Raw genomic sequence first — 115,343 nt, 5'->3', positions numbered from 1 at the left:
GTCATGGGATTGATCAATGACGAAGACGATTATGTTCAATTGATTGTGGACAAAGAAGTTGCACAGGAAGAATGGTTTGGCTGCAATCCGGGGATTAATACAAGTCATTTGAAAATGAAGACAGAAGATTTGTTGAATAAATTTTTGCCACAAATCAGACATAAAGCAAAGATTATGGAATTGTAATAGAATAAAGAATCAGACCAGCGGAGATTCAGGGAAAGATGAATCTCCGCTGGTTTTTGCGTGATAAAGTACACTAGTGCAGAGATGAAATTAGCAAAGAAAATAGCAAGGAAGTGCAAGAAATTCCTAAAAAGAAAAGTTGACACAAAACAGCACATAAGATAAAATGAAAGAAGAACATTTGTTCTTTGAGAGCAGAATATTATGATGAAACAGAATAGATGATTATTTACGGATGACCAAGAGAGATATTCTCCATACAAAAGGGAAATATATGGTATAGAAATTATGAAAGGTGGGAGAGAATGAAAAAGAAGAAAGAGATATCTATGATACGTTCTTCAGCAGCAGAATATTTAACCTTTATTACAGCAACTGGAGAAAGTGATGTTAATGCTATATATTTTGATGAAAATGTGTGGCTGACTCAAAAAATGATGGGACTCTTGTATAATGTAGAAACACATACTATTAATTATCATTTGAAGAAAATATTTTCAGATGGAGAAATAGATGAGAATGCAGTTATTCGAAAATTTCGAATAACTGCTTCAGATGGAAAAAGTTATAATACGAACCATTATAATTTAAAAGCCATTATTGCAGTGGGTAATAAAGTTGATTCACCTAGAGCAGTTCAATTTCGTAAGTGGGCAAATGATATTATAGAAGAATTCACAATTAAGGGATTTGTGATGGATGATGAGCGATTAAAGAATTTTGGAACTGTATTAACAAAAGATTATTTTGAAGAACAACTGGAAAGAATTCGTGAGATTCGGTTGTCTGAGCGGAAATTTTATCAGAAAATTACAGATATTTATGCGACAAGTATAGATTATGACTCTAAAGCACAAACAACAAGACTATTTTTTGCAAAAGTGCAAAATCAATTGCATTGGGCAATTCATGGAGAAACAGCGGCAGAAGTGATTTATCATAGAGCAGACAGTGAAAAGCAAAACATGGGATTGCAAACATGGAAAGATGCACCTAGCGGGAAAATACAAAGATTCGATGTGACAGTCGCAAAAAATTATTTGACTGAGCAGGAACTTTCGGCAATGGCAAGGATTGTTAATGCTTATTTAGATTTGGCAGAAATGCGGGCTGAAGAACAAGTTCCGATGACAATGGAAGATTGGGCAGAACAATTTGAAGGTTTATTGAGACTGTCCAAGAAGGAAATTTTAACACATGCAGGGAGTATTTCTGCTAAGATAGCAGAAACACATGCGCTAAATGAATTTGAAAAATACCGTGTGAAGCAGGATCAATTGTATCAGAGTGATTTTGATCGTGTTTTGCTGGAAACAGCAAAGGTGGTGGATGCAAAAGATGAACAATAAAATATATTATCATTATTGCTCTGTGGATACATTTTATAACATTTTACAAACAGATATCATTAGATTTGGTAATCCACTAAAGATGAATGACTCGGCTGAAAGTATTTGGTTTCCAGCAATGGTAAAAGACTTTTTAAAAGTTGGATTAATGATGTTAAAATAAATTATGAACTATTGGATTTATATTGGGAACTTGGGAAAAATATTGTCAGCAAGCAGAAAAATGCTAAATAGGGAAAATCCTTTCTGAATGTGATGAGTAAAGATTTGCGGAAAGCTTTTCCGGGAATGTCAGGGGTTTCAACACAAAATTTGAGGAGCATTCGGTTTTGGTAGAAAAAATGCAAAAAAATTATCAGTTGCAGTAAATATGACGATGGTATACCTCTGTTATGAAGCAGGGAGAATGATTGTGGAAGAAGAACAAAGTGGAAAAGAACGTGCAGCATATGGGAAGTACATTTTGAAAGAATTGTCTCAGAGACTGACACAGAAATTTGGAAGAGGATATTCATACGATAATTTAAAACTTATGCGTAAATTTTATCTGGTTTATTCCAAGGACTCAATTGGGGAAACGCCGTTTCCCCAATCTGAAAAACTTCCAGTTACACAGGAAGGGAGAAAATTTTATCTAAGCTGGTCTCATTATCTTATTCTTATGCGAATAAACAATATTGAAGAACGCCATTTTTATGAGATAGGAGCATATAGAAATGGGTGGAGTAAAGATGAATTAGCTCGACAGTATGGAAGTTCGCTCTATGAACGTTTGGCATTGAGCAGAAATATTGGACGATAAAAACTTGGAATAAATGAGGGTTGATTTGAACAGAGGAGAAACATATGGAACATTTTGAATTGGTATCAGAATACACCCCAACCGGCGACCAGCCTCAAGCCATTGACCAGCTTGTAAAGGGTTTTAAAGAAGGCAACCAATGCCAGACCCTTCTTGGTGCAACCGGTTCGGGAAAGACATTTACGATGGCGAATGTCATTGCACAATTGAATAGACCAACATTAGTAATTGCACATAACAAGACCTTGGCAGCACAGTTATATGGCGAATTTAAGGAATTTTTTCCTAATAATTCTGTAGAACTATTTATGAGTTACTATTTATAAGGCAGAAAATGAGTGATATTGTGTGCTGTTTTGTACATTTTTACATTGTTTCTGCGGACTGTATGGACAGAATAGCACTAGATGAAATAGGTGAAAATAGACGGACGGGTGACCTGATTCGTACATAGAGATGGTTATTTTTGTATTCGCCAGAGGGGGATTGAAGGAAAAGAAGGAAGATTTTTAGAAAATGTAATTGCAATTTGGTTGTTTGGTAATTGTAGAAGAGATGAAGAATATTTATGCATAAAGAAGAAAGTAGTGCTATAACGACAAGAAGAGAGGAATATAGAATAAAAGATAAAAGCGTCATATTTAGGACACTAAATATATATGATTGAGGATAAAAAACGGATTGACAAATCTTTTGTATTAAGTTTATAGAGACAAATTTATTGGATACAATAAGGCATAGAAGGAAAGTGGAAAATAATAAATTTTGCGGAGGCAGTGATTATGTAGATAATTGTTGCCTTTTTATGTGTAGTTTTTTTGGTGAAGTTTGAATATAGGTACTTTATTTCAAAGGAAAAATTTTCAAAATTAATGTCACCATTATAGGTTTGTATTCGTATTAAAGTTAAAAGAGAAAATCAATAGGGAGGTGAATCTAATGGGAAAGATAATGAGAGGAATAGGAAAAAACATTTAATGACTACATTTCATACTTTTATATCTTGTTGCGGCAGGTATAATTTTGTTATTCTTTTCGATACTTGCAATAGTAAAAGATTTCAAAGTATTGGATAGTAACTATATTGATAATATTATCGGTATAGCAGCATTAATATTTGGAATTGTATCTATACCAAGAGTAAAAGAGTGGTTAGGAAAAAAAGTTAAATGATGTCTACAACAAAGAAACCCATCTTAGCTATTGTTAGAGATGATCTTAATGAAAATAATAATATAATAAATTTTCATTAAAGTTATGTTAAGGTTTGTATGATATTCTATACAAAACGGAGGGACGATATGGAAATTTTAACAATAAAAACTTACTAAATTTCTGATTATCTTTTCATAAGTTGGTAAATGCCGATATATCCCGTATTTTAGGGCTTTATCGGTATTTTCTTTTTGGAAGATACCTTGCATAAGCTGGCATTTACCAGCATGAAAATGCAACCAAAAGTAGTAAATGAGTAGTAAATATAAGCTCCGATATTAACAAGCCAGTCTTTCCAGTTCCGCTTTTGCAGATTGAAATGTACCGTGTGCGTAATAGCCAAGTGTCATGGTTATGTTAGCGTGTCCCATGAGATATTGCAGGGTGTTTGGGTTCATTCCTCTATTTGCCATATTCGTACAATAAGTATGCCTGAATGAATGTGGTGTGATGTTCGGTAACTTATCCGTGTGATACTTGTTATATTTCTTAATCAATCCTCGCACCATACCCTCATAGTTTCCTGCAACTTTAGGCAAGCCCTCACGGTTTAAGAATAGGAAATTGCTGTAACCACCTACAATCAGCGGTTGTGCTTTTCCTCTGCTCTTTAGTATTCTTTGGATTGCTTGATAAGCCCGTTCTGTCAATGGAAGTTCCCGTTTTCCGTTTTTGGTCTTTGGTGTTTCAATATAGTAGCCTATTTCGCTATCTTTCAATAGCTGGTGGTCTATATTGAGTATTCTGTTCTGCATATCAATATGCGTCGTCAGTCCGCAAAATTCAGAAATACGAAGTCCCGTTTCCAGCAGAAGCACAACCTCATCATAATACTTGCTGTAAATCTTGTCCTTTTCCATAAAGGCAAGCAGGCGTTCTTCCTGCTCTGGTGTAAGGATAACTTTCTGCTCCGTATCATCTTCCAGAACATCACTTAGCTTAAATTCAAACGGGTTCTTTCTGATACAGTCGTCTTGTATCGCCATGTAAAATGACGCTTTCAAGGAACGCTTATAGTTATCAATCGTTTTATAGGCATATCCTTTTTCACTCATTCTGATAGCCCATTCTTTAGCGTCCGATTGCTTCACAGTATCAATCGCCCTCATACCCAACGGGTCGTTTTTCAGAGCGTTCATAAGATACTGTCGTCCTTTTTCAGTAGCCCTTTTGATGTTCTTTCTTTGGCTGTTCTTCTTGTCGTAGAGCTGGCAGACTGTCATTTTACCGCCGACTGTGTCGATACCGTCGTTAAGGTCTTTTTTTATCTGTGCTTCTTTTTCCCTCAACGATATATCATCACGCTTTCCAGCAGGTGTCTTGTCTGTCGGTACAAGTTTCCAAGAATAGACAAATTGTGGCTTTCCGTATATATCGGTATATTTATAAACGTATCTTCCGTCTTTTCGCTGGCTCTCTCCATTACGCAAATTGCGATTTTTACCGTCTTTTCGTTTTACATTAGACATAGTGTAAAGCTCCTTTCCGTCATGGAATGAGCCGTGATACGCTATATTTATTATACCATATCTACGGCTCAATGACATTAGATTTCGTCCAATGTATCTATGATTTTTTCAAATTGTTTTCGCTTAATCTGAATACGGTTACCGTTCACGATAACCCAGCCAGCGTCAATATTTTCTTCGGCTAATTTACGCAATTTCTTTTCGCCAATGCGGAAGTATTTGGACGCTTCTTCAATCGTCAGCGTATATTTTTCCCAGATAGGCACATCAGTATTGTTCATAATCTATGCACCCCCTTTACTGTGTGTCATTTTTTACAAGCAGGCAGACGGCTTTGGAAAGCTCCGTTAGTATCTCAACTATTCCCATTCTTGTGGGCAGAACCGCACCATGCGGACGTATCATTATTCTGTGAGGATAGGTCGTGGCAAAACGACTTTTCCAACAGTCGCTCTCGGATCACTGCGTGGGTCGCTCGCTTTCTTTTGAAAAGGTCGTGGCGTACAGTCCCCGTGGCTCGCTATCTCACAAACGTATCTGTCTGCTTTATTCAGTTGTCAAAGAGCTGTGGCGAAAGCGTGTTGCTTTCATGTAAAAGCAGGGGCAGAGCAGGAAAGAGGGGATTGAACAAATCATGCTCTGCGGTTACTGCTTGTTATTCTTCGGTTTCTAAAGGAATATCAAAGTCCAAAATCATTTTGATAAGTGCTTCTCTGATACGTCCTTTTAATTCCATGTCTACGACTATGCAGACATTACCATATTTGTCGTAGAACGGACGCAAACAACATTTTGATATGTACGGGTCATACAACGCCAGTATCTTTTCAATCGCATTTACGTTGCCGTCCACAGCCGACGAAATAAGGTAAAATGACGGGCGTGTGTTATTCATCATTCATGTTCTCCTTTAATTTTTTCTTGATTTCTTCAAGTGAGTTCTTCCTACTGCGGAACGACGTTGAACGGTTAATCTTTAATCTGTCGCCGATTTCTGTATCGCTCATGCCTAAGAAGAAATACATCAACAAGATTTCTCTGTCTTTTTCAGACAGATACTTAATCGCTTCTGCTAAATCATCATCAAGGACACGAACCTCAATACCACATACATCAAAGGCGGTATAATCGCTTTCGTATTCGTCCCAGACTGCCAGCTTTTCTACGACGATTTCTGGAAGTTCACAATAGGAAATTTCCTTATTTCTTCGTCGCTTTAATTCTTTGCGATAATTACGGACAATGCCTTTCACTACACGTTTGAGCTTGCAGTCAAATTGACATTGTATTGTCTTTTGGAAGTCCGACGGTTTCATATCATCACACCCCCTTTCCGTTATGACGTGAAAAGTGTTTATCCCTCTTTCCGCACCATATCTGTACAGCAAGGTGTGATTTGTTGCATGATTTTGAAAAAAAATGAAAAAATTTTTTCGGGTACAAAAAAAGCCCGCACAAAACATATAGTCTGTACGAGCTATTAAAGCTGTGAGATATTCAGTTGTTAATAAAATGCTGTTAGGTAGTGTATGACCGTATAAGATTATGCTTAAAACTTTCCATGACACAAGCCCCCTTACAGCACTTGATTTCTATTAAACTTTTGTCTTTTTTGTAATCTTGTAAATATATTCTTCTGGAGTAGGGCGTTTATTTCCAAAATACTTTCTGAAATTCTCCTGCACTTCTGGGTCGGTGCTGTTCATAGCTTCATCAATCGTCGCTTCAATATCAGCTCGAACATCAGCTAATGACACACCGCCAGCTTTTGCACCAGCTTTCAATGCTTTTTTAATATCTCGTTTTTTAAGTCCTATCATAGTATTACCTCGTCACAATTTACTGAATGTTTTAGAAATGTTTTTCAAAATGCTTATATAGAATAATCCCTAAAAATGTTTGCAGTAGGAATAAACCAAATATAATGCCTATAATCCATGCTTCAATATGAAGTAACGCAAGTACAAAAGCAACAAACAAGTACACGAAAGTCATTAACTGATATACTAAAGAACCAGCTTTCATTCTTAAAAATATTTTTCTTTCATCAACATTATTGATGTGATTTTCTCTATTTATATTTTGTAATTTTTCTTTATTTTTTGGCATTTCATAATAACAAATTTTCAATAATTGAACACCAGAAGCAAAAGCTAAACCGAACCCCATTGCGTAAAAAAGTGTAGCGTAATAATCAGTATCAATAACGAAATATCCAAAACATATAAAGATTATACCTATAATAATCTCAATGATAAATGATAATTTTTTCTTCATTGTTAATTCCACCTTTCAAAAGACTACATTTTCTGTATTAAAAAAATCGTTTTATGGTTGTTCAAATTATCCTGAATGTAAGTTTACTTTAGCTGAACATTTTAGAAAGAAAAAACTAACCAAAACGAATGTAAAAGAATTACTGGAGGGAAAAGAAACCCTGGTAAAAGGAATCAAAAACAAAGAGAAAAAGCCCTACAATGCCGTTGTAAAAATTGGGGAAAAGGGATATATTGATTTTATATCTTTCTCAAAATAAACATAAAAGCCCTTTAAAGAGGGCTTTTATATATTAATCACAAATCACTTATCACAAATCACTTATCACAAATCACAAGTGATTTGTGATTGTTGATGATAAAATAAGAATAAGAAGAAATAGAAAGAAGTGAGTGATTGTGGGAAATTTAGGCGCACAAAAAGAAAAACGAAATGATACACCAATCAGTGCAAAAAAAGATATAATGGGAGATAAGACGGTTCGTGTTCGTGCTGACTTGCACCATATCATAAAAATCGAAACAGCAAAGAATGGCGGAAACGTAAAAGAAGTTATGGAAATAAGACTTAGAAGCAAACTTAAGAGTGTGTTGATATTGCAGTATCTTAAAATTTTGTGTATAATAGGAATTGAAGTTAAATTAGATGCTAAAAATTTGTAATTAAGAAGGAGGGATTCGTCATGTTGGTATTCCAAATGCGTAATGTAGATAAAACATCTACTGTTTTGAAACAGACTAAAAACAGTGATTACGCAGATAAATAAATACGTTAGATTAATTCCTACCAGTGACTAATCTTATGACTTTTTAAACAGATAACTAAAATTACAAACAAATCGTTTAACTTCTGTATTTATTTACAGATGTAATCACTTCAGGAGTGATTACATGAACAAAAATATAAAATATTCTCAAAACTTTTTAACGAGTGAAAAAGTACTCAACCAAATAATAAAACAATTGAATTTAAAAGAAACCGATACCGTTTACGAAATTGGAACAGGTAAAGGGCATTTAACGACGAAACTGGCTAAAATAAGTAAACAGGTAACGTCTATTGAATTAGACAGTCATCTATTCAACTTATCGTCAGAAAAATTAAAACTGAACATTCGTGTCACTTTAATTCACCAAGATATTCTACAGTTTCAATTCCCTAACAAACAGAGGTATAAAATTGTTGGGAGTATTCCTTACCATTTAAGCACACAAATTATTAAAAAAGTGGTTTTTGAAAGCCATGCGTCTGACATCTATCTGATTGTTGAAGAAGGATTCTACAAGCGTACCTTGGATATTCACCGAACACTAGGGTTGCTCTTGCACACTCAAGTCTCGATTCAGCAATTGCTTAAGCTGCCAGCGGAATGCTTTCATCCTAAACCAAAAGTAAACAGTGTCTTAATAAAACTTACCCGCCATACCACAGATGTTCCAGATAAATATTGGAAGCTATATACGTACTTTGTTTCAAAATGGGTCAATCGAGAATATCGTCAACTGTTTACTAAAAATCAGTTTCATCAAGCAATGAAACACGCCAAAGTAAACAATTTAAGTACCGTTACTTATGAGCAAGTATTGTCTATTTTTAATAGTTATCTATTATTTAACGGGAGGAAATAATTCTATGAGTCGCTTTTTTAAATTTGGAAAGTTACACGTTACTAAAGGGAATGGAGATAAATTATTAGATATACTACTGACAGCTTCCAAGAAGCTAAAGAGGTCCCTAGCGCCTACGGGGAATTTGTATCGATAAGGGGTACAAATTCCCACTAAGCGCTCGGGACCCCTTGTAGGAAAATGTCCTAAGTGTGGCAACAATATTGTATTAAAAAAATCGTTTTATGGTTGTTCAAATTATCCTGAATGTAAGTTTACTTTAGCTGAACATTTTAGAAAGAAAAAACTAACCAAAACGAATGTAAAAGAATTACTGGAGGGAAAAGAAACCCTGGTAAAAGGAATCAAAAACAAAGAGAAAAAGCCCTACAATGCCGTTGTAAAAATTGGGGAAAAGGGATATATTGATTTTATCTCTTTTTCAAAATAAACATAAAAGCCCTTTAAAGAGGGCTTTTATATATTAATCACAAATCACTTATCACAAATCACAAGTGATTAATCATAAATCACTTGTGATTTGTGATTCTTAATGATACAATATTACTATACAAAAAAAGAATGGGGCGTAGTTATGGAGAAGGAAAAACTAAAAATACTTGAAGAATTAAGACGTATTTTTATCTAAATAACGAGCTGTTATAACCCATGTAATTTGTCCGATAGCAATAACTCCTGCTATCGAAAAAAACACAACTTTACTCATATATCCCATAAAGACAAGAGCAAATAATACAAGAACCAATAATGTAAGTGTTACTTTATAAGCATTCGCAAGAGAAGCATTAGTAATTGCGATATTTCTTTCATCATTTTCTAATATTTGCATTTCTTTTGTTGGCTTACTGAATATATCACAACCCATAAAAATCAATATTATTCCAATAAGCGTTGTACCATAGACAACCAAATCTGGACGAGGTACGGGCAATAGTTGGTGTACGCCTAAACCATAAGTTAGTAAACCACCTAAAAAGATTATTACACCGATAAATAATTCAACTTTTTGTATCTTATGTTTCATTTGCTTTCCTCCTCATAAATAAATATTTCTTCAATACTCATTTGAAAGTACCTTGCAATTTTAAAAGCTAAGATAATAGAGGGATTGTAGCGTCCATTTTCTAAAGAGCCTATTGTTTGACGAGATACTTCAAGAGCAGTCGCTAAATCTTCTTGTTTAATACCTCTTTGTTTTCGTAATTCTTCTAAACGATTTTTCACAACATACCCCTTTCTTGAACAAATGGAAAGTTTGCTTTCCTTTTCTAATCTTATGATACTCCTGCAAGTAAAGAATGTCAAGCAAACTTTCCATATTTTATTATCCTACAATCTTCCAGTTGCTATCCTTATGTAGCACAAGTTCATACTGCGATATTTGTGTAGCCTTTGTCTGATTATCAAGGAATTTCACAGCAACTTTGACTTTCACATTGTCCCCGTCCTTTGTAAAGATAGGGTTTACCAGTTCAGCATAAATGTAGTCCCTGCCGATAGGCTCAAGCACATTTCCCGATACATAGTAGGCAAGCTCTTTTTCTGTGGCTGTCGGGTACAGCTTAAAGAATGTTTCAAGAAATGCAGTAGCGTCATTGACGGTATCAGCGTCTACACTTGCATTTGCTTCTGGTGTCTTAGGCTCATAATCTGATTTCTCGATTGCTGGTGCAAGGGTAGGGTTCTGAACGATTACCATATCCCCGTCAGCGTCTACATGGACTTTTACGGTATAGGTTGCTTTCACATTGCTTGTCTGTTCTCCCTCTTTTATCTGCTGATCCACTTCGTAGGTAGCAGAAAAAGTGTCCGTTCCCGACTGTTCAATACTCCATACAATCACATCTGTAACTGTGGAGCTGGTCGGTATATCGGTTCTAATGGTATCCACATTCAAGTCCTGCAATTCCTTTGTCAGATAACCGCTGATTGCCTGCGTCCTTGCTTCAATCGCTTCTTTGCTGTTACTCCATGTGTAGTAGGGCTTTGCAAAGTTCTTCACAAAATTTTCTATCCCGTTGGTGTCCTGCAAGCGAAGCTCTATGATTTCTTTTTCATGGGTCGTGTGCTGGTCGATAGCCGTAAAATTCTTATACGCCCCAAAGCTCACGCTTGCGATAAGCACCACCCACAATGCAATCACGGATTTTTTATGTGTGCCTACCTTGAAAGTACGCACCTTTTTTTCTTTGGGTTCTTTGATAGTTTCTGTCTGTTTCTTATTCTTTCTAAACATGATGAAATCCTCACTTTCTATTGTTTTACTCGTCCTGCACCGATTAAGTGCTGTTGCCAGTAACTACTACTTAGGTCTGCATATCCTATCGGGTCGCCTGCGTGGTACATCTGTGTCGGCGAAACAAGAATACCGACGTGTGTTACATAACTTCCAGCGTTATAGGTAGAATGGAAAAATACCAAGTCCCCAGCCTTTGCCTGCGAAAGTGGAAGATGTTGGGTTGCGTCATACTGTGCTTGTGCGGTTCTCGGTAAGGAGATACCAGCTTTTCCATAGCACCATTGCGTCAGTCCCGAACAGTCAAAAGAAGTGTTGGGATTGCTACCGCCATACACATATTTCCAGCCTTGATATTTTAACGCTTCATTCATGACCTTTTGTGCCAGCTCTCCCGATACCTGCGGAACAGTTAAATACTGATTGACTAATTCGACGTAAAATTGATTGCCATACTGATACCGCCAACCCCCGTTCTTCGCAACGGCTATCGGGTTGGTGTAGGTTACTTTCTTTCCACCCGATTTCTCACGGGCGAAGCTCTCTGCAAGGTTAAAGGTGTGTTTCTTTCCTTTTCCTGCCACATATCCCACATAACCACCGCCATAGTTATAGGACTGTATCGCTACATTCAAATCGTCGATACCTTGATTTTTACAGGAAGAAAGCAGGGACGCAAAATACTTACACCCCTGCTTGATTGAGCTTTCCGTATCTAAAGAGTTGGGCGGTAAACCAAGACTTTCTGAACTCTGCATAACATCTTCTGCCGTACCGCCACTTTCTACTTGAATGATAGCCAGTAGCACGTTGACATACTCGGAGATACCGTTTTCTCTGGCGTATTTTTCCACCATAGGCTGATGTTTCAAGACTTCTGCGGATAAATTCATACCCGTAATGCCAGAAGAAAAGTTGCTGTTCTCGTCGTCGCTGTCCGCACTAATGAGGACACCAAAGAAAAGGACTATGGAAAAGAGGATAGGAAACAGACTGCCAATAAGAGCGATATGTTTCAGTTTCATTTTTTCTTCTGTCCTTTCTTCGTTACAAGGTTACGGTTCTTTTCGGTATGTTCCGTTGTACGCTTTGATTGTTCAAAGGTCTGTTTCTTTGTAGTACGCTCTGCTTTGTAATTCTGGCGTGTTTCCTGCGATACTACTTTTTCTACATTCTGCCTATGTACTGGCTGTGCAGGCTGGGTCGCTTTCTTATCAGAAGCACCAGAAGATAACGGACGCTCTTTCACAACATTTGTCTTGACTGGTTCACTTGCTTTTGAAGTGGTCGCTGTGGCAGGACGTTTCACTTCCTGCATTTTTTCCGCACTCGGCTTTGGAATGGTTGAAGCTGTGGCTGGTCGCTCATGGGGACGGGTAGCTCCCGTTGTCGCTGATCCGTCCGTCTTTCTTTGTCTTGCTTCTTGTGCCTTTTGAAGCTCCATACGTTTGTCAGCGATATTCTGTCTATGCTGTTCCTGCTTTTCCAAGCGTCCCGTCTGTCTGGACTGCTGTTCCTGCACCATGCCACGCTTGAAGTCTGATACGCTGGACTTTGCCTTTTCCTTTGCGGAATACACCGCATAAGCGGTCTGTGTCGGCATATCCTTGATATTCTCTTTGACAGCGTTAGCCTTGTCTTTCACTTTATTTTTCGTATCTAAGACAGCACCCACCTTTGAGCCTGCACGCTGTCCCATGCTGGAAGTGGTATTGCCCCGATTTTCTTTAGAAGCCGTATTTTTTCTTTCGGCTCTCTTGCCAGCAACGGCACTTCCAGCTACCGCACCAGCCACACCACCCGAAATACCGCCAGCACTTACCGCCCTTGCAATACGGTGTTCCATACGCCTAGCCCTATGTCGCATAAACAGATACGGTCTGCGGAAAATTCTTCGTCCCATGTTTTGACTGTCGCCAGCATTAAGTGAGAACATACTCATTAAGTCGCCCAGTTTCATATAGATACCAGCAAAACACACTATCTGCAAGAACGCCACCATAAAGAACGGGTAGTCTGTGGAGATGTTATAAAACATACTGGAAATGCTGAACGCCACCGTTACAATGAGCGTTATTCCTGCCCGTGTCATTATGGTATTAAATACTCTCACGATTGCCTGCTTTGCCATGCTTTCATAGCTCGGTATCATGGAAAGTAGAAAGCTGATAGGTAAAAACATTGCAAAGATAATAAAGAGTATCTGGCTGAACAACATCATACCCGTAAGCAAGAATACAAATATCGTGATACCTAAGTTAAAGAATAGCAGGAAGAACACCATACCTAAACGGTTTACGACCTGCGGTATCGTCAGATTGTTGTTGTCATTGTCCTCGATTTCTGTTTTCACGACTTCCTCTCTGGTCTTGCCGTCCTCGTCCTCTGGACTTACTGATACCAGAGCTTCTACACGGTCTGTCCCGATTTCCTCTGCGTTGCTGTTACCAAATTGAAGCAAGAGCCACGGCTGTTCCACTTGAATGGAAAACAAGCTGTCCCGTATCAAGTCCACGCTGTCCTTGCCCTCGCTGTCAGAGTTGGGGAGCATGATTTTTGTTCCCAAGTCCAAAGAAGCGGTACTGATGTCTGATGAAAATTCATTTATCTTCTTGATGTAATCGGGAGCGTAGGCAATAAAGGAAGCGGACAACACGAACACCACCACAAAGTTAATAACAGCGTGAAGTGCCTTGCTGGTTTCGCGTTTGATAAGTCCCGTATAGGCAACATAAAGTCCCACTATTAAGATAATGAGAAGCAGGAAACCGACATAGAAGCCCGTAGAAGAAAAGCCGTTCTCGGTAACGCCTGCAAGGGTCTGTATGCTTTGTCCGATACTGTCTGCCATATCGTTAATAAAATCAAGTTTGTATGCTTCCTGCACCACATAGCCCGTAGCATTGCTTAAATAAAGGCTTATCGTCCAGACAAAATTGGTAATGCAGTAAAGTCCGTACTGCACCGATTTTCCGATACCGTCCAGCCAGTTCCATGGCAACCACGACCAGCTATTATCCACATAAAAATCAAGCTGGTAATTCGACAGCGGATATTTTGAGTAAAGATTTTCTGCGTTTATGGTATCGTCCACAAGCCCCGTCGCATGAGCCACCGTCCCCAGAAGTGAGAGCAGGATAAGGGAGAGTGCCACGACAAACAGAGCCATTTTGAGAAAGTGAAGTATCTTCCTTTTTGTGAACGCACCTTTTATCCTTTCTTTCATCACTCCACCTCATTTCTCTGTACGGGCGGTCTGGTATCAAAGGCGTGTAGCAGTTCTTCAAAGACTGGGTGTATCTGCACCACACCGACACGCCCGTATAAGTCCTGCAATAAGCATTGTCCGTTCTCCAAATCACGCAAGCGTTTCTGGTTGTTCTCGTCGTCCTTGTCGATACCGAAAAATTCTAAGGTCTGCTTTATCTCGTTGATGTCAGTAGAACGAAAGGCAAACTTCAAGCCGATATTGTTTTTCAGACTTTCCTTTGACACGTCGCCAGAAGATTGTGTAACAAAATAGACGCCTGCCTGCATAGCTCGTCCAGCACGCACCAGCTTATTTGATAAAGTTTCGCCTTGTGCCACATTTAAGAACGCCCACGCTTCGTCAAGGTCTACAATCTTAAAAATGCTTCTGTCTGAATGGATAAAATCAAGGGCAAAGGTACTAATCACAATCAGCATAGACACCGACAATAATTCAATGGTCGTGTATTCCTCAAATGTTGTATCCTTATCTGGTAATACTAAGTCCGCTACTTGAATGATATTGAGTTGGTTATCCAGACTGATTGCATTTTCCACCGTACCGTCTGAAAACAGCAGGTGTGCAAAGTCGTAGTCCGTGAAGCTGTCGATATGTTCTGCGATATTTCTTGATATGGGTGTATCTTCACGGCGTAGCTCGTCTATCACATGGAGCAAGCCCCGACTGTCGCTCTGGGTAACGGAGCGTACCGCCTTACGAAGTACAGGGAATTTTTCGCCGTCCCTAGAGGAAATACCCGTAAGGAATGTTAAGATGTCGATTGCCAGACTTTCAGCGTCTTTTACATTCTTCATAATCACGAACGGGTCAAGAAGTCCTGCATTGTCCTTGTCGCTGGTAAGGTTTACGATATTGATTTCATGGGCGATTTCTGGGAGCGTTTCTTTCCAGTTGCCCCTCTCAGCTTTGGGGTCTAAAATGACTGCTTGACCGCCAAACAGCACCGCATAATATACCAGAAGATTGTTGCAGAATGACTTTCCACCGCCAAGCGAACCGACAAAAGCAGAAGCAAGAGCGTTTGTTACTGTACCTTTTACACCCTGCGAAGCTAACGACGGTTGCAGGTACACATTTCTTCCCGTATCAACGGAATAGCCCATATAGATACCCGTAGTTTCCCCTAACTGCTGGGTCGCACCAAAACCAAGACCTGCCAAGAAATCTGATTTTACATACTGCACGTAGTCATTGATATATCGCTTGCTGGCAGGAAGAAATTCAGAATGAAGCCCCAGCATATCCCCAGCAGGACGCACCAGCTTTACATTGAGGTCGTCGTAAAAATCTTTGACTTCATCACAACGGCGTTTTAATTCGTCCAAATCATCAGCCGATACACGCACTACATAAGAGAGCTTATACATACTTTCTTTTGTCTGGTCTAAGTCCGTTTCCAGCTCATCCACGCTGTCTAATGCGTCCACCACATTTGAGCTTGTTTCACTTCCTGCTTGATAAGCGTGATTGTCAAGGTCTTTCAATTCCTTTTTCTTGTTGCGGACGGTTGTTAATGCTTTACGGTTCTCCACGATTTCTACATTCATAGAAGTATCAACGGGGAATGTGAATTGCTGTTGCTGGAAATAGAAGATTTCAGACGACGGAAAATCAAGCTCGCCAACAATCGCATTGACGGTAAAGTAGGACACATAGCTTTCCCTGTCCTCATGTTCCAATCGCAAATACCGCTGGCTTTCCTCAATCACACACCTTGTCGGACGGATAAGGTCGTAGTATTTTATCAGCGTTTCTTTCTGTAATTTCTTCTTTGGTAGCTGGTACTCATAATCTTCATAGGCGATACCGTCCCTGCCGTAAAGATGTTCCATGAGATACCCAAAATCATGGATTTCCAAGCGACGCACCTTAAAGCGACGGGAGATTTTATTTTCCAGCAACTTTTCCATTTTCATATAACGGTTGATTTCATCATTCGGCATGGAAACAAAGTCATTCATCAGCGTGTGGTTCACTTCATGGAGAAATTCCTTGAATGTCAGCCACGCCGATTTTTTGATGTTCTTCAGATTGAGCTGTTCTTCCGTAACCATGAGCTTAAAGCCAAGAAAAAAGCGGTAGTCCACTTGATTGTCCCCAATCATTGATACTAACGCTTCGGTCTGTTCGTCTATCTTCTGGCAGGCAACTTCCTTTAATTTCCCCGTAACCAGCTTCTTTGACTGCTCCTGCATACTTCGTATTGAGCTTTCCGTTGCAATCTGCAACGCATGAATTTTTCCCTCACGGGACTGTGCGATAAGCTGTCGGAAACTGTCATGCACGATAAATTTCTGCTCTGCGGATAGGAAAGAATAGTTGTATGGTATCAGCTCATAATAAGCAAACACCTCATTGTCCTTATTCCAGACAAGGTTATTGTCAATATATTTTATCGGGAACATAGTTCACACTCCTTACTGCCGTGATTGTTTCATTGAGTATCTGCTTATGCAGTTTTACGGCTTTTCCTGCATAAGTGATTTTCGGTCGCAGGGCATAGGTTATCTGTGATTTCAAAAAGCTGTACGGCTTCTTTCCGTCAAAGGTTTTCTGCGACATAAACCATGTGAGAGCAACGGGAATACCAAAGTATTTGAGAAATGCTCCCTCAATCATGGAAAGTGGGGGAATATCCCCAAACAGAATAATGAGAAATTCCGTAATCACAAACCATGTAATCTGTGTAAAGGTAACGGGAAAGGGTAAGTTAAAGTCATTGATTGCATACAAGACTTTTTCCACGTTCCAGATACCCGTATAAGATTTAATCTTTTTCAAGTTCTTTCAGCTCCTTTCGTAAGTTTCTAAATAGAAAAGGACAGCCATTTTCAGACTGTCCCTTAAAGAGAAATACGCTGTCAGTAACAACAATGCTTGTCGCTGATCTTCCAGCGTTAATATGGTATCTCGCACATACCTCGGCTTGTTTCAATAAAGCAACCGCCCATATCCAAATCTCGCCCGTAGGCTTCATAGTCAATGTAATTCTGTAAGCTGGGTGGAATGTCCCCAAGTGCCTGCAATTCGTCTATGTAGTAATAGGCAACGTCTGTCATAGTTTCACAGTCGGGATAATAATAAATATCGTCCTTGTGTTCCACGACTTCTTCCAGCGTCCCGTAGTGGCTGATAAATTCGTCCAGACACTCTACAATATAGTCGGGAAGTTCCTCTATCATTTCATACATCTCATTGAGTTCTTCAATGGAAACATACTCGCCAATCGCAATGGGGAAGTTGTCGGTATCATGGATAGCGTATTCCTCATACTGTTCATTCAAGCCGATTTTTTCTTTCACATCTTCCTCGTCAATGGGGAACGTGAACCAAGCACCGACTAAATAGCCCTCATTGTATTTGCCAAGATTAGCAATGTAAACCGCCATATCATCAATCATAAGCACCACCTCATTTCCTACTCTGGCAGTTCAAAGATACCGTGTTCTGTTACTAAAAATTTCCCGTGTTCCTGCAAGTGAGAAGCGTAGGCTTCAAAGTCAAAGTAATATTCTTGACAGTCCTCGGATAAATGCTTAAATGTCGGGTCGTTCATCAGCTTTTGCCTTGCAACATCTATCATGCTTTTGCAGTCGGGATAAACCGTAATCACGTTCCTGCAAATATAAAGTGCTTCTAAATTTTCATACACGGTAAGAAGTGATACATATTCTTCCTGCATATCGCTTGAAAGCTGGCGGTACATAAAATCTAATTCGTTGAGCTGGTACACGCTTGTATGTTCGTGGACTTCATCAGCAAAGGGCAGTACCTTTTCGATAATGCGGTAATCCCCACTTTCTGCACCGACACCTAACTTTTCTTCAAACTCTGCAACATCTATCGGCAGGTCAAACCAGTATGATGTTGTTTCTTCGCCAGTTGTTCCTTTCGTTTCCACCATCACCCTTGTTTCCTGCATTGTTCCTCACGTCCTTTCTGTTGTTTCATCACATCTTGTAAGGTCTGGTACGACATACCAAACACATATTTAGAAAAATCTTCTAACTGTCTTTCTTCATAATCGGCAGGGTTCAGTCGTTTCATTTCCTGCCACACCTTACGCTTGTAAGAGGGCAGGTCGGAAATATAATCACAGCCGACTTTCGTCTGCATATCCTTAAAAATATCGCTCATTTCATCACTCCAATCTAAAATTTAGGTAAGAAAAAAGCAGTCAATCCTAAGACTAACTGCTTTGTGTGTATGGATATGAAATTGTCAAACTGGGATTTATCAATATAAACTACCATGGAAAAATATAATAAAATACCAAAGTACTTAATACAATTCCGACAATATACATTTTTCTATAGTTTACTTTTTTGAAAAATATTATGGTAAACACAACAGCTCCTATAATATCCATTAACAACTGAAATAGGAATGTTTGATGTTCCAAAAAATAAATAAAAACTGCTATTGTTTCAGCAAATAATGCTCCTACTGGTAAAGAATATAATACTGAACTAAAAATATGTTCCCTATTCCAATAGTACAGAATAAATGCTGCTATTGCACAAGCGATTGACCAAACAGTAAACAATATGAATAGCCCAAAGCGGAATCCGCCGGAAAACATAGGTATAAACATTCCTAATATTGCTTGTAAAGCATAAAAACTTAATGTCATTCCAAACATATACAAGAACGAACTAATTCCTGCACAAATATTTGAGGTGCTTAACATAACGATGATAGTATTGGTAATAATCCAAAAACCAAACAATGTTTGAGGTGATGAAAAACTCCATAGTGTATCTGCGGGAAAATAATCTAACAGTCTACATATACACCCTACTAATATACCAATTACAAATATCGCTGTATAAGACTTATATGTATTTCTTAGTTTTATATTTGACACAATAGTTTTCCTCCTAAGTTCAAATTCATATTTGTCGTTTTCTTCATATCCATATTATATCACTCACATATTAGCACTACAATAAAATTTTATGCACCGATAATCTTGTTGAACAGCTCTAACAGTACATCTTTCACACCGCCGGCATTGAATACCAAGCCGACAGCAATCAAGGCAACTACCAAGAAGCCAATGAGCTTTGAAAACTCACGCTTGAACCCTAAGTAGATACCGATAACCACAATCGCCATAAGCACTAAGCTCTGTGCGTTTGATAAAAACCATTGATATAAATTTTGTCCGAAATTCATTTAATTGTCCTCGCTTTCTTTTAATTGTTCCATTTCATAGTCAGCTTCTTTGCCGACATTCAAAATACACATCAAGACTACGCCGATACCCATTCCCATAGATACCAGCAGGAAGTCTTTTAATAATACCCACATTTTTTATCACTCCTAACTTTCTACTAAATCTTTTGCAGGGGTCGTCTGCTGTTTGATTATCATTTCATGCTTTTCTGTGAGCTTTGCCTGCTGTTCGATTGTTTCCATGTAGTCTGTACCGTTTCCCTTATCAATCTTTTTCAGCATTTTTAAGGTCGGTGCTACCTGCCGTTGTACCCACCGCAATGTGCGGTCTAAGGTGTAAGGCTCTGGTTTTGTCGTCAGCTTCAAGCTCTGTCTGTTATCGCCGATAAACCAAGCCCAGCGGTCATTGAGCTTCCAGTCATTTTTTCGCTTGTCGGGTTCTTCATCAACAAACCGCACATACTGATTGATGATAGAAAAAGCGGTCTGTTCTGCGTCATAATAGGTCAGTAAATCTCGTACCGCATAATAGGCTCGTTCATTGCGAAGCCGTATTTCAAAACGGTTGATAATGTCGGCTTCTTCCAGAGGTGTCCCTAACTTGACGTACTGCTCATAGTCCTTTTCATAGATACAGAAATACACATCTGATTTCAGCGACCCAAGATAAAGGGTACGCCCCATATATTCTCTGTCGTCCTCTCTGTGCTTGATAAGCTCGCCCGACTGGTAAAACTTATAGCTTCTGGACTTTCCGATATATTCCCGTTTCCTGCATTTTTCCGCAAGCTCTGGAATATCCAAAATGCCCGTATGGTCGTTGATAGCAAGGTCGATACGCTTCATCACGCCACCGTCTATAAGTGCGTCCATAAGAAAGTCATACCAGCTTCTTTGCTGTGCCAGCAGGTAACTTTCAAACTGCCTGCAACCACGCCCCTTTAACTCTAAAAGGACACCTTTTTCTTCGTCAGCCGACGTATAGATAAAGATGTCCCCTAAAGAGTAATGCTCCGTATAACTGTAACGCCCGTAATTTTCATGGAGCATATAGTTGATATTCAGTTTTAATATATCTTTGATGATGTGCTGTATATCCAGCGTGGGAAAACGAATTTTCACATAATCAAACAGCATGGTAAGCGGTGCTTCTGGATTGAACTTTGCCAGTTCTTTATGCAGAGTATTCAGAAGTTCCTTTGACGGCTTCATTTTTCCGCTTTCTATCTTGTTGAGATATTCTCTTGTGATACCAGACGCCACCGCCAGCCTGCCTTGTGAGATACCGTAAGCAATCCGTTTTTCCCGTAATTCTTTTATCCATTGTTCTTCATTCAGAACCATACCCCCAATCTGTCAAGTGTGAAGTTTTTTAAGGCGACTTCACAGCCGATTTTTGCTAGGAAACCATGCGATAAGCCTTATGTTTCCTGTGTTTTTCGTCTATTGTCTATTTGCAAACGTACCCCTCTGTTAGATACCGAGGGGTTTTACCTGCTGGCGTGGCTTACGCCACACCAGCAACGGCTAGTCCGTGCCGTCGCCTTTCGCTTCGCACGTCGCCGTCCCGTCCTTCCTTGCTTGTGCAAGAGAGCAGATAGTCTGTAAAAAATCATGTCCTTTCGGGACTAAAGGCGTGTAAAATTCACTGATAACACTTGTTCCCACATCACAATAGCCACGCCCCTTGATACGCTTCTGGAAAAATTGCTTTTTCACATCTGAACCGAACAGCATACCGTAACCTAATTCGCTGATACGCCCAAGTCCCACACGGAAATTGAAGTTATCTCTGATACCGTCCGAGAAATACTTTGCGTCTGGACGCTGGCAGGCAACGATAAGGAAATAACCTGCTTGTCGTCCTAACATAACGATTTTCTTTAACTGGCTAAGTAAGCCCACGCTTTCTTTCGTCCCCAGCATTTCAAAAAATGCCACATATTCATCAAAGATAAGAAAGCAGGGAGGCAGTCCAAGATAGGCGTAGTTTTCGCCCGTCTTATAGTTCGGGTGTCGTTTCATTTCCTCGCTTCGTCGTACCATGCCCTCATAAAAGGCATTGACGCAATCTATCATTTCTTCTTTAGTATGGTAGACGTTTGGCATGACTGTTCCCAAGTCCGCAAGGTCGCTGTTCTTTGGGTCTAAAATGTAAAGGACAGCGTTTGTATGCAGTAAGGCTTCAATGAGCGTCAGCAGAAAATAGGTTTTACCGCCACCAGTCCCACCAGCAATCAGAGCGTGAGGGAGTGCGTCATATTCCCAGACAAGATTTTTCATCAGTCTAAGACAGCCATTTTCTGCCCGTACTTCATCAATGGTAATGCGGTTCGCTATCATATCATAAAGCAGGGTATATTCAATATAGCCGTCATGCAGGGTCTTGTCAGTCAGCTCGCAATACAAGCCACTTTCCAGCTTATCCTCTAACCGTAAAAGCTGGTCTTGATATTTTCCCAGCGTGATTTCACAGCGGATATGAAGCAAGCCTTTTTCCATTTGATAATAAATCTTTGGAAACCAGACGATTTTTTCCCTTGATCTGCTTTGCAGGTCAGTAAAAAAACCGCTGTCTTGTACGGTATCGGCTTCATACCACTTGTTTTCCAGTACCATTCTTGCCAGCTTTTGACGGTGCAGGAGCTTCTTGAAACTGTCGTAACAGAAGCGGTAATACCCAAAAGCGACCAATGCACAAACACCAGTCGCTATCAGTATAGTTATGAAGTTGTAAGGGCAAAGCGTCAAGCCGTTCTCTAACAAGCTGAAATGCTCCCAATCGGTACGCATGAGCTGTTTACTATTCAGTAGCAGGAGAACCGCCACGAATACAAACAGAAGCGTTCCTATGGAAAAGTGGTAAACAAGGTGCTTGTCGCTGGCTCTGATACGGTGTCCTTTATTCCAAATCTTACGCATAAAACAATCTCTCCTTTCTGTGTACGAAAAAAGCAGTCAATCCTAAGACTAACTGCTTTAAACTGTCTTTATTCAAAAATAAATATATCTTCTATCGGAGCTTTTACAGCTCTTGAAATATCTATTGCCAATTTAAGTGACGGATTATATTGTGCTTTTTCTAATCTCATAATAGTTTCACGACGAACACCTACAATGTCAGCGAGTTGTTCTTGTGTTAATTCTTGTGCTACACGATATTTTTTTAAATTACATACAAACTTTGCTTCCATAATTTATTCCCTTTTTTCATAACGATATAATAAATAGTTGCTAAGAAAAAGAACAAGAGCATAGATAAGTGAAACAGAAATCAGCATAAACATTGCACACCACTCAACATTACGGGAAAACATACCTATTGCCATAAGCCAGATAACTACAAATAATAGTTTAAAACCTATCTTGTAAGCTTCTAATTGTGCCTTACGTTTATTTTCTTGAAAAAGCTCATCTTCTAAGATATGAGAAAGTTTACCTTCAAAGAAAAAACTGAAAAAACCAAAAAATATGAAAAAAGCAAAAGGAAATATTTCTCCAAATTTATAGTATGTCCAAAATCCGCCAAACCCCAGAAAACCAAACATTCCACAAAATCCCCAGTAAGGAGAAATTGTTCTTGAATATCGTTTTTCCCTGCTGTTTTTTGAAAAGACATTTTTAAAGCAGATAATTACTATATAGATAGCATATAGTGCTATTAAAGCTCCAATTACTAACATAGGAATATCCTTGTAAGAAAATACATATTCCGACATATCCATATTTTTGACCCAGCGTCCATTATTGTATAATAGGGAGTAGATTGTACCAACAATAAGCAATAAAGCACACCCTACCCCCATAAAAATAATTTTTTTAATTTGTTTCTTTGACATATTTATCTCTCCTTTCAAATGAGATGTTTTTGTATCTTTATGAGATAAATATATCACTCCGCATTGTTTGTGTCAATCAAAATTGGTCAATCAAAATTAAGACAAATACATCACTTTTATTTCTTCGGCTGTCCCTGCGTTGTAGGGTTCTGTGGACTGCCTGCGTTCTGGTTGCCTTTATTCTTCAATACAATATCCTCTGCCTTTACATACCAGTCCACATCTGCACCCGTATAAGTCTTTCTTGATACCGTATCGGCTACGGGATTGACAAGCTCCACAACTGCATTGTACGGAAATTCCCTTAACGGTACTTCTGGCGGTACGGACACGGGGATAATTCCACCATGCAGACTGCACTTCAAATCATAGATACGCTTTTTAAGCTGGGTACTCGGTGTCCCGTCCTCATTCTGTAAGAACACATCACGCACCGCTGTAAATTTTAATTCTCCAAATGTTTTCTCTTTGTCAATAACAAACCCGTTTGATAATCTCATAAATTCTTCACTCCTTTACTTTTCTTCAACTGCTACAATATCATCAGCAACTAACACATAATCGGTATGTCCCATATCCCCGATTGCGTAACCTCTGCCGTATAACTTCGGATTGACAAGTTTTACTTTCTGTTCATACTTGAACTTCTTTTCGCCAGCCTGCACGGGAATTTCCACCACAACATTTTCGCCTTTTTGTACGTCAGAATAAAGGTTATAGCTTCGTCTGGCTAAGACCCTGCGGTTATTTTTATCTCTTTCAAAGACTGGCTCACTTTCGCCTGCAAATTCAAGAGTTCCAAAAGACTGTGCCATATCTGGCACGACATATTTCATTTCCATATTGTTTTACCTCGTTTCTTTCTATTTTTGATAAATTGATTGTGATTTCTTATTCTGGCGGTTTGGGAAGTACCAGCAATCCCACCGATAGTAAAGGGTAAAATCAATGCTTACGCACCCTTGACTATCCGTGTTCTTGCAGGTAAGTAGCAGACAAGCCAGAATAAGCGGAAGTCTGCCGTTTGACAGCTTCGGCGGAGAGCGTGATTTTTCTTTCCTCATACCGTTACCGCCTTATGATTTCTTCATTTTACGGCGTTTGTAGAAGAAGATACCTGCCAGCCCAGCACCAGAAGTTAAAAGAAGTGCAAGCAGTCCGTAAAGGTTTGTGTTATCGCCCGTTTTGGGACTGTCGCTAGGTCGGTGTGGCTTCTCTGGTGTCGGCGGTGTTTCGGGTTTCTCTGGTTCTTCTGGGACTTCTGGTTTTTCCTTAAAGGTAATCGTCTGTCCCTCGTCCTCAATGTCTTTATGCTCGGTAACTTTCTTCGGCTCGTCTGGATTGCTGAAATCGTACAATTCTTCAAAAGTTACAAGCTGTTTGCCATCAAGAGAAGTAGCGTCAAAGGTAAAGGCAACTTCCACTTTCATAGTTTCGCTGTCAGCGGTAAATGTATAATCACTTTCCACACGTTTTCCGTCGATAAGAAGCTCTGCATTTTCTTCTTTCAACATCTGCCAGCCTACAAGTTTGTACTGTGTACCGACTTCTAAGCCCTCTAAGGTTACGGTATCAATGATTGTTACCTCTTTTCCAGCTTCAAGTTCTTTGTTGCCGTCCTTATCCGTAGCAGTCGTATGAATTTTGATGATACGTTCTGTAATAAGTACCGTCTGCCCGTCGTCCTCAATGTCTTTGTGTTCCGCAACTTTTACAGGTTCTTTTGGATTGCTCAAATCATACAATTCTTCAAAGGTAACAAGGTTCTTGCCACCTAAAGCAGACGCATTGAATGTATAAGAAATTTCCACTTTCATTTCTTCATCATCAGCGATAAAGGTATAATCGTTTTCTACACGTTTCCCGTCAATGACAAGCTCGGCGTTTTCTTCCTTTAACATCTGCCAGCCTTTGAGCTGATATTTTGTGCCTTTGGTAAGTCCGTCTAATTTGACAGTATCAACGATTGTAACCTCTTTTCCTGCAAGGATTGTCTTTTCGCCGTCCTTGCTGGTCGCTGTGGTATGGATAGAGATTTCTTTTTCGTATTCATCAGTCAAAGTCCCTAAATCAATCACAAGGTTATTTCTTGATACCACGATTTCAAAAGGTGGGATAAGTTTAAAACCTTTGTTGCTGTCGCATTTCATTTCTTCAATGATGTAAGTATCATAAGGCAATGCACCCTTGCTGTCGTCTGGTTCAGAAGTTCCAAACCACACACCGTCCTCGCTGGTCTTGCCTGCGTTGGTATTGTGCTTATGAGAAGCCCAGTCAGCAGAAGTGGAGAATTGCCCGTTATCATCAGTTACTACAACATGACTTTCTCCCGTCGTCTTGCTTGTGATCCGAAACGGAACATCAGCAAGACGCTTGTGTGTGCCTGCACCGATTTTTACGCCCTCAATATCCCCACGCTTAATCTGATTGTAGATAGAATGAGATTCGTCGGTTAAGTCCACGATTTTTCCATTTTCTGTGATTGTAAAATCAATCGGTTTTACACCGTCAGTTAAGTAACCGTCGGGAGCTTCACTTTCAACGATACGGAAGTTTCCATAAGGTAAAAGGTCAGAAGAAGTAGAAGCGACACCCTCAAGGTCTGTATGGATTGTTTTTACCACTTCATTTTTCTTGTATAGCTTGCCCTCAACCAAAACAGAATTATCATTTAAGGAAATGATGTCAAAGGCAGTATCTTTCAAAGTGGCACTTCCTTGTGGCTTCGTATCGCCCGTTTCTAAATCTCGTTTCTGAATTTTCACACCGCCACGGATAATCTTATCTGATACGGAAAACTGGTTACTTCCAGATAATACGGCAAGGTCGCCGTCCTCGGTAATCTGTGTTACATATAAGCCCTTAATCTGTTCGGACTTATCGCCAGCCTGCATATATGCACCATCAAGCAAGTAACCGTTTGGAGCTTTTGTTTCCTCAACGGTTAGTGTTCCTAAAGGAAGAACCGCTTTGCCGTCCTGCATATAGAAACTGTCGCCAGATACCTTGTAAGCGTCCCCTAATTTTGTGATGTAATGGGTTGTCCCGTCGCTGTCTGTTTCGGCGATTGTCTTTGTAACCCATGTACGAGTAGCTTCGGCAGGGAGATTGTCTTTGTTATAGAAGCCAGCATAATACTTCCATGTAAATTCCGCACCTGCTAGAGAAGCGTTCCCCTGCGGATTGTCTTTCTGTGTTTCCATATCAATCTTGAAAAGCTCAATCAAAGTGTCCGTTACTTTTGGTATATCTGATACTTTCAAGGTCGCTGTCTTTCCAGCTTCAACCTTTAAGGAATATACAGTTTTATCTACTTTATATCCTGCTGGTGCAGAAAGTTCCTTGATATAAACTGTGCCAGCCTTTACCTCTACAACATCTGTATTTCCGTTTTCATCAGTCGTAAGGGTGGCAAGCTGTTTCGTGCAGTCCTTATCAGAAAAGACACCATAGGTCGCACCAGCGACAGAGTAATTCCCGTTACCGTCTGTAATACTGGTATTACTGGAAGTCTTTTGCAGTTTCGCATTTCCGACATTTAATTTCGCCCAGAATTGCCCCAATTCCTGCCCCTCGCCAGAGTAGATATAACCGCCACATTCATAGCGTCCTTTGTTTTCTTTAACAAAGGCTTTTGCACCAGAGAAAACTTCGTCCTGCGTAGCTTTTGGAATTTCATCATAAGAAGCTCGCACGTTGTCGCATTGCCAGCCAAGATGTACGCTCAATCTCTGCCAGACCACACATTGTTCCAACAGATAGACTTGCTTGTAGTTCAATTCCTTGTGAGTTTCGCCATACTGTTTGACATACTCTAAGGATAACGCCACATCTGAAATCTGGTCGGCACTCATGCGTGAGCTTGCGTCAGCTCTGGTCTTGTAGCCATTCTTAAAATCTGTATTGATGTCGATACAATAGGCAGTTTCGCCCTCGACTTTCATATAACCCTCATTGAATGTCGAACCGATAGAACCGTCATTCATTACTTTTTCAATGATACCGACACGCTCTGCACTTTCCGTCCAGTATTGCTTACTTTCTGCATGGACGGGTGTAGTCGGTAAAGCAGTAACGACAGTTGCAAGAGCTAAGAAGCCCGTACACAATCGTTTCCATGTCTTTTTCATAAATCTAATGCTCCTTTCATTTTAGGTAATAAAATAGCCGTCCAATAAGAACGGCTGGAAATAGAAAAGGAACGTCATTTTAGGCGTTCCATAGTCTATGAAATATTCAATTTTTTGTTGTTTCAATACGGATGTGCTGTACCATATCTTTGCATATCTAAGAAAACTTGCGTATCAAGGCTCATTCTTTAGTAGTAAATAAGTAGTAAATTGATGTGTTTGTTTTCTTGAAAATGCTGATAGATACTGTGTTTTAGCGGATAATCAGATTTTTATTGTGTTTTTTTCCAAAAAAATCTTACAAAAAAATATGATAAAGTAGAAGTATTAAGAAATATCAATATGCATGTAACAGAAGGTGAAATATACGGTCTGATTGGGAAAAATGGTGCTGGAAAGACTACATTGATGAAAGCAATTTTAGGTCTGACAGATATTGCCGGTGGAGAAATTAAGTTATGGGGAAAAACTATAAGTAATATGCCTTCATTATATAATAGGATTGGAGCTAATTTAGATTTCCAGGGATTTTATCCGGAGTTATCTGCTTATGAAAACCTGAAGGTATTTTCAAATATAAGGGGAGTGACAAAAAAGTATGCTATAGAAGAGGCACTTGAAAAAGTAGACTTATTTAATGAAAAAGATAAAAAGTATAAAAGATTTTCTCTCGGGATGAAGAAAAGACTGGGCTTAGCAAACGCTATCATTCATGAACCAGAATTTATTATTTTGGATGAACCTACAAATGGGCTTGATCCAATTGGAATTTCACAATTTAGAGAATATTTAATGAAAATCAGTAAAGAGCAGGAAACCACTATTATGATTTCAAGCCATTTATTGTCTGAAATAGATATTATGGCTGATCGTATAGGTGTTTTAAATGAAGGTGTTTTAATAGCTGAGAAAAGTATAGAAGAAATCCGACAAGGAAATAGAACACATATCAAAATTTTAGTGACTAATGGGGAACTTACATGTGGAATTTTAGAGAAAATTTTTCATGTTGAAGATTACGAAGTGGTAGATAAAAATACAATATATATTTATAATCTTAAATTAAACAGAGAGGAATTTTCTAAGGAATTGGCAAAATACGGAGTAGGAATAATGGAAATAGGTGTAGAAGAAGAAAATTTAGAGGCTTATTTTAAAAAAATAATACAAGGAGATTGAAAATGAAAATGTATATTGCTTCAGAACTTCTAAAAGAAAAAAGAGAAAAACATATTTACTTAGGTGCGATTTCTATCCTTATGTGTTTAATATTAACCTTAAGTAATTTCTATAAATTGACACAAAGAGCAAGTGTTTTAGACCTATATTGTGATAATATGGAGTTTATTTTTTTTATAACACTATTGTTTACTATTCTTTATACGATTGTGATTTTTGCTGATGAGCATCGATATGGAACTATTTATCAGCTGGAGATTATACCAGTATCATCTCGAAAATTTGTATTGGCAAAATTAGTTGTAATTGCTTTTTTTAGCACTATAACAATGGTCTTTCCATCGCTTGTGTATGCGATTATTATTGGGATTCGAGGATATGATTTTTCTTTTTACACAATTGCTGTTTTGTTATTGATAAACATAATAGATGCGTTGCTGCTTACAGCGGTAATGTTACCTATTGTGTTTATAGTTACACTTTGTAAAGGGAATTACATTCCTTCTTTACTTTTAAGTTTTGCATATATGATATTGTGTTTTTTCATACCAAGTTTTCCGATTAGTCAGAGTTTAGCGCAAAAGTTACTTGCATATGCACATCCATTAGGGGGATACGCCCTAATTCATAATTGGTTAATATATAAACTAGTTCCATACGAAACCTCAATGATATTAGAACCGAAAGAAAACGGAATATTGGCATTAGGGGGAATGATATTGTGGGGAATGCTTTGCCTTAGCTTCTCAATAATAATTATGAAAAGGAAGGGAAAATAAAATGATTGATGTAAAATACAATGAAGTTAAAGACAGAAATAGTTGGATTGATGGAAATTATTTAAATGCAACAATATGTGTAACAGAAGACTGCAATTTGAGATGTACATATTGTTATATGGTAGGGAAGAATAATGTAAATAGAATGAATTGGGAAACAGGAAAGCAAATTATCGATTTTCTGTTAGACAATCCATATACGTCAGAAATGTCGGATAGTATTATGCTGGATTTCATTGGCGGAGAACCGCTTTTGGAAATGGATCTTATAGATAAAATGTGCGATTATTTTATTTTGAGAATGTATTCGGAAAGTAAGCGCAAAATATTGCTACGCTGCCCATGAATCACGCTTGCACCAAAATGATAGATGCAAGCGTTTTGCTCTATGTTTAGTTTTGACAGTTTGCTTTCGCAGTCTCGCTCCATGGGGCAAGCTGTTCCAGCTGTTCATCTGACATTTTATCGTCTGGCCGCTGTGATAAGAGGTATGTCAGATATTTGTAGGTATTCAGGTCATTCGCTTTTGCCATCTCAACCATTGTATACACAATAGCACTAGAGGCCGCTCCCTTCGGACTGGCACTGAACAGCCAGTTCCTCCGACCAACAGTGAATGGTCTGATTGCATTCTCGCTAAGATTGTTGGATAAACTGCAATGACCATCTTCCAGATAGGTCATCAGGGTGTCTTTCCGATTTTGGGCATAGTTCACCGCTTTCGCCAAACGGGTTCCCTTGTTTGGACGCTGTTGATCCAGCCAAATCCAGAATGCCTCCAGTATCGGCTTCTCCTTTTCAAGACGGAACTGTTTTCTCTGCTCCGCAGTATGATTTTTTGCTTTTGAGTACCGCTCACAATCAAACAGCTTGGAGCAAAATTGTACTCCCTGCACCGCCGGAAGGCTGTAATCATACTCTTTCCCTTTCGGTATGGCATCTGTGAAATAACGTCTCACATGTGCCCAGCAAGAGCAGCGTTTGATATCCGGCAGATTGTTATAACCCTGGTATCCGTCGGTCTCCAGATATCCACGGAACCCCTGCAGGAAAGATGCTGCATGGAACTTTGCCCTTGTCTCTGTGTAATGATAGAGCAGGATCGGCGGAAGCCCATCTTCTCCACTGCGGAAGAGCCACATCCAGGAATCTGTTTCAGGATTGCGCTCCGGCTCATTCAGTACCTGAACCCGAGTTTCATCTGCCATCAGATATTTACGCATCCGTAACTGACGGTGAAAATAATCATAAACATGGCAGAGGTAATTCTCGGTACAGTAAATGATCCAGTTAGCAAGCGTAGCCCGGCTCAATGGGACACCCAGCTGCTTCCATTCCGATTCCTGCCGGTTTAATGGCAGACCATTCTGGTACTTCTGGTGCATTGCCCATCCTACAACGGATTCCGATGCATAACTTTCCGGGATCAATGGTTCCTGAACAGGCGCTTTGACAAATGTCTGATCATCCGGGTGTTCCTCTGATATGGCACACTCCGGGCATTTATAGGTTTCACGATAGATATTTACTACTTTCCCTTTGGCAGGGGTAAACCGGAATTCATGGCGGACGAATTCTTTCCCAATACATTCCATCTGCGTTCCGCAGGTTGGACAGTTCCGCTCCTCCTCCGGAAGAGAAATGATCTCGTCGCAGGAAGGAACATTTTTAAAGAGATCCGCATGTGTCCGTCGTGCTTTTCGCTTATGTTCCGGAACAGTGATGTCATCAGGAAGTTCCTGTTTCCATGTCGGATCTGCTTCCTGCTCGGCTTCATCAAAAAGATTCAGCTGACCATCGATATCTTTCCGTTTTTCACTGGAAGTACCAAAGAGCTTCTTCGTGAGATATTCAATCTGCTGACGAAGATTTTCTTTTTCCAGACGGTCTGCTTCCAATGTTTTTTGTAAAGACTGGATCAGTTCTGTCTGTGCGGAAATCGTTTTATTCAGTTGGTTGATCATGTCCTTGTACGCAAGGATTTTTGAATCTTTTGAATTACCAGCCATATGTCTTCTGCTCCTTTTTTACTGCTCTTATTATACCATAAAAAGCAATGAAAAGGAAGCAGAAAACCCAGTATTTACAAGGGATTGCAGACATGATACAGGGTGTGGAAAGCTCTCCATTTTTGTTGGCTGGCATAGAGGTTTTACACAATCATTCCGTAGGTTTGAATGCTTTTGGTTGTTCGATTTCAAGACCGGACATGAGCCAGTCGAATTGCTGCCAGGTCAGTTGCTTTACTTCCAACTGATTTCTGGGCCAGCGGAATCTGCCCTGGACTTCCATACGTTTATACAGCAACACAAATCCGTCAGATTCCCAAAGCAAAGCTTTGATCCTGTCACAACGTTTTCCACAGAAAAGATACAGGGCGCTTCGCCTTGGATCCATATGGAGTTGATTCTCTACAATAGCACACAGCCCGTCAATGGATTTCCGCATATCCGTTCTGCCTGTTACGATATAGATTTCATCGGCGGCTGTGATATCCCCTAACATTCCAACTCCTTCACAATGCGAAGCGTTTGAGCCAGAAGCTGAGGATCTGTTCCATTTGGTATTGTTAGATGCAAACTTCCTACAGACAGCTTCATTGGCTCTGCTACGGAAAGGTTATTTTTTTCCGTAGCTACCGGAATCACATTTAATGGCTGTTCATATGGGAGCGGGTCAGTATCATGAAAATCCACTCTGACAACTTCCTGGCTTTCCGGTGCACGATAGCTGCGTCCGGTTGACGCTGGCAAATCCACACAACCTTTCTGACGCAGCCTTTTTACCCAGTTGTAAAAAGTTCCCGGTTTAATGTCATGTTCCACACACCATTGATGATCTGTCAACCCACTTTGACGGCATTCCATGATGAGACGGTATTGTTCTTCGGTAGGTATTCTTTTGCTTCTCATGAGCACACCTCCATAAATCGGATAGAGTAAAATGCTCGCATCTATCATTTCTAGCAAGAGAAGATGAAGTGAAATGCTTGCATTTTCTATTGATTATTATGGAATGATTTTTAGGGCAACACAATCCGTCGAATTATTTTGCGCTTACATCTTATATATGATGAAATAATGAAAGTAGATAGTAAATTTATGTGGTTACATGACTAAAAAAGTGTATTGTGCGATGCCTGAAATATGGTATCGCATATTTTAGTTATACATATTTACTTGAAATAAGAGTTGTAGATACTCCTTATACGAGTAATCATAAATATAATACTGGTTAAAATAATATTACTAAATGTGTATAGGAGATAATATTATGAAGAATCGGTTAAAAGATATGAGACTAAAAAGAGGAATATCACAGAAAATATTAGGTATAGAAATAGGGGTATCTCAACAGAATATTAGTAAATATGAAAATGATATTGCAAGTATTCCTATTGATTTTTAATTGCAATGTCTGAATATTTTAAGGTATCTACAGATTATATTTTGGGACTGAGCGATGAAAGGTATAATTTAAAAATGCAAATGACGTTCAATAAAGAAGTTGATGAATACTATGAAATTATAGAGTTGTATAAAAGGCTTGATACAAAGAATAAAAAATTAGTTTTTCATATTTTAACAAAAATGAATGAACTTATGGCAGATAAGAAAGGATAAGTCTATGATTAAAATAGCAATATGTGATAATGAATATCAAACAGCAGTAGAAATAGAGCAGTGGATCACTACAATTAGCGAGAAAAGATTCATTGAGGCAGATACAGATGTTTTTTCTGACGGAGAAGAGCTTATCCATGAAATAGAACACATCAATAGTTATGATATCATATTTTTAGATATTGAAATGGAAATTATGGATGGAATCAAGACTGCTAAGAAAATCAGGAAGATTGATAAAAATGTTGTGATAATTTATGTGTCAGGATATGAAGCTTATGCTATTGAAACTTTTGAGGTGAATCCATTTAGATTTATAGTTAAACCAGTAAAAAAAAGAAATGTTTGAAAAAATTTATCTTGCAGCAGTAGAAAGGGTAACCTTGGATGATGCCTTTTTCCAATTCAAGTATGGGAAGTCATTTTATAAAGAAAGCCTTGAAGATATAATTTATTTTGAGAGTAATCGCAGAATAATTAATATTATAACGGTACATGGTAATTTCAAATTTTATGGAAAATTAAATGAAGTACAGGAAAGAGTTGCAACGGCCAAAACTACTTTTCTTAGAATTCATCAATCTTATTTGGTTAATTACAAATACATTAATAGACTTTCATATGATTTTGTGGAAATGCGGAATGGTGTACGATTGAGTATAAGCGAAGAAAAACAAAAAATGATTAGTGAACTATATTTTAAGGAATTAGAAAGGAATCATATTTTATAGGGGATGAATACTATATTTGCTTTATTTGTAGCTGTATTTTCTTTAAAAATTACATATGAATATCTAAATATATTTTTTGAAATAAAAAGAAAAAAGTGGATATACTTAATATGGCTAGTGTATTATCTTTGGCAAGGAATCTTATTTTTCAGACTTGATCTCCCAGAGTTTTCAAAGTTGCTAATTACAATTATATTAGTATTTTTTATTGCAGTGTTTTCCTATAATGGTAAAGTTTTTTCTAAAATTGTTTTAGTAATTATGTATAATGTTATATGGATGCTAAGCGAACTTATAATCGGATATATTTATATGTTTTTAGGAAGCAATATAAGTGAAATGATTGGAATAGGATCGCTAATTTCAAAACTTTTTTTGTGGGGGATTATAAATGCAATCAAAATATTTTTGCCACGTCAAAATTTAATTGATATTAAGCAATTTGATATTATGCTAATTATTATTCCAATAGGAAGTATTATTGTTTTAAACAGTATTTTTTCAGTATCGCATTATATCGATAGTGAACAATGGAAATTTGATTCCCTAGTATCTACAGGATTTTTGCTTCTTATTAATGTTATTGCCTTTGATGGGTATAAAAAATCTTGTAAGGAGTGGGAACTAAAACAAAAAAGTATTTTCTATGAAAATCAATTAAAAATATTTAACAATTCGATTTCAGATAAGCAGAAGATGTTTTTAGAGATGCGAAGACTCCGACACGATTTAAAACATCATCTTATATATTTGTTGAAATTGATAGAACATGGTGAGAATAACGAAGCATTATTGTATGTGGAAAAGTTTATTGATGAGTCTATAGGGAAAGAAAAATGCAACTCAGAAAATTTTATTATTGATTCCCTAGTGAACTACAAAAATAAGATTGCTACAAACAATAGTATAGTATTTGATTTTGATATTAAGGTGCCTATTAATCTTCCATTTGAAATGGCAGATATAAGTGTACTTTTAGGAAATGTTTTGGATAATGCGATTGAGTCTTGCTTAAACTGTGAATGTAATAGAAGAAAAATATATCTGAAGATTCGATTTGATGGGGCGAATATGTTTATAAGTTTAGAAAATTCTTTGAATCAAAATAAGATTAAAAAGGTTAATGGTAAATTTGTTACAACAAAAATTAATTCTGCAAATCATGGATTGGGATTATATTCAATAGAAAAGATAGTCGAAAAGTATCATGGATATCTACTATGTGAAAGCAAAGAACAACAATTTTTTCAAAAGATTATATTATATAGTTTAAAATAAAATAGTACACGAATAGCCCTGTTTATTACAAGATGAATAAAGTTTAATATTTTATGGTAATATGAATATAGGAAATATGAACTTATTCAATATTTTTTATTAGGAGGAATTGATTTATGAAAAGAATTAGGAGCTTTTTATTAAATAAAGGAGTATCAAGTTTACTATCTCTATTAGTAATCTGTTGCACCTGTTTTGCAAATACAAGATGTTGTTACATATTTCATGATGAAAAAAAACCGGAAGAATTAAATGAATATAAAAAATATTAGCGAAAAAATCATACGATATATTTCGAAAGAAAAAAAACTATCTTCTAAGCAGGTTTTGCTATATTGCTATACACTTCAGATGTTATTAGAATTAGTATTAAGTACTACAATTACTTTAGTTTTGGCTGCTTGTTGCAATAAAATGCAAATTACAATATACTTTTTGCTATTTTTTGCTTTTCTAAGAATATATGCAGGAGGTATTCATTTGAAGAAATATTGGCAGTGCTGTATATTATCTAATTTAGTTATTTTTATTGGTGTTTTTATTGTAGATAACATGAAATTAAATTATGTTTGGACAATATTTTTTTCTATTATATTGAATCTAACGGCAATAGCGTATGCATTATTAAAAGGAAGTAATAGTGAGAAAAAGTTTTTTTTGAAAAAAATTATCAGAAATGAATTAATAATGACAATTATAAGTGTTATATATATTATACAGAAACAGTACTGGATTTTATATGTTGTATTTTCGGCAAATCTTATGGTTGTGATGGGATGTATTGTAGAAGGGATAAAGGGGATGCGTGATAAAAGAAAAAATAAATGGTCTTATAATTAGTCAAAGTGAGGAGGTATATAGGAAGTTTATAGTTGAATTTGAAAAGTATGAAATCTTGAATAATATTAATTTTATAGAAGCAGAGACATATATAAAAGAAGGAAAATATAATGTGATTATTTTAGATTTTACTAAATTTCATAATTGCAATATTTTTATTAAACTTATAAAACAAATTAATAGAAAAATTCCAATAATAGCAGTTTTAAACACTGATCAAGTAAAATATCAAATAGAGGCAGAGTATTTGTATGTTGATATCATTTTGAAATATCCAATCCAAAGCATTGAATTTCAAAGTTGTATAGAAAAACTAAAGTTGTTGCTATGGTATTCAAATTGGAAAACAAAAAGAAAAGATAGAAATATGTTAAAAGGTGAATAAGAACACATATTTTTCTTTAGATATATGCTTAAAAGTATGTTTAAATTCATATTGTTATATGTACTAAAAGGTTGACACCAAGTGTGTTGATCTTTTAGTACTTTATGCAGACTTAATCAGTTGGGAAAGTATAAATGCTTAATAGTATTTACGGAAAAGCACTGTTATTATTGAGAAAAAACATTTTCTTTTTGGACAGTTGTGATATAAGCGTAAATGATTAGGAATAATAAGAGAAGAAAATCTATTATATTTATTTTCTATGGAATAGGAAATTTGAGTACAAAAGTGAATATTCTGGATGAGATTCCATCGGCTGTCCGGCGATATGGAAATCACTTTTTGGCTTCACTTTTGTGCATACCGAAATATAATTTCTATGAGGATATTAGTAAAGGCTGCTACGCACCGCAGATACGGCAAGGCCTTGACTAATATCCCCATAGAAATGGACAAGTAACCAAGCACAAAAAAGGCGATTTCCGAGTACTGGAACTCCGATTTCCAAATTTCCGGATTTGCGATTTCGAGCCACAAGAATATTCAAAAAGGTATTTCTTTATATAATAAGTATGTTCATGCTTATTGGTGGTGCTTATATGTTAGAAGTGCGAAATAATTTTCCTAAACGAAAAAAGTTATTATATGTCTATTGTAAAAGTGGATTAGAGAAATTTCTAAATCCACTTTTTTTTGCCTTTTTTACAGAAAATCCATGAATTTTTAGTTGGTATATAGTAGGAGCACCTTGATAATTTCATAAAGTAAATTTAATTCTGTCAAGAATAATAGCAGTGATCCATCAATTTCCAGGTGGAAGATTTAAAACATGAGGGACATAAGGAGAATGAAAATGATTAAAATAGCAGTTATCATTTTAGGTATTATAACAATCAGTATGATTGCTTGCATCTTATGTACGTCTGTTATAGCAGGCAAGAGAGCAGATGAAAGTATAGAAAGATATTTTAAGGAACAGAAGAGAGGGTAGAATTATATGAGAAAATCGGGTGTGGTATCAAAAGATGTAAAAGGAAAAGATAATGAAGTTTACCATGATATTATATCGCTATTTAAAATATACAGATCTGTCAATTGGAAAATGCAGATTAAAATCAATCAAGTAAAGCAATGCTTTCATACAGAATATGGCACCGATGTAGATGAATTTTTAGATAGTGTTTACCAGGCAGGAATGGATATCAATCTGGATATGGAAGATATGAGGGAGAGAATCGAATCTATCAATCAGGCGAATAAGTATCTGAAACTGATTGATGAGGCAGTAGAGTTAATGCGGAAATATCACCCACAAGGGGAAAAGTATTATTGGGTACTTTATTATACCTACATGTCTGCTTATAGGGCAGAGAATACAGATGAAATTCTGGATAAATTAGAACCGCATTTTCCACGGATACCAAGAATACACAGAGCCACTTATTTTAGATGGAGGGACAAAGCTTTTGAGGCAGTCAGTAACATCTTGTGGGGATATGAAGCAAAAAATCAGCAAATATTGAAACAGATAAACCAGAATTATTAGGAATAAGTAAAATAGCCAAAATGGCTGGAAAGGAGAAATATGGGATTTGTTATGAGTATAGATACAGGCAATAAAATGATGAAAACCAACCATTTTATTTTTCATTCGGGAATAAAAAGGAAGGAACAAAAAATCCTTCCTGGAGAAGAAGGAATTTTTTTTAAAGGGATCAACTATTTGGAAAGCAATCAGAGGATTTCCTATTTGGAAGATAAAACCATTGATGACAGGTATTATATTTTGACATTACTCGGAGTAGCCAAGGAACTGGAAAAAGAAGGAATAGAAACTGGTATTTATGAAGGGGGAACCATTCCGATCCAGTTATTAGTTGGACTTCCGCCGGGGGATTACGGAAAACAGATCCGAAAATTCCGGGAATATTTTTGGCGGCAAGGAAAAGCCGTTTATTTTTCCTATAAAGGAAAACCATACAGAATACGCTATGAGAGCGTAAATGTATATATGCAGGGATATTCTGCGTACATTTTGGTAGCAAATCAGCTCTATTTACAAGAACAGCCAAAGGTTCTGCTGATAGATATTGGGGGATTTACAGTAGATTATCTGTTAGTCCGGTATGGAGTAGTAGACAGAACAAGAATTGATTCCCTTCCGGAAGGGATTATTATGCTCTATAAAAGAATTATGGTAGGAATAAGGCAGCGCTTTAATCTTTATCTGGAAGAAGCAGATATCGATAATATTCTTTTTAAAAGGAAAACACCGTATTCAGAACTAGTTGTTCGAAGAACGTTTGAAATTGCTGCAGAATATATGAGTGATTTATTAGGTTCTTTTTTAGAATTTGGTATTGATTTCCGAACAACAGTGACTGTTTTTGTGGGAGGTGGAACGGTTCTTTTAAAGGATATTATTGATGAAGTTTGGAAAAGATATCATTCAACATATTATGTTGTTGATGATCCAAGAGCAAATGTAAAAGGCTTTATCAAACAATATATGGCAGAAAAAGCGGGATATTAAGGGGAGGACGTATGGCAAAACAAAATCCGTACAGATTTTCCTTGGGATTTGATGAAGAGGACCCGGATCATCAGGAAGTTGCAAGAATACTAAACCAGTTAGGGCATAGAAAAGCAAAGTTTGTTGTAAAGGCGGTTCTTGCATATCATCAAAACATAGAAGGGAAATTTTCAAAAGAGCAGGCGGTGATAGACAAGAAGCTGGATATACCAAAGAAAAACAGAGTCGTACAATTACAAGATGAATTTCTTCCAACACTGCAAGAGGAGGATATTCTCATGATACAGAAAAATAAAGAATTACTTCAGGAAATGGAGAAAGAGGAATTAGAGGAAAATAAAAGTTCCTATAAAGAAGAACTTTAGAAAGAGAGGAAAAATGCGGAATAGAGTAGAGTATATTTTAGGAGGAATGACAATTTTACAAGGACTGCTTGTGGGGATGGCATGGAATGGAAAGAAATGGGCATTTCTGCTGTTGACATTATTTTTACTTTTGCAGGAAATGGTTCTTATTCTTCTTTTAGTGAGAAAGAGATATCAAAAAAAGTTTTGCCCGAAATGTGGAATTGAGATTATTATTTGGTATCGGATTTGTCCTAATTGTGGACACATATTCAAACCTGGATGTAAAAAAGAAGATTTAACAGAAATGATTGAAGATGCTTTGGACCAAGAGGAAATTGGAGAGTTTGATCAGTTGGAAAATTCGACAGACAGAATGGAGGAAATAGAAGAGTGCATGATTGAAAGATATATACATAATGAAAAAAATATATAAGTTTATTTATGCTGTCTTTTGATGCAAAAACATAATTAGAGTAGTAAAGGAACATTATGCTGTTAGAAGAATTCTAGCAGCTTTTTTGTAATTATTACTTAAAAGCAAGTAATAGTAACATAGAAGTAAAACTCTCCGCCTGGAAACGGATTATAGATTAAAAACAGATTTCAGGAGGAGATTTATGGATAAACAAAAACGAACTACTATAGATGAATTTAGTGCATACCTACAGAGTGCAGTAAGAAATACCACGATTAACTATATGAACGATAAAAGTAAGATTAAAGAGCATGAGATTACTTTAGAAGAGGATTTGGAAAATGTAGAAGGAAGGGGAATAGAATGGAATGAAATGATGGAAGCACACGATATTTTTTTGGGAAAGATTGATCCGGAAAAATTGTTTGCTCAGGTGACAGACAATAAACTTTTACATATACTGAAAAGTTTTTCGGCATTGCATATAAAGGTTCTCTGTCTGCGAATATTGTACGAAAAGACATTTGATGAAATAGGAATGGCTATAGGAATATCTGGAAAAAAGGCTGAAAATACCTATTACAACGTAATTAAAAAAATTCGCAGGGAATTAGGAGAAGGAAAAGATGCAGGAAAGAGAATTTGAAGAATTATTATGGAAAGCACGAAATAAGGATAAAAAAGCAGTATTTGAAATTATAGAAATGTACCGTCCTTTGTTGTTAAAATACGCAAAAAGTAATGGGAAATTTGATGAGGACTTATACCAGGAATTGGTATGTGCAGTTTTAAAAAGTATTATAAAATTTCCTATGAAAACAGAAGAACACAATAATTTGTACATTAAGTATTGATATACACAAGATATTGTGATATGATGATTGTGTAGTTATTTATGATATCAGTATAGACTGACATCACAAAGGTATAGTCCTATTTTAAATAGGAGAAAAATTTAGGATAGGGATATATCCACAAGAAAAAGAATGGCATTGATTGTTATTGGACAGTCAGTGCCTTTTTTATGTTGAAAAGGAGGAACAAGGATGGTAAAAAGCAAGAAAATCAAAAAAATGATATGGACGCATGGCTGGGTGGTATTTCCAGTTATTACGGGTAGACCACTACACTATTACTGGAAAGGTAACAAATTCCAAACAGAAGTAGTTAAAAAAATTATTGCTTTGGATGCAAATCATATTGTAGTAGAAGGAGAAGAAAAGACCTATTATATACAGTTTTTTGTAGATGAAGCAGAAAGTTTAAAAGCAGCAGCGTAGAAAAAGGGCAGGATCAAGAAGGGGATTAAAATTCTTGTTCCTGCTTTTTCAAAAGAATAAGAAGAGGTGAATAGAATGAGTTGGATATGTTTTCATATAGAAAATGAAAGATTATTAAAAGCTGCAGTTTCAGAAGAAATAAGAGTAGAGTGTGATAAACTTTTCAGGCAAAGGGGATACGAAGAAAGAGGAAGATGGATACCGGAGAAAGAAGTAATTTTGTCTTATATTGTAGAAGGGGTATATTATGCTGCAGTCAGGACAACGGACCGATTTGGTAAAAGTTTTGTATACGCAGCAGTTTTGCCACTTTGCATCCAGAAAGGAATGTATTACAATCTGTTATGCAATGAGCAATATGAAGGGGAACTACCGCAGGAATGTCAGTGCCCAATGGAAATTTTATTACTGCTAAGTTCTACGGATTCTGTTCTCGCTCAAAAATGGAGAAATAACTGTTGGAATTATCATAAGAAAGAACATTATCAGGAATATAAAACGAATGTAAGGAAACAATCATCAGGATATAGAAAAAAAGAAAATTATAAAAGGGATTTTAGGAGAAAGATAACAACGCAGTCATGGTATAAAGCGGCAAATGTATAAGTACCTAATAGAAATAGAAGACTAATCAATTTATTAAAAAAGGGGTACACAGAGTCGGAGCAATGAGGAAATGCTCTCGAATTTCTGGTACTCCTTTTTTTGTGTGTTACATTTTGAACTGGAAATGTAATTACCATAATTATACTATTTCATAGTTCAAAATTAGAGTTCACAAATACACTGGATTTTATATTTATTAAATAGTTGATACAATCTAAATGAACCACTCTTTTTCTATGTAAAATTATTGAGATCCTATAAAATTTGTTTATTGTAAGCCAGGTTCATTGCCAGGTTCATCACCACTTATATCTGCACTTGGACACCAGACAAGTGTATATTTATCATCATGACCGGTTGTGTTGCAATTTGTGCATCTCCAATAGGTTGTTGTTTTTACTTGGCAATATCCAGGGTGTGTTTTTCCGTGGATGCGTGTAGTGTCTGGTGTTCCATTGTTGACGATATTGGTGTGATGGCCAGATGAACATCCTCCTGCTTTTAAGTCAGATGAGCTTGGCTGATATTCAAATGTTACTAATCCAGCCTGTGTAATTGTGCCGTCTGGATTTTTCTCATTAATAATTTTTTGATTTGTAATCACTTCGTTGCATTCATTCTCTTTGGCAGTGTCGGTGTCACTAGCATAAACTGAAAAAGGAATTACACCTAAAGCTGTGACTGTTAATAATAATGTGAGTATTTTTTTCTTCATTATGATACCTCCTAAATAGTTTATTTTAGATTTCAGTATTAAAATATCACAGGTTTGTAAAAACTAGATTCTTTATTCTATTAAAATATTGTTAAATGGATTTTTTGGAATAGATTTTTCAAAAATGTCATTACGATACTTACTGTGTATATGTTTTTATAAGTGATACAAAAATAAGACTGGTTTCCTATAACATTGCGACCTCTCTGAAATTGACATCGGATTCTTAAAGTTTTACAATGATAACGTAAAGTTTTGTGCATGTGAGTATCTACATGGAGGGCCGCAAAACTGAATAATCAGGGAAAAAAGCAATCAGAAATGGTTGCTTTTTTTGTTGCCCTGAAATAAAGAGGAAGGGAGGATGATGTTTGTTTCATAAAAAATTACAAGTGCATATCGTAGAGAAATTGAGGAAACCACAGTTTAAAATGAAGACTGCCTGGATTCCTCAATTTATGTTTATGGGATTTTTCATGATTACCATGCTGGCGTGGTTTACACAGCCAGTATATGCTGCGGACATCTTTTCTATGGCAAAAGACGCTATGCAGAAAGTGTATAACGATGTAGTAGGAATTGCTACTGTTGCAGCAGTTGTGTGTTCAGCAGTGTGTTTATTTTTGATGAATTTTTCAAAAAGCGGAAAAACAGTGGATGAGTCAAGAACGTGGCTGAAACGCATTGTCATTTGTTGGGCAGTGTTAATGGTACTTGGAGCGATTGTAAACTACATGGAAGTTCTCGTTCCACAGCAGAACTTTACTGGTTAAAAAACACAATATACCGGAGCCCTCCCGGGAAAAGGAGGTTGATGAAGTTAGTTGGGCTGGTTATTAGAATTATTGATTGAAGGAATCCGGGAAATTTGTTCACAGTTTTTAGTAGACATGATGGACCTCATTACCGGAATGTTCACAGATTTACTATCCTGCAATTTGAGTTTATTTGAAGACTTATTTACAGTAGTAAAAGATTTGTATAAAAATGCTATTCTTCCTATGGGGATTGCAATCCTATTGCTGATTTTAATCTGGCAGTTATTCAAAACCATGTTTGGAAGAGGCGGTGTTGCAGCGGAAGATCCGGTGGAGTTGGTCTGCAGGAGCTTTTTATGTTTATTTATGTTGCTCTTTGCCAGACCAGTAGCAAATTATATTTTGGAAGTGGCTGGTACTCCTTATCAGTGGGTAGCAGGAACAGAAATTGAAGTAAAAAGTTTTTCTGATTTTGTATCTTCTCTGGATCAGGCATCGGCAAGTCTTGGAATTGATGGATTGAGCATTTCCATACTATTACTGATTATGCAGTTTGTCGTTGCATGGAATTACTTTAAAATGCTGTTTATCATTGCAGAACGGTATGTTCTGTTGGGCGTTTTTTCCTATACTGCACCTTTGGCATTTTCGACAGGTGGCTCTAAGGCAACGAATAATGTATTAGCATCCTGGAGCAAGATGTTTGGTGGACAAGTTGTTTTAATCATTATGAATGCGTGGTGTATGAAAATGTTTTTAAGCGGGTATGGAAATTTGACCGCAAGCCACTATGGTTTTACAAAGTTTTTTATTGCAACCTTATGTTTGATTGGATTTTCAAAAGTGTGCTTTAAAATGGATTCTTATATGGCTTCACTTGGAATTAATCTTGGAAGAATGTCGAATGGAATGGGCGCTTTTGGGTTAATGATGGCAGCCAGCAGATTATTCTCATTCGGACATAGCAGTCATAGTACAACTGAGAGTATGGAAAATGGAGAACATACAGGAAATAGTGAAGCAATGGGAACTTCTTCCGGAATGGGAGATGGTGCAGGGCCAATACCAATGAGTACTGGAAATCCTATGGATATGGAAGAAATGGGAGAAGATTACGTATCAGGAAATCCGTTGGAAGAGGGGTATGCGGACAATGCAGATGATGGTAAAACAGCAGACACAGTTTCAGATCAGGAAAATATTCTGGACGAAATGGGAATTACTTCACAGCAAGAAGATATGAAAAATCCAGAAGCTAGTACAGAAAATTATGGACTTGGAGAAGGCGGTGAATTGGTAAAAGGAGAAGAAATTGAACCTACACAGGAACAAGGAAATCTTTCTGACCTGAAGGAAAATTCGGTATCAGAAGTTCCTGCTATGGAAGCAGAAAATACTGGAAGCAGTTATGCAGAAGGTATGTTGGATACAGATAGTATTCCAGTAGAATCTGAAAATGGACAAGAGGTACTGACAGAAGCAGATGGAGCTTTAGATTATCCAAGGGAAGAGGAAACAGCTACATCCGTTGGTATGGATCTGGATGGTGGAACCATTGGTGAAAGTGAAATGGATTTGGAAGGGGTCACAAGCGGCAGTGCTGGAAGGGAATATTCTGCACAGGAAGTTTCAGGCGGAATGGAGACTTCTGGATCTGGCATTTTAAACGAAATTGGAGAAAGTGGTGTTTCGACTTCTAAAGGAGAGTCCGTAATTCCAAAGTTTTCAGAGGAAACAAGGGAACATCCAACAGGTGATTATCTCTCCAGTCAAAATGAGTTTGGACAAGGGGCAGAAAGAAGAATTTCAGATGTTCCGACAACAGGGGAAATGGAAACTAGCGATGTTTTAGGACGAGAGATGCTGATACAAGGACAGAATTTAAGAGAAAGTGTTCTCCCAAACGAGGCAGAAAGAAGTTTGAAACTAGAAGATGGGATTCCAGAAATTCCAAAATCCAGACGTGAATTGCGACAGGGATATGATGAGCGTAAAGACTGGTAGGGAGGTGTAAAATGGCAGAAGAAAGGCATGATACATCACCTCTTGACAATACAGCCAATGCTGCTATCCAGACAGCAAAAACAGCAAAGCAGGCAAAACAGGTTGCAGATGGCATAAAAAATGCAAAAAATGCAGCAAAAGGTGCTCAGGCAGCTTACTCTACGGCAACAGCGGCAGGAGGCAGTGTGGCTGGAAGTACCATTGGAACAGCAATTGCAGGACCTCTTGGAACGGTTGTTGGATTTTTAGTGACAAATAAGACGTTCCAAAAAGTAGTTGCAGCAATTATGGCGGCAATTTTACTGTTCCTATTCATCATTGTGAATTTCATTGGTATTCTGTTTTCCTATCTTGGATTTATGGATGCTAATTCTTTTGCAAATGAAGCGCAGTCAAAAGAACTTGCAGCAATAAGAAGCAGGATTGAACAGGTGCTGGAAGTAGAAGCATACCAAACAGAGCTGCTATCTATTATTTCTCAGGAACATGATATGAAGCTGCAGGAAATACAGGCAGATTATCAGGCAAATTATAGAGAACATAAATTGACAATCGTAGATGAATATGAGACAAGATTAAAAGATAACCTATCTTATTATGTGGGGATTTTACTGATGCAAAAGTGGGACAGCACCACGCGAAAATCTTTTCTCGGATATTCTGGTGGTCTGGACATGAACTTGGATACAGATTTGAGCAGTCCATATGATGCCTTTTTTGAGGAAGCGGCAAATACCTATAATGTACCGGTAGCACTTTTGATTGCAATGGGGAAAGTAGAGTCAAACTTTGATCCTAATGTAGTATCTGGTGCAGGTGCAATTGGCATTATGCAGTTAATGCCTGGAACTGCTGCTTCACTGGGAGTAACAGATCCGTATGATCCTAGACAGAATATCATGGGGGGAGCCAAATACGTTGCAGAGCTTATGGAAATGTTTCAGGGATATGAAAATGCTTTGGAATTGGTTATTGCTGGATATAATGCAGGTCCGCAGGCAGTCATCAATGCCGGATATCAGATTCCACCGTATACAGAAACCCAGAACCATGTAAAAAAGGTAATGGGATATATTCAAATACTGGAACAGCCCAGTGGAACGGGAAGTTCCTCTGATACCGAAGGGAGTCCAGAGGAATTGGAAAAGTCATACCAACTGTTAAAAAATGCGGTGACAGAATATGTGCCGCAATTCTTTTCATGGTCTGTAAGCAATACGGGAGAGCAGTCATCTGTAAAAACAGTCTATTATGTGATAACAGAAGCTGGAAAGACAGAGATTACAAAAGAAACTTATCTGACTTTAAAGGAAAGTGGACAGAATGTGCAGATGGAAGAGCAAGAAGTAGGTGAAAAAACGGTGGAATATACATTGGCTTTACTATTGAGTTCACAGTTATCTCAAAACGGAAACAAGTATGAGTATAAGTATGTACTGGATCAGGGGACATTTGAGTTGGTTTTACGGGTTCTTCAGATTATGCAGGATGGAGTTGATGCGCTAAAGGAAGCAATATTTTCCCTATTTTCATGGACGGATTTTGTGACAGGAGGTGGGGTTGATGATTCATTGATTGGAAATATTGATGTTACCGGAGATAAAATCCGATATGATACGGTTGAAAACTGTGTGAAAGAAGTCACTTATTTTAATCAGACAGAAGAACCGTGGGCAAGCCTTCCTTATGGAACAAGCAATGTTGGTGCTGCCGGGTGCGGACCAACTTCTCTGGCGATTGTAATTTCCACTTTTACTGGCCAGAATGTAACACCGGAAATCACGAAAACTTTTGCAGAGCAAAATGGAGAATATGTACCCAATGTAGGCACCAGTCATTCTTTTGTGAAAAATGCGGCAACTCACTGGGGATTGACTTGTGAACGGGTAGGAAAAGACCGTATGGATTATGTGGTGGAATCCTTAAAAGAAGGAAAACTGGTTGTTGAAATCTGTGAAGCTTATACGATTACCGGAGGAAGTAGTGGACACTTTATTGTACTTACCGGAGTGACCACAGATGGACATATCACGATTGCTGATTGTGCAAGCAGAGAAAGAACTGGAAAACTTTATAGCGTAGAAACCATAAAAAGTTATGGAAGGGATTTGTCGGAAGGAGCTTTTTGGATTATTGGAAAGTAGGAACAAAATGAGTAAAAGAATTGTTTTTGTGCTTATATGTACAATTTTTTGGATGATGTTTTCTGTTCCGGTCATGGCGGCATCTATAGTGGAACTTCCCGTTATCACCAAATGGGAAAATGGAAACGGTTATGATGAAAAAGGAAATCGTCTGGAAGATACATGGGCGTATGATTCTGTCCATGAAGCAGGAAGATATGTCCTGTTTGGGAAGAATGGAGAAGTGTTAAAAAAATCAGAGGATTGGAAAAAGAAAGAGCAAATAAGTGAAAACTTTACAGTGACAAACCAAAATACGGGAATCTTGGCAATACGTGCGGAAGTATATGAGGAATTTTCAGGAACCGTGAAGGGGAGTGTAAAGGAGAAAAGCGGAATAGAATATTTGTTTGAACTGTGTGAAGCCAATCAGTATAGTACAAACTTAGAACTGGCACCTGGAGATTATCACTTATCTGTAGATGCAGTGGAGAAGGAGCGTCTGTATAGAGTACTATATGACGAAGCGAAATTTAGTATGCAAGAAGCAGAAGTAAAAATTGAAAACCTTCAGGTAACAGGGGAATGTATTGGAATGGCAACAGACACAGAAGATATGCGATCATCTGCAAATGCGCCACAGACAGAAAAAATGGAAACCGATGGAGTTTCAGAAGAGCTGTTAAAGACTATAGGAAAACTTATTATTCCTGTAGTGATTATTTCCCTTGGGGGATATCTGTTTGTGCGGAAGAAAAAGCAACCATATACATAGGAGGCAGAAAATGTCAGAACGAGAAAAAGTAGATACATATACCATACCGCCTAATTTTGCGGAATCAGGAAAATGGTTTTCCGGAAGAGTAAGTGCGGGGAATGTAGTTGAAGCGGCAGTGATGTCGCTTATTTTATTAAAAATTTTGCTGCAAGTACCGGTGGATGGCAGAACCAAAATTTATCTGGGAATTATATTTATTCTTCCAGTTGTCATTTTTGCTGTGATAGGTGTGCAGGGAGAACGATTGACAGCCTATTTGTTTCATATTTTATGTTTTTTAAAAAATAGAAGAGTTCTTACAACACCAAGCGGGAGGTATCAGTTGGAGAGAAAACGGCGGATAGAAAGAAGAGAGCATAAACGCCGTAAGAAAGGAGGAGATAATCATCAGTCAGGAAATAAAGGAACTGGAAGAACGGTTAAAAGAGGCAAAAAAGGAAGAAAAACGTCAGCAAAAAGAAAAGAAAATTTTGGAGTCGGAACAAAAGAAAGCTGAAAGGCGGCAGTTATTGGAAGAGGAAAGGATACGAAAACAGCAGAAGAAAGAAGAACATCAACTGCAAAAGCAGCTTAATCAAGCAGAGTATCCGAGAAAACCAGTAAGAGAAAATACGCAGTCAGAGATACGGAGAAAGAAAAAATCAGAAGAGTTAGAAGAAAAACAGGATTTTCTTCCAGTTACATGGGCATCCTCTTATCTTCCGATTGAGAAAATAAAAGATGGGATTATTTATACAGCAGATCACCGGTATGTGAAAATTGTAGAAGTCCTGCCGATTAACTTTCTGCTCCGTTCTCCAAGCGAACAGAGAAACGTTGTATTTTCTTTTTTGAGTTATTTAAAGATTGCACCAGTCAAGCTGCAGTTTAAAGTTATTTCCAAAAAGGCCGATATTTCGGAATATTTGGAAAAAATACAGCAGGAGATTGAGGCAGAAGAAGACGAACAGTGCAGGGTCCTTCAAGAAGATTATGCACGTCTCATCCGTTCTATAGGTACCAAAGAAGCGATTACAAGACGATTCTTTCTGATTTTTGAGTTTCAGTCTTATGATGGGAACCGTAAACCAAAAGAAAAAGAAGTGTACCATTATATGCGGACAACAGTGCAGACTGCAAAAAAATATCTGGCGATATGTGGCAATGTAGTATTAGAACACGAAAACGAGTCCCGCTTTTGTGTAGAATTGTTTTATCAGTTGCTGAATAGAAGGACAAGTGTAACCGTTCCTTTTTCAGAACGGATAAAATTGGTTACCCAGTGGTATCAGGAGGAGAATGGAAAAGAGAGTCTTCCCCATATTCCTGTAACCGAATTATTTGCCCCAAAGACATTGAATTTTAAGCACAGGAACTGTGTGGTATTTGATGGGGTATATCATACCTATTTGTATATTCCTTCTGGAAAATACCGGATGCGAGTTCCGGCAGGCTGGATTTCTCTGATTATCAATGCGGGCGAAGGAATTGATGTTGATGTGTTTTTCTTTAAGCAGGATAAAGGAAAAAGTGTGGAGCGTATTGGACGAAGGATACGTCTGAATCGCTCAAGATTAAAAGAAACTTATGACACCAATAGCGATTTTGATGATCTGTCAGAGTCTATACGTGCCGGTTTTTACCTAAAAAAAGGGCTAAGTGGAAATGAAGAACTATATTACATGTCTATGCTGATTACCATTACCGGTTATACAGAAAAGGAAGTGGAGTGGCGTGCGAGGGAAATGGCAAAACTGTTAAATTCACAGGATATCGGAACTGCAAAATGTACATTCTCTGAAGAAAAGGCATTTTTATCGTCCCTTCCACTTTTGAATCTGGACAAAAACTTATACCAGAAATCAAAACGAAATGTTCTGACTTCCGGTGTTGCAGCGTGTTATCCTTTTGTAAGTTATGAAATGTCAGATCGGGACGGGATATTAATGGGAGTGAATAAAGCCAACAATTCCCTTGTAATCGTTGATATTTTTAACAGTGAAATTTACAAAAATGCGAATATTGCGATTCTGGGAACCAGTGGTGCCGGAAAAACATTTTGCCTGCAGCTTATGGCTTTGAGAATGCGTAGGAAAAATATTCAGGTATTTATTATTGCACCGGAAAAAGGACATGAACTAGCAAGGGCATGTAAAAATATAGGTGGGGCATATTTGAAGATTGCCCCAGGTTCCCAATATGGAATCAATATCATGGAGATACGGCCAAGTGATCAAAGTGCAAGGGTAATTTTAGACGGACAGGCTTCAGAGCGTTCAGAACTTGCTATGAAGATTCAGAGCCTGCATATTTTCTTTACTATTTTAATTCCGGATATTACCCATGAAGAGCGTCAGCTCTTGGATGAGGCGTTTATCATTACATATCAGAAGAAAGGGATTACTCATGATAATGCAAGCTTGTGGAATCAGGAACAACCAGGAAAGTATAAAGAAATGCCAATTTTGGGAGATCTTTATCAGGTGCTTTTGGAAAAAGAAGAAACCAGACGTATGGCAAATATTTTAAACCGGCTGGTAAATGGTTCTTCTTCGAACTTTAATCATCAGACAAATATAGATTCTGATAACAAATATATGATACTGGATATTTCAGAAATGCAGAGCGACTTGGGACTTGCTACCTTTACGGCCTTGGATTTTGTATGGTCAAAAGCAAAAGAAGACCGTACAAAAGAAAAGGCTATTTTTATTGATGAATGTTGGGCACTTTTATCAACAAACGAATTGACGGCAAATTATATTCTTGAAATTTTTAAGACGATACGTGGGTATGGAGGCGCTGCGGTATGTGCCAGTCAGGATTTGGAAGACTTTTTCTCTTTAAAAGGCGGAAAGTATGGAAAAGGTGTCTTAAACAACACAAAGACAAAGATTATTCTGAATCTGGAGCATAAGGAGGCAGAAGTCGTAAAAAAGGAATTGGATTTGTCTGAAGCAGAGATGCTTGCTATTACCCGATTTGAGAGAGGAAATGCACTGATTTCCACTAATAATAACAACTTGTTAGTAGAATTTAAGGCAAGCCGGTTAGAAAAAGATTTGATTACAACAGACCGGAAAGACTTAAAGGAACTTAAGGAACGGTTGGAGAAGTACGGGGAAACAGCCTATGAGAAAGGGGGAATGTCCAAATGATTGTAGAGGTATCGTAACCATAAAATGCGTATAGATTACGCAATCAGAAATTCAGGTTGATAGAATACGTAATTTATACGCAATCCTAAAATGGAAAGGAGAAAAATTTTGGAACATGTAACAAATCAAAAACAGGTAGAACGTCAGATACTGGAACTTGTTAAAACTTATAATGTCTTATATAAAAGGCAGATTTATGCTTTTTTTGCAGTAGATGGAAAAGAGAAATTTGTAGGAAAAGCACTGCACACGTTATTGAAAGAACATTTGATTTATATAAACGAAGTCACAAAAACGGTATCCCAACATGAAGATGCCTATCAGTTGCGGGAAAAAGGCACATTAAAAGCATTCTGGGTTCTTCTTTCTTTGATGGAACAGAAAAAAATCGAACGACATTTCTTGGCAGAAAAGGAAGAGTATCCAATTCGTATTATATTTGTGGGGAATGCGGAAATTTACGATATTCTTTATATATCGGAAGCTGAGATCCAACTGGTAAATCAGTTGTTTTCCAGACAGAAACTGGACGGGTGTGGACATGTTGTTATTGTGGAAAATCCGGAGGAAATCCCACAGATAGAAATCCCAAATGTGATAGGTTTTTGTACGGTGCAGGAAGAAGAAGGAGGGGTGGAATATTATAGGAGGGAATAGCGAAAAAGAAGGAATACAAAGACTAAAAGAACAATTGGACGAGGGACAGAAAACGGCAGGATATGTGGAATCCATGCTTGCAGAAGCACGCAATCTATTACAGGCGTATGCCAGGAAGTGCGTCAATATTCATTTTGAGAACTTGAATGATATGGTGCTGGAAGCCGCAAAGAGCTCTGAAATCCTGACAGAAAAGATGCGGAATCTTGTTCTCCAGATGACACTTGATAAGAGAAAATATGAGCAATACCAATCGGATCTGGTATTGATACATGGGATTGAGATTGCGTATGAAGAGAATATTCTAAGTATTTCCCTTCCAGCACTGATACCGCACCGGAAAACAGAGTATACAAATTACATTTATAAACCGTTGTATACAGCTTTTCAACACTGGTGTATCGAACGGGCGGAACAGAATAAAGAGATACCGGAATACAGAGCATGTACCGTCTGCTTTTCTCATATTTATGATTGTAAACGCCCGATATATAGGGTACGAGATCATGACAATATTGAAGAGAAGTATGTGTTAGATGTGATATCTAATTTCTTCCTGACATCGGATAGTGGATGTTATACAAATGTGTATCACGAAACACGGTTGGAAGATGTGGAACGCACAATGATTTATCTGTTGACACCGGAAAAATTTCCGTTGTGGCTTTACGAAAAACAGCAAAATTTGGTATCGAAAAATTGACAGAGAACACATACTGAAATTTCGATAAGATAATATGACGGGTTTTTCCGTAAATTAAAGCAAAAGGAAGTGGAAAAGGCAGGTGGGAAATACCCAGGTATGAGAAGGATAGGGTACAGAGATGGATAAATGGGAGACATTGGAAAGAAAGGAAAAAAAGGGCGATATACTCCTGAAAATGATTGCAATTTCAGGAGAGATGCCGGCGAATTTGCCGGAGAAAATTGTGGGTTCTAAATCCTATACAGCCAGTCTGATTACCGACTTAAAGAAAAAAGGATATCTTCTTTTACGGTATAGAGAAGGACTGCGTGGATATGTTCTGGGAAAGAAAGGGAAAAATTATCTTTTGCAGGATTATCGTCAAGAGGTTGGAAGTTATCTTATAGGGGCAAGCGAGACAAACCATGTGAAATCAGAACTGGAAAAGCGGTTACGCCTGCACCGCATGAGTCAGATATGGGGGTACTTTTTTATGCATGGGAACCTGATTTTTGCAACAGAGAAGCCTAAGATTTTTACACAGGATTGTTACGGGAAAACATCTTTGGGGACCTATTATGGGAGTCAGGAATTAAAGCAGGGGACGGATCAGGTTAAGGGTTCCAGAGCCTGTGGCCTCTACATGAAAAATGAGGAAGTTTTTGTGGTTTACAACAGTATGGGGAATCTGATGAAATGGTCAAAGAAAATGGAAACAGCTATGCGGTGTTGGGTAGAACGCAATTTGCTGAAGACAGGAATTACATGGCAAGGAAAAGCCATTTTGTTCGGAGACTCCATGAATTTATTGAGAAAGATACTCCTTAGCAGTGGTGGTGTGAAACAGGAGCTGTTCCAGACGGATGATGTGTATGAACAATATTATTTTGTCCCGCAAGACAAGGAGGGGGCTTATCTTCAAATAGAGCTGCTTACAGATAAGGAGAGAAGTCATGCCTTTTCCACTTTTTTAGAGACCATACTAGACGAAGTGGAAAGAAACGAGTTCCCGATTTATGCGGGGCTGAAAAAGGGAATTCCTGTTTATTTTGTATATGAACTGGAACTGAGAAAACTTCAAATGGTCAAACAGGATATGGAAAGACGCGGAAGGGGTATGGCAGTATGCTTTGATTATCAACAGGAACTGCTAAAAGATTATTATGGAGAGGGGGTGGAGATAATGGTACTGGATTGTGAAAAGGTAAAGCAGTATCTGTTGGCTATGGAGGCGTAGGCAGGTATGGTTTCTATGGAAGCACTATAGGAGGTGACGGAGACCATGCAGGATCAATTTCGGACTGGAAGTGTGACTGTGGATAGAATGAGCCGCCTACATATTTCAGGAAATATCATACCGGTTACTTGGTATAAAACCATTCGAAAATCAACAGGAAAGCCCAACTTAAATGCAATCATCATTTTGGCGGATATTGTATATTGGTACCGTCCGACAGAAGTGCGTGATGAAATGACAGGAGAACTTGTAGGATTGAAAAAGAAATTCCATGCAGATCTTTTGCAGCGAAGTTATCAGCAGATTGCAGACCAGTTTGGGATTACGAAAAGAGATGCAACAAATGCGGTAGTAGAACTGGAAAAAATGAAAGTGATCAGACGTGTTTTTCGGACACTTCATGTAAATGGGCAGCAAGTGCCAAATGTATTGTTTTTAGATTTGAACGTGGACATATTGGAAGCCCTTACCTATCCTGATCACGAGCAGGGGTATCACTTAAATGGGGGATACCCCTCCCTGAAAAAGGAGACAGGTATCACGGATACCGGGGGAATGGAGTCTCCATTTTGGGAGAGAGAGGTATCCTATATCGGTGAGACAAATACAGAGAATACAAACAGAAAATTCAGTACAGAGAGTTCCTCTTTGTTTCAAATCGAAAAGGAAGTCAGGGAACAGATTTCTTATGGGGCTTTAAAACATGATAATCCCTATAATATGCAGATTGATGAATTGGTAGGTATCCTGGTAGATGTGAAAACCTGTTCTGCAAAAACGATTCGGGTAAATCGGGAAGACAAGCCAGCTGAGATTGTAAAAGCACAATTTCAAAAAATCGGAATGGAGCATATACAGTTTGTTTTAAATTGTATGGAGAAAAACACAACAAAAGTTACGAATATGCGGGCTATGTTGATCACTGCTCTCTATAATTCTGTAAATACGATTTCCAGTTACTATAGCAGTCTCTATAACTACCACAGATCATACGGTGTATTAGAAAAAGGAGAGGAGGAATAGAACGAAAGAGAAAAAAGAACAGGGAGACAGATGCAAGAAAATCGGTTTTGGTGTTCTGCTTGCCACATTAACTGTCTATTTTGGAGGTTTTTTAGAAAGGTTGTCTCATTCAGTTGTAGTACTAAACCCGTTTGTATGCATTTGGAGAGGCTTTACAACAGCAACAGGACTTCAAAGTTCCGTAGTAGCATTTTTATGTATGCTGCTTTTGGGTATGCTCATTATCTGGAGAGGAAAGGAAAAGGATATTTCAGAAACAGATGAACGGAACTTTGATTATTCGGTAAGGGGAACCTATGGTACAGCCGGATATATGAAGCCGGAGGAACAAAAAGAAATTTTAAACGCAGACCAGAACTTACAAGACGTTCTGGGGATTATTTTTGGAAAGGATTTAGAAAATGGAGAATACGTAAGCCTTCCGATAGATTCCAGACTGAATAGGAATCTAGCAGTCTGTGGCAGCCAGGGAAGTATGAAATCAAGAGCATTTGCAAGAAATATGGCATTGCAGTGCGTGCGTCGTGGAGAGTCCATGTATCTTACCGATCCAAAATCAGAGTTGTATGAAGATTTAGCAGGATATTTGCGGGAAGAGGGATATATTGTAAAACAGTTAAATCTGATAGACCTTGTAAACAGTGATGCCTGGGACTGTCTTGCGGAAATTGATGATGGAAGCCTGATAGATGTGTTTGTTGATGTCGTGATCCGGAACACAACTGATAAATTTGACCATTTTTATGATAACGTAGAAATGGATTTGCTGAAAGCGCTGTGCCTGTATGTATATGAAGAATATCCAGTGGGGAAAAAAACATTTCCAGAAGCATATAAACTGCTGCTGAATAAATCGGTAGAAATGCTAGATGCTATCTTTGAACGTCTGCCGACAACACATCCGGCAAGAGGACCATATCAGCTTTTTTCAAAGGCAGAAAAAGTAAAAGGAAATGCGGTATTGGGACTTGGAACCCGTTTGCAGATTATGCAGAATAAACTGGTACAGCAGATAACCAGTCATGGGGATTTTGACCTGACACTTCCGGGAAAACAAAAGTGTGCTTATTTTTGCATTACATCAGATCAGGATTCTACATATGATGTTTTGGCAACACTGTTTACCTCATTTCTTAGCATCAAATTGGTGAGACTGGCAGATCGAATGGAAGATCGGAAACTTCCGGTTCCCATGTGCTTTATCTTAGATGAATTTCCGAACAGTGTGACACGTTCTACGCCTAAAACGGTGGGAATAACCGACAAAAGCGTAGCCTAAAGTCACAAACAATTAAATAAATGTGGTTTTAGAGAACTGCATAACTGAAATCTCAAATGACGGGGTAACGCCCTGAAGGGGATTCACTAATACTCCGAATAGCGTCAGCCGAATACAGACGGTTGGGGTTATAAGCTCGGGGAAGTCGTGCGAAGCACACCCTAACGCTTAATGGCGAGGAAAGATTCGTAGAGGTACGGGTTGTGTGTGACGGTGCGGGTGGGGTTGCCATATGGTTAGAATGACCAAAAAGGCGGTCTGACAAAGATTCCGAATGTACGGCTCTAAACGAATGGCTTGCAGAAATGCAAGTGTACCAATGGGTACGCAAGCGGGGCAAAGTAAAAGTTGTTAGTATGAAATGCCCTCTGTGTTTACAGGACACAGGTATCTTGAGGGATTCGCTCGAAGATAATGCTTGCAGGGCTAAAGGAACGACCTAAGTGGCAACAATCCTAAGTTATGCGGAACGTGGAAAGCAGCCAATACGGGAGCTGACTGTATCAGCGGAAAAAGTACCGTAGTTGTATCGAAAAGGAAAGGGATTGAAAGAGCCTTTCTATAATAAGTGCATTAGTGGCTGTGAGAGTAGAGGCACAGTACCTGTGAAGCCGTAACAATAAGCGGTGGAGGGATAGCCTCAAGCCGATACTAAGATTTTCTTTCATGCCTATATAGTAATCACCAAAATGGAGATTTTCATAGCTGTCGTGGTGCGACTAAGAAAAAATCATTCTCTGATAAGGAGCTGGTTACTATGGCAAAACGAATTGTAAACAAAGCAGAGCGAAATGCAGAAAGGTATGACGCTAAAGAAACAGGCTACCGATTATTTGAGGACAGCCAGAATGGAAAGACATTTGACAGGCTCATGCCGTTGATTGTGTCAGAGCAGAATATCATACTTGCATATCGAAATATCTGTAAAAATAGTGGGAGCAAAACTCCCGGCACAGATGGGAAAACGATTGTAGCGATACAGTCACTGCCCATCGAATCGGTCATTAAAACCGTCAGAAATAAGTTGAACTATTATCAGCCAAAAAAGGTTAGACGAGTTGAAATCCCGAAAGACAACGGAAAAACCCGCCCATTAGGGATTCCGAGTATTTGGGACAGACTGATACAACAGTGTATCTTACAGATACTGGAGCCGATTTGTGAAGCGAAATTTCATGAGCGGAACAATGGTTTCAGACCATATCGGTCAACTCAGAATGCAATCGCACAATGCTATAAAATGGCACAGTTGCAGAATCTGCACTTTGTAGTAGATGTAGACATTGTTGGCTTCTTTGATAATATCGACCACAGTAAGTTGATTCGGCAGTTGTGGGGAATCGGCATACAGGACAGAAAGCTGATTATGATAATCAAGCAGATGCTGAAAGCGGAAATCCTGTTCAATGACATTATAATCACTCCCGAAACGGGTACACCACAGGGGGGATTCTATCCCCACTTCTTGCAAATGTTGTATTGAATGAACTGGACTGGTGGATTGCCAGTCAGTGGGAAATGTTCAAAATCAAAGAGGGTAAAACAGGTTTAGAGTTTAACAAGACTGATAAAGAGGGAAACGTCCTCACAGTAGACAGAACGCAGAAATGGAATAAGCTGAGAGCAAAAACCGATTTGAAAGAAATGTATATCGTAAGGTATGCAGATGATTTTAAGCTATTCTGTCGGGATTATGCAACGGCGAAAAAGGTAATGTGTGCCACAAAACTCTGGTTGGCAGAAAATCTGCATTTACAGACCAGTGGAGAAAAGTCGGGTATCACAAACTTGCGGAAGAATTACACTACTTTCCTCGGTATCAAATTTAAGGTTGTACCAAAAGGCAGTAAGTGGGTAATACGTTCCCACATGGCAGACAAGAGTAAAGCAAAGGTCATTAAAAAGCTAAGTGACGTTTGGAAAGACATAAAGAATCCGAGCAAACAAAGCGAGATAGACCGAAATATAAGTCTTTATAATGCAATGGTTATGGGAATGCACAACTATTACTGTATGGCAACTATGGTATCAGCAGACTTTGCGGAAATCGCCTTTAAAGTAACGGGAAAAAGTAACGGCATGAATCATAATAACCGCTGTTACCCCATAGAACGTCAAGGCGAGATAACCAGCAAGTTTATTCAGGAAAAGTATGGAAAGTCTAAGCAGTTCCGATGGATAAAGGGAAGAATGATTATCCCTGTTGGATATGTGGCTTATGAATACCCCAAATATAAAAGGCGTGAAGTCAATAAATATGTGAGGAAGTATTCAGACATCGAAAACTGTATCAGCTACGATGTTATGAAATACATGATGGAAAATGCACATCTCTACCCTACGTTGGAGATGGCAGACAACGCTCTTTCGAGATATATCGCACAAAAAGGCAAATGTGCGGTAACGCACAATGCCCTGTCAATATCAGATATGGTATGTGTGCATATCAAACCATGTAAGGGAGAGCGAAACGACACTTACAGGAATTTGATTATCCTGTCAAAAGAGGTGTCAGAACTGGTTGGAGCAACGAATCCTGTAAAAATTGGAAAGTTGCTTAAAGACTTACAGTTGACCGAAGAAATGAAAGATAAAATCAATAAACTCCGAAAACACAGAGAGTTGGAGGAAATACAATTCGAGGACTATATAGGCACTAAAAAGTAATCTTAGTCGGTGGAACGCCGTGTGATGGGAAACTATCACGCACGGTGTGGAGCGGGGGAAAAGCCCGAGGTGGAAACGCCAGAGGCTTACCTATCGCTATTCGGAGTGATTCCGGATTTTAAAAAGAAATTGGCAACCGCACGAAGCAGGGGAATCGGCATGAGTATTATCTTTCAGAATATCCCCCAGATGATGAACCGATATCCGGAAGGACAATGGGAAGAAATACTTGGCGGTTGTGATATGTCTTTATTTTTAGGGTGCAATGATATGACAACTGCTACTTATTACAGTTCCCGTTCTGGAGAGATTACGGTTTCCGTTGCATCTATGCGAAAAAGCTATTATACTATACGCATGACAGATTATGTGCCGGAATACGCAGAGACTTCTTCCGTAGGAAAAAGAATGCTGCTGCTTCCTGATGAAGTATTACGTTTTCCCATTGATCAGATGCTTTTGATTATCCGGGGACAGAAAGTGCTAAAACTTCGGAAAATGGATTATACGGAACATCCAGATGCAAAACATCTGAAGTTGGAAAAAACAAATGAACATATTCCGAAATGGTATCGGGAAATGGAAGCAGAAAAAAATCAGTTTCAGATATTGGAGCAGGAGAGGGAAGAGGTTGAGCGTTTTGAAAGAAAACAGGCAGAAGAAAGCAGGGAAGAACAGGAATCGGAACCTCTGACATTACAAGGGGAACCGCCGAAAAAGTCTGTAAGGAAAAATGAAAAGCAGACAACTGTATACAAAGTAGAAGATTTGTTTCAGAAAAGTACAGATGGAGGTGGAGATTAAGGCTGTATGAATATGGAGAAAAATGCACTGGTAAAATATACTTTTTTAAAATTGCTCTTAAGAGAATTTGGGATCTACGTCAGGGAAACAGAAGTAGAAAAGGCTGACTTGGCAAAACAGTGTGTGGAGATTTATGATACACCGGAAGAATTCTATGAAAAGACAAACTGGGATAAAGACAATCCAGAGCAGAGCAGTTTCCAGTATTTGGAGGAGAATCAAATCTGCCGGAGAATCCAGGGGAAAATCTGGTATTTTTCCCGTATCCGGTGGGAAGAAGGTTTAAAAAAGTTGAAAAATTGAAAAGCGATTGCAAAAATAAGAAATTGCGATAACATTGCAACACAATCGGAATTGACAGGCAAAACGGAATGTTTTATGATGATAGTGTAAATAATCAGGCACAGAAAGCAGCCAAAGGGCTGTTTTTTTGTGCCTTTTTTGATGAAGAAAAGGAGGCTGTATATGGCAGAAACGAAAACAACAATCACAGAAGAAGTAAAAAATGAAATTCCAAGAGCAGTAACACAAAATTCAATCCTGACGATTGAAGTCGATGCTTCGATTGAAAGTACACAGGAAAAAGAAGAGGCAAAATGGCATCAGTTGTTAAATGCCCAGCGAACCCGGAAAATCCTGACTGGTCCGTTAAGTGGTATTGAGAAACTGGAAAGCGGCTGGACAGTAGCAGTCACTTATTTTAATGGTTACCGGATTTTAATCCCTATGTCTGAAATGATGATTAACTTAAAAGGAGACGGAAGGGAAAATGCGGATACATTGAACCGCCAGGTAAGGATTGCTAATAATATGCTTGGGGCAGATATTGATTTTATTATCAAAGATTTAGATGAGGCTTCCAGAAGCGTAGTGGCATCCCGAAAAGATGCGATGCTGCGGAAACGACAGATTTTCTATTTTACAGAAAATGAAGAGGAGCAGCCAATGGTTTATCCTGGAAGGATTGTGGAGGCCAGAGTCATTGCTGTAGCACCAAAGGCAGTCCGTCTGGAAGTGTTTGGTGTAGAGTGCTCTGTGCGTGCAAGAGACATGGCATGGGAATGGATGCCAGATGCAACAGAAAAATTTCAGGTGGGAGATTTAGTGCTGGTCTGCGTTAACAAAATAGAAATGCCTGATGCTGAGAATATGACAGTAGCCGTAGATGCGAAGGGAGCAACGGAAAATACCAATAAGGACAACTTAAAGAAATGCCACCGCCAGGGAAAATATTCCGGTATCGTGGTTGATGTTTATAAGGGAACGTACTTTATCCGTTTAGATCTTGGAGTAAATGCTATTTCCCATGAGTGCAACATGGCTTCCCTTCCAGGAAAACGAGATAAAATTGGTTTTGTTGTAACACGAATCAATGAAACTTCTGAGGTGGCAGAGGGAATCATTACAAGGCTGATTAAAAAATATTCTTAAAAATAAAAAAAATTTGGAAAACCTATTGAACCGTGAAAGCCAAATTTTTTATAATGCATGATATAGACTAAAGCAGAAAGGGGAAATTCGATGAAGAAAAAGAAAAATAGAAAGCAACTTCCAGAGGTAATCTGCCCATATTGTGGGAAAAAGGCAGTTTTAAGACCAGCTTCCTATCTATATGGAGAAAAGAGAATTTTCACCCCGGAAACAATGTTTTATGTGTGTAGTGGTTATCCGGACTGCAATGCTTATGTTTCAGCGAACCAGAAAAACCACAGACCGCTTGGAATTATGGCGGATGGGGAACTTCGAAACCTTCGGATACAGACACATCGTGCATTAAGAGAAATTTGGACACAGGGATATATGACAAAAAACAGTACATATCATTGGCTGAGTGGAAAACTGGCACTTCCGGAAAAGGAGACACATGTTGCCATGTTTAGTACTTATCGTTGTAGGGAAACCATACGCTTAGCCAATGAATTGTTAGAAGAGAGAAAAGAGATGGAAAAAAAGAAACAAAAAGGAAAGCCGAAAGGAGAAACAAAAGCGCATGATAATGAAAGCCACGGAACACGATATGTATCGGCTTCTGGATTATAAAGAGAAATGTCTGATAAGGGCGGGAAGCTGTTTTGGAATTTCCGGACTTCTGGGATTTTTCCTGCTTTTTAACCATTGCTTTTGGGAGAGTATCTGTGTATTCCTGATTTTAGCAAGTTGGGGATTCTATTTGGTAAAAGAAGCACTGAAAGCAAATGGAAGGATTATGCAGACGAAAGGCTGTTATATGAAATTAGAAGAGGATTGTCTGGTAATTCGTCAGCCATACAAAAATGAGCATTATGAAGTCTGCCGGATTTTTTACAGAGAAATGGAAAAAATCGTAGAGGGAAGCCGCAGGGGGATCCCGGAATTTTATATTGTAATCCGAAAAATGAAAGAGACAGAACAGACGAGTTTTATCCTGCTTGATAAGAAGGAAAGGAAAACACTTGTTTTTCAGGTGCGCTCTTTTGGGTATGACAAAGAAGCGTTCCGAAAATTCTATCTAAAGCTGCGGTGGCTGGTTCCTGGAAAAGTACGGATTATTGGAACAAAAAAACAGACTGTATGGAAACAGAAAGCAAAGAAACATTGGGTCGGGCCGGCATTTGCCGGCTTTCTTTTTTATCTTATACCAAAAGCAGTTCTGTGTCTGCTTTTGTAGTTCCAAAGGTAAGAAAGAGAAATGGAGATGGACATGAAAAAAAGGTGGAGGAAGCAGTGGGAAAGCATGACACAATATATGATCAAAAATTTAGATGGAACAGAAGAAATCCCATTCTTATTTAAAGATAAAATGCTGAAAGCAGGGCTTTTGTCTTTTTTTATTGCTGTAATCGGTACATATATGGGGGTGCAATTTGAGGAAGCGAGTTTTTTGATACTTACCTGGATATTGGCAGTGTTTTCGTTTTATCAGATTTTCAAGTTTCTGAAGATTGGGAAAACAGGAGAATATGAGATTATGGAAGCACAGGTTCTTGCAGTCAAGGGAAAGCATTATCCGGGCAGAATGTATCAGATAGTTGTACAGGATAAAGACGGAAGCCGGATCCGCATTCGGATGCAAAAAGAAAAAAACCTCATGGTTGGAAAAACATACCGGTTCTATTTTGGAAAAGTGGAACGGGTGGAGGGAAAAGCTGCAAAAATAGGGGAACTTATGTATGGGGGGTTTTACGGGGCAGAAGAAATCCCACAGGAAGAACGGTGAAAAAAGTGTGGTTCGAACCCACACTCTTCCGTTCGTGCCGACATGCACGAAATAATAATAAAAAGGAGAGATGACTATGGCAGGAAAAGAAATGAAAGGAACTGTAAAATGGTTTAGTGCAAAGAGAGGATATGGCTTTCTTGTGGATGCAGATGGCATTGATTACTTTGTACATTACAGTGAGATCCAGTCGGAAGGATTTAAAACCTTGAGGAACAATATGGAAGTATCCTTTATGGTTGAAGAAGATGAAAAGGGACGAAGCATTGCAAAGTGTGTTGTTCCAATCTCAGAAGAAACATCGGAAGAAGAATAAACGACTGGAAGGGGGCAGATAAAAATGCTTCTGTCCCCGGCTAAAAAATTCTGGTAAATATGTGTGGAATTGTGAAAAAACCGTATTTGCTACTAAATACATGGATAGAAAGATTGACATGTACTATATATTGTGTTAATCTTTAAGTGACTTTATTTTATATGGAAACAGCATATTGCTTTCCATAAGTCAAATTTAGTTCCGGCTATGTTTCCGGAAGAGAACTTTTAACAACCGTTTTAAACGCATAGATAGACAGACACAAAAAGACAATGGCTCTTTTTTGTGTCTTTTTTTGTGCGTGAAAGGAGGAAAACATGCAAAAAAACGGAAAGGAAGGAGAAAAGAATGTGCCAAAGGAAATATGTACAGAAGCTAAGCGAACAGCGAAAAACCAGAAAACTGTTTGAAACGCTCACTTTTTTAGAAAAGCAGATGGAAGATGAGTCTGCCGTTCGGGATGCTGACACGGTACTTGCAGATATTTTAGAGGGCGCCGATTTTGAAATTACCGGAATTGTAACTGACCTTTTAAAAACTTATCAGGGCAGTAAAGACCGTGAGTCAGTGGAAACCTGTTTCGAAGTATTAACAGGGGTAACGATACAAGAGTATCTAAAAAAGTGTATCATCACGATTCTCAGTCAGAAAAAAGGAGAGGTTTCAAATCGAAAAAAGTGCATGCTCTATCAGGGATTGCATTTTTTACCTGTGGGGAAAAGGGTGGAGCAAAAAGGAGAAATTTATCTTTTCCCTAGGAAGATTTCGAACCATGAGAAAGAAATAGACCAATTGCAAGAAGTCAAGGAACAAACAGGCCTTGATATATTTCTTTGTCTGGAAGATTACCGGCTGTACTTCCTACAGGAAAGGAAAGTTTTTGTATATCTGCCAAATGGAAGGAGGCGAACCTATGCAGACAAGTATTCTATGGGAAGGGAGTCTGCCAAGTAAGGAAGAGATGGAGAAAATGAAACAGGAAGGTTATCTGTTTCGTGCTGTAGAAGGTGGATGGAAGATTTGTTTAAAGCTGCATAATACACCTACGGGAACATGGTATGCAGATAACTTCTCAAAATCATTTTTAAAAGAAGTGGAATTGCATCAATATCTGGAAGAGGTTGAAAAACGGGCAACATGGTTTGAGGTTCCAAGTAAAGAATTACGAGTATACGAAGCAGGACAGATACTGGAAAAGCCTGAGAGTAAAGAAGAGCGTATCTGTATGGAAGTATTACGAGATACAAAGAACCATTCCCGTCTTTTATTGAAAACCAATCAGACAGAAGCATACCAACTGGGGAGTTCTGCAATCCCGACTTTAGAAAGCAGGGCCAGAATCAGCGGTGCGGCATTGTCCAGTGTAGAGCCTGCGGTACTTGCGGAAATCCTGAATCAGTGTTTGAAAGTCGCAAAAGGGAAAGCATTGCTCCGTGTTTCAGAAGGAAAGGTTCGGGCAGTGCATTCAGCAGAAAAAAACGGGTATCAGGTATATCCCTTACCGGAGGTTTTTATGCTTGCCAGTGTTTACATACGTGGAGAGTATAAAAAGAGTACCTTTTTAGAAGGGTATGCGGACCAGACTATGGTATCGGCAATCTGGCAGATTGAAGATCATCGGCTGGAAGAAGTGTATGGGGAAATCATGGAAAAGTATGGAAAGCAGGTAAAAGAGAAACTTACAGCTACCATACGCATCACATCTTCCGATGTGGCAGCATCAGGTGCCAATATTTTTTACAGCCTGATGGAGGGACAACGAAAGATTGCATTAGGAACGGATATGCGGATGCGGCACAATAATTCTGTGGAATTTCAACAGTTTACGGAAAATCTGCTTTCAACTTTTGAATGCTATAAAAATGCATTGAAAGGGACGGTGGAAAAACTGTGTGCTATTTCCATTGAGTATCCAGTCAATACCATGATTGGAATTATGACAAAACAAGGGTTTGGGAAAAAGAATGTTGCAGAGATCGTAGACCGCTTTAAAGCAACCTTTGGTGATGCACCCTGCACCGCATACGAAGTGTATTGTGGGATTGGGGAAATTCTTTTCCTGGCACAGAGCAAGGGAATATCCGGCAGAACTATGGTGGAGCTGGAAGAAAAAGTTGCCAAATGCACGAGTATGAAGTGGAGAGAATATGACATTCCCGGGGATCTTGTTTATTAGGGGAAGATCAGAAAAATTAAATTTGGGTTACCGTATATATAGGAGAGAAAAGAATATGGAATACAAAAAAGGAAAGAAAGAACTGGGAATTTATTACGCAAATATGCTGGTTTCCATTGCAGAAGAGATCTCTGCAAAGAACACAGGAAAAGGAAAGACGGGAATACAAGGAATCTTTTCCGCTTTACAAAAGCGTGGGACAGTCCGCAGAAATATGACGTATCTGGTCACACACTGGGTTTACAGATTGTCACTGTTTACACCATGGGAAGAGGAAGAACTTTGGGCAGTAGATATGGCAAGAGAAGCATTCTCCTGTCCTGTGATACTTCCAACATGCAGCAGAAAGAATATTTTCAGAATCCGGAAGATAGAAGGAGAACCAGAAAAAAAGCTGGAAGCAATTTTAAGACAGCTAACAGATTCCGATAAAGATCAGTTTATGAAAGCATTTTGGCTGGAACTTGTAACTATGAAGAAAGAGAAACAGCAGGTACTTACAGAATTTTTATTGGAATGGCTGTGGGTAGCATGTGGGAAAGAACAGGCAATGGAAAGAATACGGTATTGGGCATCTTCATACTGTCTTCCATTTGCATAAAAATGAAAAGAAAAGGAGAAAAAGAATATGAGAAATGTACCAGAATGGACGAAAGGAAATGCATTTGCAAAACGTTTTTTTAAGTGGCTTAGGAAAAAGAACAATCCAGCCCTTTTGACATGGGAGAATGTGTTTACCAAGACTTTCAACAGAGAATTTACCTTTGTGTATATGGGAACAAACCTTGAAAACAGAGCCAGTCATTTATATCAGGGGATGGAATTTGTCGGGATTTTCAACCAAAAGACGTTTGAATTTACAGATGTATCCTACGCCTTGCGTGCTTTGTTAAATATTCCGGAAGGAAAAAATTTCCGGTTCCAGCGTGGATGTATGCGCTGCCTGGAACAGAAGGTTCAGGAATATGCCCAAAAGAAACTGGAGAAAGGAAAAAAGGATATTGTGATCACCGCAGTTGAAAGAGCAGCAGTCGCATGGAAATATCGGGAATTGATTGAAAAGACAGCAGGAGATGTGATTTTTGAAAAAAATTCTGTAACAGACCGATTACTCCCACAACAGGACTTTGCTTTCGATGGAGAAACGTATGTATTTGACAATTGGCTGTACTTTTGCTATTTAAGAAACCGAAAGGCTGTCATCCGCAGGTTTGGAAGATACTGGGCAAAAGAACTGCAGAACAGGGAAGTCATGCGTCAGATTTTTGAAACAGAAGTAAACAACAAAGCAAAGTTTTTGATGAAGAAACAACCGGAGAGGATTGAAAAAATCAGAGCCCTGAGAAAATCGTTGGAGCAGGTGCATCATACCGTAATTGTAGTTGTAAGAGGGAGACAAGGTGTTTTTGAATATTTCCACATCGATGCAGAGGTATTAAAAAACACAACCGGAAAGTACCCACTCAGTCAGGTATCTGGACAAGAAAAGAAACGTCTGAGAGAAAAGTACGGGGCAAATAAGGTATGGGACGTAGAAGAAATCTATCAGGTAGGAGCAAGGGATATCTGGTATTACAATGTCATGGCAGAACAGAAACAGGCTGCTTAATTGAAAGAACAGGAGGACATGGGATGGAAAGCAGAGAAACAATGAATTTACAGCAAAAACTAATTGCAATTTCAAACGAAATGCCAAAGCTGTTAAAGAAGCATTATTCAGACGAAGTGGATTATGATTTTGTAAAGATTGATGATATTTTTGAACTTTTAAATCCGGCGTTTACGAAGCACCACATCTGTTTGCAGGAATTAGAAGAGACAGATGCCGCTTACAGTAAAGTAGATGGCAGCTGGATTTATACAGCAAAACTTACATTTTTTATTGTCAATGCGGACTGTTTGGAGGAAAAAGAGCGAGTAAGTATTCAGCTGGTGGGAGACCATCTGGACTCTCCTGCAAAGGCGAAAGGAGCAGCATGGACGTATGGGTTTAAATACTTCTTCCTGTATAAATTCCGTATGAAACAGGAAACGGAAGATCCGGATATGAAGGGGACACCAAATGGACCTGATAAATCAAAGGAAAGGGGGGAATATAAAAAATCCGAAGTGCCGGTAAAGCCACAGAAACCGGAAAAAAAGGCTGCTGATGTAATTGCAGACAGTCCTTTAGCGCAACCGCTGCAGGAAGATAAGAAAAGAAACAAAGATACCATAATACAGGCAGATTTTTTCCCGGATCCTGCAGCTTTTTTAGAAGAAAGTGAAGAGACAGAAACAGCGGAAGATATGAAAGTGCAAGAAACAAAGAGGTTGGAAAAACAATCTTCAGAAGCAGCAGAAGTAGTTCATCATCAGGAAACAGCAGAACAGGAAGTACTGTTAGAGGAAACTCAGCCAGATTCATTGACAAACGAGGGAAAAGGCATTTTAGATTCTTCTTCCATAGAAGATTTAAAAGACGAAAAACCGGAGAGGGAACCAAACGAAAACAATCTGGAAGAAAAATCAAAAGAGGGGAAGAAAGGGCCGAAGGAGTCGGGCTTGCAATCTCATAAGAAAAAGGAAGAGGACGGTTTTGGACAGATGAACCTTTTGGATTTTTCAGCACAACAGACAAAGGAAGCAGAAGTTCAAGAGACAGAAAGCAGTGAAACAAAAGCAGCAGATACAGCTCAGGAGATTACGGAAGAAAAGGAAATGAAAGAGAAATCTTCCGTTTCTGCTCCATCAGAAGATTTTGAAGAGGCGAAAGAAGAAGTTCCCTTTGAAGAAATAGATGAAGAAGACTTTTTCTTGCAGTTACAAAGAGATATGGAAAGTGAAGCGGAGAAGAAACCTCTGACAGTAGAAGAGGCAAAAAAGGTAATCTGTCCGTATGCGTTGTTTGAAGGAAAGTCATTTGGTGAAATGCTTGGGACAGAAGCGGGATATCGGCAGTTACAATGGTTTGCAAACGAATACAGAGGTTCTGATTTTAAAATGAAAGAAGCAGCTCAGCTTTTACTGGAAGACTGTGAACAGAAAGCTGCTTAAAAGATTAACTATTAGGAAGAGGTGTGCTGGCCATGCCTTTTCCGACTTTTGTAAGGGGATATTTCCAGAAAGGTAAAAAGGATATGAAAAAAAGAAAGCGTACAGATTCTTATCCAGTTGCCCCATTCACTATTTTTGATGTCGCAAACATGCTGGATATGGAATTTTTGGAAAACTGCAAAAATGGATATCAGGTAAAGGATGTCCAGAATGCAGCCAATGTTGTCTGTCCATTTTGTGGAGATGCAAGGGGGAAGGCAAGCATCTGTGTCTGTGCAGAAGGGAAAATCATTAATGTTTTCCATTGCTTTGATTGTGGAACTGGTCATAATATGCTGACACTTTATGCAGAACTTTGTCATCTGACGGGAAAGGACCGGTATAAAAAGGCATATCGGGAAATTTATAGAAGAAAGCAGGAAGAACCCGGCAGAAAGAAAAAGACAAGGGAAGCAATGCAGGAAGAAAGCCAGGGGATAAAAAAACAGGCAAGGAAACAGAAGGAACGCATGGCAGAACCTGTGGATGCAGAACAACGGCATCATGTTTATAAAAAAATGCTCTCTTATCTGAAACTGAAGGAATATCACCGCAAAGATTTGGAAAGAAGAGGTGTGAATGCAGAGATTATCCGGCGTATGGAAGAAAAAGGATATAAAAGTACCAGTAAGGAGGAATCTCAACAGATTGCCAGGAGACTGATAAAGCAGGGATTACGCTTGGAAGGCGTTCCCGGATTTTATATCAATCGGGAAGGAGACTGGGATCTGAATTTCTATGAAGGAAACAGCGGGTATCTTTGTCCTGTTTATACAGTAGACGGATATCTGGCAGGATTCCAGATACGATTGGACAACCCAAAGGGAAAAAATAAATATGTATGGCTTTCCAGTGCAAATCAAAAGAAAGGGTGTGGGATCAGCAGTATTGTAGGGATATCGGGAAAAGCAGAAGGAAATGAGATTTATGTGACCGAAGGAATTTTAAAAGCAGAGATTGCCCATCAGGTATCAGGAAAAACGTTCCTTGGGAATCCGGGAATTGGAAATTGGAGAGATTTGTATGAGGTTTTACAAGCATTAAAAAAGCGTGGTCTCTCCCATGTGGAAGAAGTCTATGACATGGATAAGCAGTTACGGCTTATATGTGACAAAAAGTATAGTGAAATCTGTGAGGAATGTGAAGAGAGAAAGAAAGAGGGCGATCCTTACTTTGAATGCCCGAAAAAAAGAGTAAAACGGGATACCATACGAAAAGGCTGTAATCATACATACCGTATCTGTGAGGAGCTTTCCTTATCCTGTAATCGGAACCAGTGGGATTTAGATCAGGACGGACTGTGGGCAGAACATGAAAAAGGGATTGATGACTGGCTGACAAAGGAAATCAGGAAAAACACAAGATAATTCATTTTTAAAATGTGCAAAAGAGGAATTGCGAAAGCAGTTCCTTTTTTGCATGGTTTAAAGTGCCATGGGAAAGGAGAACAATGTATGATTCGGGACAGACCTTAAGAAGAAATGGGAAACAGGGCAGTTTCCGGTGTGCAGCATATTCCCGAAAATGGAACTGCCCGTCTAAAAAACAATAAAGTGAAAGGAGAGAGCGTTTATTGAAAACAACATGGAAAAAACGATGTACAGCAGGATTTTTAGCTGTTTTATTAGGGTGTTCCTCTCTGCTTGCAGGTGGGAGCAGTGCTTTTGCAGCACCATTAGAACAGACAGATGTAAAAGAAGAAACACAGGCAGAAGACATTACGATTGAGCAGGGAGAAACTTTTGATCCGGCATCCGATTTCACCGGTATTACTGTAAAAGACGGAGAAAAGGTTTCTCTTGTTTTGTCAGCAGATAAAGAAGGAAAGCTGTTTGATGCAGACAGACCTGGAAGGTATGACTGTATTTACCAGGTCCAAAAACCTTCCGGAGATACTTATGAGATTACACGGAAAATCATTGTGAAAGAAGCGGGAAAGGAAGGAGAGAGTCCGCAAAAAGAGAAGAAACAGAAGAAAGAGATAAAAAGTGGGGAGGAAGACGCAGAGCCTGATGGTGCCAACATTGATACCAGTGCATTAAAGGAAGAAGAGGGTGTCTTGTTTTCCGTTGTCCCCTCTTCTATGGAACAGGCAAGGGAAAAAGCTTCTTTGGTGCAAGGGGAGAGGATTGTATACCCAAGTGATTTAGGTTCTTACAGTACCTGCTATTTTTACGTCAACGAACGGATTGCATACTGTCTGGAATCAAATCTGCAGTCACCGCCTTCGTCTGATTACGTGGCAGAAATTTATGAGAGCAACTTAAACTTACAGAAAGTTTTGTATTATGGATATGGAGGGCCGGGTGATTTAACCGGAGAATATCTAAAGAATTATAGCAATGATATCAAATATGTCCTGACACATTTAGCAGCAAGTTACTGTTATGGCGGAGAGGAAGTGGCATTTGTGGGCTGCACGCAGGACGGACTGAAACGCTATGGTGTCATGGAATACATCAATTATCTTTGCGGGCAGGAAGCACCGCCAAGTGCTGCCATCAGCCTTTCTTCCACAAACGAAACCGCTTTTTTGGAAGGAGATGTGCAGAAAACAAAAAATATCACATTAAATGGAGACCATAGAAATTATATTACCCTTTCTTTACCGGAAGGTGTGACTTACCATGATACTGCCGGAAAGGAGCAGAAAGGCGGTTCCATTAAGATTTATGGTGGTACAACTTTTTACTTTACCGCAGAAAAAACCGTACATGGTACCTGGAATAGCGGAGATTTAGGCGGACAGGTAGGGGCTCAGTGGAAAACTCTAGTGGTTTCTACCGGTTCCGGCAATCAGGATGTTGGTTATGGGGATTTTTATGAGGAACCAAGTGCTAAGGTTTCATTTTCGATTCAATGGATGGATATTTCCTGGATTGAGGTCATCAAAGAAGATGCAAAAAGCAGTGTAAAACTTGCAGGGGCTGTTTTTGGGATTTATCGGGATCAGGCATGTACAGATTTGATTCTGGAGATGCCGCCAACAGATGAAAAAGGGGCAACTAAAGCGGAGCTGACAAAGACGCAGGATACAGTGTACATCAAGGAAATCACTGCACCGAAAGGGTATAAACTGAATACAACTGCTTACAATGTCAATCTGGAAGTAGCAAAAACACAAACACTGACTGTAAAAAATGAGGAACAAAAAGGGAAGATTATCATCCGAAAGCAGGGGGAAAAGCTGACAGGAGTATCTGGAGAGGCTGGAAATCTGCAATTTACCTATACCAATGCTGCATTTGCAGGGGCAAAGTATAAAATTTATGCAGCAGAAGACATCTACAGCCAGGATAAACAGACAAAAATCTATCAGGCAGGAGATTTGGCAGGAGAACTGGAGACAAAAGAAGATGGAAGTTGTTCTTCGGATATGCTTCATCTCGGAACCTATAAGGTGGTAGAACAGCAGGCTCCGGATTCCCTGACAATAGGGAAGACAGAGGAAGAACGTACCCATATGGTAACCCTTTCTTATGCAGGGCAGACAGTAGAAGTGGTTGAGGAAGAAACACAATATGAAAATGCCAGACCAAAGGTATCTGTGGAAGTGCTGAAGAAATCAAGTAATGATGATGCAGCATTGAAAGGGGCAATTTTTGGATTGTATGCAGATGAAGATGTTACCGGTGCAGACGGTTCCGTGCTGGTTACAAAGGGAACTATGATACAGAAAGCGGAGTCCAATGAAAACGGGAAGGCTGCATTTACTGCGGATATCCCAATTGGCTTCCATTATGTAGTAAAGGAAATTCAGGCACCACCTCTTTATGTTCAGAGCAGTGATAGTTATGAGTTCTTTTATGAATATAAAAATGATACGACCTACACGTATACCTTTGCACATACCTTTAAAAATAAAGAGGTACGGGGAGCAGTCCATATCAAGAAAATAGACAAAGATACACAGGACTCTGTAAGCCAGGGAGATGGAGATTTAAACGGGGCTGTCTATGGATTGTATGCGGCAGAAGATATCCAACACCCAAATGGAAAGACAGGACTGCTTTATAAAAAGGATCAGTTGGTCGTGCAGGGAACGATCGAAAAAGGTGTTCTGAATTTCAAAGATTTGTATCTTGGAAAATACTATGTACAGGAAATTTCTGCACCTCCTTCCAATGCATATTTGCTGGATCAAACCAAATACCCGGTAGATCTTGCATATGAAGGGCAAGATGTGGAAATTGTGCAGAAAAATGTGACTGTTTTGGAAACCATAAAAAAACAGGCATTCCAGTTAATTAAAATCAGTGATGATGGCAGCCAGACGGAAACAGAATTGCTGGAGGGTGCCGGATTTAAAGTGTACTTGATCAGTGAACTTTCTAAAGTAAAGGATGGTACCTTAAAACCATCGAATGGAACCGAATATGCACCGCAGGATTTTATCGGATATGATTTCAGTAAAGAGGAAACTGCATCTTATTATGAAAATGGAGAAAAGATACAGACAGAAGAAATGTTTACCGACAAAAAAGGGTATCTGTGTTCACCGGAACTTCCATATGGAAAATATGTGTGTATTGAAAGTACCATTCCGGAAAATGTAGAAGGAATTCAGCCGTTTTTGGTGACTATCGATGAAGACAGCAGGGAACCGCAGACATGGCGTGTCTTTAATGACCGTCCGATGCAGTTTTATTTTAAGATCATCAAAAAGGATGCACAGACGGAACTTCCAATTTTAAAGAACAGTGCCCACTATAAAATTTATGATGTGGAGAAGAAGAAATACGTCACTATGAAAGTACGGTATCCGAAGCCAGAAACAATTGACGTTTTTGAAACAAATGAGGAAGGTTATCTGTTGACGCCGGAGCCGCTTAAAATGGGAACTTACCGGATTGAAGAAGTAAAAAGCCCGGAACTGTTTGTACAGACCGGATTTGAACAGGCATTAAAAAATGGAGAAGAAATCCTTCCGTTAAATGAGGTGACAAAGGAAGGAACTTATGAGAAAGCACCAAGGGAATCCATTACGATCAAAGTGGACAGCAATACTGCACATGAGGTGGAAGAGGAAACCGGAAAATATATTGTAGTGGTAGAAGTAAAGAACGATGAAGCGGTAGGAAGCCTGACGATCCAGAAAACAGGAGAAGTGCTTGTTGGTGCTGAAAAAGTAACAGAGCAGATACTGACAAAATTAAAGAATGGTCTGGCAAAGGCAGTAAACCAAGTGTCTAATCTGTTTACCGGAGAAGATGTTATGGAAACAGAAAAAGGATATGAGTTTGCGTATGAAGAACAGGGACTTGCAGGAGCAGAATTCTCTATTTATGCAAGGGAAACCATTTACTCACCAGATGGACAGGTAGACAGTGAGGGTAATCGGATCATACGTTTTGAAAAAGGCGCATTGGTTGGAACGATTGTAACAGATGGAAAAGGAAAAGGGACTTTAAATAATCTTCCGATTGGAAAATTTTATATTAAAGAAACAAAAACGGGAGATTCCTTTGTGCTAGATCCAGCCGAACAGGATTTTGAAATCACCTATAAAGGACAAGAAGTGGCAGTTGACTATGTAACAAAGGAAATCAAGAATCAACGGCAGAAAGTGGAAATTGAAGTGCTGAAAAAATCGGAAGCCACAAAAGAGCCACTGGAAGGGGTTTCATTTGGATTGTATGCAGGAGAAGATATTGTAAATGCAGCAGGAAAAGTTGTGGTGAAAAAAGATGAACTGGTAGCAGTTGAAAAAACAGATCAAGAAGGAAAATTGAAGTACTTGGATACCATTCCACACGGGAAATATTATCTGAAGGAACTGGAAGGTCTGCCAGGATATCTACCATATGAAGAGAAGATTGAAATTGATGCTTCTTATACGGATCCAGAATTGGAAGTGATTTCTATACAAAAAGAAGTGGAGAACCAGCCGACGAAAGTTGAAGTTACAAAAACAGACATTACTGGAGAAAAGGAAGTGGAAGGTGCCAGACTACAGATTCAAGATGAAGAAGGAACTGTAGTGGAAGAGTGGACTTCTACAAACGAATCGCATATCATTTATGCATTAAAACCGGGTAAGTACATACTTCACGAAGAACAGGCTCCAACAGAAAACGGATATGTGAAAGCAGAAGATGTGGAATTTACCGTAGAGGAAACCGGAGAAATCCAGAAAGTTTCCATGAAAGACGATCATACAAAGATTGAAATCACAAAAACGGATATCACCGGAGAACAGGAAATTGAAGGAGCCAAGTTACAGGTACTGGACGAAGAGGGAAATATCATAGAAGAATGGACCTCTACCAAAGAACCTTACCGGATCGAGTATCTACAGCCGGGAAAAACATATATCCTTCATGAAGAAGCTGCACCGGAAGGATTTTTGATTGCAGAAGATGTAGAATTTACTGTAGAGGAAACCGGAGAAGTACAGAAAGTTTCCATGAAAGATGAAGTACCAATGGGGCAGTTAATTATTAAGAAAACAGATGCAGAAGATCAGACACCACTTGCCAATGTGGAATTTGAATTGAAAAACAAAGAGACTGAGGAAGTGGTTGGAAAACTTACTACAGATAAAGATGGAGTTGCAACCAGTGAACTGCTGCCGATTGCCACATACGAAGACGGAAAAGCAGTAGGACCGATTACTTATGTATTATCGGAAACGAAACCGTTGGAAGGATATGAAGAGCATACGGAAACCTATGAAATCACATTTAGTTATGTGGACGCAAAAACAAAGGTTATTGAAGTGGTAAAAGAAATCCAGAATAAGAAACTTCCGCAGACACCGGAAAAACCAGAGGACGTAAAAACCGGGGATAATACCTTGCTCCTGCTGCCAATCGGTATTGCAGTAGTAGCGGCCTTTGGTATTGGTATTGTCCTTTGGCGGATCAGACGCACAAAGAGATAAAAAGCATTTGGAGATGATGGAACACTAGACCTGCGGGGTAGTGTAAAGAACATTTCTGGATGCTTTACCAGAAGATTTCGGGGCGGTACCGGACCCCGCAAGTGAAAGGAAAGGTGATGCTGAAGCGAAAGAAAAGAATTTAAAAGTTTTTATAAAAGTGTAAGCGGCAACGAAGCAGAAAAATGCAGGTATCCGACCAGATTGGATACTTATGGCTGTGGCTGTATGCATAATTGTTCCTACTGCTATGCACGCAGCCTTTTGGATTTCCGCGGACTTTGGAACGCAGAAAATCCAAGAGTGGCAGATATCCAGAAAATCCGGAGAAAATTGGAAAAGGTGCCACCGGGAACCATTTTAAGACTTGGAGGCATGACAGATTGCTTTCAGCCGATGGAAAGTCAGGAACAGATTACCTATCAAACCATAGAACAGTTAAATGAATATGGTATTGGGTATCTGATTGTGACAAAATCCCATCTGGCAGGAGAGGAACGATACCGGAAACTTTATGATCCGAAGCTGGCACATATCCAGATCACCATTACCTGTTTTGATGATAAAAAGGCTCTTGCCTATGAAAAGGCAAGTAGTCCGTCAAAGCGGTTAAGGGCATTGTTAAAATTACAGGAAGAGGGCTTTGATGTCACATTACGATTAAGCCCTCTGATTGAGGAGTATTTGGATTTTGATTACTTAAATAGGCTGCCGGTAGACAAAGTTTTGGTAGAATTTCTTCGGGTGAATGGATGGATTAAAAAGTGGTTTCCGGACTTGGATTACCAGAAATATGTTCTGCGTCAGAGTGGGTACTGGCATTTACCATTGGAAGAAAAAATCAGGATATTGGAAAAAATTCATCTTCCGTTGACGGTCTGTGAAGATGTCACAGAACATTATGAATATTGGAAACAGCATATCAATCCAAACCCACTGGATTGCTGTAATTTAAGAAAATAAGGGGCATAAGTGCAGGCGGTAGCATATCAGTTTTGGTATGCTGCCGCTTTTTTACGTTGGAGGTAAGCAGATGAAAAAAGAATACTTTTTACTTGGGATATTAAGCGTGATCTTGCTGGCAGCAGGAGTCTGGATTTATCAGATTATTAGTGAATATCAAAAAGCAGAACGGGAATATGAACAGTTACAAGAATATGTAAAAGTAGAGAAGAATACAAGGGATCCGGAAAATACGAAACCAAATGTTGCAGAAGATGATAAGGAAGGAGAAAAGCAGGAAGAAACTGTAACGGTCGATTTTGCAGCTTTACAGGAAATCAATCCAGATGTTGTAGCATGGATCAGAATTCCAGGGGTACTGGAATATCCAGTGGTAAGAGGGGGAGACAATTCCTATTATTTGAACCATACGGTGCAAAAAACTTACAATATTGCGGGCAGTATTTTTTTAGATTACCGGAATGAACGGGACTTTTCAGATAGTAAGAATATTATCTATGGCCATAATATGAAAGATGGAAGTATGTTTCATGTATTGAGAAATTATCAGGATATTGATTTTTTCCAGAAGCACACGGATATGGAGGTTTATTTACCGGATGGAAGAACTTTGAACTATCAGATTACAACTTGTGAACAGGTGTCGGCAGATAGTGAGATTTATCAGATAGAAAGAGGATATGTTGAGGATAATAAGGGAAATGAAATCATATTGTCTACCTGTAGTGCAAAAGCAAATGTCAGAATTATTATAAAAGCATATTTGAAAGAAAAAACATCATGAAGATACCAGAAACAAGATATTAAAAAAGCAGATTGGAAAAGGAGGATACTAGGTGTATTTAATTGAAATTGATACAAGAAAATTTGATTTTCAAGGAATATCACATGAAGAATATCTGGAGTTTTTTGGATATCGAGGCATTAAAAAAATAAGTAGTTGTATTTACGCAGTAACAAAAACAGGACTGACTTTACCAACAATTAGAATTATTTCGGATAATTATAAAGATTAAAACGATGAATCAAAATAGACAGGATGTGAGCAGAACCATTTTATCACTAAGTTTTTTTGATGATGTGCAGTTTTCTAGAAAAGTAAATGAATTCCTTCCTTTATTGTGAAAAAAATATCCATTCTGTCAAAAAAATATTGTGAGAAATGGAAGATTATGGTAAAATGGGCTAAATAAAAAATGCATTAAAAGCATTTGAAATGTAATTCCAAAGATAAGGAGGGGAATGATTTGTAATGAAATATAAAAAAGTCGTTGCAGTTCTGCTTGCTGTTGGATGTATCGGGCTTGTAGGAACTTTGGGATATTTCCTTGGACAAACAAATCAAAAAGGACCTGATGTAAAACAAGTAGTTGCCCCAGTTGCTGAAAGAGAAAACACGAAACAGGAGTCAAGAAAAATTGCGGTAGTCAATCTGGATGAGGGGACAACATCAGCAGAGGAAAAAATAAATTATGCAGATAAGATTGTTCAATTTCCCAGCTCTTCGTTTGAATATTCATCATTAGAGGAAGCAAGAACAGGATTAACAAACGGAAAATATGGTGCTTACATAATCATACCAGCCGGATTTTCACAAAATGTGGTCAGTCTTAATACAACACCACAAGCTGCTCAACTTGAATATGCTTTAAATAAAAATTTTTCAGGAGAGTCCCAGTATCATTTGTTATATGATGTGATGAGCTTTGGGAATTCTTTGAATGATAGTTTGAGTTATATGTATTTGAACAATATTCTTTCTGAGTTTCATAAGGCTCAAGATGGTGCGACTACGGTTATGAATAATGATTTAAAAGATAAAGATGCTATTGAGAGCATACAGTCGCATGATTTGGTACAATTAGTTGAAATTCCAGAGTTAAAAAGAGAAGAAAATACAACAGAGCCATTAAATGTAGAAGATTATGTAGAAAAAAATACTGCTTTAGCAACAGATCTTGACTCACAGTACAAAAAGTGTGTAGAAGAGGCACAATTACAACTGCAAGATATGCAGACGGAAGGAGGAAGCCTTTCAGAACAGCTTACGTCCTTAGCTGAATATACGGAACAGTTAGATGTGTTTAAAGATGAAGATGGAAATTCCGTAGTTGATTCTGCAAATAACAAACTGGACGAAGTTTTGAACAAAAAACCAGGAAATACAGTTGATACTATGCTTGAAGATTTGAAACGGCAGCCGGATATTATAGCAGGTGAATTAGGAAAATCGATAGAGACTTATAATCAGGGATTACCAAATCAGCTGACTGACCGCTTAGCTGAGTTTGCAAAGAAAATTGAAGCAGCAAATCCGGGATTGATTTTAGAGGAAAAAAGTGAAGGGGTTTTTGAATTACATTACGCTACTTCGGATTCACCAAAATTATCTATAACCCTTGCAGATGTTCCCGACTCCGAAGAAAATCAAAAGGCAGATACGACAAAACAGTTATGGAGTGCTATTACCAGTAAACTTGCAGCGGCAGCAAATGAGCAGGAAACTATTGAAATTATAGAGAAAGATCCTGATTTGGGTATAGAAATTCCGAAAGTATATACAACTGCAAAATCGGTGCAGACAGCACTTGCGGAATGTGAGCAAGATCCGAATATGATAGCTATGTGTAATAGTCTTGGGTATTCTTCTATAAGTGCTTTTGTGAGTGACGCAGGAAATGGAAGTTTGGCGCTTGACAAAACTCATGAAATTGTGTTTGATGGTGATTTGAATGCTTTTCAGCAGTACATTAATTCCGTGATTGAAAATGTACCGCGAGAGGTGACTGCATTGCAGGAATATAAAGATTATCGATATGATGAAGCAGGGAATATGATTATTGATCCAGGGACAAATCAACCTACTACAATTCAAGAGAGACTGGAGCATTATGGAAAGCAGGTGAAAGCCTTTGAAACAGAACTTGGGAATGAGCAGACAACAAATGGGCAGGAAATAAAAAATGTATTCCAGGATTTTTATGTAGATCCAATGCAGAAGAACCAAGAAAACTTCAATGGTATCCTGCAACAAAAATATGAGGCTGAATCAGTCTATATCCACGAGTTTAATGAAAAGCTGAAGTCATTTGCACCATCTGTACAAGATGAATATATTGCAGAAAATGTAAATGGAATAAAACAGAATAACGGACTGCTTCAGAAGAGTTTGATAGAAAATAATATGTCTTATGTGGATTATGCAAATAAAGTCTATACTACAACAGAAGAAAATATCAATACTCTTCAGAAAGGTATTCAGGATGCAAAAGACGCCTCAAATCAAGCGGTGGAAGACGGCTTGAGTGCAGCAAAAAATACCAAGACAACCACCAGTAAAGAAAATCAAAATATATTAGCTGACTTTTCAGCAAAGCTTCCATATACAAGATTGGGAAGTATGGAATATACACAGGCTTATCAATTTATCGCTAAGCCAGTAGCTTTAAATGATGTTTCAAAAGAAAAGGAAAAGATAGTGGGCGGAGAAGAAGTAAAAGAATCTTCGGCAAAAGCAGTTTCTGCGAATACAGAAAAGGAAAGTAATATAACATCGTATTTCATTTATATTGTTTTTGCAGTACTTTTAACAGCACTTATTATATTCTTGATTTTGAGATACTTTAGAAATAAAAAACCAGAGCAATAAGCTGTTTGGCAGCATTGCATATAAAAAAGGAGAAGCATTCAAAGGAGGTACATTATGGCAGATGTAAACAACATTAAATTAAGCCCGGAACAGATGGAGGCAAAGGCAGCAGAATTTAATACCAGATGTGAGGAGTTCAACCAAGTGGTTTCTACGATGAGAAACATGGTAACATCCTTATGTGATGAATGGGCCGGTCACAGCAGCCAGGCATTTTATGACCAGTTCCAATCTTTAGAACCAAGTTTTACAGCTACATCAGATCTTATCACATCAATTGCACAGCAGTTACGTGATGTATCCGCAGCAATGCAGAGCATCGACCAGGAAATCGCAGGGAAAATTGGAGCGATGTAGTAGCAGAGAGCCGTCGGGATTTTCCCGACGGCTTTTTGAAAATATGAGGAACGTATGTATGGGAAAAATGGATGACACAGGAAAAGCACTTGAAAAAAATATTAATAGCAACATTGAGTTCGATACCTCTGTATTACAGGAAAAGAATGAAACCTATTCTTCCTTAACGGATACTTATGGAATAGATTTGTTTACAGATCAATATGAAGAGAAAATTGAAAAGGTGCATTTAAAAGAATATGATGCCTATCAGAAAATAGAAAAAAAGTTGTTTGAAACAGATTTAGAAAGTGGAAAAGATGAATACGAAAGAATACAGGATCAACTGTTTTTATATACAGGTTCAGAAGTAAAGAAAGAAGAAATTGAGAAAGAAGATAATGCGTTGGGCGTAAATATTGCCATAACAGGTATTATGCTCATACTTTTCTTTTTTATTTTCTTCCTGATTTTTGACAAAAGAAGGAAAAGGAGACGTGAAGATGCAATTAACAATTACACTTACGAGTACTAAATATCAAATCAACAAAGATATTATGGTCAATTCTGAACAAAAGATTTGTGAAACCTTACAGATTTTAAAGGAAGCAGGTCAAATAAATATAGCTGTTGGTGATGAAGATAAATTAAGATCTATGCGTACAGGAATGTTTGTGTCGAAAGAATTTACTTATGAAGAAGCTGGGATATTCTATGGTGATATATTGCAAATATTATAAAATAAGAAATGGAAAGGGGTAATGAGATATGAATAACATACAAAGCAATACGCAGGTTGCTTCAAGCAGTTCAGATACAATTTCAGCAAATGCAAATAGTTTACAGGAGAAAGAAATATCAAAAGATACAGAGTCAAATATTACTGCCAAAGGAAATTCTATTACGGCATATGAAACAAGCCAGACTCAAAAATCAGCTTATAGATATGCGTTAGAGCAAGATGCACAACATATAAAAACTTTAGGTAAGACATTTGAGCAAGTGGATCAGAGTATTGCTAATATATTAACTGCTGGTTTATTAGGTGATTAATATGGAAGATAATGAAAAAAGACAGTTACAGGATAAAATTGACGACTATAAAAAAGCGATAAGAACATTAGAAGAAAGTAAAGATGAAATCAATTATCAGGATAAAATAATAGAAAATATTTTTTCAGATATGTTTCTTCAATTTAAGCATGATACAGAATTTTGCAAGAGTATCTCTAAGCTTCAACAATCGGTATGGGAGGCAAAGACATTTAAAGATTCAAAATTTTCAGAAATAGAAAGTGATTTGAAAAGTAATCTGAAAAAACTAGAGAAAGAGCAGGAAAACGAGGAGTGGTAAAAGTATGGGATTAAAACTTTATCCAGGTTCTATAAAAGGACAGGCAGATAGTATTATTCAAAATCTGGAATTTGATAACAAAGATTTATTATCTGCATTGCAAACAATTTCACAATTTGTACAGAATACAGAACTTAAAGGAGCAGCCTGGGATAGCATGAAATACCAGTTAGGAAATCACGAAGCTGTTATTCAAGGCCTTATTTGTGCGAATGAGTCTGTAATTCAAGAACATGAAAATCTGAAAAGTACAGTTGGAGATGAAAATCTTGATGAGGAAGAATTAATAGCAAAAAGAGACGCTCTTATATCCACGAATACATTTTTAGAAAAAAATATTAGTTTAATGCAAAGCAATATGCAAAACGATGTAATGAAGATAAAGTATGGTTTTTGGTATCAAGAAATGATTTTTCAATATCAAATTTCTATTAATCAAAATCAAACGCTTATTGAAGAGTTGAATGAAAAAATACAGAAATTATATGATATAGAAAATACTACGACCTCATTGTTTTCAGAAAGCATTACTTTATATGATACTGTGAATGAAGGAATTGTGGCTATACAGAAGAGTTGGAATGAAACTGGTTTTTCTGTTTCATTAGACACTCCAGATTGGAAAAAAACTGTTCAATTACGATGGAATGATAGAACAGAAAAACTAGAAAAGGAAATGGAAGAATATGTTAAAAAATTAAAAAAGAAAGTTCCAAATATAACTGTAAAAGAATGGTCAGAATTATATGAATTGTATCAAAAAAATCCAAACGCTGAAATACCAGTTGATTTATTAAAAGAAATGCTGAAAAATATTGGGCAAATACCAAATGAAATTAAGGATAATATGCAAATGGATATAATATCAAAAGTTTTTGAATCAGGGGGGAAATCTGTAGTAAAATTGGGGGAAATATTTTTGTCTACAGGAATTCAGGGACCTGCAACAGAAAATAGTTTTGTTATATTAAGTAATTCATTTGCTCAACAAAGTGGAAAGTTAATTAATACAGGAACAAAATTACAATCGTTTGGAAAAGTTGGAATGCCTATTATAGGTACAGCTATAGATTTTGGCGGTCAACTTATTTCAGGAGAAGAAGTTGGCGATGCGGCGGTAAAAACAGCAGGACACTTCGGTGTTGGTTTGATTGCTGGGAAATTGGGTGCTATGGCAGGAACAGCTGCTGCAGCAACATTGGCAGTAGGGCCTGTTGGTGTTGCTGCTATTGGAATTGCAGCAGGTGCAGTAATCGCAGTATTTGGTAGTAGAGCTTTTGACCATGCGTATGAGAATAATTGGCTTGGGATAAAAGATATAGGGAAAGAAATAAATGAAGTGGTTGATGATGTAAAGAAAGGATTATCAAATGTAGGAAAAGCAGTATCTGGATTTTTTGATGGATTAGGTAATGCTTTTGCGTGATGGAGGATTTAAGAATGATGCTTTTATATTTTAATTCAGAAAAAGGGATGAATTATTATTATTCAAATGAAACGCAACAGATTTATGCTATGAAAAATAAAGGAAGTGGTGGGCTGCAAGTGGGATTGGTTGCGGGTACATCTATGATTATTTATTTTGTTTTAAATAAAATTGATGTCCAAATAAAAACGAATGTTAATATTTTATATTGGACAACATTGATACTGGGAATTATTGCTGGACAGATTTTGTTTTATATAGGTAAAAAAAGATTGGACAGATTAATAAAAGAAACGGCAGTTGAATATACTTGCTCGAAACTTGAAATTAAACAGTTCGTCAAAGAAGGAAAAAAACAGCTTGGAAGTAATACATGTTTAGTTATAGTATTGTTAATAATTTGTTTTGCTTATAGACCTTTGATGCTGCTTATCAGTCCGTATAGTGCAGTTATAACAGTTTGTCATTTTATTATATGGGCGCTAACAATTTTGCTGTTAGAAAGTTATCTATATACGAAGCCTATTGCTCGATATAGATATTATAAAAATATTTAATATACTTATTGAAAAGGAGAAGAATTATGAATGTATTGCCGATTGGAAGTGTTATAAGATTAAAAGATGGGGAGCAGAAAATTATGATTATATCAAGAGCTCCTTTATACAATAATGAAGGAACAATAGGTTATTTTGATTATGCAGGGTGCTTATATCCACAAGGACAAAATAGCCAGATGACCTACTTTTTTAACCATGAAGATATAGAAGAAATCTATTTTACGGGGTATGTAGATGAAATGGAAAAAGAATTTTTGAAACAATATGAGTTACAAAAAGATAAAATAAAGTATCCAAAATTAAAAATTAAAGCAGATTAGTATTATTTTACTTGAAGGTGAGGAAGGTTATGGAAGATACAGTAATAAAAGAAGTTATTAAGAAATCAGAACTTGCAGCAAAAGATGCATTTGAATATCAATGGATCACCTATCCGGAATATGGCTTTTTACAGTCACATATAGAGGAAAAGACAGAAGAATTAGAAATTACGTATGATTTAGAAAACCGAAGATCGTTCACGGAGATTCGAAAAGAAGACCTTCCTGATATCCTTTTAGTTTTAGACGATATTGGAAATCTTAAAAAATACATAGAAAAATATTCTTTTTCTTTGCAGCCCCAAAATCTGTTTTATGATCTTCATGGAAGTGTGAAAGCGAAAAGCAGAGATGTTCTGTCTGCAAGTACAGACCAGGAGGAGCAGTTCTTAAATGCCTATAAAGCAGTTATCGGATATGCTTTACAGAATAAATATACATTTGAAGATTATTTGCAGGGAGGTATGCAGCTTTTAGGGAAAGAAGGAGTGTTAGGACAGGTACAGTCAAGAACGTCAGTAGAGGACATACGAAAGATACTTTGTGAAGAATATGAACGAATTAAGAAAGACCGAAGAGAGAAGAAAGTTCTGATACAAAAAAATAAAGTGACAACATTAAAAGTGACAGCAGCAGTTCTAGGCGTTGTATTATTGGGAACAGTTGGATACATAGGCTATGACGGTATAATAAAAGAACCTTATCAAAGAGCCGTTATAGAGCTTAGTGATGCATATGTTCAGTCAGATTATGTTGCATGTATAGACTGTATGAGAAATGTCAAGGTGCAGAACATGACAGCCCCACAGAAATTTATGCTTGCGAATGCATATGTCCGTAGCGAAAATCTTACACAAGAGCAAAAAGATAATATTTTAGCTAAAATGACATTGAATGATACGGAGTCGAAATTAGATTACTGGATTTATCTGGGAAGAAGCGATACAGAACAGGCTGCTGATATTGCACTACGACTTTCGGATGATCAATTACTTTTATATGCATATATGAAAGAAAAAGCAATAACAGAAGAAAATACAGAATTAACAGGTGCAGAAAAATCCGATAAGCTGAATGAAATTACAAAGAAAATGGAACCCCTGATGGAAAAATATGAAACGGAAGATTCAAACAATTATGAAGGTACAGCTACAGGGGATACTGAGGGGGATGGAGAATGAAAATGGAAACAGGAAGAATAAGATTATTTCGTCCCGATTACTTTACGATAGGTTCAAGGAAAGCAGATATCGTTTTTCCACAGTGTAAGGTCGATATTATTGTAAAAGGGAAAGAAATTTCCATTCATAAAGAAACGGAAGATGTTTTGCTTATAAATGATAAGGTGATACAGCAAGACAAGATATTTCTGGAAAATGGAGATGTTTTAACAATTGGAGATATTTCTGTCATTTTAGTGGAAAATGCAATTCTTATAGAAGGGAATATTGCTGAAATACATACACAGCTTCCTGTTATAAAAGATTCCAGAGTTCCCTTTGAAGGTTTTCCGAAGTACAAGCGTTCTCCAAGAATTATCAAAAGGGTGCAGGAAGAAAAAATCCAATTAGAGAAGCCAAAAGAATTGATGGATCGTAAAAAAGGCGGACTTGTTCAGCTAATATTGCCACCTGTGATTATGATTTGTATTACCATTGCAATTAGTGTGATTATGAAACGCGGATTATTTGTAGTGATGGCGGTTGCCGGTACGGGGATGTCTTTAGTTGTTTCCATTATGCGTTTTTTCAGTGATAAGAAAGAATTAAAAGAAAACAAAATTCTGAGAGAAAAAACCTATAAGCAGTATTTATTGCGGAAACGAAAAGAAATCTATCATGCCTATTGTAAAGAAAAAGAAGCTTATGAATATAATTATCCGTCTGTATCTGAAATCAGGAATATGATTGAAGAATACAGTCCTAGAATTTATGAGCGAAATTATAATGATGAAGATTTTCTGAAAGTATCATTAGGAATGGAAAAAACACATCCACAGCTTCAAATTCAGCTGAAACTTGATGAATTAAAAACGAAACCAGATATATTGGAAGATGAGGCAAAAGCGATCCAAAGAGAATTTTCTGTCATTGAAAAACCGGTAGTTATCGATTTGAAAAAGGCTCATCTTGGCCTGGTAGGAGAAAAAAGTGTAATACATGAGCAAATAAAAGCACTCATTTGCCAGCTTACGTTCTTTCACAGTTATCATGATTTGGAAATTATTGCAATTTATGATGAAGTTTATCAGGAAGACTTTCAGTGGATGCGCTGGTATCCACATTTTAAGATACATACGGTAAACAGCATTGCGATGATCAATTCAGAAAACAAAAGAGATCAGATTTTAGGAAGTCTATATCAGATCTTGAAAGACAGAAAACAAAAAGAAGAGGAAAGCAAAAAAGAGAGTACTTTTCTACCACACTTTCTCTTTCTGATTGATGAACCAAAATGGATTATGGATCATTCCATCATGGAATATTTGGAAAAGGAAGGGTATAATTTAGGATTTTCTATCATTTATACCTCTCATTTAAGGGCAAATCTGCCAGAAAATATAGGAACTATTGCAATGCTGAAAAACTCAGAAGATGGACTTCTGCTGATTGATGAACGGGAAGAAAAGCAGGAAAAGTTCAGGCTTCATAATATGCAGGAAATTCCTTTAGAGTGGCTTGGAAGAAATCTGGGTGTGCTAGAACACATGCAGGGGATTAGTGCACAGATACCGAACAGTATTACTTTCTTCCAAATGTATCAGGTGGAACGACCATCACAACTTCGGATTGAAGAAAGATGGAGAAAAAATAATTCTTCAAAATCATTGGCAGTACCGCTTGGTGCAAGAGCAGCCGGAGATTATGTGTATTTGAATCTTCATGAGAAAGCTCATGGACCGCATGGTCTGGTTGCAGGTACAACAGGTTCCGGAAAATCAGAAATCTTACAATCGTATATTCTTTCACTTGCTGTAAATTTCAATCCTTATGAGGTTGCCTTCCTTTTGATTGACTATAAGGGAGGCGGTATGTCTAAGATGTTTACAGCCCTTCCACATTTATTGGGGACGATTACGAACTTGGATGGTTCCCAGAGTATGCGTGCGTTGGCATCTATCAAAAGTGAACTAGCAAGAAGACAAAGTATCTTTAATCAATATGATGTGAACCATATCAATAACTATAATAAGTTATTTAAAAATGGAGAGGCAGAAGAACCTCTTCCACATTTATTCCTGATCAGTGATGAATTCGCTGAATTAAAAAAGGAACAGCCGGAATTCATGTCAGAGCTGGTATCTGCTGCCCGTATTGGACGAAGCCTTGGTGTACACTTGATTTTGGCAACTCAGAAACCTACAGGTGTAGTAGATGATCAGATTTGGTCAAACTCAAAATTTAAGTTGGCACTTAAAGTACAGAACGAAGCAGACAGTAAAGAAATTTTAAAAACGGCAGATGCAGCAAACATTACGCTGCCTGGACGTGCCTATCTGCAAGTGGGTAATAATGAAATCTATGAATTGTTCCAATCTGCGTGGAGTGGAGCTGCTTATAATGAAGAAGAACAGAAAGAAAAAGTCGATGACCGGGTTTATGTACTCAATGAAATCGGACAAGGGGAATTGGTAAATCAAGATTTAAGTGATACGAAAGAAAACAACAAAGTAGTAAAAACGCAGTTGGACGCAGTAGTACGCTATATTCACGAGTATTATGAAACACAAGATGTAAAAGAGGTGAAAAAACCTTGGCTTCCACCACTACCGGAACAACTTGTAAGCCCACAGGAACTGATTCGTGCAACCCCAAAAGAATTGAACATGAAAATTGCTATGGGACTCATTGATATTCCGGAAAAACAGGAACAGATTCCATATGATGTTGATTTTATCAAAGATGGGAATTTGCTGTATATTGCTTCAGCAGGATATGGGAAAACCGTCTTTTTGACAACTGCGGTTTTGTCCTTGGCTATGCAGAATAGCGTGCAGGATTTGAATTTTTATATTTTGGATTTCGGAAACAGTGGTCTGATGCCATTAAACAAACTTTCTCATGTGGCAGATTATATTGTATTTGATGACTCGGAAAGATTCCAGAAGTTAATGGGGATTTTGCAGAAAGAAATCAGAGAGAGAAAGAAAAAACTGGCAGATGAAGTAGTACAGAATTTTGAAGTTTACAATCAGGTTTCTGCAGAGAAAATGAAAGCAATTGTTCTTGTGATTGACAATTTTGATGTAGTAAAAGAACTTGGATATGAGGCTGAAGAATTTTTCCAAAAGATTTCCCGTGATGGTTATGGACTTGGGATTTTTGTAATTGCAACTGCTACCAGAAGCAATAGTATGAAATATTCTACCTACAATAATTTTAAAAACAAAGTGGCGGGATATCTGTTTGATGAGTCAGATGTAAATCTGATTGTTGGAAGAAGCACTTATAAACAATCAGAAACAAAAGGACGAGCTCTTTTGAAATATGACAATATGATAAGTGTAATGCAGCTTTACAGCATGGTCAAGTTTAAAACAGAATTGGAATATAAGGATAAAATTAAAGAATTGATACAGAATATTGATGCTCTGTATCCAGGTGAACAAGCTCCAAGAATTCCGGTTCTTCCAGAAAACTTGTTTTTGGCAGATATGAAAGAATATCCTCATACAGAGCAGGATATTTATGTTGGGCTCGAAAAAGAAGCTGTGTGTGCCTGCGGATTCCAGCTTGGAAATACACCATTTACGATTCTTGGTGAAGCAGCAAGAGGTAAGACAAACGTATTGAAGGTCGTTCTTGATCAGATGCTGGGAAAAGGAAAAATCTATCTGGTAGATTCCAAAGCTATGGAACTTTATTCCTATAAAACATCAGAAGAAGTTGTTTATATAGAAAATCAGGCAATGGTGCCGCTGCTCATAGATGCACTCAAGGCAGAGATCACAGAAAGAAATCAAAAAGTCAAGGAATCATTAGAAATGGATCCGACGTTAAATCCAAAGGAAATCTGCCGGGAATTGCAGCCGTTTAGCTTGATTGTAGACGATTGGGATAATTTTGTGGAATTGACCAAAACACAGGCGATAACTTTGGCTCCTATTCTGAATGAGGCAGCAGGTGTTGGTATCAGTATCATTTTGACTGCACATTCCGGAAAGATGAAAGGATTTGACGAAGTGACGAAATTTGCGAAAAACACAACAGAAGGTTTACTTCTTGGAAATCAGGGAACAACAGCAATATTCCCGATTAATTCAGCCAAGGAACTTCCACAGTTTAAAGATGGTTTATTGTTCCATAATGGAGCTTATGTTAAAGTGCGGGTTCCAAAATATTAGGGAGAATTTTATGGATAAGGATAAAAATGGGGCAGAAATTGCTGAATGTAAGCAAAGAATATCAAAATGTAATGCACAAATAGCAGATAACAGAATCACTATCGAAAGTTTAGAAGAAAAAATTGAAAGACTTAAAAGTGCAAGGGATGCAGTAAGTGCAAAAAAGGAAGAAATAGGTACGACAATCAGTAACATGGCGGGAACTATTGAATCTATGAATTATTTTACATGGTGTGGAAGCAATAGAGAGTCTTTTGATGGGGAAGTAATAAAAGTATTGGAAGATTGTGATGCTTTCAAACAGGATGTAGATAGCTTACAAGATGCATTGAATGATGAAATTACACAATTGGAGAACAAACGATATGAGCATGAAGGCATCATTGGACAATTGAAGATGGTACTTAATGATTTGGATAATTGGCTTACAAAACTACTAAATTAGCAAAAGCCGTGTAACTATTCATTAGAAAAGTGCCACAGATAGGAGGGAATCGGTTTGAAAAGAGGAGGATATAAATCAGCACTATTAGTGAGTCTTTTCTTAATCATGATGTTGGGAGGATGTGGAATGGATACGAAAAAAGAAGTTATAACAAAAGCGATAGAGAGTCATTTACAGGAAAAATACGGAGAAGAATTTGAAGTACTGTCTTGGAATCAACCTAAACTGTTACCATCAGATAATGGAGCAATTTATGCAACATGTATTGCAAAAAGTGATCCAAAACATCCATTTGAAGGAAGCTATTTTTATACAGAAGATTTTGGACTAGAAGTAGGCCCTCTTGGAGATGGGTATGTGGAACGTCTGTTAGCAAAGCAGATGGAGAAAAAAACAGAAAAAGTGATTTCACAAGTGGCGAAAAGATACTATATCCAAGGACGTATCTGGTCACAAGAAGATGAGTGGGAAAAATGGCAAAATATGCCTGTAGAAGAAGTCTCCAATTGGGAAAACTACGTTAATCTACGTAATTATGCAGGTAATCCGGATGAAAGAACCTTGGGGGCTATACGTATTTATATAGATGCTACGACAATGATGGATAAGACCGATGAAGAGGAGTATAAAATGTACGAGGAATTGTTTCGAGAGAAGCTGGGTGGGGAAGCACTACTTTATATTTATTACCTAGACAAAAAGAACTTTCGGCAGGCAGAAAAAGTATTGGAGACAAGTGCACCTAGAAATGGAGGAAGTCGTTTAGACAAAGCTATTGAAGAGCAGCCTTATTTTGGAACGATTATGCGGAGTGGTTCAAAGGTATTTGATGATTCTTTAGAGGTGTTCAAAGCAGCAAAACAGGGAAAAGAGCAGGAAAAATATAAATAAAAGGAAGGCGTTGTATATGGGTTCGACAACAGATAAAGATGCACTTGTGGCTTCACAGATAGCATATATGAATATTGAAAATGATGATATAAAGGACGCGGTAGATAGATACGGTTCAGCAACGTTGGAAAATATTTTTAGAGTGTCACCTAGTATAAAAAAACAATATATTAATCGAGTATATGGAAATAAAGATCCAAAAACGACAAAGTTAAGTGAATACGAACAGATGCGTTTAGAGGAAGCAAAGGCATTTATAGGGGAGATAAAAAATTCAGAGTATGCACAGTGGGAGATTGTGGAAGTAAAAGATGATAATGCAAATTCGGGATTTTATGGATGCATGATTGATTGTGGAGAAGGCCAGTCGATATTCGGTTTCCGAGGAAGTGAAAGTGACACTACGCATCAGCTACGTCAAGACTGGATCAATGCAGATATCGCTTTATTCAATAATATTTTAACGGAGCAGCAGAAAGCAGCACAGAACTTTGTGAAAGATATGAATAAAAAATATGGGGATAATTATACAACATTTGATTTTTCGGGGCATTCTCTAGGTGGAAATCTGTCACAGCATGCTGGAATTACAGTGCCTGCAAACATGCAGAACAAAGTGGGAACGATTTACAATTTGGACGGACCAGGATACTCCGATGAATATCTTTTGTCACATGCTTTAGAAATTGATAATATGGCTTCCCATGTGAAACACTATCAATGGTCTTTTATCGGAAATTTACTTAATCAAATGCCAGATGAAATGTTCCAATCTATACGAACAGACGATAGGGTTTATGAAATATATGATTTGGAAAAATTGACAGATGGCGCTCTGTTTCAAAAACATGATACCGGTTTTGTCTGGCGCTGGATGATGGAACACGATACAGAATTTTTCCAAAATGGTAAGATGGATGACTTTGCAAAAACGGTTGGTGTAGTCATAAGAAAAATAGAAAATGAAGCCCCTGGAGTAGTACGGAATTTGGCTGTAGATGGAATCTTCTTAATAAATCTTTTTCTTTTGGCAAAAGAATCCGAAAATACAAAGGAATTTGGAAAGAAAGTATGCAAGTACTTTATAGATACATTTCAAAATGGCGTCCATATAGGAATGGAAATTTGGGATTCCATTGAAAGAGGAATTTCTAAATGGGCGGCAGCAGGTGTGGATTTTATTGCACTATTTAAAAATCCATATTTTAGACAAGTAAATGATTTCAAAAAGAAAGCGGGGAGGATTACAAGTACTTATGGGCATTTGGATATGGAAAGTAAACTTATATCTCTTAACAATATGACAGAAACATATCAGAACCTGGATCATTTGATGAAAATGTATAAAACATTTCTTATAGCAAGTGCAGACTCTTATAGAGAAGCGGGAAAACTTATGCTTCTTAAAGAAAAAGATATATTATAAGAGAGGGGGAAGAATGTGGGATATTATCTTAGAATGGAAGAAATTTTAAGCTTACAGCTTAAATCGCAGGAACAAATTGAGCGTTGGAAAGAAGAGCTACAAGAGGTTGGAAAAACTCTGGAAGTTTTAGGAGATACAAACGAATTGCAAGGTGAAGCTGGTACAAAATTAAAAGATAACATAAAAAATATTCATATGCCAATAAAAACAGAGATAGAAGCTCTTCTAGATCTATTCCAAGAAAATTATTCTAAATACGTACTAGGATTTATGGAACTTGAGGAGTCAAATACAGCAATTATTAAACAAGATGTGTTAGAAAGACAGCAGAAACAATTAAACTTATATAAAGAAAGTTATACTGACATTTATGAGAATATCGTAGATGAACTTAGTAAAGTAGATGATTTATTCAGTTATTCCATCGAGTTTCAAGTTCCAGAGAAAATTGATACACTTATGGTTACATTGACAGACATTAACGAAAAAATTGGAGAATATGATGTGTCACATGCGAATGATATGAGTTTACTTGATGAAGGAATAACTTTAATGCGAATGAAATTTTCTAAATAATTAAGAAACGTTCTGTTTTATTTTAAATATGAGAGGTATGAATGCAATGAAAGAAGAAAAGTTTTTACCATTAGGTTCTGTAATTATTGTAAAAGGAAGTGTAAAAAGCTTGTTTTGATTGGAAGAGGTGTTGTAGCAATTTTCAAGGGAGAGCAAAAATATTTTGATTATGTTGCTTGTACTTATCCAGAAGGCTTGATTGGAGAAAACGTGTTATATCTAAACCACGAGGATATTGAAGAAGTAATTCAAAAAGGGTTTCAAGATGAAGATGATTTCAGAATGCAAAAAAGTTTAAAAGAACATTTGGATGGATTATTAAAAATAGAAAATGAGTCATAAAACTTTTGCTTTCTGGACAGGGAGGTGTGATTCATGGCAAATAAAAATCAAGCTGCTATTTCATCTGCAAAATATGAAATTAATCAAGCAAACTATAGGATTTCAGAGTGTCAAAATGAAATTCAGGGATTAGAAAAGAAAATTGAGCGTTTGGAAGGTGCAAAACAGAAACTGCAGACTTATAAACTCAATATAGAGTCGGAGAAATTTGACATTACGCAAAAACTTTCATGTAGCAGTTGGAAAGGATCTAATAAAGAAGAGTATGAAGGAATTGCTGAGGAACAGCTTAAACCTTGTTATCAAACATATTATGATGAAACTGATCAAGCCGTAGATGCGACTATGGATGAAATCACAAGATTGGAAAATCAGATTTATGATCAAGAAGGAGTGATTGGCTGGCTAAAAAGTCAGATTAACTCTTTGGGAAATTATATTGAAACATTGCTTAATTAGGTAAGGGGGACTGTCAATGATTGAATTAAATAAATTAACTTATAATTCGAATGTGTCAGCGTTATCTGTAGCCAGCCAAGGTATTAAAAAAAGTAAAGAACAACCGGAAATTACAGGAAATATGAAATCTTTAGCAGCATTTTTAGAAACCTATCAGACTTTATCAGAACTGTTTGGAAGTTATAAAACTTTATTGCAGGAAGATGTGGGAAAACTACAAGATGTCAGTACCTGTATGACTTATGCAGAACAATCCTTAATAAAACGATAGACATTTAGCGGTTGGAACATATAGAATTTGAAAAGAAGCACCCAAGGAGGAGGTGTGTTATGGGATACCATGTGAAAATTGAAGAGTTGTTGGAAGTACAAAATCAGATGATTAGCCAGTTGAGTGAATGGGGAACACAATTAGAGACGGTTTATCAGGCATTAGAAACGATTGTAGTAACACCATGCATCCAAGGGGAAACCGGGAAAAGCATACAGAATTATATACAAGAAGTACATATTCCTGTGATTGGATCACTACAGCAACTCTTAACTGAGTTTCAGGTACGTCTTTCGGTATATGCAGAGGGATATTATGGAATTGATTCTTCTTATGAGGCTGAGATTCCACAAGAAATATTGGAGGAACAACAGCAAGTATTGGAGAATGGACGGGAGGACTTTGAAAATTTACGGGAAGAAATTAATAGCGTCATTTCCAGTGTTAGTGATATTGTTTCAGTTGTCCAGCCTTCAGGTTTGGCATTAGTACTTTCTTATCAGTTGATGGAAAGTCGTGTTAAAACTTTAAACAGTGACATTGGTGATTATGAGGAAACGCATCAAAATGACACACAGAATATGGACTCCATGATGGAGTCTATAAGGTCTATTCTGATAGCAAGAACAGGAAGCTCTGCTGTATCAGTAACTAATTATCAGGCTGGTTCTATTGCAATGCTGCCGGCATATCAAAGGCTGCAGATGGGCTATGAAGAAAGTGGAAATTTTGTAGCTCAGAACATGGCTCAGTACGAAGAGGCAATGAAAAAGTTTGAAGATAAAATGAACGATAAACTTGCTGATGATAGGAAAGCAGAAGGATTGAAACAGCTTCTTGCAGGCATCGTATCCGCAACAGTGGGAACAGCATTGATTTTCGCAACAGCGGGTGCGGCTGCCCCTATTGTGCTTGGAGGGGCTATTGTAGGAGGAACATCTACCTTATATGGATTATCGAACGCAACAGAAGGAATGAATAATATATCCCTTGGCTTTTCCGGGGACGGATTTACAATGGCAGAAAACCCTATCCGTGATACACTGTTTGCAGGAAATCCGGATTTATATTATACTATAGGAAATGCCAGTACTATGATTTCGGCAATGGCATTACCGATGAGTGGTATTTTAAAAGGGGCAACAGGTGCTGCAAAATTTAAAACTATCGCCGTAGATGGTGGAAGGATATTGATTGGCAATGTGGCAGAAGATAAAGCTTATGATGCAATCTATCAAAGTACAGACAGCCGTATATTGGCAATGCTGGGAAGTAATGTGGTAGAAGGAGTCCTGTCAGGAAACCTAGCAAATAGTTCAGTATCGGAAATTGGAGATGTGGCGAGAAAGGTGGATATTGAAGAACTGGGAGATAGTATCACAATAAATTCTAATCAAGGTAGATTAGATGTATTGAAGAGTAATGTTCAAACTAGTCAGAAAATTTTTACAGAGATACCATTTGATAAAACTGGAAAATTAAAGTCTAGTATTAAATATCAGACAGGTGAATTCAACTATAACTATGAAACAGATGAATTGGGTAGGATATCTAATTGGAATACTGAAAACTTACAATTAACACAACGTGAAAAGAGATTAAACCATGTAGCAAAAACTCCTGGGAAATTAAAAGGAGATCATGCGGGACACTTGGCTGGAGATCGCTTTGGCGGTTCTCCCAAGTTAGATAATATGGTTTCTCAGTCTCAACATGTCAATTTAAGCGATTATCGAAAAATTGAAAATATATGGGCACAGGCAATAAAACAGGGAAAGGAAGTTGCTGTTAACGTTGAAGTTAGATATGATAAAAATGGTTTACGCCCAACGGAATTTATTGTAGAATATATAATTGATGGAGATGCTACTATTCAGAATATTTTTAATTAGATTGGAGGATATCATGGAAAAAATATTTGAGGATTATTTTTCAGAACTTCAAGCAGATATGGTTTCTATTTGCTTAGAATACGTAGAAGATAGAGCCGAAAAAGTATATATATATTGTTCTTTTGAAAATAATATACTGTCAAGTGGCTTTTTTTATAAGGTAAATGGGCAAGTAGTGAAAAAGAATAGACTAAATGATGTGATAAATGGCAACGAAGAAGAGTATGATGTGTCAGTAGATAGACAGAGAGCTACAATAGCTATTATTAATGACGATATTAAATCATTAATAACATTATGTCAGAAATATAAAAAAAAGATGCCAACACAAATTAAACTTACTTATGATGTGTTAAAGAATAGATTAAATGCAGATTATTGTTATGAAACAGTGTTTAGCAATGATAAAGATAAGACAGCATATGATATTTTAGAAGAATGGTATAATTCTGAAAAAAACATATAAACAATATAGACTTTTATTCCTTAAAAAATCCCACTAATTTTCTGCGTATTTTTTCATAAGTTGGTAAATACCGATATATTCCCTATTTTAGGGGCTTTATCGGTATTTTCTTTTTAGAGAAGATATCTTGCATAAAGCTGGATTTACCAGCATGAAAATACAACAAAAAGTAGTAAATAAATAGTAGGCGCCTAATTGGTTCTTTACATGTTTAGGTAAATTTAACGTGAAAGAGTTCTCTAAATAATACTTATTGGAAGAACAACAGCAAGTATTGAAGAATGGAAGGGAGGACTTTGAGAACTTATGGGAAGAAATCAACAATGTCATTTTCAGCGTTAGTGGCATTGGTTCAGTTGTAAGCGCAAAATAATTCGACGGATTGTGTTGCCCTAAAAATGAATCCATAATAATCATTAGAAAATGCAAGCATTTCACTTCATCTTCTCTTGCTAGAAATGATAGATGCGAGCATTTTACTCTATCCGATTTATGGAGGTGTGCTTATGAGAAGCAAAAGAATACCTGCCGAAGAACAATACCGTCTCATCATGGAATGCCGTCAAAGTGGATTGACAGATCATCAATGGTGTGTGGAACACGACATTAAACCGGGAACTTTTTACAACTGGGTAAAAAGGCTGCGTCAGAAAGGTTGTGTGGATTTGCCAGCGTCAACCGCACGCAGCTATCGTGCACCGGAAAGCCAGGAAGTTGTCAGAGTGGATTTTCATGATACTGACCCGCTCCCATATGAACAGCCATTAAATGTGATTCCGGTAGCTACGGAAAGAAATAACCTTTCCGTAGCAGAGCCAATGAAGCTGTCTGTAGGAAGTTTTCATCTAACAATACCAAATGGAACAGATCCTCAGCTTCTGGCTCAAACGCTTCGCATTGTGAAGGAGTTGGAATGTTAGGGGATATCACAGCCGCCGATGAAATCTATATCGTAACAGGCTTATAAACATGAAATTTTTATCCTCATCTTTTTACCAAAAGCTTTATTTTAGGCATTCTTATAACAAAAGATGAGGATAAAAAAGTTATCTCAGCCCACAGATGCGAGCAAGTTCATCCTCATTTTCTTCCCATTCCGGAGTCTCGTCTGGAATTGTAGAATTAGCAGTATTCATTGCTTCTCCAAGCATTTCAATGGATGGAGTCGCATAAATCCTGGTTGTTTCAGTAGATGAATGTCCAAGAATTACAGATATCATCTCCAGTTCAACCCCGTTTCGGTATAAACCAGTTGCCCTGGTACGCCGGAACATATGGCAATGCAGATGTTTCGGGAGATTTGGGTGTTCTGGTCTGATCGCATCCGCATACTTATTGATGATTCTTGAGACATTTCCAGGGGACATCGGAGCAATACTTCCTTTGATTTTCGTATAGAATAAGGGCTGATCAGGAAGCATTTCCGGATGAAACTGTCTTAAATACTTTTTTAAATGAGATACTGTTGCATCTGTAATGGATACGGAACGTTCCTTATCGCCTTTCTTCTGGAAGGAGGGGCTGTATGATGTCAGGACACTATAGTTTCACCAGCTGTTTTGCACCATTTATCGAAAGCATGATCACAGAAAAAAGAAACGCAGGCTTCCAGTATGAGCATGCAGAATGGATTCTTCACAAATTTGATGAATTCTGTAATCAGGAACAGGTTGAAACTCCTGTGATAACTCAGGAACTGGCGGGAAAATGGGGGACTCTGCGTAAAACAGAAACAAAAGTTACTCTTGCAGGAAGGATCTCCGTTCTCCGACAGTTAAGTCTGTACATGCAGGCATATGGAATTAAGTGCTATGTCCCGAGAAACTTCACCCGTAAAAGCAACCGTAGCGCATATGTTTTAAGCATTGAAGAAATACAGTCCTTGTTTCTGGAGATTGACAGTTACCAGCCAACCATAAATGCCGAGGTCTTTCATAGGCTGGCTCTGGAATACAGGATCCTGTTTCGCATGCTTTTCTGCTGTGGACTCAGGGTATCAGAAGCCAGAAAACTGCGACTGGACACGGTCGACCTGGAAAATGGTGTACTAAAAATCTATCAGTCAAAAGGCAGCAATGACCGTCTTGTCTATCTGCCGGACGATCTGCGACAGTTATGCTGTGAGTATCTAAAGATCATGACAGTTAAATATAAAATAAAATCGGAATGGTTCTTTCCTGCATCCGATCCAGCAAAAGTACTGCAGGTTGCTTCCGTCGGGAAACGTTTCCACCGGGCATGGGAGCAAACACCTTATGCCAGAGAAGGGGCTCTCCAGCCAACAGTGCAATACGACGGTAGAGATGGCCACGGCAAATGGAGTAAATGTCTATCACTATTTAACCTATCTTCTGGAAAAGCTGCCAGATGATAGTATGAGTGACAATGAATTAGATCAACTTGCTCCATGGAATGAAAAGGTAAAAGCTGAGATAGAGCGTCGAGCAGAAAACTCAAATCAATAATAAATCATATGTGAATTGTCAAGGTATTCCGTTTACTGAAAAGTAGCCGGATATTTTTCTATCAACGGCTGAAATTTAAGCGCTTACAGATTTTAAGTAAGAGTAATGTACTGTACAAGAAAGCCGGTGAAACGCCTTGAATTGATATTGAGAATATTACGGGGTGGCGGAATAATCAGATATTGGATCCATAGGCTTTGTAAATGCTATAATAAAAGATTCTATTCTATGTATTTAATATGTTCTATATAGAATGGAAAAAATGAAAAGGATGTACAGATGAAATATAATAGTGTATTGACAGAAAAAATAAGTTCTTGTTATTCTAAATATTATTGAAACTACACACAAATTACAAAATAAGATGATAAAATGAAATTATTTAGGAGATGACAGTATGCAGAAAATTTTGATTGTGGAAGATGATTTAGATATACAAGAAATGATACAATTTTTTTTGGAAGACCAAAACTATCAAGTATGTGTTGCTGATGATGGTGTAGAGGGGGTGGCGATTTTCAATAAAGAACATCCGGATATGGTACTTTTGGATATTATGTTGCCTAAGATGGACGGATATGCCGTTTGTGAAATCATCAGGCAAAGTTCAAATGTGCCAATTATTATGATTAGTGCATTAAGCAGTGAAACAGATCAGATTAAAGGATTTGAATTACAAATAGATGATTATATTCCAAAGCCAATTTCGTTACCGCTGATGATTAAAAAAATAGAAGCTGTATTTAGAAGATATAATAAAAAAGAGGAAACAGAAAATAATCAGATGTGGTATCGTGAAATCTGTCTTATTATTGGTAATTATCGGGTAATTATAAATGGAGAAAGTATTGATCTGACACAAAAGGAGTATGAAATATTAAAGGAGCTAATGGAGCATCCTGGAGCTGTGATCTCAAGAGAGAGCTTCCTGAATCGATTGTGGAAATATGAATTTTATGGTGATGAACGTGCTGTAGATAATCATATTAAAAATTTAAGAAAGAAATTAGGCAGTCTGGGAAATTATATTGAAACAGTAAGAGGAGTGGGATATCGCCTTGAGAAAGTACATTAAAGAACACTTAACTGTCAAGGTATTTTTAGTAACTATAATGCTATTATTGACATTGAGTGCGGCAATCTACGGAATGGTCACATTTGGCATGTCGAACTTTTATTTAACAGAATTAAATAAAAGTCTTGAGAAAGAATTAGACACTACGATTTCACAAATAAAGGATATGACTAATGATGAAACTCAGAAGATATTGGAACGGTTTGCGATAGAGTATGGAGTCTCTATCATTGTGAAAAATCAAGAAGGAGAGGAGATAGGAAATTATGGAGAGATATCTTATTTTTTAGATCCAGATGCAGATAGTTCAAAAGCACAAAATAGCAAGGGCATTACAAAAAATTATATCGTGAAATCTAATGAAGGCACGATTTATAAACTTCAGATATTTGGAACGAAAGAGTCTGTAAATATAGGGTTAAAAGTGTTAAACCGAATTTTGCCAGTTCTCGGAGTAATTACTTTTGCTGTATCTATTTTAATTGCTATTTTTTTCGCTCAATATATCACTCGACCAATTTTAAAGGTGAATGAAGCATCTAAAAGAATGGTGAAATTAGATTTTCGTAGACCGTATCCCGAAACACGAAGCGATGAGATTGGTATTTTGGGAGAAAATTTGAATCGATTGGCGGAACATTTGGAAGAGACATTACAAGAGTTAAAAGAAAAAAATAAAATATTGCAAGATGAAATCCAAAGAGAGCAGGAAATGGAACAGAAGCAATTGTCATTTTTTGCAGCAGTTTCGCATGAATTGAAAACCCCAGTTACTATATTAAAAGGGCAAATTCAAGGGATGATTTCAGGAATTGGTGGATATAAAGATAGGGATAAATATCTGAAAAGATCATACGAAGTAGTCTTTTCAATGGAAGGACTGATTCAGGAGATACTTGATGTTTCGCGTATAAAGTCAGCTGGATTCTTAGTCAATTTTTCTAATGTATCCTTGGATAACATTGTAAGAAATTGTATACAAGAATGGGAAGATGTTGCGACAGATAGAGGGGTGACTTTCCACATAGAAATAGAAGAGCACACAGATATTCATGCGGACAGAGTTCTTTTTCAGAAAGTAATTGGCAATTTAATTAGCAATGCGGTAAAGTATACGCCGGATAATGGAAATATTTGGTGTAAGGTGTATAAAAAAGGAGGAGATGTAATATTTTCCGTTGAGAATAATGCTGAGCATATTTCGGAACAGGAAATTCCAAAATTATTTGATGCATTTTATAGACGAGAAAAATCTAGAAATAGAAAGGCTGGAGGAAGTGGTTTAGGTCTCTATATTGTAAAAATGATTGTAGAGTTACATCACTATGAGTGTGAATTAAAAAATACTGATCAAGGTATAGAAGTGAAAATAATATGTAAAGACTAGAAAAACATCCGTTTGTTGTGATTACAGGCGGATGTTCTTTTTTTGAATAAATGTAGGAGATGCTATCTACACAAAAAACATACAATAAAAACAAAGAAATCATAAAAAAACAATTTAAACTATGTATTACAAAGAACAACAGAAAAAGGTATGAAGTGGATAGACATATGATAGAAAATGTTTTTGAAAGGAGAAGAAAAATGAACGAACACCTGAAAAAGATCAAAGGGACCATTGATGTAGAGAGAGGATACAGTCTGGGGACTGTTTTCACTACCAGAAACAAACAGTATATGTATGATACAGGAACCGGAAAAGTGTTTGAGTGCGGGGCAAATGAATACCAGATATTAAAAAGCCTGTTTGAACAGACAAGCCTTCCGGAGAAAGTGGAAGGATCTTCTGAAGAAGAACTGGAGGCTGCATACAGAAATATCTGGGAGATGATAGAAACAGAGCATATCCTGCAGATTTCACCGGATTTAAAGTTTGTAAAGGAAACAGACGAAACATTAAGGGATTTGCTACGGTATGATCTGCGGCAGGTTATCCTGGAGCTGACAGAACAGTGTAATATGAGATGCCGGTATTGTATTTATAATGAACATAATGAAGGATACCGGAATTTTTCGCCAAAAGCTATGACCTGGGAAGTGGCCAAACGTGCTGTGGAGTATGCAAGGGATAACAGCGGAGATAAAGTGGCAGTATCCTTTTATGGCGGAGAACCGCTGGTGCAGTTTGAACTGATGAAAAAGACAATAGATTACAGCCGACAGATTATAAAAGGAAAAGAACTGACCTTTTCTTTCTCTACCAACCTGACACTGGTAACACCGGAAATCGCAGCGTATGTGGCCGGAGTGGAAGGAATGAGTGTTCTGGCAAGTATAGATGGACCAGAAGGAATCCACGATGCGTACAGAGTGATGAGTGGAGGAAAAGGAAGTTTTGAGAAAGCAATACAGGGATTAAAATATTTGGTAGAAGCTTTTGGAGAGAGGGCAAAGGAAAGTATTGTAATCAATACAGTGGTCTGCCCGCCGTTCAGTGCAAAGAAACTGGATGCGATTAAGGAGTTTTTTGAAGGTCTGAGCTGGCTGCCAAAAGAAATGGTGAAAAAGTGTGATTATGTAGAATACGGAAGTGTAAGAGAAGAAGATATTTCCATGGAGTATGCAGGGGATGGGGAGTTTGTCGGGGAAGAATTGGACGGCTTTACATTAGATGCCATTGAAGGCTGGGCACTGACAAGGGATTTAGAAGAGCAGGATCCCAAAAGTTATGTGGCAGGGATTGTAACGGATAAACTGGTACGGATACATAACCGAAGACAGACACAGGAACCGTGCAAGGACCTCAGAAGAAACGGCTGCTGTATTCCTGGGAACCGGAGAGTATATGTGAAGACAGATGGAAAAATCCTTTTGTGCGAAAAAACTGGAGATGCACCGGATATAGGAAATGTGTTTGAAGGGGCAGATCTGGAAAGGATAAAGAAATATTATATCGAAGAATACGATGAGAAATCCATCACGAGATGCAATGAATGTTGGGCGAGAAACCTGTGCGGACTTTGTTATGCAGCATGTTATGAAGCAGAAGGAATTGATATGGAGAGGAAAGAAAAAGTCTGCGGTGCTCACAGGTATGCCACAAAAGGAGAACTGATTTCGTATTACAGCATTTTGGAAGAGAAGCCGGAAGTGATCGAAGAGATAGATGCGGTACCGTATTATTAAGGAAAGATTTTAGATTATCAAAGATAATTTAAAATAGAAAAAATCAGACGGAAAGGAGGCGGCTGGTATGAGAAAAATCGTAGCAGGAAAGTTACAGACAGGAGCAGACTTTGAAGGCAGCAAAGGTGGATGTGTTTGTAGCGGAAGTGTAGCAGTAGCAAACTCTCATAATGCAGGACTGGCGTATTGCGTGGGATACTGTGGAAACAACGGAGTAGTGACTAGAAATGCTAATGCAAATATCGCAAAAACTGCATAAGATGTAAAAAGACGTCTTATAGGAAGGGGAGATTTGTAATAGAATCTCCCTTTTTCTTTTTGGGGCTAGGGAAGAATTTACTATGCAAGAATGGTTTGATAGTTTCACGGATATAAAATATAAGAATGTTATCAGTAACACTAAATAAGGTGAATTTTATAAAGCTGAAGGGAGGTTAAATAAGAATGGTACGAAAGAGTAGAAGAAAGAGAAAAACACGAGTATTAAAATGTATAGTTTTTTTGGGAATTATTGTTTTTATAAGCTGTATGGGGGTGTATTTCTATAGAAAATACAAGGATACACAATTACAAAATATGGTGGATCAAACTGTGGAAAATGGAGATGTGATGGGAACATTACAAAAGATGTCAAATTACGATTCTCGTATAAAAGATATAATAGAAAATCAAGATCAGTATCCCAAAGAACTTTTAGAATTGTTAACAGCAAATATAGAGACTATAGAGTTTGTGTTTGATTATCCTGAAAAGAAAGATAACTTACCAGCTACAATAGTAGAAGAAGCAAAAAGTGGAGAAATCCCATTACTATTGCAATGGGATGAAAGATGGGGATATCAGAATTATGGAGACGGCATGTTGGCAGTAAATGGGTGTGGTCCAACAGCACTCTCTATGGTTATTGTAGGTCTCACGGGGAATAAGCAGGCGACACCTTATCAAGTAGCACAGTATGCAGAACAAAATGGGTATTATGTAGAAGGGGTAGGAAGTAGTTGGAGTATGATGACAGATATAGGAAGCCATTTTGGGATTCAGGGAAGAGAAATTTCTTTGGATAAAGATAATATTCAGACAGAATTAGAATCAGGACATCCAATTATTTGTGCCATGCGTCCAGGAGATTTTACAACAACCGGACATTTTATCGTCTTGACAGGAATGAAAGATGGAAAGATTTGTGTCCATGATCCCAATAGTAAAAAAAGAAGCGAAAAATTATGGGACTATGAAACGTTAGAAGGACAAATCAATAATTTGTGGAGCTTTACAACACTTTTTTAATTCTACACATAAATTACACATAAAAAACGTGATAAACATAAGTGATATTTTTATAATAAAGACATAAAAATATTGGAGGTATCAATTATGAAGAAAAAAATTGCAATGGTGATATTGGCAACTTGTTTATTTGGAACTTTAGCAGGCTGTGAGAAGGATAGCAGTAATAAACCAGAAGTTCCTTCAACAGAAAATTCAACAAATAGTGTAAATCAAACTGAAAATAGCACGGAGAAGAGCGAAGGAATAAGTGCTTTAAGCAATGCTAATTTGGTTGGAACAGTAATTGATTTTACAGAAACAGGATGCACACTCGGAAAAGGAAGTGTTACAGAAGATACTATGACTGCACCAGCAACTGGAGAGGATACAGAAGGTGTAGAAAAAATTTCTGTACAGTATGCTGATAATACACAATTTCAAATTTCGAATTCTACAAGTACGAATGTAACTTTAGAGGCGGGAACAAAAGAAGATGTAAAAAAATCATCAGCAGTCTTTCTGTATGGGGAATATCAGGAAGATGGAACATTCTTGGCTACGCGTGTAATTATAGATCGTTTTCAAAAATAGTAGGAGGAGATAAATTGGGAAGTGCGAAAAGAGCAGTGCGTTACTTGATAAGAAAAAAATCAAAAACAGTAATTTTGTTTTTGGTACTCTTGATTTCAGAAGCGATGATTTTAAGTACAGGGATTATTTTAAAAGCATCAAATGAGGCAAAAAGCGAACTGCAGAAAAAAACAAAGACAAAAATATTGGCAGGAATTATGGAAAATAACAACCCGATCACAACGGAGGATATAAATAAAATACAGAAATTGAAGGGAATAGATAAGATTAATAAAAATGCAACATTATCTGCATATCCTACAAATTTCCAAACAGTAACGGAAAACCAGAATACAAATACAGAAAATCTTCAGGTTCGATTGGTTGGTTATGATGATTTAAAATTAGACGGTGCCTTTGCGGAAAGTGAAATCCGGATAGTAAAAGGAAAGTATCCAAAAGAGAAAAATGAAGTTGTTATCAATCAAATATTAGCAGAGACTAACAAGTTAGAGATTGGAGATACGGTTACTTTCGAAACAGATGGCGGGAAGAAAATGGATGGAGTGATATCAGGATATTATTTGTCTGGTTCGGAAAGAAATCAGTCGAAAGAAATGGCATCTGTTTATAGGATTGAAAATACTATTTACACAAAAACAGAATCTATAGCAGCATTACAGGAAATAAGCGGATATGAACGTATTTCCGTATATTTGAAAAATCCAGAAAATTTAGAAAAGATAGAGGGAGAAATGGCAAATATATTAGGAGAAAAAGTTGAACTGACAAAGTCTGATATGCTATTTCGTCAAATGAAACAACCACTCGAACAGGTTATGCAGGTTGTAAGTTTAATGTTATATTTGACATTAGGAACATCTGCAATTGTTATAACGCTCCTTCTATGTATGTGGATGAGGGGGAGAAAGAAAGAAATAGCAGTTTATATCAGTTTGGGAAAAAATAAATGCTCGATATTATCACAGTTATTATTAGAGAGTTTTTTGGTATTTGCAGTTTCATCTGTATCTGCTGTTGTTATAGGGAATATTTTGGCAGAAAAATTGAAGGGAGTATTATTTGCAGGAAAAAGTATTTCTACACTGGCAATAGAAATTAGTCCACACTTATCAGATATCGGAATGCTTATTATGAGTGGCGCTATGATACTTTTCATTGGAATTGGTATATCAGTGATACCTGTTTTGCGGACGAATCCTAAAGATACATTATCAGATATGGAGGGATAGTATGGAAAATAAGATAGAAATTGTTGTACCAATATTAGAACTATATGAATCTGTAGAGGATGATTTAAGAAAGATAGGGATTCGAATTAGATTGGATGTGTATGATGGAATGGACAACTGTATATATGCAAATAAAAATGCACTTAAATTATGTTTAACAAGTATTTTGTACTATTTTATCGACAAATGTCCAGAACTTTCTGTTTTAGAAATAAGCTTAAAATCTTATGAGGAAAGGATATGGATAATTTTTAGAAGTGCAGAAGAAAAGTACAGATCCAAAAGGCAAACACCTATTCATAATTCAGAGATGGATGTGATAAGGGGATATTTAAAAACAAAAGGTATTTTTTTGAGAGAAGAAAAATTACCAGATGAAGTAGAAATTGGATTTGAAAATGTAGATTGATTAGGAGGCGATAATGTGGTTTTAGAAGTAAAGAATATAGTTTATTACTATAAAACAAATAAAAGTAAAAATGTTTTGAATGGGATTAGTTATAAGTTTGAAGAAGGTAAGGTTTATGCTATTTTAGGTGCAAGTGGATCAGGAAAGACAACATTTTTATCATTGCTTGCAGGTTTGGATGTTCCTGTTCTTGGAACTATTTTGTATGAAGAAGAGGACATTCTAAAGGGCGGATTGAATCATCATCGAAAAGAACATGTTTCCTTAGTGTTTCAGAACTATAATTTGATTGATTATTTAACTCCAAAGGAAAATGTTATGCTTGGAGGAAATGGAAATCCTGAAGAACTATTAACTGCTGTTGGGATCCAAAAGGAAGATTGGGATCGGAAAGTTTTACAACTTTCTGGAGGACAGCAGCAAAGAGTGGCTATTGCAAGAGCTTTAGCGAGTCCAGCTAAAGTATTATTGGCAGATGAACCAACAGGAAATCTTGATGAAGATATTGGCAGAGAAGTTACTGAGCTTCTTCAGGAAACAGCACATAAATTAGGGAAATGTGTAATTGTAGTAACCCATAGTAGAAGTATGGCAGAAACAGCAGATGTTGTTATTAAAATAGAAAAAGGGAAAATACACGAAGAAAATATAAGAGAAAAAGGAGAGGTTTCATAAATGAATGTGTTAAGACGTGGTGCTTATTCTGTAGTTAGAAAACCCATAAAAAGCATTCTTCTCCTATTAGTAGTTGTAGTGATTAGCAGTTTTTTCATGGCAGGATTGGCAGGTCAGTCTGCAAGTGTCAATGTACAGGACTCTACGCGGCAAGCGGTAGGAGCAACCTTTAGGCTGGAATTAAGTGAAGCGAACCGACATACTAGGCTTGACGAGGCAACAGAAAAAATTGGAGAAGGAAAAGAAGGAACTTATCGAGGGGTAACAATAAAAAAATTTGAAGATGGAGCCTATGGAGTTTTGACAGATAATTCTTTTGAAACAGTTATCCCGGAAGATGCAGAAACGATAGCAAAAGTAAAAGGAATCGAAGAATACAACCTGATTACAGTAGCAACAGTAGTAAATCCTGTGAATTTTAAAAGAATTGAAGATCCGGATATGGATCAGAGCCAGGACTTTGGAGGTGTTAATCTAAGAGGCAATCGAATTATGGAAATGGATATGGATGTTGCAGCAGGAAAAATTAAATTGATAGATGGACGAATGACAACCAAAGAGGATAAAGATGTTTGTGTTATTTCAAAAGAACTGGCAAAATTAAACGGACTGCAAGTAGGCGACAGTCTACAGTTCAATCAGTGGGATGAGAAGGAGAATTCGAAAGTCTATAGTGCGAAGATTGTAGGAATCTATGAAGCGGTGCAGAAGTTGGAACCGGTTATGTCAGGAGATACCTATCGGTCAGAAAATACGATCTTTACCGATATGAATTTTCCGGAAAAACCATCTGGAGAAGAGGGAAATCCGCTGTTCCGATATGCGATTTTTAAAGTAGCCAATGTAGATCAATATGATGAGGTGAAAGAGAAAATTGAAAAAGTAGACATTGACTGGAAACGATATGATCTAATTGATAGTAATGGAAATATTCAGAGTATGGCTGAAAATTTTAATAATATGAAGCAGTTAAGTGAAATGCTGTTAATCGTAGTTTCAGCAGCAAGTTTTATCATATTAAGTCTGATTTTTTTATTCTGGATGAAGAACCGTACACAGGAAATTGGCATTTTTATGGCGTTAGGAGAAAGCAAGAAGAAAATTTGGAGTCAATTTCTTTGGGAAGCTATGCTGATTGGAGTTTTGGGATTAGTATTGTCATTTATGATATCGCCTGCACTTTCCAAAATGACAGCATCTTATATGGCACAGCAATCCCAGAGTCAGGCAGAAGAGCAGAAAGAAGCAACGGAAAATCAGGTATTTGCAGACGGATATACCGCACCGGATTTGAAATTACAGAACATAGAAATAGAAGTTACGCCAGATATGTTGATAAAAGATACAATTGCAATCGGTGGATTGCTATTCATTTCAGTTTCAGTAGCAGGGATTATGATCATGAGGAAAAAACCAAAAGAAATTTTATCAGAAATGAGTTGATATATTTTGGAAAAAATGTTAGGAGGAAAGAGAATTGAAAGCAAAAGAACACCTGAAAAAGATTAAAGAGATCATTGACGTAGAGCGAGGATACAGTCTGGGGACTGTTTTCACTACCAGAAACAAACAGTATATGTATGATACAGGAACCGGAAAAGTGTTTGAGTGCGGGGCAAATGAATACCAGATATTAAAAAGCCTGTTTGAACAGACAAGCCTTCCGGAGAAAGTGGAAGGATCTTCTGAAGAAGAACTGGAGGCTGCATACAGAAATATCTGGGAGATGATAGAAACAGAGCATATCCTGCAGATTTCACCGGATTTAAAGTTTGTAAAGGAAACAGACGAAACATTAAGGGATTTGCTACGGTATGATCTGCGGCAGGTTATCCTGGAGCTGACAGAACAGTGTAATATGAGATGCCGGTATTGTATTTATAATGAACATAATGAAGGATACCGGAATTTTTCGCCAAAAGCTATGACCTGGGAAGTGGCCAAACGTGCTGTGGAGTATGCAAGGGATAACAGCGGAGATAAAGTGGCAGTATCCTTTTATGGCGGAGAACCGCTGGTGCAGTTTGAACTGATGAAAAAGACAATAGATTACAGCCGACAGATTATAAAAGGAAAAGAACTGACCTTTTCTTTCTCTACCAACCTGACACTGGTAACACCGGAAATCGCAGCGTATGTGGCCGGAGTGGAAGGAATGAGTGTTCTGGCAAGTATAGATGGACCAGAAGGAATCCACGATGCGTACAGAGTGATGAGTGGAGGAAAAGGAAGTTTTGAGAAAGCAATACAGGGATTAAAATATTTGGTAGAAGCTTTTGGAGAGAGGGCAAAGGAAAGTATTGTAATCAATACAGTGGTCTGCCCGCCGTTCAGTGCAAAGAAACTGGATGCGATTAAGGAGTTTTTTGAAGGTCTGAGCTGGCTGCCAAAAGAAATGGTGAAAAAGTGTGATTATGTAGAATACGGAAGTGTAAGAGAAGAAGATATTTCCATGGAGTATGCAGGGGATGGGGAGTTTGTCGGGGAAGAATTGGACGGCTTTACATTAGATGCCATTGAAGGCTGGGCACTGACAAGGGATTTAGAAGAGCAGGATCCCAAAAGTTATGTGGCAGGGATTGTAACGGATAAACTGGTACGGATACATAACCGAAGACAGACACAGGAACCGTGCAAGGACCTCAGAAGAAACGGCTGCTGTATTCCTGGGAACCGGAGAGTATATGTGAAGACAGATGGAAAATTCCTTTTGTGCGAAAAAACTGGAGATGCACCGGATATAGGAAATGTGTTTGAAGGGGCAGATCTGGAAAGGATAAAGAAATATTATATCGAAGAATACGATGAGAAATCCATCACGAGATGCAATGAATGTTGGGCGAGAAACCTGTGCGGACTTTGTTATGCAGCATGTTATGAAGCAGAAGGAATTGATATGGAGAGGAAAGAAAAAGTCTGCGGTGCTCACAGGTATGCCACAAAAGGAGAACTGATTTCGTATTACAGCATTTTGGAAGAGAAGCCGGAAGTGATCGAAGAGATAGATGCGGTACCGTATTATTAAGGAAAGATTTTAGATTATCAAAGATAATTTAAAATAGAAAAAATCAGACGGAAAGGAGGCGGCTGGTATGAGAAAAATCGTAGCAGGAAAGTTACAGACAAGAGCAAACTTTGAAGGCAGCAAAGGTGGATGTAAATGCAGTGGCGGTGCAGTAGTAGAAAACTCTCATAATGCAGGACCGGCGTATTGCGTGGGATACTGTGGAAACAACGGAGTGGTAACAAGAAATGCGAATGCGAATCTTGCAAGAACAAAATAATAGGAGGTATTGGACTATGAAATTAGTAGAAACAAAAACAACAAAAACAGGAACGAACTTTGAAGGGAATAGAGCTGGATGTATTTGCAATGGCACTGTAGCAGTAGCAAATTCTCATAATGCAGGACCAGCATATTGTGTTGGGTATTGCGGAAATAGTGGAGTAGTAACAAGAAATGCGAATGCAAATGTCGCAAAAACAGCATAAAGATTGTATTTTAAACAGAATTTATTAGTCTGGATAATAGACAAAATAATCTGTTTAATGCCTAAATAAATTCTGGAAAAACAGACATGTGAACAGAGTTAAAAGGCTTAATACTATGTTATAAGAATAGAAGGAGATTGTCCAGTAGGTGCGGTCTCCTTTTACAAAAGCAAGTGGAGTGAAGTTTATGAAAAGATTAATGATGTTAATCAAAAAAAGTAAAGAATTCTTTTTGATAATAAGCAGAGTAGTTCGATTATTATGGAATAGCTCGAAGTCCAATTTTATTAAAACAATCATAGTAAGTGTTATTTCAGGTATTACGATTCCATTTACTTTGGTTATTTGGAAATATCTTATTGACGATATGAGTCGCTCCATTGTTTCAGGAAGCATTGCACCAGTTTTATTTTGGTTAATCCTTTATTTTATATTAAATTATTTGCAGAGTGTGCTGATGAGAATAAAAGATTATCAACAGAACATTTTATCAAGTTACTTAAATCGTTATACAAGCGATTTGATTTTGAAAAAGGTAAAAGATACAGATTTAAAGTATTTTGACAGTTCAACAATTTATGACAAAATTAGAAAAGTCAATGAAGAATCGACAGGGAGATCTATCAGTCTATTAGCCACATTAACAAGTTTTATTCAAAGTTTTAGCAGTTTAATTGGAACCATTACAGTTTTAGCCAGTCTTAATATTGGAATTATGTTTTTGTGTATTTTTATCTGCATACCAACGCTAATTGTTAGTATGAAGATGGCAGTTACACAATATGAAATTTATACAAAGCGGTTCGAGGGATTACGTTTTATAGCATATTTGAAGGATATTGTGACTGCTTATGAAAACATAAAAGAGATGAAAATTTATCATGTACATGACTTCTTTCGGGGACATATTATTAAACAATATGATGGATATATTAAAGAAGATAAAAAAATTAGAAGTAGTTTCTGCAAAAAACTGTCTCTGACAGATTTGGTAGAAGAGGCTGCAATCTTAATTTTTAAAATATACATTACTTTAAAGGTTATTTTAGAGAAAAGAACTATTGGAGACTTTTCTCTTTACATAAATTCAATTGATAATTTTAGGGGGTCAGCTACGACAATACTAAATACAATAGTTACAATTTTTGAAGATGGTCTTTATATACAAAATCTATTTGAATTTTTAGATATGAAAACAACAGAAAAGAAAAGAGAGTTATTATCATTCAACAAAGATTTTCAAAAGATTGAATTTAAAAATGTGTGGTTCAGATATCCTGAATCAGAGAAATATATATTAAAAGGTGTTTCTTTCACGATAGATGCTAAACACTGCTATTCTATTGTAGGATTAAATGGATCTGGTAAGACTACCATTATTAAGTTGTTGTTAAAATTATATGTTCCAGATAAGGGCGAAATTAGAATTGATGGAATTAATATATGTGATATTGATACAGAATCATATCAAACGATGGTTGGGGCAGTATTTCAAGATTTTGTGAAATATCCATTGACAGTTAGAGAGAATATCGGATGCGGAAATATAGAAGAAATGGAAAATCTTAATCGGATTTACTGTGCAGCAGAAAAATCAGGAGCAGTAAAATTTATTCCATCATTACCGGAACAGTATGACACACAGTTACATAGAGAATGGAGTGGAGGAATTCAATTATCTCTTGGACAATGGCAAAAAATTGCAATCAGCAGAATTTTTATGAAAGATTTTCCACTTGTAGTATTAGATGAACCAACAGCTTCATTGGATCCTAATGCGGAATATGAGATTTATAAACAGTTTAGGGAGTTAATGGAAGGAAGGACGAGTATATTAATTGCGCATAGGTTTTCTACAGTAAAATTGGCAGATGAAATATTAGTCTTACAGGATGGAAAAATCATAGAGAAAGGAAATCATACAGAATTGATAAAATTAGATGGGGAATATGCAAAACTTTATAGTATGCAAGCAGAGGCCTATAGAGAGGAGTAATTATGCCACAAGAGAATAGTTTTTTTTCAAAATGTAAAAATCAAATAACGAAATGCGTGTGTCCACTGGAAAATCTTCAAGGAATGAATTATATAGCATTAACAATAAATGTGGGTTCTTCTTCAGAAAATGCAAAAAATGCAGGAATTGCACATTTCTTAGAACATATGCAAATGAATTTTTTTGATAAAAATGAGGAGAGATATCTTTGTTCAGCCTATACAGATTTTTATTCAACAACCTATTATTTTGATGTAAAGGATACAGCATTAGAGTGCGTAATAGACATTATACAGAATATTTTAAAAGGGAAGTATTTAGAAATGAAAGATATTGAGGAGGTACGAGCAGATATTCTGGATGAATATAAAGCGTATGAAGTGAAAAATAGAAATTCAGATTTCCGTATATTATTAAATGGAACCGATTATGAAAGTCATTTATCCATAGGAAATCAAAAGACTATTTGTTCTATATCAGAAAATGAAATCAAAGCATTTTTCAAAAAATTCTATTTTCTAGAAAATATGTGTATTATTTGGATTACATCAACGCAAACGTTGGAGACCATCGGAGACGAGTGGATTGCAAATCTTAAGGGAGAGCACGGAAAGATTGAAGAAAATATTTTGCCTTATACAGAAACAGATGGCTATGCTATCAAAAATCGACAGGATAATGGTACATCATACTATTTATATAGGGAAAGAAATTCGGACAGTGAGTCGATAAATGAAGATTTACTTTATGTAATACAAGAATTTTTAAAAGCGAATATGGGTAAGGTTGATGTGGAAAAGATATTTTTATCTGCTAAGCAAGAATTTATTAAAATAACGATAGAAGATATATTAGAATGGAAAGATATTTGTAGAGAAATAGAAAATTTAGCAGTAACGGAGATAGAAAAGAGATATTGGGAATTTTTGAAGGAAGAACCGATAGGTTACAATTGTAATTCTCTAAGAGAATATTTTATAAATGCTTTTACTTTTGGGGATATGATTGTAAAAGAAGAAAGAAACATTCAAAAAGATATTTGTGAGATTAAGAAATTGTTTGCCAAGGAGAATTCGATAAAAATTCTAATGAAATAGGTATCTACACAAAAAATACACAGAAAAGACGGAAAAACCATACGAAAAATTTATATACTATACATTGTAGAAAGAAATAAGTATTTTAAATCATTTTTTTTAAGATTTAAAATAAATAGTAGCATAGAAAGGAGGAACAAAACATGAGATTAGTACAGTCTAAAAGAATTGCAACAGGCTTCAACTTTGAAGGAAGTAAAGCAGGCTGTGTTTGCAGCGGAACTGTAGCAGTTGCAAACTCTCATAATGCAGGACCAGCATATTGTGTTGGGTATTGTGGAAACAATGGTGAAGTAACCAGAAATGCAAATTATAATATTGCAAGAAAATCTTAAGGAGGAATAGATTATGAAATTAGTAACATCAAAAACAATGAAAACAGGAACTAATTTTGAAGGAAACAAAGCAGGATGTATCTGCAGTGGCTCTGTGGCAGTGGCAAATTCTCATAATGCAGGACCAGCATATTGTGTTGGGTATTGTGGCAATAATGGAGCAGTAACCCGCAATGCAAATGCTAATCTGGCACGAACAGCGTAGAGATGTCTTTACATACTACTGTCAAAAAGGTCCTATTCTATGTATTTAATGGAAGTATACAGAATAGAACCTAAATATGAATGATTAAATTCACTAGAAACAGAATAATAGAAAATAAGGAGGCTGTCAAGTCTTCTTATTTTTTTACTCAAAAAGAGTTGTTTAGATAAACGGAAAGAGAAGATTGAGAAAAGAAATAATTTTTGAAAAAACAATAAAAAAATATAATAAATCCTCTTTTTTTGAAACCTGAATTGTACAACTTACGTATTGATACAAAAACAAAATCAGGATTCTTACGAATGAAGGAAAGAACGTTATTAAAACAACTACAGAGAAAAAACGAAAAGGCTTTAGAAGAGATTATGAAGAAATATGGTGCATATGTTACTACGATTTCAAAAGAAATACTTGCCGGAAAAGGTACGAAAGAAGATGTGGAAGAAGTAGTATCAGATGTGTTTATTTCTTTATGGAATACTGCTGAAAGAATTGATTATGAAAAATACACCAGTATTAAGGCCTATATAGGTATGATTGCAAGGAATAAGGCAAAAGATAAGATACGTGCAATTAAAAGTTGGAATCTGGAACTTTATGATGATGTGCTTCTAATTGATAACCAGGCAGAAAGACTCATGGAGCAAAAGGAGCAGCAGAGGATCATTCAGAAACTTCTTCAGCAATTGAAGCCGATGGATCGGGAAATCTTTCTTTTATATTATTACAGATATTTTAAAATAGAAGAAATCGCAGTACAACTTAATATGAATCCGCAGACCATAAAGACAAGACTTCGAAGAGGCAGGAAAACTTTACGTAATGCTTTGCGTGAGGAGGGATATACTGTTTATGAAAATAAAGATTAGTGAGATGCTGGATAATTCAGTTGAAATTTTAACAAAGGAAAAAGCGGACATAGATAATCTTAAAGATATTCAGGATATGGTATATAAAAAGATCATTCGTCAAAAAAAACATTCATATTTTTTAAAACCAGTGGCAGCAGTTGGTACAATCTGTTTGGTAACAGGCAGCATTGTTCTGGCAAAAACCCTTTTGGCTCCAGGTGGGAAAGTTGAAAAAGCAGAAAACTTGGAAAAGGAACATACACTTTATGAATCAGATACAGAAGAAGGGAAGATAGTAGTTGATATTCAAACAGAATTGCTTGATAAAGCTTATCTATATCAAAATGATATTCCTATTGCGAAACATATTTTAGAAATACAGACTGATTTTTATGGAAATAATCAGCAAATATATGTAGAAAATGGTACAATGCTGATTTTACAGGATCACGGTAAGGGGATTTTTTTGGAGGAGGATGAAAAAGCTAAAATAAGTGTTAGTCAGGAAAATATGGAGAAACAACCTAGCCATACATTTGAAATAGGATATATTGAAAACGGAAAGCCGTTTAAATTGGACACCGTTGCGGTAGAACAGTATGAAGTTTGGGTGGAAGGAGGAGATCAAAAAGAATATTTTCCGTATTTTAAAAATATATCTAGTGATCGAATTATTCTTAATTATCAAATAGCAAAGGAGAGTGGAGAAAATGAAG

The 115,343-nt window shown here is 37.5% G+C and carries 128 protein-coding genes and 4 pseudogenes (3 of these 132 cut by a window edge); 100 read left to right on the top strand and 32 right to left on the bottom strand.

Going from position 1 to position 115,343, the window contains the following annotated elements; translation table 11 throughout:
- From AC6I5B_RS14480 to AC6I5B_RS14465, 4 genes and pseudogenes are all read left to right on the top strand, one after another.
- Nucleotides 1-186, top strand: the 3' end of a protein-coding gene (locus AC6I5B_RS14480) for a prolyl-tRNA synthetase associated domain-containing protein (RefSeq protein WP_044986561.1). It extends 351 nt beyond the left edge of the window; the window shows 186 of its 537 coding nt (coding positions 352-537); its start codon lies off the left edge, out of view; it ends in the stop codon at nt 184-186.
- A 305-nt stretch (nt 187-491) separates the two neighbouring features.
- Complete coding sequence (locus tag AC6I5B_RS14475) at nt 492-1,535, top strand: virulence RhuM family protein (protein ID WP_044986512.1); 1,044 nt, start codon at nt 492-494, stop codon at nt 1,533-1,535.
- A 346-nt stretch (nt 1,536-1,881) separates the two neighbouring features.
- Nucleotides 1,882-2,325: pseudogene (locus AC6I5B_RS14470) on the top strand (DUF1016 N-terminal domain-containing protein); the annotation flags it as partial.
- 56 nt (nt 2,326-2,381) lie between these two features.
- Nucleotides 2,382-2,657 (top strand): annotated as a pseudogene (locus AC6I5B_RS14465) (DEAD/DEAH box helicase family protein); the annotation flags it as partial.
- Nucleotides 2,658-3,830: 1,173 nt separating this feature from the next.
- On the opposite strand, the gene AC6I5B_RS14460 reads toward AC6I5B_RS14465, so the two are convergent.
- The 6 genes from AC6I5B_RS14460 to AC6I5B_RS14435 form a co-directional block, all read right to left on the bottom strand.
- Entirely contained in the window at nt 3,831-5,021 is a 1,191-nt protein-coding gene (locus AC6I5B_RS14460) for a site-specific integrase (RefSeq protein ID WP_009271880.1), read from the bottom strand.
- A gap of 77 nt (nt 5,022-5,098) precedes the next feature.
- Nucleotides 5,099-5,302 (bottom strand): excisionase, encoded by a 204-nt coding sequence (locus tag AC6I5B_RS14455; RefSeq protein WP_004613735.1) that lies wholly within the window; start codon nt 5,300-5,302, stop codon nt 5,099-5,101.
- A 374-nt stretch (nt 5,303-5,676) separates the two neighbouring features.
- Nucleotides 5,677-5,916 (bottom strand): helix-turn-helix domain-containing protein, encoded by a 240-nt coding sequence (locus AC6I5B_RS14450; protein ID WP_025487352.1) that lies wholly within the window; start codon nt 5,914-5,916, stop codon nt 5,677-5,679.
- Nucleotides 5,909-6,337, bottom strand: a complete 429-nt coding sequence (locus AC6I5B_RS14445) for an RNA polymerase sigma factor (protein ID WP_008787630.1) — start codon at nt 6,335-6,337, stop codon at nt 5,909-5,911. The genes AC6I5B_RS14450 and AC6I5B_RS14445 overlap by 8 nt, the downstream gene beginning before the upstream one ends.
- Nucleotides 6,338-6,616: 279 nt before the next feature.
- Nucleotides 6,617-6,841 (bottom strand): hypothetical protein, encoded by a 225-nt coding sequence (locus tag AC6I5B_RS14440; protein ID WP_008787629.1) that lies wholly within the window; start codon nt 6,839-6,841, stop codon nt 6,617-6,619.
- A 31-nt stretch (nt 6,842-6,872) separates the two neighbouring features.
- A complete protein-coding gene (locus AC6I5B_RS14435) occupies nt 6,873-7,298 on the bottom strand; it encodes a hypothetical protein (protein ID WP_008787628.1) in 426 nt (141 codons plus the stop codon).
- Between AC6I5B_RS14435 and AC6I5B_RS14430 the strand changes: the two genes are divergently transcribed.
- The 5 genes and pseudogenes from AC6I5B_RS14430 (at nt 7,273) to AC6I5B_RS14410 (ending at nt 9,356) form a co-directional block, all read left to right on the top strand.
- Nucleotides 7,273-7,557 (top strand): topoisomerase C-terminal repeat-containing protein, encoded by a 285-nt coding sequence (locus tag AC6I5B_RS14430; protein WP_008787627.1) that lies wholly within the window; start codon nt 7,273-7,275, stop codon nt 7,555-7,557. The two genes, AC6I5B_RS14435 and AC6I5B_RS14430, sit on opposite strands and share 26 nt — an antisense overlap.
- A 205-nt stretch (nt 7,558-7,762) precedes the next feature.
- Nucleotides 7,763-7,932 (top strand): annotated as a pseudogene (locus AC6I5B_RS14425) (MLS leader peptide).
- Nucleotides 7,933-7,980: 48 nt separating this feature from the next.
- Complete coding sequence (locus tag AC6I5B_RS14420; protein WP_001814874.1) at nt 7,981-8,064, top strand: 23S rRNA methyltransferase attenuation leader peptide; 84 nt, start codon at nt 7,981-7,983, stop codon at nt 8,062-8,064.
- A gap of 124 nt (nt 8,065-8,188) precedes the next feature.
- Entirely contained in the window at nt 8,189-8,926 is a 738-nt protein-coding gene (gene erm(B) / locus AC6I5B_RS14415) for a 23S rRNA (adenine(2058)-N(6))-methyltransferase Erm(B) (protein ID WP_001038792.1), read from the top strand.
- Between the two features lie 145 nt (nt 8,927-9,071).
- Complete coding sequence (locus AC6I5B_RS14410) at nt 9,072-9,356, top strand: topoisomerase C-terminal repeat-containing protein (protein ID WP_002326770.1); 285 nt, start codon at nt 9,072-9,074, stop codon at nt 9,354-9,356.
- 177 nt (nt 9,357-9,533) lie between these two features.
- Here AC6I5B_RS14410 and AC6I5B_RS14405 read toward each other — a convergent pair whose 3' ends face one another.
- The 21 genes and pseudogenes from AC6I5B_RS14405 to AC6I5B_RS14305 all read right to left on the bottom strand — a co-directional run bounded on the left by AC6I5B_RS14405 (nt 9,534) and on the right by AC6I5B_RS14305 (nt 27,580).
- Nucleotides 9,534-9,950, bottom strand: coding sequence for a hypothetical protein (locus AC6I5B_RS14405; RefSeq protein WP_008787625.1), 417 nt, complete (start codon nt 9,948-9,950; stop codon nt 9,534-9,536).
- A complete protein-coding gene (locus tag AC6I5B_RS14400) occupies nt 9,947-10,150 on the bottom strand; it encodes a helix-turn-helix transcriptional regulator (RefSeq protein WP_008787624.1) in 204 nt (67 codons plus the stop codon). Before AC6I5B_RS14400 ends, AC6I5B_RS14405 begins: the two co-directional genes overlap by 4 nt.
- 100 nt (nt 10,151-10,250) lie before the next feature.
- On the bottom strand, nt 10,251-11,162 hold the full coding sequence (locus AC6I5B_RS14395) for a conjugal transfer protein (protein WP_008787623.1): 912 nt from the start codon (nt 11,160-11,162) through the stop codon (nt 10,251-10,253).
- A 17-nt stretch (nt 11,163-11,179) separates the two neighbouring features.
- Nucleotides 11,180-12,187 (bottom strand): bifunctional lytic transglycosylase/C40 family peptidase, encoded by a 1,008-nt coding sequence (locus AC6I5B_RS14390; protein ID WP_008787622.1) that lies wholly within the window; start codon nt 12,185-12,187, stop codon nt 11,180-11,182.
- Nucleotides 12,184-14,388, bottom strand: a complete 2,205-nt coding sequence (locus AC6I5B_RS14385) for a CD3337/EF1877 family mobilome membrane protein (RefSeq protein WP_008787621.1) — start codon at nt 14,386-14,388, stop codon at nt 12,184-12,186. The genes AC6I5B_RS14390 and AC6I5B_RS14385 overlap by 4 nt, the downstream gene beginning before the upstream one ends.
- A complete protein-coding gene (gene tcpF / locus AC6I5B_RS14380) occupies nt 14,388-16,838 on the bottom strand; it encodes a conjugal transfer ATPase TcpF (RefSeq protein WP_008787620.1) in 2,451 nt (816 codons plus the stop codon). The genes AC6I5B_RS14385 and tcpF overlap by 1 nt, the downstream gene beginning before the upstream one ends.
- A complete protein-coding gene (locus AC6I5B_RS14375; protein ID WP_009243016.1) occupies nt 16,816-17,214 on the bottom strand; it encodes a conjugal transfer protein in 399 nt (132 codons plus the stop codon). Before AC6I5B_RS14375 ends, tcpF begins: the two co-directional genes overlap by 23 nt.
- 116 nt (nt 17,215-17,330) lie before the next feature.
- A complete protein-coding gene (locus AC6I5B_RS14370; protein ID WP_002323345.1) occupies nt 17,331-17,834 on the bottom strand; it encodes an antirestriction protein ArdA in 504 nt (167 codons plus the stop codon).
- 17 nt (nt 17,835-17,851) lie between these two features.
- Nucleotides 17,852-18,334: an antirestriction protein ArdA gene (locus AC6I5B_RS14365; RefSeq protein WP_316254414.1), complete on the bottom strand. Its 483-nt coding sequence runs from the start codon at nt 18,332-18,334 to the stop codon at nt 17,852-17,854.
- Nucleotides 18,274-18,570 (bottom strand): annotated as a pseudogene (locus AC6I5B_RS14360) (conjugal transfer protein). The gene AC6I5B_RS14365 and the pseudogene AC6I5B_RS14360 overlap by 61 nt, the downstream one beginning before the upstream one ends.
- 109 nt (nt 18,571-18,679) lie before the next feature.
- Nucleotides 18,680-19,300, bottom strand: coding sequence for a hypothetical protein (locus AC6I5B_RS14355; RefSeq protein WP_008787617.1), 621 nt, complete (start codon nt 19,298-19,300; stop codon nt 18,680-18,682).
- An 89-nt stretch (nt 19,301-19,389) separates the two neighbouring features.
- Complete coding sequence (locus AC6I5B_RS14350) at nt 19,390-19,611, bottom strand: hypothetical protein (RefSeq protein ID WP_002323342.1); 222 nt, start codon at nt 19,609-19,611, stop codon at nt 19,390-19,392.
- Nucleotides 19,612-19,746, bottom strand: a complete 135-nt coding sequence (locus tag AC6I5B_RS14345; RefSeq protein ID WP_017143882.1) for a DUF3789 domain-containing protein — start codon at nt 19,744-19,746, stop codon at nt 19,612-19,614.
- Nucleotides 19,747-19,758: 12 nt separating this feature from the next.
- Nucleotides 19,759-20,955 (bottom strand): MobT family relaxase, encoded by a 1,197-nt coding sequence (mobT, locus tag AC6I5B_RS14340; RefSeq protein WP_008787615.1) that lies wholly within the window; start codon nt 20,953-20,955, stop codon nt 19,759-19,761.
- A 183-nt stretch (nt 20,956-21,138) separates the two neighbouring features.
- Nucleotides 21,139-22,533, bottom strand: a complete 1,395-nt coding sequence (locus tag AC6I5B_RS14335) for an FtsK/SpoIIIE domain-containing protein (protein ID WP_008787614.1) — start codon at nt 22,531-22,533, stop codon at nt 21,139-21,141.
- A 68-nt stretch (nt 22,534-22,601) separates the two neighbouring features.
- A complete protein-coding gene (locus tag AC6I5B_RS14330; protein WP_008787613.1) occupies nt 22,602-22,805 on the bottom strand; it encodes a helix-turn-helix transcriptional regulator in 204 nt (67 codons plus the stop codon).
- Between the two features lie 3 nt (nt 22,806-22,808).
- On the bottom strand, nt 22,809-23,450 hold the full coding sequence (locus AC6I5B_RS14325; protein ID WP_017143883.1) for a DUF2178 domain-containing protein: 642 nt from the start codon (nt 23,448-23,450) through the stop codon (nt 22,809-22,811).
- Nucleotides 23,451-23,566: 116 nt separating this feature from the next.
- The gene (locus AC6I5B_RS14320; RefSeq protein WP_008787611.1) at nt 23,567-23,950 is read right to left on the bottom strand and encodes a YdcP family protein; all 384 of its coding nucleotides are present in this window, start codon (nt 23,948-23,950) and stop codon (nt 23,567-23,569) included.
- A gap of 15 nt (nt 23,951-23,965) precedes the next feature.
- The gene (locus AC6I5B_RS14315) at nt 23,966-24,292 is read right to left on the bottom strand and encodes a YdcP family protein (RefSeq protein ID WP_005339720.1); all 327 of its coding nucleotides are present in this window, start codon (nt 24,290-24,292) and stop codon (nt 23,966-23,968) included.
- A gap of 21 nt (nt 24,293-24,313) precedes the next feature.
- Nucleotides 24,314-24,514 carry a hypothetical protein gene (locus AC6I5B_RS14310; protein ID WP_077726417.1) on the bottom strand — a complete coding sequence of 67 codons (201 nt, stop codon included), beginning with the start codon at nt 24,512-24,514 and terminating at the stop codon, nt 24,314-24,316.
- Between the two features lie 12 nt (nt 24,515-24,526).
- Nucleotides 24,527-27,580, bottom strand: a complete 3,054-nt coding sequence (locus tag AC6I5B_RS14305; RefSeq protein ID WP_497773427.1) for an SrtB-anchored collagen-binding adhesin — start codon at nt 27,578-27,580, stop codon at nt 24,527-24,529.
- A gap of 336 nt (nt 27,581-27,916) precedes the next feature.
- On the opposite strand from AC6I5B_RS14305, the gene AC6I5B_RS14300 reads away from it, so the two are divergent.
- From AC6I5B_RS14300 to AC6I5B_RS14290, 3 genes are read left to right on the top strand one after another with little or no spacing between them, the layout of a single operon-like run.
- Nucleotides 27,917-28,759 carry an ATP-binding cassette domain-containing protein gene (locus AC6I5B_RS14300; protein ID WP_497773773.1) on the top strand — a complete coding sequence of 281 codons (843 nt, stop codon included), beginning with the start codon at nt 27,917-27,919 and terminating at the stop codon, nt 28,757-28,759.
- Between the two features lie 2 nt (nt 28,760-28,761).
- Nucleotides 28,762-29,538 carry an ABC transporter permease gene (locus AC6I5B_RS14295; RefSeq protein ID WP_225084284.1) on the top strand — a complete coding sequence of 259 codons (777 nt, stop codon included), beginning with the start codon at nt 28,762-28,764 and terminating at the stop codon, nt 29,536-29,538.
- A 1-nt stretch (nt 29,539) separates the two neighbouring features.
- Nucleotides 29,540-29,884 carry a 4Fe-4S cluster-binding domain-containing protein gene (locus AC6I5B_RS14290; protein ID WP_497773426.1) on the top strand — a complete coding sequence of 115 codons (345 nt, stop codon included), beginning with the start codon at nt 29,540-29,542 and terminating at the stop codon, nt 29,882-29,884.
- Nucleotides 29,885-29,930: 46 nt separating this feature from the next.
- Here AC6I5B_RS14290 and AC6I5B_RS14285 read toward each other — a convergent pair whose 3' ends face one another.
- The 3 genes from AC6I5B_RS14285 to tnpA (AC6I5B_RS14275) all read right to left on the bottom strand — a co-directional run bounded on the left by AC6I5B_RS14285 (nt 29,931) and on the right by tnpA (AC6I5B_RS14275) (nt 32,450).
- Entirely contained in the window at nt 29,931-31,547 is a 1,617-nt protein-coding gene (locus AC6I5B_RS14285; RefSeq protein ID WP_119636217.1) for an IS66-like element ISRgn2 family transposase, read from the bottom strand.
- Between the two features lie 151 nt (nt 31,548-31,698).
- On the bottom strand, nt 31,699-32,043 hold the full coding sequence (gene tnpB / locus AC6I5B_RS14280; RefSeq protein ID WP_119636218.1) for an IS66 family insertion sequence element accessory protein TnpB: 345 nt from the start codon (nt 32,041-32,043) through the stop codon (nt 31,699-31,701).
- A complete protein-coding gene (tnpA, locus tag AC6I5B_RS14275; RefSeq protein WP_172590409.1) occupies nt 32,037-32,450 on the bottom strand; it encodes an IS66 family insertion sequence element accessory protein TnpA in 414 nt (137 codons plus the stop codon). The genes tnpB and tnpA (AC6I5B_RS14275) overlap by 7 nt, the downstream gene beginning before the upstream one ends.
- A 361-nt stretch (nt 32,451-32,811) precedes the next feature.
- Here tnpA (AC6I5B_RS14275) and AC6I5B_RS14270 point away from each other — a divergent pair, with 361 nt between their 5' ends.
- The 15 genes from AC6I5B_RS14270 (at nt 32,812) to AC6I5B_RS14200 (ending at nt 41,576) form a co-directional block, all read left to right on the top strand.
- Nucleotides 32,812-32,946, top strand: a complete 135-nt coding sequence (locus AC6I5B_RS14270) for a helix-turn-helix domain-containing protein (protein ID WP_497773425.1) — start codon at nt 32,812-32,814, stop codon at nt 32,944-32,946.
- Between the two features lie 219 nt (nt 32,947-33,165).
- Nucleotides 33,166-33,510 carry a LytR/AlgR family response regulator transcription factor gene (locus tag AC6I5B_RS14265; RefSeq protein WP_497773424.1) on the top strand — a complete coding sequence of 115 codons (345 nt, stop codon included), beginning with the start codon at nt 33,166-33,168 and terminating at the stop codon, nt 33,508-33,510.
- Complete coding sequence (locus tag AC6I5B_RS14260) at nt 33,503-33,892, top strand: LytR/AlgR family response regulator transcription factor (protein ID WP_497773423.1); 390 nt, start codon at nt 33,503-33,505, stop codon at nt 33,890-33,892. The genes AC6I5B_RS14265 and AC6I5B_RS14260 overlap by 8 nt, the downstream gene beginning before the upstream one ends.
- 312 nt (nt 33,893-34,204) lie before the next feature.
- Entirely contained in the window at nt 34,205-35,170 is a 966-nt protein-coding gene (locus AC6I5B_RS14255; protein ID WP_497773422.1) for an ATP-binding protein, read from the top strand.
- Nucleotides 35,171-35,422: 252 nt separating this feature from the next.
- Nucleotides 35,423-36,010, top strand: a complete 588-nt coding sequence (locus AC6I5B_RS14250) for an accessory gene regulator B family protein (protein ID WP_225084278.1) — start codon at nt 35,423-35,425, stop codon at nt 36,008-36,010.
- The gene (locus AC6I5B_RS14245; RefSeq protein ID WP_225084277.1) at nt 35,976-36,395 is read left to right on the top strand and encodes a hypothetical protein; all 420 of its coding nucleotides are present in this window, start codon (nt 35,976-35,978) and stop codon (nt 36,393-36,395) included. The genes AC6I5B_RS14250 and AC6I5B_RS14245 overlap by 35 nt, the downstream gene beginning before the upstream one ends.
- Nucleotides 36,396-37,248: 853 nt before the next feature.
- Complete coding sequence (locus tag AC6I5B_RS14240) at nt 37,249-37,386, top strand: hypothetical protein (protein ID WP_159431680.1); 138 nt, start codon at nt 37,249-37,251, stop codon at nt 37,384-37,386.
- 6 nt (nt 37,387-37,392) lie between these two features.
- Nucleotides 37,393-37,941 (top strand): hypothetical protein, encoded by a 549-nt coding sequence (locus AC6I5B_RS14235; protein ID WP_225084276.1) that lies wholly within the window; start codon nt 37,393-37,395, stop codon nt 37,939-37,941.
- A 39-nt stretch (nt 37,942-37,980) separates the two neighbouring features.
- Nucleotides 37,981-38,928, top strand: a complete 948-nt coding sequence (locus AC6I5B_RS14230) for a ParM/StbA family protein (RefSeq protein WP_497773421.1) — start codon at nt 37,981-37,983, stop codon at nt 38,926-38,928.
- A gap of 11 nt (nt 38,929-38,939) precedes the next feature.
- Nucleotides 38,940-39,293, top strand: coding sequence for a hypothetical protein (locus AC6I5B_RS14225; protein WP_225084274.1), 354 nt, complete (start codon nt 38,940-38,942; stop codon nt 39,291-39,293).
- Between the two features lie 13 nt (nt 39,294-39,306).
- A complete protein-coding gene (locus AC6I5B_RS14220) occupies nt 39,307-39,708 on the top strand; it encodes a hypothetical protein (protein WP_270601442.1) in 402 nt (133 codons plus the stop codon).
- 184 nt (nt 39,709-39,892) lie between these two features.
- Nucleotides 39,893-40,336 (top strand): sigma-70 RNA polymerase sigma factor region 4 domain-containing protein, encoded by a 444-nt coding sequence (locus AC6I5B_RS14215; protein WP_118146540.1) that lies wholly within the window; start codon nt 39,893-39,895, stop codon nt 40,334-40,336.
- Nucleotides 40,317-40,544, top strand: coding sequence for a helix-turn-helix domain-containing protein (locus AC6I5B_RS14210; RefSeq protein ID WP_021739072.1), 228 nt, complete (start codon nt 40,317-40,319; stop codon nt 40,542-40,544). The genes AC6I5B_RS14215 and AC6I5B_RS14210 overlap by 20 nt, the downstream gene beginning before the upstream one ends.
- Nucleotides 40,545-40,736: 192 nt before the next feature.
- A complete protein-coding gene (locus AC6I5B_RS14205; RefSeq protein ID WP_118233467.1) occupies nt 40,737-40,970 on the top strand; it encodes a hypothetical protein in 234 nt (77 codons plus the stop codon).
- A 75-nt stretch (nt 40,971-41,045) separates the two neighbouring features.
- The gene (locus tag AC6I5B_RS14200; RefSeq protein WP_156558137.1) at nt 41,046-41,576 is read left to right on the top strand and encodes a hypothetical protein; all 531 of its coding nucleotides are present in this window, start codon (nt 41,046-41,048) and stop codon (nt 41,574-41,576) included.
- A gap of 268 nt (nt 41,577-41,844) precedes the next feature.
- Here the strand turns inward: AC6I5B_RS14200 and AC6I5B_RS14195 are convergent, their stop codons facing one another.
- A complete protein-coding gene (locus AC6I5B_RS14195) occupies nt 41,845-42,291 on the bottom strand; it encodes a hypothetical protein (protein ID WP_021739075.1) in 447 nt (148 codons plus the stop codon).
- Between the two features lie 371 nt (nt 42,292-42,662).
- On the opposite strand from AC6I5B_RS14195, the gene AC6I5B_RS14190 reads away from it, so the two are divergent.
- The 51 genes from AC6I5B_RS14190 to tnpA (AC6I5B_RS13940) all read left to right on the top strand — a co-directional run bounded on the left by AC6I5B_RS14190 (nt 42,663) and on the right by tnpA (AC6I5B_RS13940) (nt 96,726).
- Nucleotides 42,663-43,064 carry a hypothetical protein gene (locus AC6I5B_RS14190; RefSeq protein WP_021739076.1) on the top strand — a complete coding sequence of 134 codons (402 nt, stop codon included), beginning with the start codon at nt 42,663-42,665 and terminating at the stop codon, nt 43,062-43,064.
- 51 nt (nt 43,065-43,115) lie between these two features.
- A complete protein-coding gene (locus tag AC6I5B_RS14185; protein ID WP_118146408.1) occupies nt 43,116-45,053 on the top strand; it encodes a hypothetical protein in 1,938 nt (645 codons plus the stop codon).
- Nucleotides 45,054-45,064: 11 nt separating this feature from the next.
- Nucleotides 45,065-47,197 (top strand): transglycosylase SLT domain-containing protein, encoded by a 2,133-nt coding sequence (locus tag AC6I5B_RS14180; RefSeq protein ID WP_118146410.1) that lies wholly within the window; start codon nt 45,065-45,067, stop codon nt 47,195-47,197.
- 7 nt (nt 47,198-47,204) lie between these two features.
- Nucleotides 47,205-47,951 (top strand): hypothetical protein, encoded by a 747-nt coding sequence (locus tag AC6I5B_RS14175; RefSeq protein ID WP_225084272.1) that lies wholly within the window; start codon nt 47,205-47,207, stop codon nt 47,949-47,951.
- A 10-nt stretch (nt 47,952-47,961) separates the two neighbouring features.
- Complete coding sequence (locus AC6I5B_RS14170) at nt 47,962-48,450, top strand: hypothetical protein (protein ID WP_021739080.1); 489 nt, start codon at nt 47,962-47,964, stop codon at nt 48,448-48,450.
- A complete protein-coding gene (locus tag AC6I5B_RS14165) occupies nt 48,425-51,091 on the top strand; it encodes a TraG/VirB4 family ATPase (protein WP_243272288.1) in 2,667 nt (888 codons plus the stop codon). The genes AC6I5B_RS14170 and AC6I5B_RS14165 overlap by 26 nt, the downstream gene beginning before the upstream one ends.
- A gap of 108 nt (nt 51,092-51,199) precedes the next feature.
- Nucleotides 51,200-51,748, top strand: a complete 549-nt coding sequence (locus AC6I5B_RS14160) for a DUF5697 family protein (protein ID WP_118688292.1) — start codon at nt 51,200-51,202, stop codon at nt 51,746-51,748.
- 34 nt (nt 51,749-51,782) lie between these two features.
- The gene (locus tag AC6I5B_RS14155; RefSeq protein ID WP_497773420.1) at nt 51,783-52,451 is read left to right on the top strand and encodes a DUF6100 family protein; all 669 of its coding nucleotides are present in this window, start codon (nt 51,783-51,785) and stop codon (nt 52,449-52,451) included.
- Between the two features lie 121 nt (nt 52,452-52,572).
- On the top strand, nt 52,573-53,670 hold the full coding sequence (locus AC6I5B_RS14150; RefSeq protein WP_118146412.1) for a hypothetical protein: 1,098 nt from the start codon (nt 52,573-52,575) through the stop codon (nt 53,668-53,670).
- Nucleotides 53,671-53,715: 45 nt separating this feature from the next.
- Nucleotides 53,716-54,693, top strand: a complete 978-nt coding sequence (locus AC6I5B_RS14145; protein WP_118146414.1) for a DUF6017 domain-containing protein — start codon at nt 53,716-53,718, stop codon at nt 54,691-54,693.
- A gap of 100 nt (nt 54,694-54,793) precedes the next feature.
- The gene (locus AC6I5B_RS14140; RefSeq protein WP_497773419.1) at nt 54,794-55,972 is read left to right on the top strand and encodes a type IV secretory system conjugative DNA transfer family protein; all 1,179 of its coding nucleotides are present in this window, start codon (nt 54,794-54,796) and stop codon (nt 55,970-55,972) included.
- Nucleotides 55,973-56,729: 757 nt separating this feature from the next.
- Nucleotides 56,730-57,455 carry a reverse transcriptase domain-containing protein gene (locus AC6I5B_RS14135; RefSeq protein ID WP_201885414.1) on the top strand — a complete coding sequence of 242 codons (726 nt, stop codon included), beginning with the start codon at nt 56,730-56,732 and terminating at the stop codon, nt 57,453-57,455.
- Nucleotides 57,452-58,639 carry an RNA-dependent RNA polymerase family protein gene (locus AC6I5B_RS14130; protein ID WP_243097876.1) on the top strand — a complete coding sequence of 396 codons (1,188 nt, stop codon included), beginning with the start codon at nt 57,452-57,454 and terminating at the stop codon, nt 58,637-58,639. Before AC6I5B_RS14135 ends, AC6I5B_RS14130 begins: the two co-directional genes overlap by 4 nt.
- A 24-nt stretch (nt 58,640-58,663) precedes the next feature.
- Nucleotides 58,664-59,443, top strand: a complete 780-nt coding sequence (locus AC6I5B_RS14125) for a type IV secretory system conjugative DNA transfer family protein (RefSeq protein WP_497773418.1) — start codon at nt 58,664-58,666, stop codon at nt 59,441-59,443.
- A gap of 6 nt (nt 59,444-59,449) precedes the next feature.
- Nucleotides 59,450-59,746: a hypothetical protein gene (locus AC6I5B_RS14120; protein WP_118233411.1), complete on the top strand. Its 297-nt coding sequence runs from the start codon at nt 59,450-59,452 to the stop codon at nt 59,744-59,746.
- Between the two features lie 162 nt (nt 59,747-59,908).
- Nucleotides 59,909-60,874 carry a S1 RNA-binding domain-containing protein gene (locus AC6I5B_RS14115; RefSeq protein WP_497773417.1) on the top strand — a complete coding sequence of 322 codons (966 nt, stop codon included), beginning with the start codon at nt 59,909-59,911 and terminating at the stop codon, nt 60,872-60,874.
- 90 nt (nt 60,875-60,964) lie between these two features.
- Nucleotides 60,965-61,483 carry a zinc-finger-containing protein gene (locus tag AC6I5B_RS14110; protein ID WP_118044210.1) on the top strand — a complete coding sequence of 173 codons (519 nt, stop codon included), beginning with the start codon at nt 60,965-60,967 and terminating at the stop codon, nt 61,481-61,483.
- Entirely contained in the window at nt 61,434-62,090 is a 657-nt protein-coding gene (locus AC6I5B_RS14105; RefSeq protein WP_118233415.1) for a hypothetical protein, read from the top strand. Before AC6I5B_RS14110 ends, AC6I5B_RS14105 begins: the two co-directional genes overlap by 50 nt.
- A 33-nt stretch (nt 62,091-62,123) precedes the next feature.
- Nucleotides 62,124-62,639, top strand: a complete 516-nt coding sequence (locus AC6I5B_RS14100; RefSeq protein ID WP_147366002.1) for a hypothetical protein — start codon at nt 62,124-62,126, stop codon at nt 62,637-62,639.
- Between the two features lie 76 nt (nt 62,640-62,715).
- Nucleotides 62,716-62,955 carry a cold shock domain-containing protein gene (locus AC6I5B_RS14095; RefSeq protein ID WP_199797990.1) on the top strand — a complete coding sequence of 80 codons (240 nt, stop codon included), beginning with the start codon at nt 62,716-62,718 and terminating at the stop codon, nt 62,953-62,955.
- Between the two features lie 348 nt (nt 62,956-63,303).
- Nucleotides 63,304-63,909, top strand: coding sequence for a hypothetical protein (locus tag AC6I5B_RS14090; protein ID WP_111919495.1), 606 nt, complete (start codon nt 63,304-63,306; stop codon nt 63,907-63,909).
- Nucleotides 63,869-65,131 (top strand): hypothetical protein, encoded by a 1,263-nt coding sequence (locus AC6I5B_RS14085; protein WP_021739094.1) that lies wholly within the window; start codon nt 63,869-63,871, stop codon nt 65,129-65,131. Before AC6I5B_RS14090 ends, AC6I5B_RS14085 begins: the two co-directional genes overlap by 41 nt.
- 55 nt (nt 65,132-65,186) lie before the next feature.
- Entirely contained in the window at nt 65,187-65,732 is a 546-nt protein-coding gene (locus AC6I5B_RS14080) for a hypothetical protein (RefSeq protein WP_118208060.1), read from the top strand.
- 27 nt (nt 65,733-65,759) lie between these two features.
- Nucleotides 65,760-66,740, top strand: coding sequence for a hypothetical protein (locus tag AC6I5B_RS14075; RefSeq protein WP_118208061.1), 981 nt, complete (start codon nt 65,760-65,762; stop codon nt 66,738-66,740).
- 23 nt (nt 66,741-66,763) lie between these two features.
- Nucleotides 66,764-68,167, top strand: coding sequence for an ERF family protein (locus AC6I5B_RS14070; protein WP_202183236.1), 1,404 nt, complete (start codon nt 66,764-66,766; stop codon nt 68,165-68,167).
- A gap of 83 nt (nt 68,168-68,250) precedes the next feature.
- On the top strand, nt 68,251-69,573 hold the full coding sequence (locus AC6I5B_RS14065; RefSeq protein WP_081695242.1) for a hypothetical protein: 1,323 nt from the start codon (nt 68,251-68,253) through the stop codon (nt 69,571-69,573).
- A gap of 206 nt (nt 69,574-69,779) precedes the next feature.
- Complete coding sequence (locus AC6I5B_RS14060; RefSeq protein ID WP_497773416.1) at nt 69,780-75,089, top strand: SpaA isopeptide-forming pilin-related protein; 5,310 nt, start codon at nt 69,780-69,782, stop codon at nt 75,087-75,089.
- Nucleotides 75,090-75,314: 225 nt separating this feature from the next.
- Nucleotides 75,315-76,049 carry an SPL family radical SAM protein gene (locus AC6I5B_RS14055; RefSeq protein ID WP_111920865.1) on the top strand — a complete coding sequence of 245 codons (735 nt, stop codon included), beginning with the start codon at nt 75,315-75,317 and terminating at the stop codon, nt 76,047-76,049.
- Nucleotides 76,050-76,119: 70 nt separating this feature from the next.
- Nucleotides 76,120-76,833, top strand: coding sequence for a class B sortase (locus AC6I5B_RS14050; protein ID WP_049946823.1), 714 nt, complete (start codon nt 76,120-76,122; stop codon nt 76,831-76,833).
- 52 nt (nt 76,834-76,885) lie between these two features.
- Entirely contained in the window at nt 76,886-77,065 is a 180-nt protein-coding gene (locus tag AC6I5B_RS14045; protein WP_021739102.1) for a hypothetical protein, read from the top strand.
- Between the two features lie 236 nt (nt 77,066-77,301).
- Nucleotides 77,302-79,698 (top strand): hypothetical protein, encoded by a 2,397-nt coding sequence (locus AC6I5B_RS14040; RefSeq protein ID WP_118208065.1) that lies wholly within the window; start codon nt 77,302-77,304, stop codon nt 79,696-79,698.
- A 54-nt stretch (nt 79,699-79,752) separates the two neighbouring features.
- Nucleotides 79,753-80,055, top strand: a complete 303-nt coding sequence (locus AC6I5B_RS14035; protein WP_004612715.1) for a WXG100 family type VII secretion target — start codon at nt 79,753-79,755, stop codon at nt 80,053-80,055.
- Between the two features lie 58 nt (nt 80,056-80,113).
- Nucleotides 80,114-80,569, top strand: a complete 456-nt coding sequence (locus AC6I5B_RS14030) for a type VII secretion EssA family protein (RefSeq protein WP_004612714.1) — start codon at nt 80,114-80,116, stop codon at nt 80,567-80,569.
- The gene (locus AC6I5B_RS14025) at nt 80,538-80,774 is read left to right on the top strand and encodes a hypothetical protein (protein WP_021739105.1); all 237 of its coding nucleotides are present in this window, start codon (nt 80,538-80,540) and stop codon (nt 80,772-80,774) included. Before AC6I5B_RS14030 ends, AC6I5B_RS14025 begins: the two co-directional genes overlap by 32 nt.
- A 28-nt stretch (nt 80,775-80,802) precedes the next feature.
- Nucleotides 80,803-81,087: a TIGR04197 family type VII secretion effector gene (locus AC6I5B_RS14020; protein ID WP_118208066.1), complete on the top strand. Its 285-nt coding sequence runs from the start codon at nt 80,803-80,805 to the stop codon at nt 81,085-81,087.
- A 1-nt stretch (nt 81,088) separates the two neighbouring features.
- Nucleotides 81,089-81,388 carry a hypothetical protein gene (locus AC6I5B_RS14015; protein WP_044963412.1) on the top strand — a complete coding sequence of 100 codons (300 nt, stop codon included), beginning with the start codon at nt 81,089-81,091 and terminating at the stop codon, nt 81,386-81,388.
- 4 nt (nt 81,389-81,392) lie between these two features.
- On the top strand, nt 81,393-82,814 hold the full coding sequence (locus tag AC6I5B_RS14010) for a hypothetical protein (protein ID WP_118208067.1): 1,422 nt from the start codon (nt 81,393-81,395) through the stop codon (nt 82,812-82,814).
- A gap of 14 nt (nt 82,815-82,828) precedes the next feature.
- A complete protein-coding gene (locus AC6I5B_RS14005) occupies nt 82,829-83,371 on the top strand; it encodes a hypothetical protein (protein WP_118208068.1) in 543 nt (180 codons plus the stop codon).
- Between the two features lie 26 nt (nt 83,372-83,397).
- Nucleotides 83,398-83,694, top strand: a complete 297-nt coding sequence (locus tag AC6I5B_RS14000) for a DUF4176 domain-containing protein (RefSeq protein ID WP_207663165.1) — start codon at nt 83,398-83,400, stop codon at nt 83,692-83,694.
- Nucleotides 83,695-83,723: 29 nt separating this feature from the next.
- A complete protein-coding gene (locus tag AC6I5B_RS13995) occupies nt 83,724-84,875 on the top strand; it encodes a type VII secretion protein EssB/YukC (RefSeq protein ID WP_118208069.1) in 1,152 nt (383 codons plus the stop codon).
- On the top strand, nt 84,872-89,038 hold the full coding sequence (gene essC, locus AC6I5B_RS13990) for a type VII secretion protein EssC (protein ID WP_497773414.1): 4,167 nt from the start codon (nt 84,872-84,874) through the stop codon (nt 89,036-89,038). The genes AC6I5B_RS13995 and essC overlap by 4 nt, the downstream gene beginning before the upstream one ends.
- 10 nt (nt 89,039-89,048) lie before the next feature.
- Entirely contained in the window at nt 89,049-89,483 is a 435-nt protein-coding gene (locus AC6I5B_RS13985) for a DUF5082 domain-containing protein (protein WP_202183238.1), read from the top strand.
- A 54-nt stretch (nt 89,484-89,537) separates the two neighbouring features.
- Nucleotides 89,538-90,374 (top strand): DUF5037 domain-containing protein, encoded by an 837-nt coding sequence (locus tag AC6I5B_RS13980; RefSeq protein ID WP_226972154.1) that lies wholly within the window; start codon nt 89,538-89,540, stop codon nt 90,372-90,374.
- A 16-nt stretch (nt 90,375-90,390) separates the two neighbouring features.
- Complete coding sequence (locus tag AC6I5B_RS13975) at nt 90,391-91,800, top strand: Mbeg1-like protein (protein WP_118208072.1); 1,410 nt, start codon at nt 90,391-90,393, stop codon at nt 91,798-91,800.
- Nucleotides 91,801-91,815: 15 nt separating this feature from the next.
- Nucleotides 91,816-92,376 (top strand): T7SS effector LXG polymorphic toxin, encoded by a 561-nt coding sequence (locus tag AC6I5B_RS13970; protein WP_022250348.1) that lies wholly within the window; start codon nt 91,816-91,818, stop codon nt 92,374-92,376.
- Between the two features lie 114 nt (nt 92,377-92,490).
- The gene (locus tag AC6I5B_RS13965; RefSeq protein ID WP_497773413.1) at nt 92,491-92,718 is read left to right on the top strand and encodes a DUF4176 domain-containing protein; all 228 of its coding nucleotides are present in this window, start codon (nt 92,491-92,493) and stop codon (nt 92,716-92,718) included.
- A gap of 33 nt (nt 92,719-92,751) precedes the next feature.
- A complete protein-coding gene (locus tag AC6I5B_RS13960; RefSeq protein ID WP_497773412.1) occupies nt 92,752-93,177 on the top strand; it encodes a DUF5082 domain-containing protein in 426 nt (141 codons plus the stop codon).
- Between the two features lie 16 nt (nt 93,178-93,193).
- Complete coding sequence (locus AC6I5B_RS13955) at nt 93,194-93,448, top strand: hypothetical protein (protein ID WP_004612655.1); 255 nt, start codon at nt 93,194-93,196, stop codon at nt 93,446-93,448.
- A gap of 59 nt (nt 93,449-93,507) precedes the next feature.
- Entirely contained in the window at nt 93,508-95,340 is a 1,833-nt protein-coding gene (locus AC6I5B_RS13950; protein WP_497773411.1) for a DNA/RNA non-specific endonuclease, read from the top strand.
- 13 nt (nt 95,341-95,353) lie between these two features.
- On the top strand, nt 95,354-95,806 hold the full coding sequence (locus tag AC6I5B_RS13945) for a hypothetical protein (protein WP_044963416.1): 453 nt from the start codon (nt 95,354-95,356) through the stop codon (nt 95,804-95,806).
- Nucleotides 95,807-96,312: 506 nt separating this feature from the next.
- Nucleotides 96,313-96,726 carry an IS66 family insertion sequence element accessory protein TnpA gene (gene tnpA, locus AC6I5B_RS13940; RefSeq protein ID WP_173867549.1) on the top strand — a complete coding sequence of 138 codons (414 nt, stop codon included), beginning with the start codon at nt 96,313-96,315 and terminating at the stop codon, nt 96,724-96,726.
- 126 nt (nt 96,727-96,852) lie between these two features.
- On the opposite strand, the gene AC6I5B_RS13935 is transcribed toward tnpA (AC6I5B_RS13940), so the two are convergent.
- Nucleotides 96,853-97,341 carry a tyrosine-type recombinase/integrase gene (locus AC6I5B_RS13935; protein ID WP_226972159.1) on the bottom strand — a complete coding sequence of 163 codons (489 nt, stop codon included), beginning with the start codon at nt 97,339-97,341 and terminating at the stop codon, nt 96,853-96,855.
- Here AC6I5B_RS13935 and AC6I5B_RS13930 point away from each other — a divergent pair.
- Complete coding sequence (locus AC6I5B_RS13930) at nt 97,332-98,177, top strand: tyrosine-type recombinase/integrase (RefSeq protein ID WP_049946824.1); 846 nt, start codon at nt 97,332-97,334, stop codon at nt 98,175-98,177. The two genes, AC6I5B_RS13935 and AC6I5B_RS13930, sit on opposite strands and share 10 nt — an antisense overlap.
- On the top strand, nt 98,110-98,271 hold the full coding sequence (locus AC6I5B_RS13925) for a transposase domain-containing protein (protein ID WP_226972153.1): 162 nt from the start codon (nt 98,110-98,112) through the stop codon (nt 98,269-98,271). The genes AC6I5B_RS13930 and AC6I5B_RS13925 overlap by 68 nt, the downstream gene beginning before the upstream one ends.
- 397 nt (nt 98,272-98,668) lie before the next feature.
- Nucleotides 98,669-99,346, top strand: coding sequence for a response regulator transcription factor (locus tag AC6I5B_RS13920; protein WP_021739122.1), 678 nt, complete (start codon nt 98,669-98,671; stop codon nt 99,344-99,346).
- A complete protein-coding gene (locus AC6I5B_RS13915; protein ID WP_497773410.1) occupies nt 99,330-100,733 on the top strand; it encodes a sensor histidine kinase in 1,404 nt (467 codons plus the stop codon). Before AC6I5B_RS13920 ends, AC6I5B_RS13915 begins: the two co-directional genes overlap by 17 nt.
- A gap of 200 nt (nt 100,734-100,933) precedes the next feature.
- Entirely contained in the window at nt 100,934-102,475 is a 1,542-nt protein-coding gene (locus AC6I5B_RS13910; RefSeq protein WP_497773409.1) for a RumMC family radical SAM sactipeptide maturase, read from the top strand.
- 67 nt (nt 102,476-102,542) lie between these two features.
- On the top strand, nt 102,543-102,734 hold the full coding sequence (locus AC6I5B_RS13905) for a RumC family sactipeptide (protein ID WP_021739626.1): 192 nt from the start codon (nt 102,543-102,545) through the stop codon (nt 102,732-102,734).
- Nucleotides 102,735-102,919: 185 nt separating this feature from the next.
- Nucleotides 102,920-103,762, top strand: a complete 843-nt coding sequence (locus AC6I5B_RS13900; protein ID WP_242831205.1) for a C39 family peptidase — start codon at nt 102,920-102,922, stop codon at nt 103,760-103,762.
- A gap of 87 nt (nt 103,763-103,849) precedes the next feature.
- Nucleotides 103,850-104,335 (top strand): hypothetical protein, encoded by a 486-nt coding sequence (locus AC6I5B_RS13895; RefSeq protein WP_021739624.1) that lies wholly within the window; start codon nt 103,850-103,852, stop codon nt 104,333-104,335.
- Nucleotides 104,336-104,349: 14 nt separating this feature from the next.
- Complete coding sequence (locus AC6I5B_RS13890; protein ID WP_044963895.1) at nt 104,350-105,567, top strand: ABC transporter permease; 1,218 nt, start codon at nt 104,350-104,352, stop codon at nt 105,565-105,567.
- A gap of 1 nt (nt 105,568) precedes the next feature.
- Nucleotides 105,569-105,976, top strand: coding sequence for a hypothetical protein (locus AC6I5B_RS13885; protein WP_118208199.1), 408 nt, complete (start codon nt 105,569-105,571; stop codon nt 105,974-105,976).
- A gap of 15 nt (nt 105,977-105,991) precedes the next feature.
- Nucleotides 105,992-106,651, top strand: coding sequence for an ABC transporter ATP-binding protein (locus AC6I5B_RS13880; protein WP_021739621.1), 660 nt, complete (start codon nt 105,992-105,994; stop codon nt 106,649-106,651).
- Complete coding sequence (locus tag AC6I5B_RS13875; protein WP_021739620.1) at nt 106,652-108,094, top strand: ABC transporter permease; 1,443 nt, start codon at nt 106,652-106,654, stop codon at nt 108,092-108,094.
- A 34-nt stretch (nt 108,095-108,128) separates the two neighbouring features.
- Nucleotides 108,129-109,676 carry a RumMC family radical SAM sactipeptide maturase gene (locus AC6I5B_RS13870; RefSeq protein WP_260702703.1) on the top strand — a complete coding sequence of 516 codons (1,548 nt, stop codon included), beginning with the start codon at nt 108,129-108,131 and terminating at the stop codon, nt 109,674-109,676.
- Between the two features lie 67 nt (nt 109,677-109,743).
- Nucleotides 109,744-109,935 (top strand): RumC family sactipeptide, encoded by a 192-nt coding sequence (locus AC6I5B_RS13865; RefSeq protein WP_021740593.1) that lies wholly within the window; start codon nt 109,744-109,746, stop codon nt 109,933-109,935.
- A gap of 16 nt (nt 109,936-109,951) precedes the next feature.
- Nucleotides 109,952-110,143: a RumC family sactipeptide gene (locus AC6I5B_RS13860; protein WP_021740594.1), complete on the top strand. Its 192-nt coding sequence runs from the start codon at nt 109,952-109,954 to the stop codon at nt 110,141-110,143.
- Between the two features lie 187 nt (nt 110,144-110,330).
- The gene (locus AC6I5B_RS13855; protein WP_021740595.1) at nt 110,331-112,139 is read left to right on the top strand and encodes an ABC transporter ATP-binding protein; all 1,809 of its coding nucleotides are present in this window, start codon (nt 110,331-110,333) and stop codon (nt 112,137-112,139) included.
- Nucleotides 112,140-112,141: 2 nt separating this feature from the next.
- Nucleotides 112,142-113,236 (top strand): insulinase family protein, encoded by a 1,095-nt coding sequence (locus AC6I5B_RS13850; RefSeq protein ID WP_021740596.1) that lies wholly within the window; start codon nt 112,142-112,144, stop codon nt 113,234-113,236.
- A gap of 143 nt (nt 113,237-113,379) precedes the next feature.
- Nucleotides 113,380-113,571, top strand: a complete 192-nt coding sequence (locus AC6I5B_RS13845; protein WP_021740597.1) for a RumC family sactipeptide — start codon at nt 113,380-113,382, stop codon at nt 113,569-113,571.
- Between the two features lie 13 nt (nt 113,572-113,584).
- Nucleotides 113,585-113,776, top strand: coding sequence for a RumC family sactipeptide (locus tag AC6I5B_RS13840; RefSeq protein ID WP_021740598.1), 192 nt, complete (start codon nt 113,585-113,587; stop codon nt 113,774-113,776).
- Between the two features lie 302 nt (nt 113,777-114,078).
- A complete protein-coding gene (locus AC6I5B_RS13835; RefSeq protein WP_021740599.1) occupies nt 114,079-114,645 on the top strand; it encodes an RNA polymerase sigma factor in 567 nt (188 codons plus the stop codon).
- Nucleotides 114,629-115,343, top strand: the 5' portion of a protein-coding gene (locus tag AC6I5B_RS13830) for a hypothetical protein (RefSeq protein WP_021740600.1). The gene runs 53 nt beyond the window's last position; only the first 715 of its 768 coding nucleotides appear in the window; it begins with the start codon at nt 114,629-114,631; its stop codon lies beyond the right edge, outside the window. Before AC6I5B_RS13835 ends, AC6I5B_RS13830 begins: the two co-directional genes overlap by 17 nt.
- A protein-coding gene (locus tag AC6I5B_RS13825; RefSeq protein WP_117995301.1) for a hypothetical protein crosses the window boundary here: on the top strand, nt 115,338-115,343 show its beginning. 411 nt of this gene lie beyond the right edge of the window; only the first 6 of its 417 coding nucleotides appear in the window; its start codon is at nt 115,338-115,340; its stop codon lies beyond the right edge, outside the window. Before AC6I5B_RS13830 ends, AC6I5B_RS13825 begins: the two co-directional genes overlap by 59 nt.

This window comes from Faecalimonas nexilis (assembly GCF_059731825.1).
This window is presented reverse-complemented; position numbering and strand designations above follow the sequence as displayed.

Excerpts from the sequence above, each read along its gene's own strand:
- AC6I5B_RS14240 (WP_159431680.1), top strand. The coding sequence starts at position 37,249 with ATGATTAAAATAGCAGTTATCATTTTAGGTATTATAACAATCAGTATG.
- AC6I5B_RS14405 (WP_008787625.1), bottom strand. The coding sequence starts at position 9,950 with ATGAAACATAAGATACAAAAAGTTGAATTATTTATCGGTGTAATAATC.
- AC6I5B_RS13885 (WP_118208199.1), top strand. The coding sequence starts at position 105,569 with ATGGAAAATAAGATAGAAATTGTTGTACCAATATTAGAACTATATGAA.
- AC6I5B_RS14315 (WP_005339720.1), bottom strand. The coding sequence starts at position 24,292 with ATGGAAATGAAATATGTCGTGCCAGATATGGCACAGTCTTTTGGAACT.
- AC6I5B_RS14150 (WP_118146412.1), top strand. The coding sequence starts at position 52,573 with ATGGATAAATGGGAGACATTGGAAAGAAAGGAAAAAAAGGGCGATATA.
- AC6I5B_RS14170 (WP_021739080.1), top strand. The coding sequence starts at position 47,962 with ATGTCAGAACGAGAAAAAGTAGATACATATACCATACCGCCTAATTTT.
- AC6I5B_RS13945 (WP_044963416.1), top strand. The coding sequence starts at position 95,354 with ATGGAAAAAATATTTGAGGATTATTTTTCAGAACTTCAAGCAGATATG.
- AC6I5B_RS13925 (WP_226972153.1), top strand. The coding sequence starts at position 98,110 with ATGGCCACGGCAAATGGAGTAAATGTCTATCACTATTTAACCTATCTT.
- AC6I5B_RS14460 (WP_009271880.1), bottom strand. The coding sequence starts at position 5,021 with ATGTCTAATGTAAAACGAAAAGACGGTAAAAATCGCAATTTGCGTAAT.
- AC6I5B_RS14080 (WP_118208060.1), top strand. The coding sequence starts at position 65,187 with ATGGAATACAAAAAAGGAAAGAAAGAACTGGGAATTTATTACGCAAAT.
- AC6I5B_RS14385 (WP_008787621.1), bottom strand. The coding sequence starts at position 14,388 with ATGAAAGAAAGGATAAAAGGTGCGTTCACAAAAAGGAAGATACTTCAC.
- AC6I5B_RS14175 (WP_225084272.1), top strand. The coding sequence starts at position 47,205 with ATGAGTAAAAGAATTGTTTTTGTGCTTATATGTACAATTTTTTGGATG.
- AC6I5B_RS14010 (WP_118208067.1), top strand. The coding sequence starts at position 81,393 with ATGGGATTAAAACTTTATCCAGGTTCTATAAAAGGACAGGCAGATAGT.
- tcpF (WP_008787620.1), bottom strand. The coding sequence starts at position 16,838 with ATGTTCCCGATAAAATATATTGACAATAACCTTGTCTGGAATAAGGAC.
- AC6I5B_RS13975 (WP_118208072.1), top strand. The coding sequence starts at position 90,391 with ATGGGTTCGACAACAGATAAAGATGCACTTGTGGCTTCACAGATAGCA.
- tnpA (WP_172590409.1), bottom strand. The coding sequence starts at position 32,450 with ATGAGAAGCAAAAGAATACCTACCGAAGAACAATACCGTCTCATCATG.
- AC6I5B_RS14050 (WP_049946823.1), top strand. The coding sequence starts at position 76,120 with ATGAAAAAAGAATACTTTTTACTTGGGATATTAAGCGTGATCTTGCTG.
- AC6I5B_RS14455 (WP_004613735.1), bottom strand. The coding sequence starts at position 5,302 with ATGAACAATACTGATGTGCCTATCTGGGAAAAATATACGCTGACGATT.
- AC6I5B_RS14345 (WP_017143882.1), bottom strand. The coding sequence starts at position 19,746 with ATGTGGGTATTATTAAAAGACTTCCTGCTGGTATCTATGGGAATGGGT.
- AC6I5B_RS13855 (WP_021740595.1), top strand. The coding sequence starts at position 110,331 with ATGAAAAGATTAATGATGTTAATCAAAAAAAGTAAAGAATTCTTTTTG.
- AC6I5B_RS13865 (WP_021740593.1), top strand. The coding sequence starts at position 109,744 with ATGAGAAAAATCGTAGCAGGAAAGTTACAGACAAGAGCAAACTTTGAA.
- AC6I5B_RS14230 (WP_497773421.1), top strand. The coding sequence starts at position 37,981 with ATGGGATTTGTTATGAGTATAGATACAGGCAATAAAATGATGAAAACC.
- AC6I5B_RS14125 (WP_497773418.1), top strand. The coding sequence starts at position 58,664 with ATGGGAAACTATCACGCACGGTGTGGAGCGGGGGAAAAGCCCGAGGTG.
- AC6I5B_RS13950 (WP_497773411.1), top strand. The coding sequence starts at position 93,508 with ATGGGATACCATGTGAAAATTGAAGAGTTGTTGGAAGTACAAAATCAG.
- AC6I5B_RS14100 (WP_147366002.1), top strand. The coding sequence starts at position 62,124 with ATGAAAAAAAGGTGGAGGAAGCAGTGGGAAAGCATGACACAATATATG.
- AC6I5B_RS14250 (WP_225084278.1), top strand. The coding sequence starts at position 35,423 with ATGAATATAAAAAATATTAGCGAAAAAATCATACGATATATTTCGAAA.
- mobT (WP_008787615.1), bottom strand. The coding sequence starts at position 20,955 with ATGGTTCTGAATGAAGAACAATGGATAAAAGAATTACGGGAAAAACGG.
- AC6I5B_RS14065 (WP_081695242.1), top strand. The coding sequence starts at position 68,251 with ATGAAAAAAAGAAAGCGTACAGATTCTTATCCAGTTGCCCCATTCACT.
- AC6I5B_RS14035 (WP_004612715.1), top strand. The coding sequence starts at position 79,753 with ATGGCAGATGTAAACAACATTAAATTAAGCCCGGAACAGATGGAGGCA.
- AC6I5B_RS14260 (WP_497773423.1), top strand. The coding sequence starts at position 33,503 with ATGTTTGAAAAAATTTATCTTGCAGCAGTAGAAAGGGTAACCTTGGAT.
- AC6I5B_RS14110 (WP_118044210.1), top strand. The coding sequence starts at position 60,965 with ATGAAGAAAAAGAAAAATAGAAAGCAACTTCCAGAGGTAATCTGCCCA.
- AC6I5B_RS14445 (WP_008787630.1), bottom strand. The coding sequence starts at position 6,337 with ATGAAACCGTCGGACTTCCAAAAGACAATACAATGTCAATTTGACTGC.
- AC6I5B_RS14255 (WP_497773422.1), top strand. The coding sequence starts at position 34,205 with ATGTTTTTAGGAAGCAATATAAGTGAAATGATTGGAATAGGATCGCTA.
- AC6I5B_RS13905 (WP_021739626.1), top strand. The coding sequence starts at position 102,543 with ATGAGAAAAATCGTAGCAGGAAAGTTACAGACAGGAGCAGACTTTGAA.
- AC6I5B_RS14475 (WP_044986512.1), top strand. The coding sequence starts at position 492 with ATGAAAAAGAAGAAAGAGATATCTATGATACGTTCTTCAGCAGCAGAA.
- AC6I5B_RS14005 (WP_118208068.1), top strand. The coding sequence starts at position 82,829 with ATGATGCTTTTATATTTTAATTCAGAAAAAGGGATGAATTATTATTAT.
- AC6I5B_RS14040 (WP_118208065.1), top strand. The coding sequence starts at position 77,302 with ATGAAATATAAAAAAGTCGTTGCAGTTCTGCTTGCTGTTGGATGTATC.
- AC6I5B_RS14145 (WP_118146414.1), top strand. The coding sequence starts at position 53,716 with ATGCAGGATCAATTTCGGACTGGAAGTGTGACTGTGGATAGAATGAGC.
- AC6I5B_RS14450 (WP_025487352.1), bottom strand. The coding sequence starts at position 5,916 with ATGAATAACACACGCCCGTCATTTTACCTTATTTCGTCGGCTGTGGAC.
- AC6I5B_RS14135 (WP_201885414.1), top strand. The coding sequence starts at position 56,730 with ATGGCAAAACGAATTGTAAACAAAGCAGAGCGAAATGCAGAAAGGTAT.
- AC6I5B_RS13930 (WP_049946824.1), top strand. The coding sequence starts at position 97,332 with ATGATGTCAGGACACTATAGTTTCACCAGCTGTTTTGCACCATTTATC.
- AC6I5B_RS14200 (WP_156558137.1), top strand. The coding sequence starts at position 41,046 with ATGAGTTGGATATGTTTTCATATAGAAAATGAAAGATTATTAAAAGCT.
- AC6I5B_RS14220 (WP_270601442.1), top strand. The coding sequence starts at position 39,307 with ATGCGGAATAGAGTAGAGTATATTTTAGGAGGAATGACAATTTTACAA.
- AC6I5B_RS14105 (WP_118233415.1), top strand. The coding sequence starts at position 61,434 with ATGATAATGAAAGCCACGGAACACGATATGTATCGGCTTCTGGATTAT.
- AC6I5B_RS13840 (WP_021740598.1), top strand. The coding sequence starts at position 113,585 with ATGAAATTAGTAACATCAAAAACAATGAAAACAGGAACTAATTTTGAA.
- AC6I5B_RS14270 (WP_497773425.1), top strand. The coding sequence starts at position 32,812 with ATGAAGAATCGGTTAAAAGATATGAGACTAAAAAGAGGAATATCACAG.
- AC6I5B_RS13850 (WP_021740596.1), top strand. The coding sequence starts at position 112,142 with ATGCCACAAGAGAATAGTTTTTTTTCAAAATGTAAAAATCAAATAACG.
- AC6I5B_RS13985 (WP_202183238.1), top strand. The coding sequence starts at position 89,049 with ATGGATAAGGATAAAAATGGGGCAGAAATTGCTGAATGTAAGCAAAGA.
- AC6I5B_RS14215 (WP_118146540.1), top strand. The coding sequence starts at position 39,893 with ATGGATAAACAAAAACGAACTACTATAGATGAATTTAGTGCATACCTA.
- AC6I5B_RS14020 (WP_118208066.1), top strand. The coding sequence starts at position 80,803 with ATGAATAACATACAAAGCAATACGCAGGTTGCTTCAAGCAGTTCAGAT.
- AC6I5B_RS13960 (WP_497773412.1), top strand. The coding sequence starts at position 92,752 with ATGGCAAATAAAAATCAAGCTGCTATTTCATCTGCAAAATATGAAATT.
- AC6I5B_RS14205 (WP_118233467.1), top strand. The coding sequence starts at position 40,737 with ATGGTAAAAAGCAAGAAAATCAAAAAAATGATATGGACGCATGGCTGG.
- AC6I5B_RS14325 (WP_017143883.1), bottom strand. The coding sequence starts at position 23,450 with ATGTCAAAGAAACAAATTAAAAAAATTATTTTTATGGGGGTAGGGTGT.
- tnpB (WP_119636218.1), bottom strand. The coding sequence starts at position 32,043 with ATGTTAGGGGATATCACAGCCGCCGATGAAATCTATATCGTAACAGGC.
- AC6I5B_RS14370 (WP_002323345.1), bottom strand. The coding sequence starts at position 17,834 with ATGATTGATGATATGGCGGTTTACATTGCTAATCTTGGCAAATACAAT.
- AC6I5B_RS13910 (WP_497773409.1), top strand. The coding sequence starts at position 100,934 with ATGAACGAACACCTGAAAAAGATCAAAGGGACCATTGATGTAGAGAGA.
- AC6I5B_RS14330 (WP_008787613.1), bottom strand. The coding sequence starts at position 22,805 with ATGGAAGCAAAGTTTGTATGTAATTTAAAAAAATATCGTGTAGCACAA.
- AC6I5B_RS13995 (WP_118208069.1), top strand. The coding sequence starts at position 83,724 with ATGGAAGATACAGTAATAAAAGAAGTTATTAAGAAATCAGAACTTGCA.
- essC (WP_497773414.1), top strand. The coding sequence starts at position 84,872 with ATGAAAATGGAAACAGGAAGAATAAGATTATTTCGTCCCGATTACTTT.
- AC6I5B_RS14295 (WP_225084284.1), top strand. The coding sequence starts at position 28,762 with ATGAAAATGTATATTGCTTCAGAACTTCTAAAAGAAAAAAGAGAAAAA.
- AC6I5B_RS14095 (WP_199797990.1), top strand. The coding sequence starts at position 62,716 with ATGGCAGGAAAAGAAATGAAAGGAACTGTAAAATGGTTTAGTGCAAAG.
- AC6I5B_RS14235 (WP_225084276.1), top strand. The coding sequence starts at position 37,393 with ATGAGAAAATCGGGTGTGGTATCAAAAGATGTAAAAGGAAAAGATAAT.
- AC6I5B_RS14420 (WP_001814874.1), top strand. The coding sequence starts at position 7,981 with ATGTTGGTATTCCAAATGCGTAATGTAGATAAAACATCTACTGTTTTG.
- AC6I5B_RS14055 (WP_111920865.1), top strand. The coding sequence starts at position 75,315 with ATGCATAATTGTTCCTACTGCTATGCACGCAGCCTTTTGGATTTCCGC.
- AC6I5B_RS13920 (WP_021739122.1), top strand. The coding sequence starts at position 98,669 with ATGCAGAAAATTTTGATTGTGGAAGATGATTTAGATATACAAGAAATG.
- AC6I5B_RS14195 (WP_021739075.1), bottom strand. The coding sequence starts at position 42,291 with ATGAAGAAAAAAATACTCACATTATTATTAACAGTCACAGCTTTAGGT.
- AC6I5B_RS14120 (WP_118233411.1), top strand. The coding sequence starts at position 59,450 with ATGAATATGGAGAAAAATGCACTGGTAAAATATACTTTTTTAAAATTG.
- AC6I5B_RS14310 (WP_077726417.1), bottom strand. The coding sequence starts at position 24,514 with ATGAGGAAAGAAAAATCACGCTCTCCGCCGAAGCTGTCAAACGGCAGA.
- AC6I5B_RS14335 (WP_008787614.1), bottom strand. The coding sequence starts at position 22,533 with ATGCGTAAGATTTGGAATAAAGGACACCGTATCAGAGCCAGCGACAAG.
- AC6I5B_RS14075 (WP_118208061.1), top strand. The coding sequence starts at position 65,760 with ATGAGAAATGTACCAGAATGGACGAAAGGAAATGCATTTGCAAAACGT.
- AC6I5B_RS14395 (WP_008787623.1), bottom strand. The coding sequence starts at position 11,162 with ATGTTTAGAAAGAATAAGAAACAGACAGAAACTATCAAAGAACCCAAA.
- AC6I5B_RS14390 (WP_008787622.1), bottom strand. The coding sequence starts at position 12,187 with ATGAAACTGAAACATATCGCTCTTATTGGCAGTCTGTTTCCTATCCTC.
- AC6I5B_RS14285 (WP_119636217.1), bottom strand. The coding sequence starts at position 31,547 with ATGGCTGGTAATTCAAAAGATTCAAAAATCCTTGCGTACAAGGACATG.
- AC6I5B_RS13860 (WP_021740594.1), top strand. The coding sequence starts at position 109,952 with ATGAAATTAGTAGAAACAAAAACAACAAAAACAGGAACGAACTTTGAA.
- AC6I5B_RS14305 (WP_497773427.1), bottom strand. The coding sequence starts at position 27,580 with ATGAAAAAGACATGGAAACGATTGTGTACGGGCTTCTTAGCTCTTGCA.
- AC6I5B_RS14210 (WP_021739072.1), top strand. The coding sequence starts at position 40,317 with ATGCAGGAAAGAGAATTTGAAGAATTATTATGGAAAGCACGAAATAAG.
- AC6I5B_RS14290 (WP_497773426.1), top strand. The coding sequence starts at position 29,540 with ATGATTGATGTAAAATACAATGAAGTTAAAGACAGAAATAGTTGGATT.
- AC6I5B_RS14435 (WP_008787628.1), bottom strand. The coding sequence starts at position 7,298 with ATGAAGAAAAAATTATCATTTATCATTGAGATTATTATAGGTATAATC.
- AC6I5B_RS14430 (WP_008787627.1), top strand. The coding sequence starts at position 7,273 with ATGATAAATGATAATTTTTTCTTCATTGTTAATTCCACCTTTCAAAAG.
- AC6I5B_RS14350 (WP_002323342.1), bottom strand. The coding sequence starts at position 19,611 with ATGAATTTCGGACAAAATTTATATCAATGGTTTTTATCAAACGCACAG.
- AC6I5B_RS14225 (WP_225084274.1), top strand. The coding sequence starts at position 38,940 with ATGGCAAAACAAAATCCGTACAGATTTTCCTTGGGATTTGATGAAGAG.
- AC6I5B_RS14115 (WP_497773417.1), top strand. The coding sequence starts at position 59,909 with ATGGCAGAAACGAAAACAACAATCACAGAAGAAGTAAAAAATGAAATT.
- AC6I5B_RS14015 (WP_044963412.1), top strand. The coding sequence starts at position 81,089 with ATGGAAGATAATGAAAAAAGACAGTTACAGGATAAAATTGACGACTAT.
- AC6I5B_RS14030 (WP_004612714.1), top strand. The coding sequence starts at position 80,114 with ATGGGAAAAATGGATGACACAGGAAAAGCACTTGAAAAAAATATTAAT.
- AC6I5B_RS13845 (WP_021740597.1), top strand. The coding sequence starts at position 113,380 with ATGAGATTAGTACAGTCTAAAAGAATTGCAACAGGCTTCAACTTTGAA.
- tnpA (WP_173867549.1), top strand. The coding sequence starts at position 96,313 with ATGAGAAGCAAAAGAATACCTGCCGAAGAACAATACCGTCTCATCATG.
- AC6I5B_RS14000 (WP_207663165.1), top strand. The coding sequence starts at position 83,398 with ATGAATGTATTGCCGATTGGAAGTGTTATAAGATTAAAAGATGGGGAG.
- AC6I5B_RS14440 (WP_008787629.1), bottom strand. The coding sequence starts at position 6,841 with ATGATAGGACTTAAAAAACGAGATATTAAAAAAGCATTGAAAGCTGGT.
- AC6I5B_RS13900 (WP_242831205.1), top strand. The coding sequence starts at position 102,920 with ATGGTACGAAAGAGTAGAAGAAAGAGAAAAACACGAGTATTAAAATGT.
- AC6I5B_RS14320 (WP_008787611.1), bottom strand. The coding sequence starts at position 23,950 with ATGAGATTATCAAACGGGTTTGTTATTGACAAAGAGAAAACATTTGGA.
- AC6I5B_RS14025 (WP_021739105.1), top strand. The coding sequence starts at position 80,538 with ATGCAATTAACAATTACACTTACGAGTACTAAATATCAAATCAACAAA.
- AC6I5B_RS14085 (WP_021739094.1), top strand. The coding sequence starts at position 63,869 with ATGCAGACAAGTATTCTATGGGAAGGGAGTCTGCCAAGTAAGGAAGAG.
- AC6I5B_RS13875 (WP_021739620.1), top strand. The coding sequence starts at position 106,652 with ATGAATGTGTTAAGACGTGGTGCTTATTCTGTAGTTAGAAAACCCATA.
- AC6I5B_RS14090 (WP_111919495.1), top strand. The coding sequence starts at position 63,304 with ATGTGCCAAAGGAAATATGTACAGAAGCTAAGCGAACAGCGAAAAACC.
- AC6I5B_RS13955 (WP_004612655.1), top strand. The coding sequence starts at position 93,194 with ATGATTGAATTAAATAAATTAACTTATAATTCGAATGTGTCAGCGTTA.
- AC6I5B_RS13895 (WP_021739624.1), top strand. The coding sequence starts at position 103,850 with ATGAAGAAAAAAATTGCAATGGTGATATTGGCAACTTGTTTATTTGGA.
- AC6I5B_RS14070 (WP_202183236.1), top strand. The coding sequence starts at position 66,764 with ATGGAAAGCAGAGAAACAATGAATTTACAGCAAAAACTAATTGCAATT.
- AC6I5B_RS13835 (WP_021740599.1), top strand. The coding sequence starts at position 114,079 with ATGAAGGAAAGAACGTTATTAAAACAACTACAGAGAAAAAACGAAAAG.
- AC6I5B_RS14180 (WP_118146410.1), top strand. The coding sequence starts at position 45,065 with ATGGCAGAAGAAAGGCATGATACATCACCTCTTGACAATACAGCCAAT.
- AC6I5B_RS14265 (WP_497773424.1), top strand. The coding sequence starts at position 33,166 with ATGATTAAAATAGCAATATGTGATAATGAATATCAAACAGCAGTAGAA.